Origin of the sequence: Psychrobacillus lasiicapitis, from assembly GCF_006861795.1 — a bacterium.
In the GTDB taxonomy this organism is placed as follows: Bacteria; Bacillota; Bacilli; order Bacillales_A; family Planococcaceae; genus Psychrobacillus; species Psychrobacillus lasiicapitis.
The window spans coordinates 358,803-474,145 of sequence record NZ_VDGH01000001.1 but is presented as its reverse complement, the minus strand read 5'-3'; the positions used below and the strand labels follow the sequence as shown (position 1 = coordinate 474,145).

Below are 115,343 nucleotides of genomic sequence, written 5' to 3'. Positions count from 1 at the left end.
CTTTTGGACACCGTCGTGATCCAATTGGATATGGGAAAGCGTTAGAAGAATTCGATGCACGTTTAAAAGAAGTATTGCCCCAGTTAACCGAGGAAGATTTACTTATCATAACTGCGGACCATGGGAATGATCCAACAATGCCAGGTACGGATCATACACGTGAATTTGTTCCGTTAACTGTTTATTCTCCGGCATTAAAAGAAATGAAAGAGCTTCCAATCCGCATGACATTTGCGGATATTGGTGCAACGATTGCTGAAAACTTTGGCGTTGCTAAAACTGCATTTGGCGAAAGCTTTTTATCTTTATTAAAATAAATGTTAAGGCGGGAAAACACATGAATATGCTTGAATTAATAGATAAGAAAAAACGCAACAATTCACTTACAGAAGAAGAAATAAACTATATGATCACGAAATATACTAAAGATGAGGTGCCAGATTATCAGATGAGTTCGATGCTTATGGCCATTCTCATCAATGGTATGGATGAAAATGAGACAGCTTGGTTAACGAAGGCAATGGTGGAATCAGGCGATGTTATTGATCTTTCCAGTATTGAAGGATTTAAAGTGGATAAGCATAGCACAGGTGGGATTGGCGATAAAGTAAGTTTACTTGTCGCGCCTATTTTAGCATCCCTAGATATTCCTATTGCTAAAATGAGTGGTAGAGGTCTTGGAATTACTGGAGGCACAGTTGATAAGCTAGAATCGATTGATGGCTTTCATGTAGAGTTGGAAGCGGATGAATTTATTAAACAAGTAAATGAACATAAAATTGCGATTGTCGGTCAATCGGGTAATTTAACGCCAGCAGATAAAAAATTGTACGCTTTACGTGATGTGACAGGAACAGTCGACAGCATTCCATTAATCGCTTCTTCCATTATGAGTAAGAAAATAGCGAGTGGTGCGGATGGGATCGTGCTTGACGTAAAATGTGGTAAAGGCGCATTTATGAAAGATTTAGAACATGCCTCCGAGTTAGCTAAAACGATGATTCAAATCGGTGAAAGTTTAGGTAGAAAAGTAGCAGTTGTTATCACTGATATGAATCAGCCGCTTGGTCATAATATCGGTAATAAGCTAGAAGTAGCGGAAGCTTATGATTTCCTTAGCGATTATAAAACGAGTGAACAAGGCTTGTTGGATGTGACGATTGCGATTTCTTCTAAAATGTATCAACTTGCGACGGATGTGAGTGATGAAGTTGCAGAGCAAAAAGTGTTAGAAACACTTTCTAAGGGTGCTGCACTAGCGAAATTGGAAGAATTTATTACTGCTCAAGGCGGAGATGCTTCGGATGTTCATGCGAAAACTACAAAACATGAGATCGAAGTGAAAGCTGCCAAAGATGGGTATATTAGCTTGATTGATGCAGAATTAATCGGAAAAGCTTCACTTTTAGTAGGAGCAGGTCGTTTAACAAAAGCGGATGTATTAGATTTTGACGCTGGGGTTAAATTGGTAGCACTTAATGGGCAATCAGTTAAAAAAGGCGATACACTAGCAGTTCTGTATTCTAACAAAGATGCGGTGGAAGAGTCAGTTCGATTGATCGAGGAAGCTTATTCGATTTCGGATGCTCAACCAGTGAAAAATCAGTCTATATTGAAAATCATGTAATACTTGTGAGGAAAGCAGCCAAACGTCTAAATTTGGCTGCTTTTTTGTGTGTAGAGGGCTTTCTATGCTCGCGTGTTCTTATAATGCGCGGATGCAGGATTTTATTGCTCGGATAGGAGAGAAATATGAGCGGATATGGTGTTCTAATGCTCGAGTGTTTTTTTATGCTCGGATAGGAGAGATATATGAGCGGATACAGCAGTCGAATGCTCGCATGATTTTTTAATGCTCGGATGCTGAAGATTATTGCTCGTATAAGAGAGATTTAGGAGCGGATACGGCAGTCGAATGCTCGCATGTTTTTTAATTTCGCGGATGCTGAAGTTTATTGCTCGAGTAGGAGAGATTTAGGAGCGGATAAGATGTTCGTATGATCACATGTTATTTTAATGCTCGGTTGCTGTATTTTATTGCACGTATGGCGAAGATATATGTGCGAATACGTCGCCCGTTAAGAACATACACGCTCACAAATAATAGTCTATGTTCACCCAATATTTACGTAATCAAATAGGCATCACGGAAAGGTTTATAAAAACTTTTACGAGATGCCTATTTTTTGATTAAAAAATAGGAAACCTTCCCATACTTATAAGGAGCAGCCCTTTGTCGAAAATCGACTAATAAGATATCATTTCTTCTACTTTTGTCAAGCGCAAGGAATAACATCTGTTCATGTAGAATTGCGCTATTAGAGGAGGCGATTTTATGATTCATGAAGTTGAAAGAGTTGGAGAAGAAATTATTATTATTCGATTAAAAGGTGAATTAGATCATCATAGTACGACAGATATTCGCAATGAAATAGTGCCACTGATTAAAAATGGGTCTATTAAAGTATTAGTTTGGAATTTAAAAGATTTAAATTTTATGGATAGTTCAGGCATAGGGCTTATTCTTGGAAGAATGCGTGAGCTTGCGCCAATCGAAGGACAAACTATCATCGTCAATCCGTCACCGACGATGAAGAAAATTTTTCAGTTTGCAGGATTAAGTCCCTACATTTATAACGAATCAGAAATTGAAATTATGTCAAAGTTAGGGGGAATTGTTTATGGACAATGAGATCACACTATCTTTTATAGCAAAAAGTGAGAATGAAGCATTAGCGAGAATGGTAATGTCCAGTTTTATCGCAGCAATTGATCCGACAATCGAGGAGTTATCCGAATTTAAAACAGTTATTTCTGAAGCGGTAACGAATGCCATTGTACATGGATATGAAGAGGATGGAGTAGGAAAAATAGAAATTCATGCACAACGGATAGATAGAGAAATTATTGTATCCATTGTGGATTATGGACGCGGAATTCGAGATGTAAGTCAAGCTCGGGAGCCACTTTTTACAACAAAACCGGAGCAGGAGCGTTCTGGAATGGGGTTCACCATTATGGAAAGCTTCAGTGACGATGTGGAAATTTACTCAATTCCTGATAGGGGGACGACTGTAACTATTACGAAGCGATTTGTGCCAATTCAAGAATCTAGCAGGATTGTCTAATGATGAACAATAAGACGACATCGGCTTTATTAACCCAAGAAAAAATGAGAGAACTCATCGCATTATCACAAGCTGGTGATAAACAGGCAAGACAGCAAATGATTGAAGGGAATACTCGGTTAGTTTGGTCAATCGTGCAGCGCTTTGCTTCACGTGGAGCTGATTTAGAGGATTTGTTTCAAATTGGTTGTATCGGCCTGATGAAATCAGTGGATAAATTTGATTTGGCGTATGAAGTAAAGTTTTCTACGTATGCAGTTCCTATGATTATTGGAGAAATTCAGCGGTTTTTAAGAGATGATGGAATGGTGAAGATCAGTCGTTCTATAAGGGAGTTAAATTTTAAAATTCGTCATGCAACAGATGATTTTCTGAAAAAGCATGAACGTCAACCAACGATTCTTGAACTAGCAGGTATTTTAGAAGTATCGAGAGAAGAAATTGTCATGGCTACCGATGCATTAAGAGATCCTGCATCCTTACAAGAGCAGTTGTATGAAAATGATAGTGGAGATGCACTTACATTAATGGATCAAATGAAAGATGAACGCTCGGAGAAGTCATTTGACCATATTCCACTGAGAGAGCTAGTGGAAAAATTAGATAAACGAGAACAAATGATTATTTATTTGCGATATTACCTAGACTGTACACAGAGTGATATTGCCGAGCGACTCGGTATTTCGCAAGTACAAGTATCACGACTCGAGAAGAAAATATTAAGCCAGCTTAAGTTATGGCTAGTACCAGCTGGCTTTGAAGAGCAATCAAAAGCAAAAGATAGGTGATTGAAACGAAACCTTTATTTTCAAGTATGTCAGAAGCAGAATCGTATTTAAAAGAAAAATTCGGTGTAAACGAATCGTACGATTTTGGTACATTGCATACGCATTTGTATGAGTTTCCTGTACTCCTTGTGTATATAAATGGGTTAGTCGATGGCATGGTTCTGACAGAATTACTTACGAATGCGCAGATTGAAATACAAGAAGGGACAGTCGACGAAAATAATATTATTGAACATTATTTTCCATATTATTCGATTACCCAGTACGATTCTAAAGAGAAATGGCTAGTAGCGTTACTCAGTGGACAAGTAACTTTCATCTTAAAAAATGGCTCTGTTTATACTATTGATGTCCGGTCCTATCCAGGAAGAAATCCCGAAGAACCGGACAACGAAAAAGTGGTTAGGGGTTCAAGGGATGGATTTACGGAAAATATCGTGCAAAATACTGCACTTATTCGAAGAAGAATTCGGGATCCAGATCTAAAGTTTGAACTACATCAAGTATCAACTTTAGGTCAAACAGACATTGCAATTTCTTATATCAAAGGCATTGCAAATGAGGATAATTTAAAGCAAATCAGAGATAGGCTAAACCAAATAAAGCACGATGGCTTTACCATGACTGATAAAGCACTGGAAGAATGGCTGTTTAAACAAGGATTCCATCCATTGCCATTTGTGCGATATACGGAAAGACCCGATATTGCAGCCGCTCATTTGTTGGAAGGACATATCGTCGTTGTTGTAGATACATCTCCATCTGCTATTATCGTGCCAACAACAATTTTTCACCATTTGCAGCATGCAGAAGAATACCGACAAGCTCCTTTAATCGGTACGCTTGTAAGGTGGATCCGTTTGTCAGGTGTTTTGTTAAGCTTATTTTTACTTCCTTTTTGGTATTTGCTTTCGAAGCATCCGGAGTTTTTGCCAAAGGCCCTTGATTTTTTTGGACCGAAAGAGACGGGGGAAATTCCACTCTTTCTGCAAATAATTTTCGCAGATGTGGGGATTGAATTTTTGCGGCTTGCTGCCATTCATACTCCTACGCCATTATCGACAGCGATGGGTATTATTGCGGCATTAGTCATCGGTCAAATGGCGGTAGATGTTGGGTTGTTTGTCCCAGAAGTAATTTTGTATACGGCAATTACAGCAATCTTTACGTTTGCTATTCCATCGTATGAACTAAGTATTTCAACGAAAATTTTTCGAACATTTATATTAGTCTGTACGGCACTTTTAGGGGCAAATGGATTTTTTATCGCGCTTGTCGTCTTGCTTTTCTATGTAGGGTCCTTAAGACCTTTGAATGTGCCTTATTTATGGCCGCTAATGCCTTTTTTTCCAAAAGCATTTATGCGAATACTAGTCCGTTTCCCTATGCCAGTTGATGCAAAGCGTCCGTTTATCACTAGATCGTATGATCGCAAGCGGTCATGAATGCCATTGCAATATCCTCTTTTAATGTGGTAAAGTTTCTATAGCGAAAGAGGAAAAGAGGCGATTTAATTGGTGACGGTATCAACACATGCAGTAAATGAAAAAGGACATTTAGTACTAGGTGGAATCGACAGCCTAGAATTAGCAAAAACATATGGAACACCTTTGTTTGTATATGATTTGTCGCTTATAAGAGAGCGTGCACGTGCATTTATCCAGACGTTCCAAGAACAAAATGTACCCGCGCAAGTTGCTTATGCGAGCAAAGCTTTTTCTAGTGTGGCAATGTATCAAGTAATGAAACAAGAAAATTTGTCGCTTGATGTAGTTTCTAGCGGAGAGTTATATACAGCGATTAAAGCCGGTTTTCCAGTAGAACGAATCCATTTTCACGGAAACAATAAAAGTAAAGAAGAACTATTACTAGCTATTGAACATAACATCGGCTGTATCGTTGTAGATAACTTCTATGAAATCGAGTTATTAAAACAATTGACTGCAGAACTGAACCAAAAAGTAAACATTCTTTTACGCGTCACTCCAGGAGTAGAAGCACACACACATGACTATATTACAACTGGACAGCAAGATTCTAAATTCGGTTTCGATTTAATGAATGGACAAGCAGACCTTGCTTTTGGACAAGTGTATCAGGACGATTATATTCAGTTGCTTGGTCTTCATTGTCATATTGGGTCTCAAATTTTTGAAACAATCGGATTTAAAGTCGCTGCAGAAAAATTAATCAAAAAAATGATTGAATGGCACCAGGATTATGATTTTGAGTGTACCGTATTAAATTTAGGCGGCGGCTTTGGGATTAGGTATACAAAAGAAGATGCGCCACTTGAACCTTCTGTTTATGTAAAAGAGATGATCATGGTCGTAAAAGGTTTAATTGCTGAAACAGATTTTGCAATGCCTGAAATTTGGATCGAACCAGGTCGTTCGCTTGTTGGGGATGCAGGAACTTCTTTATATACAATCGGTTCCCAAAAAGAAGTACCGGACGTTCGTAACTATTTGGCTGTAGACGGTGGAATGTCTGATAATATTCGTCCTGCCCTATATGGTGCGCTTTACGATGCAGTAATTGCAAATAAACTAGATGAAAAAGCAGATGAAACGTATACGATTGCTGGTAAATGTTGTGAATCAGGGGATAAGCTGATTGAACATATTACATTACCAAAAGCAGAGCCAGGAGATATTTTAGCGATGTTCTGTACCGGTGCTTATGGATATGCCATGGCAAGTAATTACAATCGCCTAACTAGACCTGCTGTTGTGTTTGTGGAAAATGGAAAGCATCAATTAGCTGTTAGAAGAGAAACACTAGAAGATATTGTTCATCTTGACCTTCCTCTAACGATGGAAAAGGAGTGAAGGTAAGTTGAAAAAAACGAATCGTATGTTATTTCTCATGTTATTAATAATAGGAATTGTATGGGGAGTAATATATTGGATCTTTATAGCACCAAATGCTGATTTGTAATTTGACCAAAAGTCGTGTACGATTATAATGATCATTTTAATCTTATTTTATGAGAGTCTTCCTATTTTCTAGAAGTGATGAAACTAAAAGAGGGTTTTAACTATGTTGCTACGGTATAAAAAAGCATTCGAAAAAATTTCTATGGGTCTTCTATCATTTATGCCTCATGAAAAAGACGTAAAAAAATTACTAGAAACGATACACATGTATGAAACTAATCCAGATTGGCATTTGTTTTTATGGAAAAAAGGTGAAGATTTAGTAGGGTTAGTTGGCGTTCGAATGAATAATACAGATGGAATTATTCAGCATCTTTCCGTCAATCCGTCTCATCGCGGAGAAGGTGTGGGGAAACAAATGCTTCAAAGCCTCCCATCTATTTTACATACATCGTCTATCCAACCAACCGAAGAGATTAAGTCTTTCTTCGAAAAATGCCAAATAGAAAAAGAAGAGGATTGACTTATTTTAAGTCATCTCTTCTTTTTTTCTGTCTTTCTCGCTCGATTAGTATTTCGGAACGGTCTCTGAGCATATGCTTATGAGTAAGAAAGTGTAAATCCTCTTCAGTTGTTATTCCAAGTGCATCAACTAATCTTTCTAATTGCTCATTCATTAGTTCAATCGTAAATTGCTGAAATGCTTTTTTTTCTTTCAATAAACTAATAGAATGGGTAGTATCTTGCATAAGTTTAGTGTAGTTGATTGTATCGTAATAGACAGATGGAGAAGTTTCGACGAATCGTTTTATACTTCCATTCATTGTTTTAATCGCTCCCGTAATATTGCCCCTACGCCAGTGGTACATAGATGTGGATAATAGGATGAACGCTGTTAGTGGGTGATTTTTCCTGGCTTGCGAAACTTCCTTCCAGTAGTCTTCTAGTAGTTCATGGCACTCAAAATAATCTTTCGTACCATTAAATTCTTTTATAAATTGGACAAAATTAGGATGGAATGTAGGATGCAATGTAATCACCTTTCCTCTATAATGATGTTAAAAACCGATAATAGGTGGAGTAATATGTCTTATGAAGTAAAAACAGAAGCATTTGAAGGACCCCTTGATTTATTATTACATTTAATAAATCGTTTGGAAATAGATATATATGATATTAAAATGGCGGAAATCACAGCGCAATACATGGAGCATGTGCATGCAATGAGTGTTTTGGAGCTTAATGAAGCTAGCGAATATTTAGTAATGGCAGCTACACTACTATCTATTAAAAGTAAAATGCTTCTTCCTATCCATCAAGATGATGAGATGGAAGATGATTTTGATATTAATATAAATGACCCAAGGGACGAGTTAGTACTTAAACTAATAGAATACAAGAAATACAAAGAAGCGGCAGTTAGTTTGCAAGAAATGGAGGAAACTCGTAATCTATTTTACACAAGACCGCCTACTGATTTAAGTGAATTGCAAAATAGTAAGCAGCTTGCTTTGTTTGAACTGGACGTAAATGTATACGACATGCTTGGTGCATTTCAAAAAATGTTGCGTAGAAAACAGTTGAACGCGCCACTACACACACGAGTAAGTAAACAAGAAATATCGATCAAAGATCAAATGAAAAGTGTTATTTCCACCTTAAAGCAAAACAAAGGTAGGCTATCTTTTTATGAGCTATTTCCAAAAAGGGATAAAACTACGATCGTGACGACATTTTTATCCATTTTAGAGCTCATGAAACGCCAAATTGTGCAAGTAGAGCAAAATAACAATTTTGATGATTTATTTGTTCTTTTGCGAAAGGAAGATTTAGAAAGTGAATTCGAAGACGAAATTGATGAGTAATATTGAAAGTTTATTGTTTGTAAGTGGAGAAGATGGCTTAACGAAAAAACAATTAGCTTTTTTAACAAGTGAACCAGAAGAACAAATTGCCGAAACGCTTGAAGCGATGATGGAGGCATATGAAAAGAACGAAGACCGAGGAATTGAGATTAAGCAACTAGCAGGTACTTTCCAATTAGTGACCAAGCAAGGGAATGCAAATAGTATTCAAAAGCTGGTTGAAAACCCTACTTCACAATCTCTTTCGCAGGCATCACTTGAAGTATTGGCAATTATTGCCTATAAACAACCGATTACAAGAGTAGAAATTGAAGAGATTCGAGGGGTCAAATCCGAACGACCTATACATACGTTATCCTTAAAAGGCCTGGTGAAAGAAGTTGGGCGTGCAGATGGTACAGGGAGAGCTATATTGTATGGAACAACAACGGAATTTCTTCAATACTTTGGATTACAAGATATTCGTGCATTACCTCCGCTTCCAGAAGATATCTCCGTGGATGAGATGGAAGACTCGGACTTGTTCTTAACTAAGTTTCAAGAAACATTTGAAGGATAGAAATAATTAAAAGAGGAGTATTTTTATTTATAAAAAAATAACTTTATTTTTTCTGTTTTTTCTATTTTGGCAAGTAGGTAACGTAGAAGCTTCCTCCTCCTATGCAGTAATAGATGTACAAACGGGGAGATTGCTAGAAGGCAGTAATGAATACGAGGAATTACCAATAGCAAGTTTGACGAAAGTATGGACTGCCTTAACGGTTTTGGACAATGCTTCTTTAGAGGATGAAATCACCATCTCCCAAGCCGCTGCCACCCAAGAAGGCTCCTCTTTATATTTAAAGCCTGGCGAAGTGTGGACAGTGAATTCCTTATTGCATGGGCTTATGCTTCAGTCTGGAAATGATGCCGCTTACGCATTGGCAGAACATGTAGGTGGTTCCATAGATGGTTTTACCCATCTGATGAATGAAAAATTTCAAGTCGCCAGGTTAAAGAACTCCCATTTTACTAATCCTTCGGGACTCCATAGCGATGACCATTTCGCATCAGCCTATGATATGGCAAACATGTTTCGACTAGCGCTTCAAAATGAACAATTTAAAGAAATTGCCTCAGCGAAAAGCTATCAACCGAATGAGCGAAATGTTCGTTGGAGTAATAAGCACCGATTAATACATGAAAAAGAAATAGCAATCGCAGGTAAAACAGGTTACACGAAAAGAGCAGGAAGAACGCTTGTTACGTATTTCAAGGAAGATGACAAAGAAATCGTAGTCGTAACTTTGAATCACTCCAACGACTGGGCATATCACACCTCACTTGCTGAACAAGTATTTGCCAACTATGATTCTGTGAAAGTCGTGAAAAAAGGCAAGTATCGAGTGTTCCAAAAAGAAGTCATTGAAGTGGAAGACGATCAATACCTATTGTTAAGTAAGGAAGAACGAAAAAAACTAAAAAACGTTCTACTCATCCCACGAAAAACAACAGCAACCAATCCATATTTGTGGAATGTAACAATCGATGATCAAATTGCCTTGCGATTTAGTGTAAACAAAATTAAATAAACGGCTTTACTATTTGGGGGTGTGACTTTGTCACATCCTCTTGTTTGTGCTTATGCTTTTTATAGAGAATTATCACGTCCATTTATAAATGCGCAACTTAGCTGCGGTTACGCGCAACGTTTATAAAAAAGGATCTATAGTCAATGATGTCTCACCCTAGTAAACTTAATTTTTTGAGAATTGGTTGCTTTCATAAGCGATCGGTTGCTCTTTTCCATTTACTGGAATTTTAAACTTAGAAAACCCAATTGGATTTCATTTACCAGTGAATCTGTACTGCCAAGCAGGCGATTTACAACATATTATCGGATAATCCGTCACCTATTGATCATCTAGTCTAGGTAAACTTGCTGTAAAAAGGAATTGGTTGCTTTCACTAGTAATCTAGTTGCTCTCGAGCTGATCTGGTTGCTTTATGACGATAACTGGCTGCTTTCATTACCCAATTGGTTGCTCTTAACCATTTACTGGATGCGCACAATCGGGAAACGGGCGTTGTACATAAGACGCTCTATATTGGTTCAATATGGAAGACAGTTTTTCTAAAAGACTGTCTTCTTTTATTTTGACTAAAAGTGTGACATAATTCACTCATATGTATGGAAAGATTGGACGAGGTGAAAGAATTGGAAAGACTACAAAAAGTATTAGCACACGCAGGTGTCGCTTCTAGAAGAAAAGCAGAAGAATTAATTCTTCAAGGAAAAGTAAAAGTGAACGGGAAAGTTGTGACAGAGCTTGGCACAAAAGTTTCGAATTCGGATACAGTGGAAGTAGAAGGAGTCAAACTAGAAAAAGAACAAAAAGTATACTACTTACTTTACAAACCAAGAGGCGTTATTTCTGCAGTTACAGATGACAAAGGTAGAAAAACGGTTACCGATTTATTGCCACATGTAAAAGAGCGACTATATCCGGTTGGAAGATTAGATTATGAAACATCTGGATTGCTACTACTGACAAATGACGGCGACTTTTCGTATGCTCTCACGCACCCTAAATTTAAAGTAGACAAAACCTATGTAGCTAGAGTAAAAGGAATTCCATTAAAGGAACAACTAAGACCATTAGAACGCGGCGTAGTGCTAGAAGACGGAAAAACTGCACCTGCACGAGTTAAATTATTATCGAGTGAGCGTAAAACAAATAAAGCGATTGTAGAAATTACGATTCATGAAGGTAAAAATAGACAAGTACGTCGCATGTTTGATGCAATCGGTTTTCCAGTCCAAAAGTTGAAACGTGAACGATTCGGATTTTTAACATTACACGGACTAAATGCCGGTGAGTGGAGAGAACTAACTACACATGAAATCAAACAATTACGTGTTTTAGCTGAAACTGGAAAAATAGGAAACTAATACTTGAATGTTCACAAACCATTCAAATGTCGGTCCATTTTAAAATGTATATTTTGGTATAATATATGTCGACGATGCTTAGGAATGGAGGAGCAATGATGGCGCAATCTAAAAAGAAAAGATTTTATATTCGAACTGCTATTTTAGCGGTACTGACGATAGCCATCGTCTTTACAATATACTCAAACGTAACGAAAGAAAAAAATGCTGTCCTTCGTGTAGGGGACAAAGCACCTGATTTTGCTTTAGTGGATTTGGAAGGGAACGAACATCGACTTTCTGACTACAAAGGTGAAGGCGTTTTCTTAAACTTTTGGGGTACTTGGTGTAAGCCATGTGCAACGGAAATGCCCGCAATGGACAACCAATATCATGTCTATAAAGATCAAGGTGTTCAAACACTAGCTATTAACATCGGAGAATCCCAATTAAAGGTGAATAGCTTTAAAAATAGTCATGGTTTAACGTTTCCTATAGCAATAGACCAAAATAAGAGTGTAATGCAGTCTTATAATATTGCGCCTTTACCTACTACTTTTTTGATAAATCCAGAGGGACGGATTGAAAAAATCATAAAAGGGGAAATGACAGAGCAAGATATTGCAGATTTTATGGAGCAAATTAAACCATCCTAAAGGAGTTTTATAGATGGACAAGATAGTTTGTACATGTGGTAATGTGAACCCGGCTGGGACATTGTTATGTGAAAGCTGTGGACGACCATTAAACAAAGAGACAGCAGATAAAAAATTAGTAGATATGCGTTATGAAGGTTCGGCAAGACGTTCTCAAACATACAACAAAACGATTATAGATAAAGTATGGAACTTCTTTTCGAGTGTCAAAGTTGGTGTGTGGCTAATTGTTCTTATTCTTGTTGCTGCATCAATCGGGACTATCCTGCCGCAGGTTTTTTACGTGCCGGCAACGACAGAAGAAGATATAGCTGCCTACTATGAACGAATTTATGGCACATTTGGAACATTATATTATAAGTTGGGATTATCAGACTTATACAGTTCTTGGTGGTTCCAAGGACTTATCGGGATGCTCGGAATCTCCTTGATAATCGCAAGTCTCGACCGGGTTATCCCGCTTTATAAATCCCTAAAGAAACAAAAAACGAAAAGACATTTTAGCTTTTTGAAACGCCAACGTATCTATGGGATTGGAAACATCGAAAATGGGGAAGAATCTATTAGTAAAGCGGAAGAAAAGCTAAAGACGATGCGTTATAACGTGAAACGTGAAGGTAATGCGTTACTTGCTGAAAGAGGTCGCTTTTCTCGTTGGGGTCCTTATATCAATCATTTAGGACTCATTTTATTTCTATTTGGTGTCATGCTTCGTGCATTGCCAGGCTTTTATGTCGATGAGACAATGTGGTTACGCGAAGGAGAAACGCTTTATATTCCAAAAACGGATGGTTATTTCTTAGAAAGTAAAGAATTTATCTACGAAACCTATTCAAAGGAAGAATCGGAAGAAGTATTTGGAGATGCCATTGATCGTGTTGGTACAATAGCTAAAAATTATCAAACAAATGTCGTATTACATAAAGGACCAGAAGGCGCAGTTGCTGGTCACTTAGAAGATTTAACGTTTGAAAAAGAAGCGGCTATTCAAGTGAATAAACCGCTGAAGTTTGACAATTTTTCTGTTTTCCAAATGGATTTTCGCTTAGATGAATTGGCATCTATGACATTCCAATTGCAAGATAAAGAAACAGCCGAAAGCTTTGGTGAGTTTACGATTAATTTAGCGGATCCAAAACCGGTCTATGAATTATCAGATGACGCCAAAGTGGAAATTTTAGATTACTACGCAGATTTTACTGGATTTGAAGATGGGGTGCCGCAATCTCAATCACCGCTTCCTAACAATCCAGCATTTCTAGTGAAAATGTACACTCCTGAGTTTCCAAAAGGAGAAACAAGCTTTGTAATGATTAAAGAAACGTTAGAACCGCTTGGAGAAAATCAACATAAACTTGCTTTCCAAAGTGTCGAAACTAGAGACGTTTCTGGTTTAACTGTTCGTAAAGATTTAACACTTCCTATTCTTATGCTTGGCGGTCTTATCTTCATGATTGGGGTAGCGCAAGGATCGTATTGGAATCATCGACGTATTTGGATCCAGCAATTAGAGGATGGGCAAGTCGTAGTTGCAGCGCATACGAATAAAAACTGGCTCAGCATCAAGAGAGATATGGATGCAGTTTCTGAAGTTGCAAATCTTCCAAAATACGAAGATCAACAAGATGAGGATTCTAAAGCGGAGAAAGAGGAAGGGGTTTAATAATGGTAGAAGTAAGTAGTACTTTATTATTTATAGCGTTCATTGCATATTTAGTAGCAACCTTTTTATTTGGAGGCGCTGTAAAGAGTTCGAGCTCTAAAGCATCGAAATCTTATGAACGCTGGGGTAAACTAGCCATTACTGTTACAATTATCGGATTTTTGTCCAATATTGGTTACTTTATCACTCGATGGATTGCAGCTGGACATGCTCCTGTTAGTAACTTGTTTGAGTTTACAACCGCTTTTGGAATGTTGGTTGTTGGTGCGTTTATTTTAATTTACTTTATTTATAGAATTACAGCACTTGGTCTTTTTGCATTGCCGATTGCTATCATTATCATTGGTTATGCGAGTATGTTTCCAAAAGAAATTACACCATTAATACCGGCGCTTAAAAGCTATTGGTTAACGGTTCACGTTATAACTGCAGCTCTTGGAGAAGCAATATTAGCGATTAGTGCGGTGGCAGGTTTAATCTACTTGCTCAAAAATATTGATATGACGAAAAAGTCAAAGCAACGTTTTTGGATCGAGGCTGTTATGTATGTAGTTGTATTAGTTTTAGGTTTTATAGTAGCTACAACTTCTTTCACATTAGCAGGTTATAAAGCAGAATTTAACTATGTAAATAAGGAAGAACAAGTATTAACAATGGAATACCATATGCCACCGATTTTTGGAATGAATGAGTCGGAAGCTATTACCGAAAATAGAATGCAGCCGCTAATGGAGATGCCACCTCTAGTAAATGCGAAAAAACTAACGGTTGTAACATGGTCTGTTATCTTCGGAACAATATTATATATCTTACTTCGTTTAATCTTGAGAAAACGAATTGCAGCAGTTTTACAACCATTTACGAAAAAAGCGAACTCTCAATTTATGGATGAAATTGGTTATCGTTCGGTACTGATCGGGTTCCCTGTTTTCACCCTGGGAGCACTTATTTTCGCAATGATTTGGGCACATGAAGCTTGGTCTAGATTTTGGGGCTGGGATCCAAAAGAAGTTTGGGCGCTTATTACTTGGCTATTCTATGCAGCATTCCTTCACCTTCGTTTATCAAAAGGTTGGGAAGGGAAGAAGTCTGCATGGTTAGCATTAATCGGGTTTATCATCATAATGTTCAACTTAGTAGCAGTTAACTTAATTATTGCTGGACTACATTCATATGCTTAAATAGGAGCGGGAGTGCTGTCGAAGTTTGCGACAGGGTTTTGCAGCAAGCTATGTGAGAAAGCTAAACTAATTGAAAAGCTCTTATCTCCCATTAAAGAGGTAAGGGCTTTTCTTTCCATTTGATGATACTAATTGTACAATATAGATTAGAAGTTGATAGAAGGGTCTGATATTATGTCTGAAATGATTAAATTATTAGTAGTGGATGATGAGGAACGAATCCGTCGTTTATTGAAAATGTATTTAGAAAGAGAAGGATACGAAGTAGAAGAAGCAGAGAATGGAGAAGTCGCTCTACAACTTGCGCTAGAAAATGATTATAATTGCATACTATTAGATATTATGATGCCCGAAAAAGACGGGATTGAAACGATGACGGAGTTACGTACACATAAAGAAACTCCTATCATTTTGTTAACAGCAAAAGGGGAAGAAGCTAACCGCGTAGAAGGCTTTGAGCTGGGAGCAGACGACTACATAGTGAAGCCTTTTAGTCCAAGAGAAGTAGTGCTTCGTGTGAAGGCACTTTTAAAACGCTCTGCTGCACTTTCACCAGTACAAGGCCTGTCCACATCTAAAGATATCGTGGTGTTCCCGCATCTCACAATTGATCATGATGCACATCGTGTCACGGCTGATGGTGTGGAAGTAAGTTTAACGCCAAAAGAATATGAATTACTATACTTCTTAGCAAAAGCACCTGACAAAGTTTTTGATCGGGAGCAATTATTAAAAGAAGTGTGGCATTATGATTTCTTTGGTGATTTAAGAACAGTAGACACACATGTGAAACGATTACGTGAAAAGTTAAATAGAGTATCTGAAAAGTCTGCGAAAATGATTGTGACTGTGTGGGGGGTAGGCTACAAGTTTGAAGTTATCAATGAATAGAATTTGGAATAGTGTTGTCGGGAAGCTATGGGGAACCATATTGCTTCTCGTCTTATTTGTGCTGTTTATCATTACTGTCTTAATGTTAGAGTTTTTGGAAAATTTCCATACAGAACAAGCAGAGGAATCGCTTAGACAGGAAGCTGCGACTATTGGGAAAATAGTGCAACAATACGATCAAATAGAAGACTCCATGCAAATCATTCAAAATATTCTTGGAGCCGAAACAAGTGCTTTAATCGTACGAAATCCGGAGTCGGTATTTTTATCAGTACACGAAGGGTTAAACAAAGAAGTTTTTCAAGAAAAGTTATTAAAAGATGAAGACCTGGCGAATATATATACGGCAAATAACACGATTATTAAAAAGATGCTTATGCCTTCCATGTCCGAGGAAGATCGAATGGAGAACTATATTATCCTTGCCTCTCCTTTAGAATCTGATAAGGAAATACACGGTGCGGTCTTTATCTATCAAAGCTTAGAAGTAGTTAATAAGACTTCCAATCATACGACGCGAATTGTCTTTTTGTCTGGATTTATCGCATTATTGCTTACGACCATGTTCTCATTCTTCTTATCTTCTAGAATTACCGCCCCTCTTCGATCAATGCGAGAAGCGGCATCCGAACTTGCAAAAGGAAATTTCGAAACGAAGGTTACTTATGTGCAAAGGGATGAAATTGGGGAGCTGAGCTCTGCTTTTAACCGAATGGGAAGTCAGCTAAAACACCATGTAGAAGTAATCAGTCAAGAAAAAGAACAGCTTTCGAGTATTCTTACATCGATGACAGATGCAGTTATCACATTTAATAAAGATTTGACCATTCTTGTTAGTAATCCTCAAGCGGATCAGCTGATTCAAAAATGGTATGCAAACAATGAAACAGCCGATAACTCTAATTTACCGGCAGAGTTATACCACTTACTCGACCATGTATTTCATTTAGAAGAAGAGATTGATGAAGAACTAGAAATAAAAGGCTCCTATTTTTCCGTTTCTATCAGCCTTCTTTATAGTAAAGAAGCGGTTCGCGGTGCCGTTGTGGTTCTTCGAGATATGACCGAGCAGCATCGTTTAGATAAAATGCGATCAGACTTTATCGCAAATGTTTCCCATGAGCTAAGAACACCTATTTCGATGCTACAAGGGTATAGTGAAGCGATTATTGATGATGTAGTTACAACCGAAGAAGACAAAAATGAAATGATTCGCGTTATTTATGACGAATCTAAACGAATGGGAAGATTAGTAACAGAACTACTAGATTTAGCACGTTTAGAATCGGGTTATTTAAGCATTTATAAGGAAGACGTTTCTGTCGTGCCAACAATTGAGCGGATTACGCAAAAATTTGATCAAATTGCGAAAGAAAAAAATATCCGACTATATTTCGAGCATACATTATCAGAGAGTATTCATTTGCAGCTGGATGAGGACCGAATGGAGCAAGTGCTTACAAATTTAATCGATAATGCCCTTCGACATACTCCTAAAGACGGCTCAGTGACGGTAAACTTATTTAAAACAACTGGACATATTGTGATTGAAGTTAAAGACACTGGATATGGAATTCCAAAAGAAGATTTACCATATGTGTTCGAACGTTTTTATAAAGCGGATAAAGCGAGAACAAGAGGGAAAAGTGGAACAGGTCTTGGACTTGCAATTGCCAAAAATATTGTCGAACGGCATTACGGTAGTTTATCCGTAGAAAGTGAAGTTGAGGTAGGAACAACATTCATTATTAAATTACCTTTAAACGAATAATGTGAAACAAAACGGTACATGAAACGACTAATTAGAAGAACGGGGGGAGCTTATGAATGACTCCGTTTTCCACCGCTTGTATGATAGTTATCATCAAGACGTTTTTCAGTTTCTTATTTATTTGGTGAAAAATAGGCAAACTGCGGAAGACTTGGTCCAAGAAGTATATGTACGGGTAATAAGGGCTTATAGTAAATTTGAAGGAAAGAGTTCGGAAAAAACATGGTTATTTTCCATCGCCAAAAATGTGGCGATTGATCATTTTAGGAAACAAGCAGTGCGCAAGAAAAGATTGTTTGAATCATTTGATTGGGAGACAATGCAGCTCAAATCAAACGAAATGCTACCAGAGGATTCTGTACAGCTTAACGATGAAATGAAAGCATTACTTATAGCTCTTGACGATTGTACAGGTGATCAAAAAATGGTCATCATTATGCGTTATTTTCAAGAGCTTTCCATAGCAGAAACAGCACAAGTATTAAGTTGGACAGAAGGGAAAGTGAAGACAACGCAACATCGTGCGATCAAAGCACTCCGAGAACGATTATCTGTGCAGGAAAAGGAGGGTACAGTTCATCATGAGTGATAGAAAAAAAGAAGAGACATCAATTGATGAGCTTTTACAAAATATGCCCAAATTTACAGATCATCGTTCCAAAGAAGAAGTGTATAATCGGGTAAAAATAGAAATAGAAGCTCAAGTCAAAGAAGAAAAAAGAAAAATAATGGTCATGTCATTTTCAAAATGGATGCCTTTTGTCGTTTCCGTTGCGGCTATTCTTCTCTTAACATTCCTTGTTTCTTCCTATACGAACCAAGAAGAAAAATCGATGTCCAATGATAGCACTGAACAATCAGAGAATCTAAGAACGATGGACGCAAAAGAAGAAAGCGAAACAGTAATGGAAGAAGATGCAGCGCCCCAACAGGCAAATGAAATGACGGCCATGACGAAGATGCTAGATACTCCTATAGAGTTGATCCCACTCCATAAAACAACTTCGGTTTATGAAGAAAGTATAAATGGAGGAACCGTTTTCCATTTTTCATTAGTAGAGAATGCATTAACCGTTCCTATATCAATCATTATTCCAAAAGAACGGATGGAAGCAGATTTCCCAGATGGAACCCCAACGAGTTTGCAGTTGTATGAACGTTATGCAGCCCAGATTGATGAAGAAGCATTGGGATTTATGGAGTATCATCCGTATAAAGGGTATTTCGTAGTGGAAGGAAATGTGTTAAAACATTATTTGCCTAACGACCATGGATACGACAGAGCATCAGGGTCTACGACAACCTATGAACAATCATTGAATGAAATATTTACTGATTTTGATTCAATTTTACCCGTGAATGAAGACGGTACGACAATCGTATGGGATCAAGCCGGTGAGATAAAGGAGCCGAGGAAGTTACCTGGTTCTTCAGGCCACTACAATTTTTATATCTACCATGCAAGTAACGGGGAGGATTATTTGTCTCCTAGTTTTGGAAATACGTATAAATCGCTTTCTGAGGCGTTGCTGGCAATGAAAGATGTAGAAAATGATTTCTATACATCGGTTATCCCTTCCAATGTTTCATACACATATTCGGAGCAAAACGGTACAGCAGTCGTCCGTTTTGATGAGCAACTAGATTTAGAGGCGTTAGATCCGTTTGCGGCAACTAGATTAATTGAAGCATTTGCTCTAACAGCTGCAAGCTTCGGTGAAGAAGTAAAGCTAGAAAACCTAGTGCAACAACAGTGGGCAGAATTCGATTTAACAAAATCTTTACCAGTTCCACTTGGACCGAATGGGTTTATTATGAGTGATAAATAAGTTTGCTTTGCATATTTTCGAAATGCGTGGAAGAGGTGATCTGATCATTTCTTCCGCGCATTTTTCTAGCTTAAGTATTTGTGGAAATTAGACATCTGATAACTTTTTTTAATTAATATCAGATATGTCATTTTTGGGGCAGTACGTGATATAGAGATACTGTGTGGTATTTATCTGTGTCTCACTTCAAGAAAACTCTTTATTTTAAAGGATGGTTGCTCTTAAACATTATCAAGAAAATAGTGTAGCGAGCTACTTCACATTATAGGGAAACTGCGCGGTAAAGAGATACGGCAAAGGCAATTGATTTCCGCTCCAGGCGGACGCTTACCGCGGGGCGGGCGGTGAGCCTCCTCGTCGCACGCTCCTGCGGGGTCTCACCTGTCCCGCTGATCCCGCAGGTGTCGCCGCCTTGCGCTTCCATCAATAGAACTTGCTGACTAATCCATAATTAAATGCAAAAAAGCTCTTTCATTTATTTACCACTGTCAAGCTGTTTCTCATTTAAAATCATTTTATGTACAGTACAAATTATAGGGATGGTTGCTATTAGCCATTCAAGCAATGGCAGCTCCCAATAATTAATCACAATCGCTAGATAGTATATCTTTTCAACTAATCAAAGGTTTTCACCAATAGAAAATGCAACGTAGTACTAAATTTAGTGTCTCATTGAAGTAAATAACAAACTCTATTAGATTGTAGCGAAGGGGTGGCGACTCCGACGGGAACAGTATGAGCTGAAAGCCCCGCAGGAGCGAGAGCTCCGAGGAGATGGAAGCCGTGCCCGCGGAAAGCGTCCACCCTGTAGCGGAAATCCAAGCGTCCACTTCATTCAACTCACTACCGCACAGTATCCCTATAGTGTACCTCATTCCATCACTCGTCTACCCTCCTATATCTGGTCATGAACCGATGCTTGAACTTTTATCTTAGATGTTGTTTATAGGAGAAGGATAATCTAATATAGCAACTTAGAACGCCTTCATATTCTATTTATTTATACAATGCATAGTAAAGTGATAGGTATTTAATGTTTTTGAGCAACTGTATTGCAATACATATAAAACTTTGATAAGATGTATTTAATTCAAGATAAAGCTTGAAGGACAATAAAATATTGATTCATCTTCGGGGCAGGGTGAAATTCCCGACCGGCGGTAATTGAAGTTATTTCATGAGCCCGCGAGCCGTTAATTTAAGGTTGATTTGGTTAAATTCCAAAGCCGACAGTATAGTCTGGATGGGAGAAGGTGAAGGTGCAGTCGTTTTTCGTATGCTCTTATACGGATACGCTTGTTTAAGTGTACCTTTGACTCCTTTAAGCCTATTAATAGCTTAAGGGATTTTTTGAGTAAAAGAAAACGTGCTGAACCTTTCTTCTTGTGGAGTGAATCGCAAAAGGAGAGAGGATTTTATGTTAAAAGGTAAGACGCGAATGCTGATCGCAATCGCTATGTTAAGTAGTATTTCTTTTGTATTAATGCTTCTTGCATTTCCATTACCAGCGTTACCAGCTTATTTGAAAGTAGATTTTAGTGATATTCCAGCATTAATTGCAGCAATCACGATGGGACCGCTTGCTGGTATTCTTGTGGCATTTTTGAAAAATGTGTTAGATTGGTTGTTTGCAGGTAGCCCGACTGGTGTTCCAGTAGGACATATGGCGAACTTCGTAACAAGCATTTTGTTTTTAACGCCCGTTTATCTTATTTATCGCAAAGCTACATCATCTAAAGGAATTACCTACGGGTTAGCTTGTGGGACGATTTCCATGGCAATCGGTATGAGTGTATTAAACTATTATGTATTTTTACCGATGTATGCTTATTTCTTAAATTTCCCAATGGAAACAGGAACAGCATTATTCAATTCCATCATTTTCGGTATTTTACCGTTTAATCTTATAAAAGGTATTTTAGTAGCTATTGTCATGATTGTTTTATTCAAACGAATGAAGCCATTACTTGATAAAGTGACACATTCATTTGGCACAGCCAATATAAATTAACGTTAAAAGGTTGTTTCTCTTATTTAAGAGAAACAACCTTTTGTACATAGAGGGGCTACTACATTTTTTTGATGAAAATGTATGTTCGTATGTGTTATATTTGCTTTAGGATGATTCGAGCAGTAATTTAGTACAGAAAAAAAGAATATGCAAGAGTTTTAAACCCTTACATATTCTTTATCGGTTGCAAAGTCTATTCAAACTTTAATGCGTCGCCTTCAAAAGATTCCTCTGCTACTTTAATAGAATCGGTAGGGCAACCCTCAAATGCATCTTCCATATCCTCTAGTAGTTCATCTGGAACTTCTGTAGTACCCGTGTTATCATCTAAAATAACGAAAGCAATTCCTTCATCATCATAGTCATATATATCTGGTGCAGCAGCGCCACATGCACCACATGCGATGCATGTATCCTGATCAACAATTGTATATTTAGCCATTCCTAAATTCTCTCCTTTATATCTGCTTTCACGAATCTGCTATCTTATTCATTCTAAAGATATTTTCGTTACATTTCAACCAAAATACTTTCATATGTGAGGGATTTCCATTGTATTTTCAACAATTACTGTTATTAATTATACACAAATTTCAAGGAGAAAGGTCATCTACAGCACCTTATTATTTATTGAAAGGGAAAAAATCTGGTCAAACAATTCAAGATGTGACGTACTTTCAACTGCATCCTTACTTTAGTTTATATCCAAAACTAGCAAAAGAAACATATGAGGAATTCATGAAGAATCTCCATGCAGAAGGCTTTATCGTAATGAATGAATCTAGGGTCGCTATTACTGAAAAAGGTTTGCATCAAATAGTTTCTATTCGACGTCCTTTTTATAATGGATGGGTCCTCCGGGGAAAAGAATTTATTTTTTGGGGACGTTTGGAATTAATCGTTCAGACGCTATCCCAGTTTCAAGGAAATGAAAAGAAGTTCGTGCCTGTTCAAAAAAGCAATGAGATTCATCATTTTGTTAAAGTATTTTTGCAGGAAAAAGATTTTCATTCGAGTTCTTTTGGTTCTCATTTTAAAAAGCAGTTGTTTCACTTGCTTGAAAACAATCGCTTACTAGAAATCCATCGTAATTTGTTTGTTTACCGTTTAAGTGGGTACAAAAATAGTGGGTTGACTTGGGAGCAACTTGCTAGTCACCATCATTTGAATGTTGTAGATGTGAAATTTTTATTCATCGAATGCTTACATATCCTTTTAAACGACATAACTGAAGAGAAATACCCAGATTTGCATGTATTAACGAAGGGTATTTACGTACAAAATCCTTTGACAGATTCCGCATCCAAAACTAGTCAATTATTTGCAAAAGGCTATTCGATCGAGGAAATAGCACGCATGCGTTTTTTAAAAGAAAATACGATAGAAGACCATGTAATTGAAATTGTTTCAGCTGATCCAGCTTTTCCTATTCAAGCCTTTATTTCAAATGAACAGGTTCAAAAAGTATTACATATTGCACGGGAGCGACAAACGAAAAAGTTAAAAATTATTCGTGAGGAGCTTCCTGATTTAAGTTATTTTCAAATTAGATTAGCGCTAACTAAAGGAGAAGAAATAAATGGATAAGTTAACTGAAGTATTAAAGTATAAATTTGGTTACGATTCATTTAGGGAAGGGCAAAAAGAAATAATAGAACAGGTAATAGCAGGACAAGATGTCGTTGCCATATTACCAACTGGTATGGGTAAGTCATTATTATATCAATTGCCAGGATATTTGATGGAAGGCTCAATCGTCATCGTTTCTCCCTTGCTTTCTTTAATGCAAGACCAGGTGGAGCAATTGAAAATATTAGGTGAAAAAAGAGTGGTTGCGATTAACTCTTTTTTATCCTTTGAGCAAAAGGAAAAGGTTTTTCGAAATTTGTCTTCTTACAAATTTATATTCACTTCCCCAGAAATGCTGCAAAATGACCGTTTTAATCATGCACTTTCTGCTATTCGTATTGCATATATTGTCGCGGATGAAGCACATTGTATTTCTCAATGGGGATTTGATTTTCGGCCAGACTATTTACGAATTGCAAAATGGTTACAACAATTTCGGCAAACAAATGTCCTTGCTTTAACTGCTACAGCAACTAGTAAAGTAGTGGAAGATATAAAAACGACATTATTAATGAGGGAGCCGTTTGAGTATATCCATTCCCTTGATCGGCCCGCCATTGCGTATGAGGCGGTTGAAGTTAAAGATGCAAAAGAAAAGCTTGCCTGGATTATCGGTAGAGTTACGTCCACCAATGGTCCTGGTATTTTGTATACACAGTCTCGTAAAAAAACAGAGATGTATGCACATGAATTACAAAAAAGAGGGATTCGTGTCGCGTATTATCATGCCAAAATGGAGCAGGATGATCGTATTTTAGTCCAACAACAGTTTCAGCAAGGCCAGCTGGAGTGGATTTGCGCAACGAATGCCTTTGGAATGGGAATACATAAGGATAATATTCGACAAATTATACATGACCATATTCCGACATCCATAGCAAGCTATATGCAAGAAGTGGGGAGAGCTGCACGTGACGGAGCGCAGTCTATTGCTTCCTTGCTATTTACAGCTACGGATGTAGAGCAGGCCTTCTATGTCGCGATGCAAGATTTCCCTGAAGAAGCGGATATTCGCCTTGCATATGAGTCCAATGATATATCATTACAATTACCGGAAACGACCACGAGGATATTGGATTACTGGAAAGAAGAGTTAAAAGAGCAAGAGACAATTCAATTATTTCAAACAATTAAACAAAAAAAATGGGCTGAAATCCTTTCTTTATATACGATGCTGCAAAATGAAGTATGTATACGAGAGCAATTGTTACACTACTTTGATGAAGAACTAACGAATCGTCCCAAGTATTGCTGCTCTAAGTGTTCACTACCTTTACAAGAAATTCTGGTAGAGAGAAAACAACGATCGGAACAAAAGGAAGAAATGAATTGGAAGATTAAATTAGATGAACTGTTACTTTCTTAATGCAGGCGAGAAGTTTACTTTTTCAACAAAATTCGGCATAATAGTAGTAGATATAATGGCAGAAATGGAGTTTGAAAAATATGAACCAAGACGACTATCAAAAGAAAATAGATGAACATAGACAATCCATCCATGTAGAGGACGAAAACGTAGAGCTAAGAAGTCGTAGAAGATCAAATTCTGGAAAAAAAGCAAAGAAAAAATCAAAAAACATCCTATTACCGACTTTATTTTTTATTTTTATTCTAATACCGGTTTGTATTTTTCTATATGTGCAATTTATTTACACTCCTAAGGATACCGAAGAGGTACAGGAAGCGGGAATTATTCAAGTGGAGACCAAAACAATAACGAATAGCCCTAAAGAAGAGGAAGAAGAAAAAGAAGCTGCAGCAGCAGAAGATAAAAAAGTAGAAGAGGCTTCAGTAACAGAAGAACCAAAAGTAGAAGAGCCTAAAGTAGAACAACCAAAAATAGAACAACCAAAGACAGAGCAACCTAAAGTGGAAAAGCCAAAAGTAGAAGAGCCGAAAGTGGAACAACCAAAAAAGGAAACTCCATCTAGAACACATATTGTAAAAGAAAATGAAACACTGTACCGTATTGCAGTCAATTATTACAAGGACCCAAATGCAGTCGAAAAAATTAAATCTGCTAATGGTCTATCATCCAATGCTATTTCTGCAGGTCAAAAGTTAATCCTGCCTTAATAAATGTATCGAAAGAAGGTCACTTAGAATCTTCGCTGCATATATAGATAGAGAAGGTTCTAATTTCGAAAAGACGATTCATAAGTTTAGGTAGTGTAGACTTGAAAGGACAGGGGACTTCCCTGTCCTTTTATACATGCCTAGCGAAGTGATCTATTGTCTTGCCCCTTTCTCGGAGGCAAAGACAGAAGCTTTTTTACTTTATCCGGCATTAAAGGGCAGTAAAGACTCCCAGTTCAAGATTTAAGATAAACGAAAAGATAAGTGGGAGATCAACTGCTCGTAAAGCCCGATTGAATGACCACAGACTAAGTACGCAACATCGTGTTGCTCCTGCGCAAAGCTCGTCGCAAAATAAAAAAGCGTTTGCAACATCTGTGTGACCCACATCGTGTGGGCCTCAACTAACAAACAGTGGGGGATGACGGAGACTAAAAGCGCAACGTCCCCACTAGCACGTCCTGTACGTCGAAAAACCCCCACTGTTTGAAGTTTCACTTTATGATTAGGAGGTTTTTAGTTGGTATATATCCTTTTGGTAGTATCCGGTTTGGCAGTCTGCCTTTTACTTTACATGCTCTACTTGGCATTTCAAGTTAATGTAAAAAACCATAAGCTTCAGGTGAAAGAAATGAGACCAGGTTCCCAAGTGCATCTTTTTTTTATTTCGGATATTCACCGTCGTAAAATAGATAGCAAACTCATTCACTCGCTTATGGGCAAGGTAGATATCGTGATTATCGGAGGAGATCTCACTGAAAAAGGGGTTCCTTTACAACGAACGGCACATAATATCGAGCAACTAAAAAAACTGGGAGAGGTTTTTTACGTATTTGGCAACAATGACCGAGAAGTGGGGGAGCAAAATTTAATTCGTATATTAGAAAAAAATGATGTTCATCTATTGGTCAATAGATCCGTCGAACGGACTGTTGATGGTACACCGATTCGCCTTGTTGGAGTCAACGATGGATTTAGTGGTAAAGTAAATATATATGACGCGTTTCAAGATGTAAAAGAAGAGGATATTGTTATTTTCATCACCCATGCGCCTGCATATTTTAATAACGCTAAAAAAGTAAGTAAACCGCATTTGTTCTTAGCAGGACATCTACATGGCGGCCAAATCCGTTTTGGACCATTTGGTATTTATGAAAACGGTACTTTTAAAGAAAAAGATTTTAGTGCGGAGCTTGTTAGCAATGGCTTTGGAACGACAGGCGTGCCTCTTCGATTAGGTGCAAAATCGGAGTGTCATGTGATTACAATGTACGGTGAATAATAACACCGTGTGAAAGGGAAGGAAGTTTTTACAAGTGGTACAACAAGTTGATGTCATTATCGTTGGAGGAGGACCATGTGGGCTAGCAGCTGCTATTTCCATGCAAAATATTGGTTTACATACACTAGTGATTGAAAAAGGGAATATTGTGGAGGCAATCTATAAGTATCCAACACACCAAACATTTTTTAGCACAAGTGAAAAGCTAGCAATTGGAGATGTTCCTTTTCTCGTGGAAGAACGGAAACCAAAGCGCAATCAAGCTTTGGTCTACTATAGAGAAGTTGCAAAACTAAAAAACATACAAGTGAACAAATATGAATATGTTAGTCAGGTGGAAAAAGAAAGAGATTATTTCATCGTCCAAACATCGAAAGCTACGTATCATGCAACGTACGTCATTATTGCAACCGGTTATTACGATCATCCGAATTTTATAGGTATACCAGGAGAGGATTTGCCGAAAGTAAGCCATTATTTTAAAGAGGGGCATCCATTTTTTGATCACCAGGTACTAGTGATTGGCGGTAAAAACTCTGCAATTGATGCAGCGCTTGAGTTAAATAAAGCAAAAGCGAATGTTACGGTTGTGTATCGTGGAAGTACGTATTCTCCAAGTATAAAACCATGGGTATTGCCAGAGTTTGAGGGGCTCGTTCGAAATGGTGAAATCGACATGCATTTTGACACAGAAGTAATATCTATCGATGAACAAGAAGTCATATTAAAAGGAACGGACGGGGAATTTCAAATAAAAAATGATTTCGTATTTGCAATGACCGGCTACCATCCGAATCATAGTTTTTTAAAGCAAATGGGGATTGAAATTGATCCTACTACCGGTCGTCCTACATATAATGCAGAAACAATGGAAACCAATATAGAAGGAATTTTTATAGCCGGGGTTATTGCTGCAGGTAACAATGCAAATGAAATATTTATAGAAAATGGTCGTTTCCACGGAGACCAAATAGCAAAAGAAATAGAAAAAAAGCGCAAAGAAAGTTAAATCTTTGCGCTTTTTACAGCGAATAAGTTGGATGGCGAATGCAATATGCCATTATTTTTCACAATATTAGACAGAAAAGATTTTGCTCATAGCATCACGAGGATTCGTATTATGCAACGCAACGAGGAGTGCTAGTCTTGCCTTTTGTCCATTTAGGCCATTGGCGAACATCACACCTAGATCTTTTAAGCCCTTCCCGCCACCTAAATAACCATATACGTCTTGGGCTATTCCATTAAAGCATCTTGAGACAATCACAATTGGTATTTCTTTTTTTAGAATTTCATCTATGATTGGAGTTAGACTAGGTGGAACATTTCCTTGTCCTAGACCTTCCAGCACAATGCCTGAATATCCTAATTGAATGGATGCTGCCAACAAATCAGGCTCCATTCCCGCGTATACTTTAAAGAGTGCAACTCTCTGTGAAATCTCTTCAATAGGTAATACTGTACGATGGAGCGGTGTATGGTGAAAATGTACAATACTTTTTGAGATAAAGCCAATCGGACCGTATTGAGGGCTCTGGAATGTACTTACATTGCTGGCGTGCGTCTTTGTAACATTCTCCGCAGTATGTATTTCATCATTTAATACAACTAAAACTCCCTTATCCTGCGCTTCTTCTGAACAAGCAACTTTGATAGCAGAAACTAAATTATATAGGCCATCTGATCCTATTTCATTGGAAGAACGCATTGCCCCTGTAATAACAACTGGTATAGAAGTATTAAGAGTTAAGTCTAAAAAGTAAGCAGTTTCCTCCAATGTGTCCGTTCCGTGGGTAATTACTACTCCGTCAATCGTTTGTTCACGCATATATTGTTCTATTATTTGCTTCAGCTTGAACATTTCTTTTGGCGTAATATGTGGCGATGGCAAATTAAAAGCTTCTATTTCTATAATATTGGCAAATTGCTTCAGTTTTTCGCCTTCTAAAATAAGAGGATTATTCTCCGCGGGAACGACAGCACCGGTATCCGCTTGTACTTGCATGGAAATAGTTCCGCCTGTATGAATAAGTAAAATAGATTTCACAATAAAACCTCCGTAATTTTTACAATTTATCGATAAAAAGATGTATAATAAAGATAATCTATTGGAAGGAGTACGCATATGTTCATACTGCTTTCCGTTGCAATTGCGCCAGCACTTGCACTTTTAAGTTATTTTTATTTACGTAAAGAAATCGCAAAAGAGCCTTCCAAATTATTATTACATTCTTTTATATATGGTGCCATCTTAACATTTCCCATCTTATTTATTCAACATGTGATTGAAGAGGAAGAGCTATTTAGTTCTTTATTTATTCATCAAGCACTTATTACAAGTGCTTTGGAAGAATTCTTTAAATGGCTAATATTAGTTATCGCTATCTACAAACATATAGAGTTTGATGACCCGTATGATGGGATCTTGTATGGTGCTAGTGTTGCCCTGGGATTTGCGACTGTCGAAAATATTTTGTTCTTACTAAACTTTGGGATGGATGCGGCATTTATGCGTGCCTTACTACCAGTCTCAAGTCATGCTTTATTTGGTGTAGTGATGGGCTATTATTTAGGAAGAGCAAAATTTGCTGCATCTAAAAAAGCAAAAAATGAAATTATGTATGCTTTTATAGCCTCCTTTGTTTTACACACTATTTATAATAGCATTTTGATCATTAAAGGTTTGGAATTACTACTAATAGTACCTTTCATGCTATTTTTATGGCTATTTGGTTTATCGAAGGCAAAAAAAGCTCATATTTTATCGCGTCATAAAAGAATGGAGCAGCATGAATATTTTATTGGAGAGGAAATCTAGCGAGTAGCTAGATTTTTTTTGTATATTTACGCACATCTTATCCAAGCTAGATATAAAGGAGAGATGTCGTTTGAAAAAACTAAAGTATATCCTAATTAGCTTAATATTTTGTACGGCGAGCTATGCGATTTTACAGGAAGAACAACCTACTCAGGCTTTCTCCACGCAAATAGTTGAACGTGGAGCCTACGGGGACGATGTAATTGAATTACAGTCTAGACTTCAATACACGGGATTTTATACAAGTCAAATAGATGGGAAATTTGGTTATAACACATATTGGGCACTTCGTAACTTTCAAGAAAAGTATGGAATCCCGGTGGATGGATTGCTAGGAGAGGATACGAAGAAGAAGCTTGTAAGTGTTTCCGAGTTCAATAAAGAATTTGTCCATGAACAAATTAAAAAAGGAAATAGCTTTACAACTTATGGTGGACAGGATTTAGAAAAACAAGTTAAGAACCAGCAATCGGAAAGTTCCAATATGCAGCTTCCACCAAAGTATTCGGAAAAAGATTTAAAACTAATTGCCAATGCAGTATATGGGGAAGCTAGAGGAGAACCTTATGAAGGGCAAGTGGCAGTTGCTGCCGTAATCTTAAACAGAGTAGAGCATCCCGATTTTCCAAATACCATTTCAGAGGTAATTTTTCAACCACTAGCATTTACTGCAGTAGCGGATGGTCAAATTTGGCTAGAGCCAAATGAACGTGCAAAAGAAGCAGTACTCGATGCATTGAATGGATGGGACCCAACAGAAAATGCTATCTATTACTTCAATCCAAAGACAGCAACGAGTAAATGGATTTGGTCAAGACCACAAATAAAAACAATCGGACAGCATATTTTCTGTGCATAAGGAGATCATATGAAAAAATTTATATGGGTAATTGTCGCTACTGCCGCAGTCGTATTCCTTGTGTACCATTTTAACGTTCAATCTAAAAATACTCGGTTGGAAAATGCCTTGGCAAGTCAATACTCCAATCAATTAACCTCTGCTTCCGAGAAATTAATCACATTGAGTGAGTCCATAGATCAGACATTACTTTTTCAAGATAAAGAGGCACTCGATCAGCCTTTAGAAGACGTGTGGAGACTATCCTCCGATGTTCGCGATTCGATATCCTCCCTACCGATAGATCATGAGACATCTACTGTGTGGATGAATTATTTAAATCGAATCGGAAATAGTGCTTCCCTAGTAAAGGAAGGTAAAATACCGGTCGAGGAATGGCAAAAAAGCATGAAGGATGCAAGAGAAAATTTAATCTCTCTATCCGACCAATGGGCTTTTACGAATCGAAATGGCGGCAAAAAGGATTATATCGTTGCGTCCTTTGTAAACAATAAAGCAAATAAAGAAAACGATAAAAACTGGAAGGCACTAGGTGATTCAGTAAAAGCTTACACAGAAAGTGACTTTCCTATGACAGCAAGTGAAACGGACAAACAAAAAAAGAAAGATTTACAACATATTAAAGACTCTGAAGTAACAGTTGAGCAAGTAAAACAAACTTTCGTCAAGCTATTTCCTGAGTTGAAAGACGCGACAATTCATATAACAGAAAGTGCAGAAAATGCGCCGTATCCTTTCTATCACGTTCAATTCCATAAAGGGATAAGAATAGGGTATGCGGATTTCACTAAAAAAGGTGGTCATTTACTTTCTTATTTATTGGAGCGACCTTTCGATAAGACAACGATAAGTGCAGAAACAATGAAAGAAAAAGCAAGCACTTATATGAAATCTTTCGGCTATACAGACACTGAAATGGTAGAGTATCGAGAAAACCATATTGCCTGGCATTTAGCTTTTGCCCGTGTTGATGCAAAAAATGATGCACTCATCTATGCGGATGGTATGCATCTGAAAATCGCAAAAGATAATGGGGAACTTTTAGGCTTAAATGCAATGGAATATATTCAAAAAGAAAATATTGGAGATCAAAAGGTTGTGCCAATCGATTACAAAGAGATCTTTTCAGGTGACTTCACAATTGAAGAAGAAAGATTGGCATATGTAGAGAACAAGGAGCTACAACAACGTCTTGCCTATGAAGTGTTAACAAGAAATGATTCAATAGGCACACATAGAACGTATATAGACGCCCAAACGCATGAAATATTACACACAGAAAAATTACCTTAAACATAACTTTAGATAGAAATATGCCTCATTAAGTGTCATAATAAGTATATTATGACACTTAATGAGGGTTGCTTATGAATATTAAACTTGGAACAGTACTCACTTTAGAGCCATCCACTTCAGAAAAACCAGAAAAATATCGATGCAAAATTATAGACAGCGATGATTACGCGATTTATGTTGATTATCCGGTAGATACAATTACAGGTAGAACCGTTTTTCTTATGGACGGAACACAGCTTCGTGTTTCCTATACAGAAGAGTCCAAAGCCGCATTTGCATTTCAAACAGAGGTACTAAGCAAGAAAAAAGGGCAAATCCCAATGATTAAGCTTTCTTTTCCAGGAGATTCAGAAATCATCAAAATACAACGTAGAGATTTTGTGCGGGTTGCAGCGAGACTTGATATATCGGTACAATTTGAAGACGAAAGGTATCAATTTGTGACCGATGATATTAGTGCCGGTGGGACAGCTGTCGTATTGAATCGTCCGGTGAATTTTAACGCTGATGATGAGGTTTCTTTATTGATTCCGCTTCCGTTTAATAATGGAGATACTAAATATGTAACGACTACTGCTAAAGCGATTCGAATTTTCCAAAGAGATTCAATCACATTGGCATCATTGCAATTTTCTGATACAGATGAAGTGGATAAGCAACTGATTGTCCGTTATTGTTTTGAACGGCAAGTCATGCTTAGGAAAAAAAGCAGGGATTAAAAGTCTGTATAAACAGGCTTTTTTTCTTTGAAGTGAAAGTAACAGATATTAAAATAGTATACACTTTTTTACTCCGAATCGAACTAGCTTAAGCGCTCTTTTCCTACACAAAGTTCGTGGTAGAAAAACATTGTCATTTGAAGTATACATAAGCGCTTACGCTTTTTAAGTTATATGGTAAAATAGATTCGAATAGAGTGGAGGCAAAAGTATGACAAAAAGAATTCAAGTCGCAATCGATGGACCGGCAGCTGCCGGAAAAAGCACTATAGCTAAAAAAACAGCAGAGTTATTAGGGTATACATATGTAGATACAGGGGCAATGTATCGCGCAATCACGTATAAAGCCATTCGCTTAAACATAGATTTGCAAGACGGAGAAAAATTAACGAAATTATTACATGACACTACAATCGACTTAAAACCTTCTGAAAATGGACAACTTGTATTTTTGGACAATGTAGAAGTAACGGAAGAAATTCGTTCCAAAGAAGTTACAAGTTCCGTTTCAGCAGTTTCTGCGCATGCAGATTTGCGAGAAGAAATGGTCGAAAGACAAGTGGATATGGGGAAAAACGGTGGTATCGTTATGGACGGCCGTGATATTGGCACGCATGTATTAACAAATGCGGAACTAAAGGTTTTCATGTCTGCTAGTGTGGAGGAACGTGCAAAGAGAAGATACTTAGAAAACCAAAAAAGAGGAATTCCTTCAAGTTTAGAAGAATTGATAGAAGAGATTGCTCTTCGGGACAAACTCGATAGTGAACGAGAAGCATCACCTTTAACGCAAGCAAGGGACGCAATCTATATTGATACGACTTCTCTTTCAATTGAAGAAGTATCTGCACAAATCATGCAGCTAGCAAAAGAAAGGATGGTGTAGTATGTATCTTTATTCCTTTGCAAAAACAGTTGTTTTCGGCATTCTAAAACCAATTTACAGATTTGAAGTAATTGGAGCAGAAAATTTTCCTAAAGAGGGAGGCATTTTATTATGTAGTAATCATATCGATAATTTAGATCCTCCCGTTGTCGGAATAAATGCGCCAAGACCAGTAAACTTTATGGCAAAAGAAGAGTTGTTCAACTTGCCTATTTTAAAAAGTATATTACCTGGTGTCCGTGCATTTCCTGTAAAAAGAGGAATGAGTGACCGAGATGCACTTCGCCGCGCTATTAAACTATTAAAAGATGGTGAAGTAGTTGGTCTTTTCCCAGAAGGAACGAGAAGTAAAGATGGACAACTAGGGAAAGGATTTAGTGGAGCAGGCTTTTTTGCTTTAAGAGGAGAGGCCAATGTTGTTCCTTGTGCAATTATTGGGCCTTATAAACCTTTTAAACGCTTAAAGGTAGTATACGGGGATGTAATTGATATGCAGCCATACCGTGAAAGAAAGGCATCCGCAGAAGAGGTAACAGAAGTAATTATGGCTCATATTGCAGAATTATTGGAGCAATATAAAACGAAATAATTAGATTTTTTCCATTTCAAAAGTGCTTCTTTTTGTATTTCTGTGCCAGTTCGCATAAAATAGATAAGAGACGTTGTGAAGGAGGAATATCATATGTCAGAAGAAATGAACTTAAACGACACACATGAGTTTAAAGAGGGAGATCTAGTAAAAGCATCGGTTGCACAGGTAGATGAGAAATCAGTGATTGTATCAATCGAAGGTGCACCTTTTGATGGTATCGTTCCTATTAGTGAACTATCTAGCTTGCATATTGAAAAAGCATCCGACGCCGTTTCCATCGGTGATGAACTGGAACTTATGATTACAAAAGTGGAAGAAGCTAATTTTGTTCTTTCTAAACGAAAAGTGGATGCCGAGAAAGCATGGGATCAACTTGAAAAGCAATTCCAATCAGGAGAAATTATTGAAACAGAAGTAAAAGAAGTAGTTAAAGGCGGACTAGTAGTCGATTTAGGTGTGCGTGGATTTATCCCTGCATCTCTAATAGAAGACCATTTCGTTGAATCATTTGATGATTATAAAGGAAGAGTTTTAACCTTTAAAATTGTCGAATTAGAAAAAGATAAAAATCGTTTAATCCTTTCCCATAAAGCAGTGGTGGAAGATGAAAAATCGGTTAGCAAACTAAAAACATTAGAGGCTATCCAGCCTGGAGATGTTGTAGATGGTACAGTTCAACGCTTAGCGTCCTTTGGAGCGTTCGTGGATATCGGTGGAGTAGACGGACTTGTGCATATTTCACAAGTATCCTACGAGCATTTAGATAATGTTGCGGACGTTTTAAAAGAAGGACAGAAAGTGAAAGTTAAAGTATTATCGATTGATCGTGATTCGGAAAGAATTTCATTATCGATCAAAGATACATTGCCTGGACCATGGGATGAAATTGCAGAAAAGGCTGCAAAAGGATCTGTTTTAACTGGTAAAGTAAAACGACTGGTTTCTTACGGAGCATTTGTAGAAGTGCTTCCAGGTGTGGAAGGGCTTGTTCATATTTCACAAATCGCCCACAAGCATATCGGCACACCTCAAGAAGTGTTAAAAGAAGGCGATGAAGTACAAGTTAAAGTGCTAGACGTTAATAGCAGTGAAAAAAGGCTATCTCTAAGTATTAAAGATTTGATCGAAAACGAAGAAGCATTCGATTTGGCAGATTATCAGTTACCTGAAGAATCTAGAGGCTTCTCTATTAGTGATGTACTTGGAGACAAGTTAAAAGACTTTACAAAATAAGATAAGACATATAAAGGCCAGATGCTCATTAAGTGCATCTGGCCTTTAATAATTTATGCATTAATTTGTCACAAGTAAGGAACGCTTTATATGAATCTCAATAACTTGGTATGTAGTGGACGATTCTGGAATATATTAATAACGTCAAAATTTGAGTGAAAGAGGGATAGTATTTCTACGAAAAATATTGAAGTACTAGCAATAGAAGAAACTATTAAGGTATTTCTTGAATATGGAACCACTAGTCCGTCGTCAATTTGGGAAATATCGAATAAAGTAACAAATGAAATCGTTGATCTTTATTCGTTAGACACGTTTGAATCTGAAACAGAGATAAGAAAGCTATTATTGATGCATTTAAAGGATTTAGGAAATCTTCAAACTTAAAATATTGTACTGAAGAGCAACAATTGTTTCTTCACCCGTAATGCCTTATTTAGAAGGAATAAGTGAGTTGAACTACGCTAAACTAATCACTTATTGATATTTATATAATAGTCTTATAATTCACAAAGCAGTTGACTTCGACAAAGAAGTCGCCTGCTTTTGTCTTTTTGTTGTATAATACAACTTAGACGAAGTTGGAAGGATGAAATAGTAATGACAAAACCAGTAGTAGCAATCGTTGGTAGGCCAAATGTCGGCAAATCGACTATATTTAATCGTATCGTAGGAGAACGTGTATCTATCGTGGAGGATATTCCGGGTATAACACGTGATCGTATATATAGTTCTGCCGATTGGTTGACACATGAATTTAATATTATTGATACAGGTGGTATCGAACTAAGCGATGAACCTTTTTTAGAACAAATTAAACAACAGGCAGAAATCGCAATGGATGAAGCGGATGTAATTATCTTCTTAACAAATGGACGAGAAGGTGTTACAGCAGCAGACGAGTATGTTGCTAAAATTTTGTATAAAACGAAAAAGCCAATTGTTTTGGCCGTAAACAAAATTGATAATCCGGATATGCGTGAAATGATCTATGATTTCTATACATTAGGAATGGGCGAACCATTTCCTATTTCAGGATCTCACGGATTAGGATTAGGGGACTTACTTGACGAAGTAGCAAAAAACTTCCCTAATGTAGAAGATCAAGAATACGGTGAAGATGTCATTAAATTCTCTTTAATCGGAAGACCGAATGTTGGGAAATCATCTTTAGTCAATTCATTTTTAGGACAAGAACGTGTCATTGTCAGTGATATCGCTGGAACGACTCGTGATGCAATTGATACAGAGTATTCGTTTGACGGGCAAGAATACGTCATGATCGATACAGCTGGAATGCGTAAAAAAGGAAAAGTATACGAAACGACGGAGAAATATAGTGTGCTTCGTGCTTTAAAGGCGATTGAACGCTCCGACGTTGTGTTAGTCGTTCTAAACGCAGAAGAGGGTATTCAAGAGCAAGATAAGAAAATTGCAGGCTATGCCCATGAAGGCGGTAAAGCAGTTATCATCGTCATGAACAAATGGGATGCTATTGAAAAAGACGATAAAACAATGAATGAAATGACGAAATCGATTCGTGAACATTTCCAATTTTTAGATTATGCGCCGATCGTGTTCGTTTCTGCGAAAACGAAGCAACGTGTGCATAGCTTGTTGCCAATCGTAAACAAAGTAAGCGAAAATCATTCACTACGCGTGCAATCTTCTGTTTTAAATGAAGTAATTGAAGATTCAGTAGCACGTAATCCAGCTCCAACAGATAAAGGAAAAAGATTACGTATTTACTATGCAACACAAGTGGCAATTAAACCACCAACATTTGTTGTGTTTGTAAACGAGCCAGAGATGATGCATTTCTCATACGAGCGCTTTTTAGAAAACCGTATTCGTGAATCCTTTGATTTTGAAGGGACTCCAATACGCATCATTACTCGCGCAAGAACTTGAGTGTAAGGGGGCGTAATGAAATGGAGAAAGTAACTGTACTTGGTGCAGGTAGCTGGGGAACAGCGCTAGCAATGGTGCTTGCCCATAATGATAATGATTGTCTTTTGTGGTCCCATCGGGAAGATCAAGCAAGAGAAATTAACGAACATCATACAAATAAAAAGTATTTACCAGATACTTTGTTACCAAGCAATTTAAAAGCTACAAGTCATTTTGAGGAAGCGATTCATCATGCATCTACTATCGTGATCGCAGTACCAACAAAAGCGATTCGAGAAGTTTGTCATGATATGAAAACTTTTTTAATGGAGAAAAAATTATTTGTACATGTTTCAAAAGGGATTGAACCCGATTCATTAAAGCGCATTTCTGAAATGCTAGAGGAGGAACTACCTGCTGATTTCACAGATGCGATTGTAGTGTTATCTGGACCTAGTCACGCAGAGGAAGTAGTTTTGCAGCATCCTACTACAGTCACTGTAGCAAGCGAAAAAATGGAAGCAGCAGAAAAAGTGCAAGATTTATTCATGAATAATTCTTTCCGTGTCTATACCAATGATGACGTTGTAGGTGTAGAAATAGGAGGAGCATTAAAAAATGTCATTGCATTAGCTGCTGGAATCGTAGATGGTCTTGGTTACGGAGACAATGCAAAGGCTGCACTTATTACAAGAGGGCTAGCAGAAATCACGAGACTTGGCATCAGCTTAGGAGCGGATGCCTACACGTTCTCAGGTTTAACTGGCATGGGTGATTTAATCGTGACCTGTACAAGTGTCCATTCTAGAAACTGGCGAGCTGGAAATATGCTTGGTAAAGGCGCAAGCCTCCAAACGGTATTAGATGAGATGGGAATGGTCGTAGAAGGTGTTCGTACGACGAAAGCCGCTTATCAACTAGCGAAAGAGCAACAAGTAGATATGCCGATTACGGAAGCCTTGTATTCGGTGTTATTTGAAGGTATTCATCCGAAGGAAGCAGTCGATATTTTGATGCATCGCACGAAAAAGCATGAGTTAGATGATTATAAATCGTTCTAAATTTGTCACAAAGAAAAGAGTTGTTGAATAGCAACTCTTTTTTGAAATGTTATAATTTAACTTAATTCACCTATGGTCCGTGGGCCACCGCTGAATTTTGAGGAACTCTAGCTAAGATTGCCGCGTCCTGCGTCAATGCCTGAGTGACCAACAACGTGCAGACCCTTAGCTCGAGAAAAATCTGGACGAACATACGCCAAGTCGTATTTAGAAAGGTGGGGAAGTTTGTGTTACCTGTATTGTTAGTATCGTCAATGGATAAAATGTGGATATCATTTGGTTCCATGGGTTCTATGTTTTTAGCCATGCTTTTTATGTTTTTTGTGAAAACAAAATTTAAAAACGCTTTCTTAAAATTTATCTTTGGTCTAATCGCATACATATTGTTATTTATAGGCTTCATCACGATGATTTATATTATTTTTAATCCAACAAAAGCTTAGTAAGGAGATTCATATGAAAAAATTACGTTTACTAGCGATCCTTACAATAGGAATACTAGTATTAGCAGGTTGTAGTTATAAAAGTGGATATGAGCCAGAGAATTTATTGCCATATGAAGATCAATTGAATGCTGTACAAAATGCAGTCAATAGCTTTAAAGAAGATTCGGCTGGATTACTACCGATAAAAACACGTGATATGGAAACGGATCAATATATTAAATACCCGATTGATTTTAAAAAAGTAGTACCCGCATATATGGGGAAAGTACCAGCAAACTCCTATGAAGCAGGAGGAATTTACCAATATGTATTAATGGACGTAGAGGAAAATCCTACGGTGAAATTAGTAGATTTGCGCCTTGCAGATGCAATACGGGACATTAACTATCGTAAAGGAATCAATGGATATGGACCTGTAGCAGAAATAATTGCCGAAGGTGTATATAAACTAGACTACAAGAAAATGGGCTACAAAAACGAGTTATCCGTACAAAGCCCTTATTCCGACACGCAATTGCCTTTAGTAGCGACTGGAGATGGGAAAGTGTATGTGGACTATTCCATCGAGTTACACCGCCTGCTTCAAGAAAATAAGGTAGAAGTGAAACCAGGAGATGACATTCGCTTTTTACTCACGGATAATTTTGCCATTGTTCCTGCATATTCGCTACCATATACGGTAGATGAAAATAACGAGCCTGTATTCATGCTTACTCCTGCTAAGTAAAGACTATTTACTTAGACTTGGTTTTTGGTACACTTGGAGCTGAATAATAGTTAGGGAGGTGACTTTGTCACCTCCCTATTTTCGTTGATAAGGGGATACTGCTGGTATTTATGGGCGTCTGCTTGAAGTAAACTTGCTATTTTGAGAAACTGGTTGCTTTCACTATGAATCTGATTGCTCTTCGGATAGAATTAATTGTTTTCAATGATTGAATGGTTGCTCTTAGCCATTAATTGGAAAAATGTGTAGCTTTGTAAAGGTGATATTGCTTAAATTTAACGATGTCCCACTTCAAGTAAACTTGTTATCTGAGAAATGGTTGCTTTCACCATGAATCTGGTTGCTCTCAGGGGTGATTTGGTTGCTTTCCGAATAGAAATAAGTTGCTTTCAATGACTGACTGGTTGCTCTTAGCCATAAACTGAATAATAGCGTAGCAAGATACCTCATTTGGAGGCAACACTGTGCGGTAAGAATAGCATATTCGGATTTGTGGTGTTGGTCGCGTTCCACTAGAAGCAAATATGCCTCGTGGAAAGTATCCTACTGCAGTAGTCACCTGTTAAAACTTTACCACCTATATTGAATATACGATAATCCCTACTCAGAAAAACGTTTTATGCTTTATGCATGAAACGTTTTTTCGGCACATATATTAGATTGCGAAGAAAGGAGACTATCCATGTCAAATCAACTTTATGAACAAATAGCAGAGCGAACTAATGGAGATGTGTATATTGGTGTTGTAGGTCCAGTTAGGGTAGGGAAATCTACGTTTGTTAAACGAGTAATGGAGCTCGTAGTCATTCCGAACATCCAAGAAGAAGCAGAAAGAATACGAGCGCAAGATGAGCTTCCGCAAAGTTCTCCAGGAAATGTAATTATGACCGCAGAACCTAAATTTGTCCCAGCACATGGAACGAATATTCATCTTGGAGAAGATCAATTACGACTTCAAATCCGGTTAGTGGACTGTGTCGGCTACATGATTGATGGGATTAACACGGGTTCAGGGGAAGATGGACAGAAACTAGTGCACACTCCTTGGCATAGTGAAGCAATTCCATTTGAAGAAGCGGCACGAATTGGTACAGATAAAGTAATCCGTGATCATTCAACGATTGGTATTGTTGTAACGACGGATGGCACAGTAAATAATATTCCGCGAAAAGCAGCGGAAGAAGCAGAAGAGCAAATAATCTCCCAGTTAAAAGAAATTGGCAAACCGTTTGTTATTGTTTTAAATAGCAAAACCCCTGGTCATATTGACACCATTCACCTGAGTGAAGAACTACAGAAAAAACATGAAGTGCCTGTAATAGCAGTGGCTGTGGACCGAATGACCGCGGAGGAAATTCAGTACATACTCCAACAAGCACTTTATGAATTTCCGATTACCGATATCGAGGTTGTGAAGCCTGACTGGACAGATGTACTGGAACCGGATCATTTTGTGAATAATGCCATTACTTCATCCTTACACGAATGGCTACAAATTGTGTCTAAAATGAAGGATGTAAAAGAGCTTGCTACGCGATTCAAACAAGTTCCGTTTATCCAATCAGCGGAAGTAGTAGAAGCGAATCCAGGAAGAGGCTCAGCTTGTATTCAAATTGGATTAAAGCCTGAAGTGTTCCAAGAAGTGTGTGATGAGTGGTTAGAAGAACCAATTCAATCTAAAAAAGACTGGCTTTTATTTGTCAAAGATGCGTCTACGGCGAAAAAAGCATACAACAAATTCTCGGATGCGCTGGAAGCAGCTAAAACCCATGGGTACGGGGTATCGCTTCCAACAATTCAAGATTTTCAGCCTTCTGCACCAGAAATTATTAAACAAAATAATTTCTACGGGGTTAGTTTAAAGGCAAAAGCCGCTTCTCTTCACATCATTCGTGTCGATATGGAGGCAGAGTTTGCTCCGCTTATCGGTTCAGAGTTCCATAGTCAGCAATTATTAAAAGATTTAAAGCATGGGTATTTGCACGACCGAGATGCATTGTGGCAAACACAAGTTTTTGGCACCTCATTAGTCGAAGTGATGAAAGAAAGCTTGCGTTACAAAACAGAAAGCGTTTCGGCAGTTGCGAAGAACAGAATGCGTCAAACAATCGAACGAATGGTAAACGAAGGCGACCGAGGAATGGTAACATTCATACTGTAAATATGATACAGGGCTTTTCGCGACTAAGCGAAAAGTCCTGTTATTTTATGAAAAACACCTTTTTTTGAGGAATCTTCCCTAAACGCGTGCAAATAGTGTTGCGAAGCCATTTCTGTTGTGATACTCTTTTTAAAGAGTTAAAGCTATCTTCCTTTGAGAGGAGGTGAATGGTATGAATAAAACAGAATTAGTAAACGCTGTTGCAGAAGCTGCAGAACTTTCTAAAAAGGACGCATCTAAAGCTGTTGAAGCTGTATTTGAATCAATTCAAGCTGCTCTTGCAGATGGAGGTAAAGTTCAATTAATCGGCTTTGGTAACTTTGAGGTTCGTGAACGTGCAGCACGCAAAGGACGTAACCCTCAAACAGGTGAAGAGATCGACATCGCTGCTAGCAAGGTGCCTGCTTTTAAACCAGGTAAAGCACTTAAAGACGCAGTTAAATAACTGATGTTGTAGTACATAGAACGGTTATTGTGAAGCTTGCTTCATAGTAGCCGTTCTTTTCAATTAGAGCGTAGGGTAAAAAGAAATAACGATGATACATAGTTAAAAATATTTATTATATTCGATTCGTATGCTAAGATGCTAATGGTATATATAGTTTGGTCTAGGGGGTTAACAGATGACGAATGTCGATCTGAAAAAAATAGAAGAAGCAGTAAAAATGATTTTGGAAGCTGTGGGCGAAAATCCAGAAAGAGAAGGATTGCTTGAAACACCAAAGCGAGTTTCTAAAATGTATGCAGAAATGTTCGAAGGATTGCATCAAGATCCAAAAGAATATTTTAAAACCGTATTTAACGAAGATCATGAAGAACTTGTGTTGGTAAAGGATATTCCTTTCCATTCCATGTGTGAGCATCACCTAGTTCCATTTTACGGAAAAGCACATGTAGCATATATTCCACGCGATGGAGTGGTAACTGGCTTGAGTAAATTGGCGAGAGCTGTCGAAACAACGGCAAGACGACCACAGCTCCAAGAGAGAATCACATCTAGTATTGCAGATGATATTATGGAAATGTTAAATCCACACGGCGTATATGTTGTCATTGAAGCGGAACATATGTGTATGACGATGCGCGGAATTAAAAAACCAGGTGCAAAAACGGTAACAGCAGTAGCTAGAGGGATTTTAGAAACAGACGAAGTGAAACGATCCGAAATATTATCTTTTATACAGATGAAGTAACAGCTTTGGCGAATGTTTTAGAATATGGTATGATGAAAAAAGATTGTTCTGTAAAGGAGAATAGATAATGTCTAGTTCAGATTTTATCGTTATTAAAGCAGAAGAAGATGGCGTGCATGTTATTGGACTTACTCGTGGCACGGATACGAAGTTCCATCATTCTGAAAAACTAGATACTGGTGAAGTGATGATTGCGCAGTTCACAGAGCACACTTCAGCTATGAAAATAAGAGGAAAAGCATCGGTTCACACTGCAAACGGTGTCATTCAAAGTGAATCTAAAAAATAAAAGACCTACACTAAAGTGAAGTAAGCGCGGTTGGGAAATGGAGTAAAGTGTATGAACGAAACAATGATCACACAACAGGTAAATCAATTCAAAAGCGATATTCTCATGCAAACTCGGCAAAGTACTTTGTTAAATTATACAGGGACTCCAATCATTGACGAAGAACGTTTGTTTTTTACACTTTTACCACTACTCAATGGAGAGGATTGGGACAAGTCAGAACGAATTTCTGTTATCGCCATTTCTCTTATCTTCTCAGCACTTGCTGCACATGATTTAGTGAAAGAACAAAATGCCACGTCGAGAGAACAGCAATTACAAGTGCTTGCAGGAGACTATTACAGTGGGAAATACTATCAGCTGTTGGCAAAAGATAAAAAGATAGATTTGATACAACAATTGTCAGAATGTGTCGCTTCTATTACCGAGCACAAAACGAGATTTTACGATCAACAAAATTATACGTTTGAACAATTGGTCGGATCTATTCAACTAATAGAAAGTAAACCCATTGAGCAGTTTATGGAATACTATTCTTTTCATGACTATGTATTTTTTATGAAAGAAGCGTTATTACTAGCTTCATTGAAAAAAGAGATTGCTGCTTACGAACGAATGGAAGCTACTTTTTATATCGATAAGTCAACCGTTTTGAAAACGAATGTAAACTTGCTTCAGACGGAGATTAAAAAAATAGAAAACAGTTTAATTCAGGATGTTCGTTCTTCTGAATTATTAAAAGAACATGTAAAACACGCAATAGTAGAACGAGTAACGAAATGTTCGCTGGAAACGCAGTTGAGAGAAGGTTAAACAGTGGGAAAATCTAAAGAGCAACATGTACATGAAGTGTTTGAAAAAATATCAGATAACTATGATTCAATGAACTCTGTGATCAGTTTTCAACAACATAAAATATGGCGTAGTGACACGATGAAAGCGATGCAAGTAAAACCAGGCAGCTCGGCATTAGATGTCTGCTGCGGTACTGCCGACTGGACGATTGCATTAGCAAATGCAACTGGAACGACCGGCACCGTAAAAGGGCTGGATTTCAGTCAAAACATGTTGAATGTTGGAAAAGAAAAAGTAAAGCATCTTCCTCAAATTGAATTATTACAAGGAAATGCCATGGAGTTACCTTTTGAGGACAACACATTCGACTATGTCACGATTGGTTTCGGTCTTCGAAATGTACCTGATTATAAGCAAGTACTTAGCGAGATGAATCGGGTGGCAAAACCTGGTGGTATGATTGTATGTTTAGAAACATCACAACCAGATTCCAAAATTTTTAATACTGGTTTTCGTTTTTATTTCCGCTATATAATGCCGCTGTTCGGTAAACTATTTGCGAAAAGCTATAAAGAATATTCTTGGTTACAAGAGTCAGCGAAAGACTTTCCAAATAGAGCGGAGCTCAAGAATTTATTTGAACAAGTTGGTATGAAGGATGTAACAAGTAAACCATATAGTGGCGGTGCAGCAGCAAGGCATATTGGTTTCAAAAAAGATATTTAAGTGGGAGAAGGTTTGGATCTGTGGATAAGATGAAGTTGAAATTACTTTATTCCGATTTAAAGTCGGATTTAGAAGTCATAGAAAAAGAGCTAGCAGTTGCTGTGAATTCTTCCTCTCACTTATTGAATGAAGCCTCTCTTCATTTACTTCTCGCTGGAGGAAAACGAATTCGCCCCGTCTTTGTTCTACTTGCAGCGAAGTTCGGAAATTATTCGATTGAATCCATTAAGAATGTTGCTGTACCAGTAGAGCTCATACATATGGCGTCCCTTGTACATGATGACGTAATAGACGATGCAGAAACACGAAGAGGTAGAGAAACAGTCAAAGCCCAGTGGAATAATCGAGTCGCCATGTATACAGGCGATTTTCTCTTTGCAAAGGCGATGGAATACATAACAGAAGTACAAAATACATATGCACATGAAGTGTTATCTCACACCATGATTGAACTTTGCATCGGAGAGATTATTCAAGTGGAGGATAAGCGTTTCTTAGACCAAACGGTGCGAGATTACTTAAGAAGAATAAAGCGCAAAACCGCTATCTTAATCTCTGCAAGTTGCGAGCTTGGGGCCATTGCTTCTGGAACGGATGCTAAAACGGTTAGACATTTAAAGCTTTTTGGCTATTACGTTGGGATGTCATTCCAGATTATCGATGATATATTAGATATTGTCTCAACAGATGAGCAGTTAGGTAAACCGGCTGGAAGCGATTTATTGCAAGGGAATATTACATTACCAGTTCTCTATGCAAAAAATGAGCCAGCAGTAGCTCCATTACTTCATGCGATGTTTAATGGAACTATTTCTTCCGACGATCAACAAAATCTATTAAAAGAAATTCGCAAATCGGAAGGGATTACGAAGGCCAAACAACTAAGTAATTTATATTTACAAAAAGCCTTGAACGAAGTGAAGCAATTACCAGCGAACTCTGCTAAAAAATCATTGCAAAATATCGCATTGTTTATGAGTAAGCGTAAGTTTTAATTGAAAAAGATAGCTCATAGTGATACTATTTTTAACGGTGGAGAATTTTATCCCGGTTTAACAGTTGTAAGATCCTACTTAAACTTACAGCTTGTGAAACCACGATTGGTTCAACTAACCATTAGTAGGGGGAAAGAACCCCGACTGATGGAAGTTTCACTTAAGCTTATTATATTTATTTGAGGAGTGTTAATCATGGAAAAAACATTTTTAATGGTAAAACCTGATGGCGTACAACGTAACCTAATCGGTGAAATCGTAAGTCGTTTTGAGAAAAAAGGATATCAATTAGTTGGAGCAAAATTAATGCAAATTCCAACTGAATTAGCAGAACAACATTACGGAGAACACAAAGAACGCCCATTCTTTGGTGAATTAGTAGAATTCATCACTTCTGGACCAGTTTTCGCTATGGTTTGGGAAGGGGAAAACGTTATCTCAACAGCTCGTCTTATGATGGGTGCTACAAACCCTAAAGAATCAGCTCCAGGAACAATCCGCGGAGACTTCGCAGTAACTGTTGGCAAAAACATTATCCACGGTTCTGACTCACCAGAAAGCGCTGAACGCGAAATCGGTTTATTCTTCAAACAAGAAGAATTAGTAGCATACGCTAAAGACGCTAACAACTGGATTAACTAATAAGAAAAGTGGACTGTCCACGGCAACTTTGAGAGGCAAATGTTCTATCCTCAAAGAAGTCACTCTTTGACTTTATTGAGGGAAGGTTATTTGACCCAGAGGAGCTAGGCGGTGCAACTAGAAAATTTTTGAATCCAATTTTAAAAAGACAGACAAGTGTTCACATTTGTCTGTCTTTTTCTATATTCGAAATGGACTGATTGCGATATACTATACATAGGTCTTTGGAAAGGAACGATGTCAGTTGCCAGATTATATTAAATTTGTAGATTCCGTCAAAAGAAAAACGGGAATTGATCTTGCTGCGTATAAAGAAGCCCAAATGAAACGACGCCTTACTTCTTTATATGAAAAAAAAGGATATAAAAACTTTGTCGATTTCTTTCAAGCATTAGACAGAGACAACAATCTCTTGAATGAGTTTTTAGATAGAATGACAATAAATGTGTCTGAGTTTTATCGAAATGCCAAACGCTGGGATGTCCTAGAGCAAAAGATATTTCCCAAACTATTAGCAGAGAACAAACGATTAAAAATATGGAGTGCCGCTTGTTCGACTGGAGAAGAGCCTTATACTACTGCTATGGTGCTATCTAATCACCAACCGCTCTCCCAAATCTCTATACTAGCAACAGATTTAGATGAAAATGCTATACAAAGGGCGAAAGTTGGCATTTATCCAGAGCGTTCGCTTGCGGAAGTACCAGCCAATGTGAAGTCGAAATATTTTGAGAAACAAGCAGCCTTTTATAAAGTGGACGATGCGATTAAGAGGACCGTCACCTTTAAAAAACACAATTTATTAAAGGATACATATGAGAAGAATTTCGATTTAATTATTTGTCGCAACGTTATGATTTACTTTACAGAGGAAGCGAAGGATCAAATATATAAAAATTTTAGTAATTCTCTTAAGCCAGGCGGTATTCTATTCGTCGGTAGTACTGAACAGATTTTCAATCCAGGAAACTATGGATTTGAAACGGAAGACACGTTTTTTTATCGGAAGAAATGAACTGTCTAAAAAAATAGACAGTTTTCTTCTTACTTTGAGATAGATTCTATGTTATAGTGGAATATAAATACTTTAGCGAGTTGAAGGGGGAAAGTGTTGTGCGTTATTTAACAGCAGGTGAGTCACATGGACCACAACTTACAGCAATTATTGAAGGGTTACCAGCCCAATTAGAAATTACAAGTGAACAGATAAATAAGGAATTGAAACGTCGCCAAGGTGGCCACGGTCGTGGAAGAAGAATGCAGATTGAAAAGGATACAGTAGCCATTACTGCAGGTGTACGCCATGGGAAAGCATTAGGATCACCGGTGTGTCTTGTCGTAAACAACGATGATTGGAAACATTGGACAAATATTATGGGTATTGAACCATTAAGTGAAGATATGGAACCAGAAGATATTAAACGACAAATTACAAGACCACGTCCAGGACATGCCGATTTAGTTGGCGGGATGAAATACGGTCATCGTGATTTGCGCAATGTACTAGAGCGTTCTTCGGCACGTGAAACGACGGTACGAGTTGCAGTAGGAGCGGTGGCAAAGCAATTATTAAGCGAATTAGGCATCTCGATTGTTGCCCATGTAACGAAAATCGGTGGGATTGAAGCGAACCTAGGATTAGCTACCGGCAAATCGGTCGAAGAGATTCGTGAAATTGTTGAAGCGGATCCTGTCTATTGTTTGGATTCTGAAGCTTCTGAAAAAATGGTGGAAGCGATCGACAATGCGAAAAAAGCGGGCGATACAATCGGTGGTGTTGTAGAGGTAATTATTTCAGGAATGCCTGCAGGTGTTGGAAGCTATGTTCATTACGATCGAAAGCTTGATGCGAAACTGGCAATGGCTATGATGAGTATTAATGCATTTAAAGGTGTAGAAATTGGTTTAGGGTTTGAAATGGCAAATTTATTTGGTAGTCAGGTCCATGATCAAATCTCTTGGAGTGAGGAAGAAGGATATACGCGTGATACGAATCGTTTAGGCGGTTTAGAAGGCGGTATGTCGACAGGAATGCCGATTGTTGTTAGAGGGGTTATGAAGCCGATTCCGACACTTTATAAGCCATTACAAAGCGTCGATATCGATACAAAAGAACCGTTTAAAGCGAGTATTGAACGTTCGGATAGCTGTGCAGTGCCAGCAGCTTCTGTAGTTGCGGAAGCAGTCATCGCATGGGAAATTGCTCAAGCCGTATTAGATACATTCAATGGCGATAAAATGGACTCACTAAAAGCGGAAATAGAAAGACATCGAGCTTATACAAAGGGGTTTTAAGTCGTGAATATCCCAGTAAAAACAACCGATGCTTCGTATGAAGTGCATTTAGGAGAAAATATATTAAAAGATTTTTGTATACAGTATAAGACTGCTTTAGAAAAAGCAGATCAATTAGTTATTATTACGGACGAGCATGTGTGGAGTTTGCATGAACAATATGTTCGCGAGCATTTTTCATTCCCATTTAAAGTATATATAGTGCCAAATGGAGAAGCGTGTAAAACGTTTGAGGCATATTTTGATGTGCAAACCTTTTTATTACAAGAAAATTGTTCAAGAAACTCGGTGTTGTTTGCTTTAGGTGGAGGAGCAGTAGGAGATTTAACGGGATTTGTTGCGGCTACTTTTATGCGCGGCATTCCATTCTATCAAATACCTACAACTATCTTGGCACATGATAGTGCGGTTGGCGGAAAGACTGCCATTAATCATCCGAATGGCAAGAATATGATTGGTGCTTTTTATCAGCCTCAAGCGGTCGTTTATGATTTTCATTTTCTAGCTACTTTACCAGAGACAGAAACGCGTTCAGGACTTGCAGAAGTGATTAAACATGCACTAATTAGTGATGCTGAGTGGGTGAATGAATTTTTTGCATTACCTACTATCGCATCTATCGACAATGAAACATTATTACAATGGCTTGAAAAAGGGATTCGTGTGAAAGCGCGTATTGTGGAACTCGATGAAAAAGAGCAATCGTACCGCAAATATTTAAATTTTGGGCATACGTATGGACATGCGATTGAAGCAACTGTTGGATACGGAAAAATTACACATGGTGAAGCCGTTATGATTGGTATGATTCCCGCTTTAATGTTGAGCGAAATGCACGGGAATGTAGAAGCAGGTTATGCCCAAAAAGTATATGAGCTTGCTACTAGACTAGGATACAATTTTCAGCATGTACTTAATTGTTCGTTTGAGCAATTAGCAGGGTTTATGTTAAAGGATAAGAAAACAACGAATGGAGAGCTTCATTTTGCTTTGCTTCAAGTAATTGGAGAGCCATTTGTACAAGTAATTTCGATGAGCGATGTGCAACATTGCGACGAGCAGCTGAGAAAGTGGATCAAGGAGTGATTAGATGATCAGGGGAGTAAGAGGGGCAACAACGGTAACAGCCGATTCAAATGAAGAAGTATTGTTAGAAACAAGTCGTCTTGTACAAGAAATGGCTAAAGCAAACGATGTACAGCCCGAGGATATTGCATCCGTTATAATTTCAACGACGACAGACATAACATCCGCATTTCCTGCAAGAGCGGTGAGAAGCTTAGAAGGATGGACCTATGTACCAGTAATGTGCACACATGAAATGGATGTGCCGAACTCGCTTGAAAAATGCGTTCGGCTTTTAATGCATATAAATACGGAAAAAAACCAACAAGATATCGAGCACATCTATTTAAATAATGCAGTTACATTAAGACCAGACTTGGTGAAATAACTTATAGAAACGAGGACCTGTGAGATGAAATTCAAAAAACAAATTGCTGGATTACAAGCTTACCAGCCGGGAAAAACAACAGACGAAGTAAAAAAAATGTTCAACTTAAGTACGGTAACAAAACTTGCATCGAATGAAAATCCTTACGGAGCATCTTCTAAAGTTAAAGCGTACTTAGATAGTGCCAATATCAACTACGCTATTTACCCAGATGGTTATGCATCGAAACTTCGCACAGCTGTCGCAAAGTATCTAAACGTTTCGGAAAAGCAATTACTATTTGGAAATGGCTCAGACGAAAATATTTTAATCGTTTCAAGAGCACTACTACAACCAGGCTTAAATACAGTAGTTGCAGATCTAACATTTGGCCAATACAAGCATAATGCGATTGTAGAAGGAGCAGAAGTTAGAACGGTTCCTTTACTTGAAAATGGCGAGCATGATTTAGATAAAATGGCGGAAGCAGTGGATGAAAATACCGCTATCGTATGGATCTGTAATCCGAATAATCCAACTGGAACACTTATTGCTAGTGATAAGATTAAAGCATTTGTAGAAAAAGTACCGAATGATGTATTAATCGTATTGGACGAAGCTTATACAGAATACATAACAGATGAAACATATGAAGACTCTATTCAATTACTAGACAAGCACCCTAACGTATTAATCATGCGTACTTTCTCTAAAGCTTACGGCTTAGCTAGTTTCCGAGTAGGTTATGCAATTGGTTCGGAAGAAGTAATTAGTCAATTAGAGCCTACGCGTGAGCCATTTAATAACACGGTATTAAGCCAAGAAGTCGCAATTATCGGGCTAGAGGACCAAGCATTTATCGAATCGTGTAGAGAAAAGAATAATGCGGGTAAAGCACAATATGAAGCTTATTGTACAGAACGCAATCTACATTTTTATCCTTCCCACACAAACTTTATATTCATGGAAGTGAAGGCTGATAGCGATGCAGTGTTCCAAGGATTGATGAAACGTGGATTTATCGTTCGTAGCGGAAATGCGCTTGGCAAACCTGGATACCTTCGAATTACGATTGGAACAGAAGAGCAAAACGCAGAGTTATTGCAAAAATTAGATGAAGTTTTACACGAGGAAGGCATTTTATAATGAAACAAACGGTTTTCATCATAGGACTTGGTTTAATAGGCGGATCACTAGCGCTCGGTTTAAAAAGAAATAATGATGTAAAAGTTATTGGTTATGACGCAAATACGCATGCACTTCGAACAGCGAAAAGGATTGGTGTCATCGATGAGATGGCGGTTTATATGAAAGATGCTGCAGGGTTCGCAGATATCATCATATTTGCTACTCCCGTAAATGAAACCATTCGATTGATGAACGAGTTGGCAAGCTGGAAACTAAAAGAACAGGTCATTGTAACCGATACTGGAAGCACGAAAAATGAAATCATGAAAGCTGCTGTAACTTTAAAAGAACAAGGCATTACTTTTATAGGTGGACATCCCATGGCTGGTTCTCATAAAAGTGGAATAGAAGCAGCAAGAGCGCATCTCTTTGAAAATGCGTATTATTTGCTCACTCCTTTTCCAAATGAGAGTAAGGATAATATGAATAGATTATCGAGTTTGTTGGGAGTAACAAAAGCAAAAGTAGTGCAAGTGAGTGCAGAAGAGCATGATCATATGACAGCAGTAGTGAGCCATTTCCCGCATTTAGTAGCAGCATCACTGGTACATCAGCTTGCTGTTGAGAACGAGCAATTTCCTTTCACGAAGCAACTTGCTGCAGGAGGATTTCGGGATTTAACGAGAATTGCTTCGTCGAATCCAATTATGTGGAGAGATATTACCCTTCAAAACCGTTATGAGTTAAGTAATCAGCTTCAAGCTTGGATTGATGAAATGATCAAGCTTCAAAATCTACTATTACAGTCGGATGCAGAAGATATTGAAACTTATTTTAGGACAGCAAAAAAAGTACGGGATGAACTACCGATCAACGAGCAAGGTGCAATGTTTGCTGTATATGATTTGTATGTGGATGTACCAGACTATCCAGGGGTTATTTCAGAAATCACTGGATATTTAGCGAAGGATCGTATTAGTATTACGAACTTGCGAATTGTCGAGACTCGAGTAGATGTTTTTGGTATTTTGGTCATTAGCTTTCAAACGATGGAAGATCGTGCAAAAGCAGTCGAATGTATTGCGAAGAATACAACATTTGAAACATATATTTCTTAGGGAGGTAATCGTTATGGGAAAAATATTAGATTATGCACAGCCATCATTACAAGGTACTTTGCGAATTCCTGGCGATAAGTCTGTATCTCATCGTTCCATTATGTTTGGGGCAATCGGTGAAGGAACCACAACTGTCGAAGGCTTTTTACAAAGTGATGATTGCTTAGCAACAATTGATTGCTTCTCTAAGCTTGGTGTAGAAATATCAGTAGATGGAGAAAGCGTTCAAATTAAAAGTGATGGAATCGGTGCATGGCAAGAACCGAGGGAAATTTTATATACAGGTAACTCAGGAACAACTACTAGACTAATGCTCGGCATTTTAGCGGGTTCCAATGTTTCGTCCGTATTAATCGGGGACGAGTCTATCCAAAAACGTCCAATGAAACGGGTAACAGCTCCATTAAAACAAATGGGCGCGCATTTTATCGGTAGAGAGGATGCACAATTTACACCAATTGCAGTGGAAGGAACAAAATTGAACGCAATCCACTACCAAATGCCAGTTGCAAGCGCACAGGTGAAATCCGCGATTTTGCTTGCTGCTTTACATGCGGAAGGTGAAACAGTCGTAGAGGAAATGGAAACCTCTCGTGATCACACGGAAAAGATGCTACAACATTTTGGTGCGGAAATCTCGGTTGATAACAAAACGATTCGTCTAAAAGGTGGACAGAAGCTTCACGGAACGCATGTCGTTGTACCAGGTGATATTTCATCTGCAGCCTTCTTTTTAGTTGCTGGAGCGATTGTTCCTAATAGTAAGCTAACACTAACGAATGTTGGGCTAAACAAGACAAGAACAGGTATTATCGATGTACTGCAAGCAATGGGTGCAAAAATGTCGATTAATGATTCCGACAATAATAGCCATGAAGAAATGGGGACAATTGGAATCGAGTCGTCTTCACTAAAAGGGACAGAAATAGGCGGAGATTTAATTCCTCGACTTATTGATGAAATTCCAGTTATCGCTTTACTTGCAACACAAGCAGAAGGAAAAACAATCATTAAAAACGCTGAAGAGCTAAAAGTAAAAGAAACAAACCGTATCGATGCGGTTGTAAATGAACTTAAAAAGCTCGGAGCGAACATTACTGCAACGGATGACGGAATGATTATCGAGGGGCCAACCCCTCTTCATGGGGGCGACCTAACGTCTTATGGTGATCACCGTATTGGAATGATGGCGGCTATCGCTTCTTTAATCACATCAAGTCCGGTTACATTAGATGATACAGCATGCATAGCTGTATCATATCCAACTTTTTTTGAACAATTGGATAGTGTACGAAACAGTTAAACAAGAAATTTTTATAGACCGAGGACCGAGAAAAGGTCCTTGGTCTATTTGTATTTCATTTACTAGAACTGATTGGTTAACCAACACGAAGAAGATAATTTTTTAGGGTAGGAAACTACCCGCTCTATTTTATTCGAAGGTCTTCTAATAAATATGCGAAACATTTGTCTTTGTCTCGTTCAAAGTAACTTGTTATTTTAGGAATTGGTTGCTTTTACTGACTGATTGATTGCTCTTAACCATTAATTGGATAATAGTGTAGCGAGATACCGCTTTTTAAAGCCTGGCGAACTTGCCAAAGCGGATTTACAATTCAGATTTATCACAATCTGTCGCTTAGAACTATTAATAGATGTAAACCTTCCATAATTTCACTGGAATTGTGTCTAAATACATACTAATTTGCGGACTAATCTATTAAAAAATCATAAATGAACTTCCCTTTTATAGTTCTTTGTGCTAACTTGATAAAGGTGTATTTTCAAGACTTTAGACTTATTGTTATACATTAGGTTTGAATCAGTTGAAAAAATATAAAAGTATTAAGGAGTTTTACATATGAAATGGACGATTAACAAAAAACTACTAGGAGGTTTTTCAGCGGTTCTATTATTACTAGTCATTATGATTGGGATTAGCTACAGCCAAATTACAGCTGTAAATAATTCCTATACTGATTTATTAGACGATAAAGCAATGAAAGCTGTTGAAATAAGAGAATTGCAAGTGGCAGTTAAGCAAGAAATAATTGCGATGAGGGGATATTTAATTTTAGGTGACGATCGTTCCCTACAAGAGCATATGGACGCTGTTTCTAATTATAGAAAAGCATATGATGCCTTATTGTCAAAGTTTAGAATTCCAGAAGCAATTGAGATGCTTGAAGATATCGATCAGATTCAAGCTGATTATGAGCAGTTTTCAGAAAAGGTATTCGATTTAAGAAAACAGAATAAATATGAGGAATATGAAGCACTCGTATCTACAGAAGGTAGAGAAATTGTTGTCAAACTTGATGAGGCCGTTGCTAAACTTTCAAATTATCAAAACGATTTGTTAAACAAAGGCGGGGCTAACAACACCTCATTGGTCAAAAAAACAATCATGTTAGTACTAGGTATAGGAGTTATTGCAGTTTTAGTAGGATTTGCCATCGCTATTTTTATAGGTCGTCTTATATCCAAACCGGTTGTAGCACTAGCGAATTCAGCTAAAAAAATGGCAGATGGGGATCTTTCTGGTGAAATGGTAAAAGTGAAAAACAAAGACGAAATAGGAGATTTAGTTGGCTCCTTTAATCTTATGGCCGAAAACCTTCGTGCAGTAATTGAACAAGTTAGTATGAACTCAAATCATGTAGCAGCTTCCGCAGAGGAACTAACAGCAAGTGCGGAACAGACTTCCCAAGCAACTGAACAAATTGCAGCATCTATTCAGGATATTGCGAGTGGGTCGGAAACGCAGGTTATGAACGCCAATGAATCATCCGAAGCCATGAAAGAAATGGCTGTTGGAATTCAACGAGTAGCAGAAACTTCTTCCACTGTTTCTGAATCAGCAATTGAGACAAATAAAGAAGCTAACCTCGGGAATGAATCACTTCGCCAAATGATTCACCAAATGGACAACATCCACAATGCAGTAGCAGAGTCTGCTTCCAGTATAAAAAAATTAGGAAACCTCTCTCAGGAAATCGGCAATATTATTGCGGTTATTACCGGAATAGCTGACCAAACAAATTTACTGGCTTTAAATGCAGCGATAGAAGCCGCTCGTGCTGGAGAACATGGACAAGGCTTTGCAGTAGTAGCGGATGAAGTTCGTAAGCTTGCAGAACAGTCTAGAGACTCAGCAGACCAAATTGCAGGAATTATCAATCAGATTCAAGTAGATACAAGCGAAGCAGTAAACGTAATGGAAGTTGGAACAAAAGAAGTGGCTGCCGGAAAAGTAATAGTTGATGAGACTGGAATGCGTTTTGAGAAAATTTTACTTTCCATCGAACAAGTTACTGCACAAATACAAGAAGTTTCCGCTATTTCCGAAGAAATGTCCGCAGGTGTAGAAGAGGTGGACGCTTCCATAGAAGAAATGGCCAAAATTGCGCAATATTCCGCTTCTAATACTCAAAACGTAGCTTCTGCTTCCGAGGAGCAACTTGCTTCAATGGAAGAGATTACAGCTTCCGCAACCAGCCTATCCAAAATGGCAGAGGACTTACAAGCGATCGTAAGACAATTCAAGCTATAATAAATCTAATAGAGCACTTCTTCCCTGTTAAAGTTAGCGTAGCAAATTACACTTATTAATTAAAGAAAAAGGAAGTATGCTTAGCTAGAACCGAACTTTAAGGCAATTTTTAAAGCTCTCCACCAAATGGGAGAGTTTTTTTCTTGTTCATATTCGATAGTTCTTGTACGATAAAGACATAGAGAAAGTATGGTGATGATATGGAAAAAATGATGCCTTTTATCCGTGCAATGGAAGAGGGAGACATAGAAAAATTAGAAGAGCTGCTAGAAGCATTTTTATTGGAAGGTAATCCAGATGAACAATACGAACTTGCGGATTTGTTAGCTCAATATGGTTTTTTACAGCAAGCGGTACATGTATTAGAACATCTACACTATTTATTTCCGGAAGAAAATCAGCTGAAGATTGATCAGGCACAGCTTTATCTAGAAATGGATAAGGAAGATGCGGCACTTGAATTGCTTACAAAAGTCGAGAAATCAAGTGAAGCATATCCACAAGCGCTTCTAACACTAGCTGATTATTATCAAATGATTGGATTATACGAAGTCGCTGAGCAAAAGATTAATGAAGCAATCGGCATTATGCCAAATGAGCCATTACTTCTTTATGCAAAAGGGGAACTATTATTCGAAACTGGCAGATATTTAGAAGCTGCAAGGATCATGGAAGATTTAATTCCGCAGCAAGAGGCAATTCCTGCAGTGGATTTATCACTTAAGCTTGCGGAAATCTATAGTGCGGGAGCGGCTTATGAAGAAGCGATTCCCTACTATGCGGAGGCGTTAGAAAAGGAAGTAGCTCCGGATATTCTATTTCATGCTGCATATGCTTCTTTCCAAGTACAGCACTATGAAACGGCAGTGAAGCATTTAGAAAGCTTACTTGAAATCGATCCAGATTATTTCTCAGGGTATATGCTGCTTGCGGAAACATATGCAATGCTTGAGAAAAATGAAGAAGCATTGAAAGCAATCACAGATGGTATTGCAAGAGATGAATTTGAGAAAGAATATTATTTATTTGCAGGTAAAATTGCGCTTAAATTGGGTAGAGTGAAAGAAGCGGAATCATTTTTACGAGAAGCGATTGTTTTGGATCCTGAATATATGGATGCCATTTTTATTCTTTCTTCGTTATTTTCGACAGAAGAGATGGATGAGGAGTTAATCGAACTGTATGAAACGTTGAAGGAACAACACTTTGAGTGGTCATCAATGTATCCATTTATCGCAAAAAGCTATGAGCGTTTAGAATTGTACGATGAAGCATATGCATTTTATAAGCTAGCATATAATGAACATAAAGAGGATGCTGCATTTTTGGAAACATACGTCTATTTCCTGCTAGAAGAAGGGAAAAGAGACGAAGCAATGGAAGTAGTAGCAATACTGCAAAAATTACAGCCTGAAAATAGTACTTGGTTAGACTTAGTGGAATAAAAAAAGGAAGGAGAGGTTACGTGACTGCTTCTGTTTCAGTTGGGGAGAAAAAAGAATTTGTTCGCTGGTTTTTAAAAAAATATCAAATGAAAAGAAGAGAGTGCGTCTGGATTTTGAATTACTTAATAAGTCACGAAACACTGTTGAATAATGTCCATTTTGTAGAGGAAGCTCACTATTGTCCTCGAGCGATGATTATGTCGGTTACAACATCCTCTGGTATCCCATTTCGCTTTTACAAGGGTAGTGTGATGACTGCAGATGCGGAAAAGTCATTTCATGACCTACGTCTACACCCAGAAGAAGACATGTACATTCAATTGAATTTTCAAACATTACCACCTAGCCCAGAGTATTTAGCGGTGTTAGAAGAAAATCCTTTTATGCCAAAGTATTTGCATATTAGCGAAAAGGATAAACGAATCGCGGAGGATATGGTAGCAGAAAGTCTTCATTCCTTTCAAGTAGAGCAATTAAAAAAACAAATTGATGAAGCGATTGATGAAAATAACAAGGAAAGATTTCTAGAGCTTTCAGCATTATGGAAACAACTACAACAAAGAGGAAATTAGGAGAGAGATAACCATGCATTGGAACGGAAAAGATAGTGCAGTATTTCAAGCACAAAAAGAATATATAGATACAGCAGTCATCCCATTAATCGTTATAGATGGTTCAGAGCATGGATTTGGTTTTGCTGCATCTGCAGCAGATTATACATTATCTTTGGCTAACTTAATTGAAAATCAGTTTAAAGGAAGGATTGTATTATTTCCTTCCTTCTCTTATACAACAGGACAGGACAAGCAGTCACTATTAGAAATTTGGAAAGAGGAACTATTAAAAGCCGATTTTAAATACATATTTTTTATTACTTCAGATCGTGAGTGGAGTACAATGGGGGATGAACATGACGTAATTTGGACACCATCCGTCCCATTAGATTCGATGGATCAAAAAATGAGAAATTCTGTGTTGGAAGATCAGCTACGACAGCTCATTCCAATTTTCGCGAAAAAATGGGCGAATTAGTGACAAATTGTTGCATGAAATGTTCACAAAGTTCATAATTCATGTTAAAGGAATATTGACCTTCCTTTTTTATTGATATATCATGGATATGTCCTAGTATTATTATTTCAAGCAAGTATGTCCATTGGACTGACCTTTAAGTAAGAGGGGGGAAAAGGATGAGTAACAATAAAGTATCAAGACGTCAATTTCTAAGTTATACATTAACTGGTGTTGGCGGTTTCATGGCGGCAGGGATGCTAATGCCAATGGTACGTTTTGCAATTGATCCTGTATTGCAAAAATCAGAAGGTGGAGATTTCGTATTAACGGAGAAGAAAATTGCCGATATTACGGATGTTCCTGAGCGTGTAGATTTCACTTTTGAACAGGTGGATGCATGGTACAAGTCTGATATAACAAATGCTGCATGGGTTTATAAAGAAGGAGATCAAATTATTGCACTTTCTCCAGTATGTAAGCATTTAGGTTGTACTGTAAACTGGGAAGGTGACCCAGCTCACAAAAATCAATTCTTCTGTCCATGTCACAATGGTCGTTATGAGAAAAATGGAGAGAACGTTCCAAAAACACCACCTCTAGGTCCGTTGGATCAATTTGAAATTCGTGAAAATGACGGTTTCTTAGAAATTGGAAAAGCTATACCTAACACATTAGTTTAAAAGTAAGGGGGTACGACATCAGTGCTTAATAAAATCTATGATTGGGTGGATGAACGTCTTGATATTACACCTATATGGCGTGATATCGCAGACCACGAAGTACCAGAACACGTAAACCCTGCACACCATTTCTCTGCATTTGTTTATTGTTTTGGGGGATTAACATTCTTCATTACAGTAATCCAAATTCTATCCGGTATGTTCTTAACTATGTATTATGTACCAGATATTGAAAATGCATGGGAATCTGTTTACTACCTTCAAAATGAAGTAGCATTCGGTGAAATAGTGCGTGGGATGCATCACTGGGGAGCATCGCTTGTTATTGTTATGATGTTCTTACATACATTACGTGTATTCTTTACTGGTTCTTATAAAAAACCTCGTGAACTTAACTGGATGGTTGGAGTATTAATCTTCGCTGTTATGTTAGGTTTAGGATTTACGGGTTACTTACTACCTTGGGACATGAAAGCATTGTTCGCAACAAAAGTAGGTATCGAAATTGCTGCATCAGTTCCATTTATTGGTGGACTAATCAAAACATTACTTGCTGGTGATGAGCATATCATCGGTGCACAAACTTTAACAAGATTCTTTGCGATTCATGTGTTCTTCTTACCAGCTGCATTATTTGGTTTACTTGCAGCACACTTTATCATGATTCGTCGTCAAGGTATTTCTGGACCACTATAATGGGTAAGTGGCACAGATAATTCTTAAAAGGAGGGGACATTATGCATCGCGGTAAAGGTATGAAATTTGTTGGTGACTCACGTGTAACAGATCCAGCTAGCAGACCAAAGAAAACTCCGAAAGATTATTCTGAGTATCCGGGTAAAACAGAAGCTTTCTGGCCAGACTTTTTATTGAAGGAATGGTTAGTCGGTGCTGTTTTCTTAGTAGGTTATCTAGTATTAACTGTAGCACATCCGTCTCCACTGGAACGTCCTGCTGATCCAGCGGACACTGGCTATATTCCAGTACCAGACTGGTATTTCTTGTTCTTATACCAGCTATTAAAATATGAGTTTGCTTCAGGTCCGTTTAACGTTATCGGAGCAATCATTATGCCAGGTTTAGCTTTTGGTGCACTTCTATTGGTACCATTCCTAGACACTAGTAAAGAAAGACGTCCATTTAAACGTCCTTTACCAACTGGTTTTATGCTTTTAGCAATCGCTGCAATGATTTTCTTAACATGGGAATCTGTTGTTAATCATGACTGGGAAAAAGCTAAAGCATATGGTGAGATTAGAGAAGAAGTTGCAGTTGAAATTGATGAAACTTCAGAAGGCTATCAGCTATACCAAGCATCGTCTTGTATTGGCTGTCATGGTAATGCATTCGAAGGTGGTTTAGGTAAGCCGTTAATCGGTTTAGAATATACTCCTGATGAAATTGTTAACATTGCACATGAAGGTTTAGGTGGGATGCCAGGTGGCACTTACCAAGGTACGGAAGAAGAGCTTCACAAATTAGCGGAGTTTATTACAACGCTTCAACCAACGGAATAATCATTTATACAAGCTAGATATAATAAAAGTTAAGAGAGTCAGGTAACTGGCTCTCTTTTTTTACTTACCCAATAAAGGAGCGTTTTGATGGAAGAGCTGATAGCGTATGGGAAGTTAGTGCTTTTTAATAAGTCGTTTATGTGGTTATTGTTCGTAGTAAATTTATTAGGGACAATTTATGGGTACATTTGGTATGAAAGCCAACTCTCAGTGACAGAACCTAAATTTCTTCTCTTCGTTCCCGATAGTCCAACAGCTAGTTTATTTTTTACGATTGCATTATTCGGTTGGTTAATGAAGAAAAATTGGAAGTTGATAGAGGCGCTTGCACTTATAACATTGGTTAAATATGGAGTATGGGCAGTCGTCATGAACATTTGGACATATATGGAGACTGGTTCCATTGGATGGATGGGATGGATGCTTGTTGTTTCTCATTTTGCGATGGCATTACAGGCTATACTTTATATCCCATTTTATCGATTTACATTCGTACATATTTTTATTGCCGCGGTTTGGACATTGCATAACGATGTTATCGACTATGTTTTCGGTCAGATGCCCGTATATCGTAGTTTAAGCGAATATGCTAGTCAAATTGGCTATTTTACTTTTTGGTTATCGATTGCATGTATTAGTATTGCAATTGGTGTTTATCAAAAATGGTCAAAGCGAATTAGTTGAATGAGAATGGATAACCTATTAAAATAATAAGTATAGATAAGAAAGGGGAAATGCTTCGTGATTTCTTATATCATATATTTTGCAATAATTTTGTTATTGCCGATATATGCACAAATGAAAGTAAAAAGCACGTATAAAAAATATTCAAAAGTTCGCTCCACTTCTGGTATGACAGGTGCACAAGTAGCAAGAACTATTTTAGATGCGAATGGTTTATACGAAGTGAAAGTAGTGGAAAGTAGCGGTTTTTTAAGTGATCATTACAATCCAATGACTAAGATTGTCGCATTGTCTTCCCATAACTATCATGAAGCTTCTGTTGCAGGATCCGCTATCGCTGCACATGAGGTGGGACATGCGATTCAACATAAAGAAGCTTATTCCTTCTTAACTTTACGCCATAAACTAGTACCTATTGCGAATATTTCTTCTAACGCATCATGGATTTTCGTTATGATTGGTATATTTGCTTCTATGAGCGGATTGCTGTTACTTGGTATTTTGTTATTAGCTGCTGGTGTAGTATTCCAAATTGTAACTTTGCCAGTTGAATTTAATGCATCGAATCGTGCAATGGACCAGATGGTTTCGTTAGGAATTATTCGTAACGAAGAAGAGCGTCATGCGAAGAAAGTATTAAGTGCTGCCGCGTTAACATATGTTGCAGCTACAGCAGTCGCTGTACTTGAATTACTGCGTTTAGTATTAATCTACACAGGTATGTCAAGAAACGATTAAAATTAAGACAAAGGATTGTTCGATGAAAGTTGAGCAATCTTTTTTTATCAATAAATTGACTGCCTTTCGAATAGAATTGATTGCCTTTAACCATTAACTGGATGATAGTATGCCAAGATACTTCACCTTATAGGGAAACTGCGTGGTAAGGCTTCATATAGGTAGGTGTCCGCCGTGATTTTCACTCCATTCGGACGCTTTCCGTGGGGTGAGCGATGAGCCATCCCCTCCGCTTTGGGCGTCGTTGGGATGTCTCATTAGCCCACTCATCCCACAGGAGTCGCCGACTGTAGCGAAAATCAATAATAAATTCTTTTTATTTATGATCGACTTACTACAAACAAAATTATCAACAGTTTTCCACTATATAAATTCAGAAGAAGGATAAGGGCGACCAAACAGATGTCGAAAGCAACCAGTTGTAGTCTGACAGCAACCAATTTTCCGCAAAACAAGTTAACTAGGATTGGGAAGGCAATAATAATAGAGCATTAAATAAGATTACTTTTCAAAAAGCTTCCGCTTGCTCGGCTTTGTCATATTACAACATTTATTGACACTTAAAAGTTAGAATATCTCTGAAGAAGTTTGATTAGTTCTGTTAAACAGTGACACCAATTATGTAGCCTTATCTTTATTGGATTGTAGTGAAAGGGTGGCGACTCCAACGGGAACAGTACGAGCTGAAAGCCCCGCAGGAGCGTGAGCGACGAGGAGATTGAAGCCGTGCCCGCGGAAAGCGTCTTATTAACCAAAAAGAACTTAACCTTTTTCATATTGTTGAAGGAGCTTAGGACATACATACGCCATAGAATTAGAAGAGAGGCTGGTAATGACTATAGTCACTACCAGCCTCTCTAAAAAAGATACAAAACAGGTTTTTAAAAGGTTCTAGCAAATTCTCAATCAATCGGTCTTTTCTCTTCATCCAACGTGAATCCTTCACCCATTACATCATTCGTTTCTGTAACAGACACAAACGCATGTGGATCGACTGCTGTAATAATTGATTTAAGGCGAACAATTTCATTTTTAGCAATCACACAATATAAAATCTCGCGTTCTTTCTTCGTATAATGCCCATACCCTTTTAATACAGTCACTCCACGGTCCATTTCGTTCGTTATACGGTTTGCAATCGCATCTTGATGTTCAGATATGATAAATGCGCCACGCGCTGCATAGCCGCCTTCCTGTACGAAATCGATTACACGTGCTCCAACAAAAACTGCTACTAGCGTATACATCACCGATCGGATATCTAAAAACGTGAGCCAGGAAAGTAAAATGACAATTGCATCAAACATGAACATCGTTTTCCCCATGCTCCAGCCGAGATACTTTTGCCCAAGTCTTGCGAGAATGTCTACGCCACCAGTAGTTCCACCAAATCTGAAAATAATACCTAATCCAACCCCGACAAATACCCCTGCAAATAAAGAAACAAGAAACATGTCATCTTGTAGCCCAATTTGTACTTCGTAAATCTGAAATATTTTCAGAAATATAGAGACAGCCACAGTGCCTATTATTGTATACATAAACACTTTTCTACCTAAAAGCTTCCATCCTAAGATGAACATCGGAATATTTAATAACAGGTTCATTAAAGCTACATCCCATTTAAATACGAAAAATAAGATTAACGTGATCCCTGCAAAACCGCCTTCTCCGAGCTCATTTTGCATATTAAAATGAACAAATCCGTAGCTATAAATGGCAGAACCAATTACAATCATAATAATATTTTTTAATTTTAAGCCAAGCCCCATTGTCCCACCTCTTTCAATAGTTCATACTAAAGTTATTATCTTTTATTTAATAGCTTTTGACAACTGGTGTGTAAATTTATTACGATGAAGAGAGGAGAGTGAAAAATATGTCGGAAAAGAAAACATTATCTGCACTTCAGCATGAAGTGGATGCATACATAAGTCAATTTAAAGAAGGTTACTTTCCTCCGATGGAACTTCTAGCAAGATTAACAGAGGAACTCGGAGAACTCTCACGAGAAGTTCAACATAAGTATGGCGCGAAGAAAAAGAAGCATACAGAAGTAGAGAAAGAACTTGCAGAGGAATTGGGAGATTTCTTTTTTGTTTTAATATGCTTAGCCAATGCAGAGGGTATAGATTTACAAGAAACCTTACAAAACGTATTACATAAATACAATACACGTGATAAAGATCGATGGACTAAAAAGGAGGACTAACTATGGTTATCAAAGTAGCAATAGCAGGACCAAGAGGTAGAATGGGGAAAGAAGCGGTGGCAACCGTTATTGAAAACGAGGAATTTCTTTTAGTCGGGTTATTAGATCATAAAAAAGAAGAAGAATATTTAGGAGATATGATTCCAATTTTCACCTCACTTGAGGAGCTTATTGAACAAACGGAGCCGGATGTGTTGGTGGATTTAACGATTCCCACAGCTGTTTATGGGCATGCTATGACTGCTCTACAATATGGTGTAAGACCAGTTATTGGTACTACAGGCTTTACTGATTTACAATTAGACGAGATACGCACTAAAGTAGAAGAAAAACAGGTTGGATGTATAATTGCTCCAAACTTCTCCATTGGGGCGGTTCTGATGATGAAATTTGCTCAAACAGCAGCAAAATACTTACCAGACGTAGAAATCATTGAAATGCACCATGATCAAAAAGTAGATGCTCCGTCAGGTACGGCGATCAAAACTGCGCAAATGATTCAAGATACTCGAAATCCATTTGAACAGGGTCACCCGGAGGAAGAAGAAATATTTGCTGGAGCAAGGGGTGCTAATATAGAGGGGATGCATATTCACAGTGTCCGTTTGCCAGGTTTAGTGGCACACCAACAAGTTTTGCTTGGTGGAGATGGACAACTGCTCACACTTCGTCACGATTCGTTTAACCGTACTTCGTTCATGTCGGGTGTTGTTTTGTCGATTCATGAAGTAATGAAGCGAAATACACTTATTTACGGCTTAGAAGAGATTATTTTATAGGAGTGAAGGTATGAGAATTGCATTAGTGGCACATGACAAGAAAAAAGAGGATTTAGTCCAATTTGTAACGGCCTACAAATCTATTTTAGAAGAGCATGAATTATTTGCAACAGGAACGACTGGTATGCGCATTATCAATGAAGTTGGATTATCAGTTTTTAGATATAAATCAGGGCCACTAGGTGGAGATCAACAGATCGGATCGGCAATCGCAAACAATGAAATGGATATGGTTATCTTTTTCCGAGATCCTTTAACTGCGCAGCCACATGAACCGGATGTATCTGCTCTTATACGACTTTGCGATGTATACCAAATTCCGCTTGCAACGAATATGGGAACAGCAGAGATTTTATTAAAAGGAATCGAAGAAGGATTTTTAGATTGGCGTTTATTGGAAGAAAGACGCGCTCGTTAAGGAAGTGAAAATATGCGTAAATTAAAAATTGGGATTACCTGTTACCCCTCTGTAGGAGGATCGGGTGTAATCGCCACTGAACTTGGTAAAATGCTTGCGGAAAAAGGTCATGAAATACATTTCATTACTTCCAGCATGCCTTTTCGTTTGAACAAGATGTATCCATCCATCACCTTTCATCAAGTAGAGGTAAATAGTTATTCTGTCTTTCAATATGCACCGTATGATATTGCCTTGGCAAATAAAATGGCAGAAGTAATAATAGATGAGGAATTAGACGTACTGCATGTGCATTATGCAATGCCTCATGCTGTATGTGCTATTTTGGCAAAGGACATGGCAAAATCCGATATAGGTATCGTAACGACCTTGCATGGAACAGACATTACCGTATTAGGAGATGATTCTTCCTTGTCCGGTGCTATTCGGTATGGAATTGAAAAGTCGGATATTGTTACAGCAGTATCACATTCATTGGTTAGTCAAACGATGGAACTAATCGCTCCCCAAAAAGAAATTGAAACAATCTACAACTTTGTAGATGAACAAGAATATTCCAAAAAAGATGCAGGAAATTTGAAAGAATTATTAGGGATCCGACCAGATGAAAAAGTAGTCATTCATGTTTCTAATTTCAGAAAGGTGAAGCGAGTTCCAGATATCGTGAAAAGTTTTGAATTGATTCGTAAAGAGATGCCGGCAAAACTTCTGTTAGTAGGGGATGGTCCTGAAAAACATCCAGTAATGGAATATGTAAAAGGGACCTCTTTTGAAGACGATGTTCTATTTCTGGGAAAACAAGAAAATTTGTCTGAACTCTATGCTATTTCGGATTTAATGCTCCTTCTTTCCCAAAAGGAATCATTCGGTTTAGTCTTATTAGAGGCGATGGCGTGTGAAGTGCCATGCATAGGCACCAATGTCGGTGGAATTCCCGAAGTCATTATTCACGGAGAAAACGGCTATTTAGCCGAGCTTGGAGATATTGAACAAGTAGCGGAGTATGGAATTCGATTGTTGCAAGATCCTATTTTACATAAACAAATGGTGGAAACTTCGTTAATGTTTATCGAAGAACGATTTAGTTCCAAAAAAATCGTTGAACAGTACGAAGCGATGTACGAAAGAGTGGCGAAGAAGTAGGATGATGAAAACTCGGTGGCCAGAAGCTTATAAAGTAATTGAAAAACTGGAGAATGCTGGTTTTGAAGCTTATGTTGTCGGGGGTGCAGTCCGTGATTTTATTCGAAACGTGGATGCAAATGATGTGGATGTGACAACCAATGCTACACCGAATGAGGTCAAACAGTTATTTCCGCATACAATTGATGTCGGTATCGAACATGGTACTGTGCTAGTGGTATTGAACGAGACTATTGAGGTAACAACGTTCCGTTCCGAAACTAACTACTCCGATTATAGAAGACCGGATGCTGTTACGTTTGTTCGGTCACTTCACGAAGATTTACAGCGCCGTGATTTTACCATGAATGCAATGGCATTATCCAAATCGGATGAGCTGATCGATTATTTTGGCGGTAGGGAAGATATTGAAAACAAAATTATAAAAGCTGTAGGAGATCCGGCGCAGCGCTTTGCAGAGGATGCACTTCGTATGCTACGAGCTATTCGTTTTTCCGCGCAGCTGAGTTATTCACTTGAACAAGAAACGATGGAAGCGATTCAATCGCTTCATCATTTAGTTGCGCATGTTTCAATGGAGCGCGTGAAAGTGGAGCTAGAAAAAATTTGGATCAGTGACTTTGTGGGAAATGGCATGCATTTATTTGTTTCTAGTCATTTAGCTGATAATTTTCCAGGCGAATGGGAAACGTTTCGAAATTGCTGGAAAGGTTTTTCGAGCTTCGGCAACACTGCAAATGGCTGGGCTTTTTTTGCCATTATGCAGGCACCTGCTGAAGTTGAATCTATTTTGTCTTATTATAAATGCTCAAACGCTGAAAAAGCACATGTAAAGCAGGTGTTAGGGGCTCTGAAACAGCTAGAAAAAGGCTGCTGGAGTCTTTATAACTTTTTTCAGTTTACGGAAGAAGTGCTTGTTGCCGCGGCAAGCTATGCTAAACAGCTATTGAACATGGAAGTAATATACACAGAAGAACTAATTCAGCAAATAAAAGCTAGGCTTCCTATTTCATCCACTAAAGAAATAGTTGTAAATGGTAACGATCTAATGGACTGGGCAAAGAAAAAAAGAGGTCCATGGATTCGAGATGCCATGGAAAAAATAACGGTGATGATTGTAAATGGTAAGTTGGTCAATGATCGAACGGAAATAATGGAGTGGTTTTTTCAGGAATATAATGTTGATGATCTTCAAATTTGATAGAAACTATGGATTATCAAACAAGTGACCAGAAAGCGATTAATATACGTTGAACCGCCGAATTACTTTTATAAATGAGACAGAAGGGGTGATAAACCCCTTTCAGACTACTTAAGTATATTATCTGTTGAATATGTAAAAGAAATCCAAATGCTATTTAAAGATTCCGATATATGGACGATAAAGACAAAGTGCCGTCAGTCATAACATATTGATGAAATTCCTCAAGTACCAAATTTAAACCTGTGGAGAGCCTTGCAGAAGGATAAGCACAAACTGAAAGTATTTGTGAATCTTTTACAAAGTTATCTGCAACACACTCAAATTCCTTGGCTAACTCTTCGGATGGCTTTGATGAAGACCATTCTACATGCGCCCATGTCCGAATCGTACATTTACATTTTTGTAAATAGGAAAGATCTTTTGCGAAATGGCTAACGATGTTTTGTGTACTAAAATCTCCATGAGATAAGTAATACTCATAGTTATTAACCAACCTGATACTAGATTTTATAGGCTCTATAAAAGACGAATCAATAAACGCTTGTACCTTCGGTAGGTTTCGCATATTTTCAATTATAAGTATTTGTTGCTTATTTTCTATACCAGCTTGTATAAAAGAAAAAATATTATCCATGTATGCTTTTTCGTCCTTAAAACGATAATAAATATGCCCCATAGAAATTTTTTTATATTCACATTCAGATAGTACGCCCATAATTCACCTCTTTTAGAAAAGACTAGTACTTTCTATTTATAAAAGAATTTTTTTAAAAAATCATTTATACTAGCATACCATATATAGATAAAACTTTTTGATTATTTTAAAAATAGAAATATTTTTTTTGTGAGAAGATAAATTAAAACCCCCTAATCACCGATGGCAATTAGGGAGCTAATCAAATAGTTAGTTATTCATATCTTGAAGACCGGGACTATGTTCATTTGGCATTTCAGGCATTAATGGCACCGGAAAACCTGCTGGAGGATCTATTACGGAAAGTGTTTCATTATTTCTACTAGGAGTTTGACCTTGGAATATTTCGCCGATTCGAGTAGGATCTAATCTGAAGTTAAATTGTGCGTTATGGTATCCCATCTCGACATACTTTCTACACTCTGGGTATTTATTTATATCGTAATTCGGTACAGGGAATAGTTTACCCCAATCTACGCCGAGTGTTTCGAGAGCTTTTGCAAAGGCATTTTGATGGGCGTTATCACGAACGATTAGAAAACCAAGCGTTTCTCGAAGTGTTTTATTCGAACTCATTTCATAAATACGGGTTTTTTGCAGTACTCCTGTCGATTCTAGTACAAGATTATCCAATAAATCTGCTATTAAGTTTCCGTGTGCATAAACCCAAGACCCGTTCCAAGGCATACCACCTGCATCAACTGGAAGGGAAGCCTGTGCACCAATAATATAGTGGTGGGGATTTGCATGTCTTACGGCGTTGTTTAGAGGAGCCCCGTCGATACCGCCGTTACCTGGAACAGCAGATTCACCCGAATCATTTAGTAATTGATTGATGGTATTTTGGACTAGTTCAACGTGTGCGATTTCTTCTAAGAATACACCACGAATTAAGTCTCTATATTGAGTTTCTTTCCCGCGAAAATTTGAACTTTGAAAAAAATATTGCATCATCGTTCTCATTTCACCATAATGCCCACCTAAAGTCTCTTGTAATACTTTCGCAGCTGCAGGATCTGGTCTGTCTGGAGCGATAACATTTATTAATTCTTCCTTATAGTAATACAATTAGCGTTCCTCTTTTCCATTTGTTTTATAATGTACGGAAATAGGGTGTGCATGGGACAAAGGATTATTCATCAGGAAGACAAGGTTAATGCCTTGATGATTTGACAATACAAACAGATAAAGGAATGATTTTTTTCGTGAATATGCCCATAAAAGAAAAGATACTTTCCCAACTTATTCATGCAAATGGTGAACCAATCTCAGGTCAAAAGCTTGCGGACCAATTGAATATTTCACGTACGATGGTTTGGAAACATTTAAAAAGCATTGAGGAAGACGGATATGTAATTGAGGCAATTAAGAAAAAGGGTTATGTTTTACAATCTATACCGGACATTGTGTCGCCAGAACGTATCTCCTCTTATTTAGATACGAAGTCTATTGGAAGAAATATATTCTATTATCCTGTTTGTGAATCTACACAAACGATTGCAACTGAAAAAGCAAGTGATCATGCCGCTCATGGAACAGTTGTCATTACGGAACAGCAAACAGCAGGTCGCGGTAGACTAGAACGTCCGTGGGATTCTTCAGCTAATAAAGGAATATGGATGAGCGTAATCATCCGCCCAGAAATTAGTCCTCAGTATGCGGCTCAATTTACATTAGTATCCGCAGTCGCGATTACACGCGCAATAGAAGAGTTGACCGATTGTTCTCCAGCAATCAAATGGCCAAATGATTTATTGATCAACGGCAAAAAAGTGACCGGCATTTTGACAGAACTCCAAGCAGATATGGACCGCGTGCAAGCGATTATTATCGGCATTGGCGTAAACGTCAATCAAGAGCTAGAGGCTTTCGATGAATCGATTCAATCCATTGCCACTTCTTTAAAAATGGAAACTGGACAGGAGGTGAACCGTGCGGAGTTAGTTGCTAAAATACTATATTATTTGGAGAAGTATGCAGATATATATGTGGAAAATGGCTTCGAGCCGATTAAATTACTTTGGGAAAGCTATAATTGTACCATCGGTAAACGAATTCGCGCCAATATGCTACGTGAAACATTAGAGGGTGTTGCAATGGGCATTACGAATGATGGCGTGCTAGAGCTTAAACTGGATAATGGCCAAATTCGCGGTATCTACTCAGCTGATATCCATTTGATGAATAAATAGATAAAGCAGCTTTCGAAAATATGTTTTCGGGAGCTTTTTTGCGTTTTAGAAAAAATAACTAAATCTAAACAAGTTATTTATATGGGTTATCATAAAGATGATAGTGATTCCCACCAAGAAGTGCGGTATTTGTTTCTGCGTCTATTATAGTATATTTATGAAATTCTTCCTTTTCGTTTTGTTGAAAAGATGCCAGAAAATATACTTGTCTATTGGGATGGATAAAAGGAAAGCTGGAAATGTTCCATTTTCCTCCGGAATATTAATTCTGTATCTGGTACCTCATGAAAGAAAATCTTTTTGCGCATACTGTAAGATGCATTTTCATATTCCATGTAGAGCTTTTTATCTAACTTGGCATAAAACTCATTTTCGCTTATAAAAGTTTTACTCTGATTATCCGGGTATTCGACTTGAAAAGAGGAGGTTTCAGAGGCCAATAATACTTGGTTGGATGCTAGTGGTTGGAATTAAAGAATAGAACTTAAGGATATTAATGCGAGTAACATTGTATTCATTCTTTCACCTCATTTTAATGGTTGAACATATGATGGTCTTTTTCCATTTAAGTATTCAATTTTTACATTGAGTAAAATCACTTGGACGCCAAACTAATTTTCTGTTATTCTATAACCGTTGGGCAGTATCCTTTGTTGAACTGCACCAGTTTCAGGCGAGCAAATAATTGAATAGTCTGCCTTGATCTGCATATGACAGGGACGGAGAAAACCTATGAATCTACATTTTCTGCCCTTCTGTCCTCTTTTGGAACGAAGGGCTTTTTAGTTGGTTTTCTCTTCACTTAAAAAGAGGAGGAATTTCATTGAAAACAACGAGTAATTTTGTAGAAATGAAGAAAAAAGAAGAAAAGATTACGATGATGACAGCGTATGACCATCCGACTGCCAAATTTGCGGAAGAAGCGGGAATCGACATGCTATTGGTTGGAGATTCTGTTGGAATGGTTGTGCTAGGTTATGACTCTACTGTATTAGTAACAATGGAAGATATGATTCATCACGGAAAAGCAGCAAGAAGAGGGGCACCGAATACATTTTTAGTCGTGGATATGCCATTTGGGACGTATCACGGCTCACTAGATCAGTCGCTTGCGAATGCTGTAAGAATTATGCAACAAACTGGAGCACAAGCGGTAAAAGTAGAGGGCGCTGACGATGTTTTATTAGTAATCGAGAAGTTGACTTCAGCAGGAATTCCGGTTGTAGCACATCTTGGTTTAACACCTCAGTCTGCTGGTGTGCTTGGAGGATATAAAGTGCAAGGAAAAACGGCAGAAGCGGCAGAAAAATTAATAGAAGACGCGAAAAAATGTGAAGCAGTAGGTGCTTGCGCGGTCGTCTTAGAATGTATTCCGCACCAATTAACGGCAAAAGTTTCGGAAGAGCTAATCATCCCGACTATTGGTATCGGGGCCGGTGCTACGGCCGACGGTCAAGTATTAGTATTTCACGATTTAGTAAAATACGGCACGCATCATATTCCGAAATTTGTAAAGGAATTTGCGAATGTTGGTGGACCGATCGCAGCAGGTATCCAGCAATATGTGGAAGAAGTGAAAAGTGGAAGTTTTCCTGCTTTAGAGCATTCATTTACAATGAAAGAAGAGCAACTAAACCAATTGTACGGAGGCACCACTCATGCAAACAGTTCAAACAATCGATGAGTTAAAAACTATTCTCGAAGCACATAAACATCAAACAATCGGTCTTGTCCCAACTATGGGTTATTTACATGAGGGTCATCAAGCATTGTTAAATAAAGCAAGAAAAGAAAATGAATTTGTAGTTGCGACCATTTTCGTCAATCCGGCACAATTTGGACCAAATGAAGATTTAGATAGATATCCACGTGATATTGAGCGCGATGTAAAAATTGCTACAGAAGCTGGGGTGGATCTTGTTTTTAATCCTACGCCAGAAGAAATGTATCCATTTGAAAGTGGGATTACCATTCAAGTAGGGGAGCTTTCTACCAAACTATGTGGAGAAAGTAGACCAGGTCATTTCGATGGTGTATTAAAAGTGATCACAAAATTGTTTAATCTTATCCAACCAACAAATGCCTATTTTGGACAAAAAGATGCGCAGCAGCTAGCCATTATCGAAACATTTGCTAAGGCATATAATTTCCCTGTTCATATTGTTCGTGTTGCAACAGTTCGTGAAGAAGACGGACTTGCGAAAAGCTCTCGAAATGTGTTTTTGAGTGAACAAGAACGTGTGGAAGCAATTCATCTGCATAAAGCTTTAACACTAGCAACAGAGCACTGGAAGCAAACGAAGAATATAGCTGAAGCGATTGAGATAGGAAAAGCTCATATCGAGGAAAATACATCTGGTAAAATAGATTATTTTGAAGTTGTGACATACCCGTTATTGCAGCAAGTTTCAGAGCATGCGGAGCAGCTCTTATTTGCAACGGCTGTATTTTTCGAAAAAGCGCGCTTAATAGATAATATTCTTATAGATGTAAAGGAAGTGTAAGCTATGTTAAGAATGATGTTAAATGGTAAAATTCATCGTGCAACTGTAACTGAAGCGGATTTAAATTATGTTGGAAGTATTACGATTGACCAAAATATTTTAGACACGGTAGGCATGCTGCCAAATGAAAAAGTGCATATCGTAAACAATAATAATGGCGCGCGCTTTGAAACGTATATAATTTCAGGAGAAAGAGGGAGCGGGGTTATCTGTGTAAACGGAGCAGCTGCTCGTCTCGTACAACGTGGAGATATTGTTATCATTTTATCGTATGCCTATGTGATGAACGAAGAAGCATCATCTCATCAACCTACCGTTGCTATAATGAATGAAGACAACACGATTAAACAGATTATTCATTATGAGCCAGAAGCAACAGTAATGTAATATTGTAAAAGCAGGCTCCCGAAGATTAAATTTCGGGAGTCTTTTCGCTTTTTTAAAGTTACTTTATAGAAATAATGGTCGTAGGGCAAAGTATCCTCACTTTTATAAACGCGCAACGTAACATCCACTACGCGCAATGTTGTAACAGATATCCTCGACTCAATCTATAGAAACTTGCTTTTTAAACAGCTGGTTGCTCTCAGAGTTAATATAGTTGCTTTCAGACTTGAACTGGTTGCTTTCAACAGTCGGTTGGTTGCCCTTAACCATTTTAAGGAATTTTTTATCCTGCCATCACATTATATTGGGAAATTAGCATTGAGCGACTAAGCGGCCAACCAGTAGAAAGCGTACGTCTGAAGTGAAAATCACAGCGGTCACTATTTACGATGCATTTTTAAAGAAGTAACCCTAAAAAACCAGCTTTTCTTTTTCACATATTTTTCGTTTCTGTTTCCCGAATGTGGTACAATTTTTTTAGAACATAATGGATAGCGAGTTGAGGAATAATGGAAAATCATAAATATGCAGTTGTTGATATTGAAACAACAGGCCATTCATCGACGAGTGGTGACCGTATTATTCAACTTGCAATTGTATTTATTGAAAACGGCAACATAGTGGATACGTTTACAACCTTTATCAATCCCAAAAAACCAATCCCTTTTTTTATACAAGATTTAACGAAAATTAAAGACAAAGATGTACAACATGCACCATTGTTCGAAGCAATTGGGTCTAAAGTGTTAGATTTGCTGCAAGACCATATTTTTGTTGCACATAATATTCACTTTGACCTGCCCTTTTTGCAAAAAGAATTACAACGTGTAGGGCTTCCAAAGCTTGTATGTAAAACGATGGATACAGTAGAGTTTGCTAAGCTTATGTTTCCAAATCTGTATAGTTATAAACTACAGGATATTGCAACCGAATTACATATCCCGTTAGAGGCAGCACATCGGGCAGACGATGATGCGTTAGCTACTGCCTATTTATTATTAAAATGTATCGAACGATTAAAAAGCTTACCAGTAAAAACAATCGAATTATTACATAAACGATCCTTTCAGTTAAAATCAAATTTATCGATATTATTTTTTGATGTACTAGCCGAGAAAAGAAAGCAATATGATGCTACTAACTATCCGACGTACCGGGGAATTCCATTAAAAGAATTGGAAAAAGAACATGATACAAGTCTTACATCGATTTCTTATCCAAGAACAAAAGAGCTTAAAATTGACTTGTTTCAAAAAGGACTTACCCGTTTTGAAGAGAGACAAGGGCAGTTTGCGTTTATGGATGAAATTCAACATGCGCTAGATAATAAAGCAGAAACGGTATGTGAAGCAGAGACTGGCATCGGAAAAACATTAGGGTATTTATTGCCTGCTACAATATACGGGCTTAATCACCAAAAGCCAGTCATTATAAGTACTTATACAACTCATTTGATCGATCAGCTGGTGTTGGAGGAAATCCCGAAGTTAAAATCTATTTTAGGCACTCCAATACGTGTAGCAAAACTAAAAGGAATGCAACATTATATAGACTTGTATCGATTCTGGCAGCATGTACAACTAGATGATGAATCGTACGACGAAACATTTACGATTATGCAAATATTAGTTTGGCTGACATTAACAGATGAAGGGGATTTAACCGAGTTAAATGTTTCTGGAGGCGGCCAATTATTCGTAGATAAAATTAGAAAAACGGCGCTTTCGAAAGTATTGCAAGAGCGAGAAATGGACTTTTATGAAAGAGCACTTCGTAAAAGTGAAAAATGTGATATTTTAGTTACAAATCATGCCATGATTATGGCAGAACGAGAACGAGAGAAAAAATTATTAGCACATGGTTGTGCAACCATTATAGACGAAGCTCATCAAGTCATTCATGCAAGCATGTCCCGTAAAGAACGCGTTTTTTCTTATACAACTTGGAAATATGTATTAGGCCAGTTTGGAACACTAGATACCGACCAACTGCTTACTAGATTGGCACTTCTGCATATACCTTTAGCGCTACGAATTCGACTGGAAAAACTATATGTAGATGTAGTCGAGACCTTTGATCAAGCTATTTCATCTATTACAGATGCTATCCCACCTACAAAGGGACATTCGAAAAGTACAAAAAGAACGGCAACCTTAGAAGATTTAAACTTGGACACATCGATTTTCCGTGCAGTTGCGACAGCAATGCAATCGTATATATTCTCTGCAAAATCAATATTAGCTACTTATGTGAAAAATAAACTGGATGATGAAGCTGTTGTGCTATTGAACGAGTGGGAATATTGGATAAGAGAGCTTGAGATTAAAGTAAGCGAATGGGATGAAATCTTCTTAATTGATGAAGCGGTGGAGGCTAAATGGTTAGAAATTGATACGAGAAGTATTCCGGGCAGTTTGACCATTATTAAACGACCGTTAAATTACCAAAAAGATATTAAAGAAGCAGTAGACCCATTGAGGCTAGCTGGTGCAGTTATTTGGACGTCGGGTACACTCACTGTGCCATCTAATCGTCATTTTATAACTTCTCAATTAGGGTTAAGTACGAATATTCCGATTCAGCAATATCGGGCGGCTGCTGATTATTATAATGGAGCAGAGCTATTAATCATGGAAGATATGCCAGATATTAAGCAAGTTTCTCAAAGTGATTATATTGAGGCAGTGGCTGAAGCGATTGTTCAAACTGTACTTATAACAGAAGGCAGATGCTTTGTTTTATTTACATCGCAAGATATGTTAAGGAAAACAGTAGAAATCATTCAAGATACCAATTTACTTGAAGACTATATGTTATTTGCTCAAGGTATGACTTCTGGAAGTAGAATGCGTCTATTAAAATCCTTTCAACGTTTCTCGAAATCTGTTTTATTTGGAACGAACAGTTTTTGGGAAGGAGTGGACGTTCCAGGGGATGCACTGTCGGTTATTATAATGGTTCGTCTGCCATTTTCATCACCAGATGACCCTTTATATAAAAAGCGTGCAGAATTGCTCAGCGTTAACGGTCAAAATCCGTTTACCGCATATTCACTACCAGAAGCTGTTTTACGATTTAGACAAGGTTTCGGTCGTTTAATACGCTCATCGAATGATAAGGGAGTATTTATCGTTTTAGATAGAAGAATAGAAACAAAATCCTATGGAAGTGACTTTTTACAGGCAATTCCTAATATTCCTGTTAAGAAAGTTACGCTCGAAAATATGGTCTTAGAGCTTGAAAATTGGTATACTAATGAAGGATGAGATTTAGAAAGCGGGTAGAAATATGGAAAACAAAATTGAAGTGCTATCTACTGTTACTGTCAATTATCAATCGGACTTATACAAACTAGTGGATGCATTAAATCGAACATTAAAACAGCAGGATTTGATGTTTGGCTTGGCGCTTGATAAAGAAGATCAAGAAAAGTGCGTTTTTACAATTTATAGGACTTAACATATGGTACTTAAAAGATGGCTCCTATTTATCGTTGTATTTGCATTCAGCTTAACCGTGATACTTAGTTTACTTATTTATTTTCAGGCGAAAATACCATTTAAAGAAGCAAATGAAAACGCGGAAACCTATGTAACAAAAAACCATTTACTCGCTCAAGTAGATGCTTCCTATGTGTACAATAGTACAAATACTTTCCATACCGTTATCGGTAAAACGGCAAAGGGAGAAGAAAAAGCATTCTTTCTTCCAGAGAAAAAAACAGATGACGCGATAATGGAAGTTAAATTACGGGATGGTATATCGAAAGAGAAAGCAATAGAACTTGCCATGAGCAATGAAAAAAATGGTGAATTATTGCATGCGAAGCTCGGCGTGGAAGAAGTTGGTCCTGTTTGGGAAATAACGTATGTAAACGAAAAAAACAATCTCAACTATGTATATCTTCTTTTTGATAATGGAGATTGGTGGAAAAAAATCTCGAATTTATAATTAAACTTTTGACTTGTGGAGGAAACTATGAAGAAAATAATGATTAATGAGATGTCTTACCATGTAGGCGAAACAATTAAACTTGGCGCATGGCTTGCTAACAAACGTTCAAGTGGAAAAATTGCTTTTTTACAATTGCGTGATGGCTCTGGCTTTGTACAAGGTGTAGTAGTAAAAGAAGAAGTGGGAGAAGATATTTTCCAAAAAGCAAAAGGGTTAACACAAGAAACTTCTATGTATGTAATTGGAGAAGTAACAAAAGATGAAAGATCTTCATTTGGTTATGAATTACAAGTAAAAGAAATTGAAGTTATACAAGCTGCTGTTGATTTCCCAATTACACCAAAAGAGCATGGAACTGAATTTTTAATGGACAACCGTCATTTATGGTTACGTTCAAGAAAACAACATGCCGTTATGAAAATCCGTAATGAAATTATTCGTGCAACGTATGAGTTTTTTAATAATAATGGTCACATTAAAGCAGATCCGCCTATTTTAACTGGTTCATCTCCAGAAGGAACGTCTGAATTATTCCATACAAAATATTTTGACGAGGATGCATATCTTTCTCAATCTGGACAATTATATTTAGAAGCTTCAGCAATGGCACTTGGAAAAGTATTTTCTTTCGGACCAACTTTCCGTGCAGAAAAATCGAAAACACGTCGTCATTTAATCGAGTTCTGGATGATTGAACAAGAAATGGCTTTTTGTGAACTGGAAGAAAACTTAGAAATTCAAGAACAATATGTCGCATTTATCGCGCAAGCTGTTTTGAAAAACTGTAAAATCGAGTTAGAGCGTCTTGGTCGCGATTTATCGAAATTAGAAAATATTCAAGCGCCGTTCCCTCGTATTACTTATGATGATGCGATTAAACTTTTACATGAAAAAGGATTCGATGACATTGTGTGGGGAGATGATTTCGGTGCTCCTCATGAAACAGCAATTGCTGAAAGTTATGATAAACCAGTATTCATCACACATTATCCAGTAGGGATTAAACCATTCTATATGCAACCACATCCAACACGCGATGATGTTGTATTATGTGCCGACTTAATTGCTCCAGAAGGATATGGAGAAATCATTGGTGGTTCCGAGCGTATTTGGGATTATGATCTTTTAAAACAACGTATACAAGAGCATGGTTTAGATGAAGCTGCTTATGCTTGGTATTTAGATCTTCGCAAGCAAGGTTCTGTACCGCATTCTGGATTTGGACTAGGTTTAGAACGTACAGTAGCATGGCTAAGTGGAGTGGAGCATATTCGTGAGACGATTCCATTCCCACGTCTGTTAAATCGTTTATATCCGTAATAATTTAATCACATTGCAATTTAAGAAAAAGGAGACGATGGGTATGCAAAAGCGAGATCGACTCCGTATCTGGACTGAGCAGGGAAATGTAACCATTTCCCAGCTTTTTTTTAGTCATTACAAAGCGATTAATATTAAAGATGAAGAAGCGATTCTTTTATTACATTTAATCGCTTATGGAGAAGCAGGAAATCATTTTCCAACGCCACAAAATTTAGCAGATCGCACGCATTTCAATGAAAATAAAGTAGTCACTATCTTACAACGTCTCGTTCAAAAAGGGCTAGTGCAAATTGATCAGCATATGGACGCAGACGGAGTTCACTTTGAATATTATGCTTTCCATCATTTATGGGAGCTTTTGGTAGATCATGTGGAACAAGAAGAAAATCGAGTCGAAAACGAGCAAGTAAAAGAAGATGAAGGTGAAATCTATAAACTGTTTGAATCAGAATTTGGCAGGCTGTTATCACCAATGGAATACGAAACAATTGGTATGTGGTTTGACCAAGATAAACACTCAGCAGCTTTAATTCGATTAGCATTAAAAGAAGCGGTGTTATCACAAAAACTAAGCCTGCGTTATATTGATCGTATTTTATTTGAGTGGAAAAAGAAAAATATTAAAACGGTAGATGCAGCCGAAAATCAGACGGCACAATTTAGACAGCAAATACCAGTTCAAAAACAAATGGAAATGCCAACCAGAACTACAAAAGTTTCATTTTATAACTGGTTAGAAGAGAGAGAGTAGGTGGAAGAATTTTGCTTACGAAAGTACAATGGCATTATTGCCTAGATGAGATGGAGCGAATGTTCCCAGATGCGCATTGTGAACTCGTTCATAAAAATCCATTTGAGCTATTAGTTGCAACGTTATTATCCGCTCAGTGTACAGATGTACTGGTGAACAAAGTAACAAAAGACTTATTTCAAAAATATACAAAGCCCGAAGATTATTTAGCCGTCCCGATTGAAGAATTACAAAATGATATCCGATCAATTGGACTTTATCGTAACAAAGCAAAAAATATTCAAGCATTAAGTCAACAGCTGATCGACTTATATGATGGAGAAGTACCCGTAGACAGAGATTTGCTTACGACTTTTCCGGGGGTAGGACGCAAAACGGCGAATGTCGTCGTTTCTGTTGCATTTGATATTCCTGCAATCGCAGTCGATACACATGTAGAACGTGTGACAAAACGATTAGGACTATGCAGATGGAAAGATTCTGTACTTCAGGTGGAAGAAACACTCATGAAAAAAACGCCAATCGAATTATGGTCAAAGGCACATCATCAGTTGATATTCTTTGGTCGTTATCACTGTAAGGCTCAAAATCCGAACTGTCCTGAATGTCCTTTGCTATCTGTCTGTCGAGAAGGTGCTAAAAGGATGAAGAAAATTGTTACTGCATAATGCATTCGATAAGTGGAATGATTTGCAAATTCAGTTAGTAGTACTTTTTAAAGAAAAAGATACTGCTAGATTGGAACTAATGGAGCAAGGTATACAGCTCCTAGAAGCAATTGTAGAACAAGAAGGGCAAGCAGCTCCTATTAATTTTGCAGAGCGCTTTACTTTTATTCGTAACAATAAACATAATTATACCGCCTTCAAACAATTGGACGAGCTATTTAAAGAAACGAAGAAAAAAATTGCACGCCTACGAGCACAGAAAAAAGAATGAGCACATGGCTCATTCTTTTTTTGTGGATAAAGCTAACAAGGATCAAGCTGAAATCAATATCTATATTTGAGTACCAATTCCAAAAAAAATAAAAATAACGAGTGGAAAAGTAAATATCTGGCATAGAGCAACCAATATAGCGATGAGAGCAATCAAACTCTTCGCGAAAGCAACCATTTCATCCATGCAAGCAACCAAATGCTTTAGGAGAGCAACCAGCCACTATATCTAGGTAGGTATATCAAAGCGACCAAAAAAGAGCAATCCAGCGCTGGATTGCTCTTTTTCAATATTATGGAGTGGTGCCAGAATTTTCTTCTCCGCTGCCATTAGTTCCATCCGTACCATCCGGATTCGTATAGTCATCAGGATTTGCTTCTCCATCGGAAGTGTCATTGCTTTCATTGCCACCATTGTTGCCACTTCCATTATTATTACCATTGTTATTATTGTTACCATTATTGTTCCAATTGCCATTGTTATTGTTATTTCCATTATTGTTCCAGTTGCCGCCGTTATTATTACCATTGCCGTTGTTATTCCCGTTTCCGTTGTTATTCCAATCGCCGGAATTTTCATCTTCATCGGTTTCAGCAGGAGGTTCTTCTTCCATGTTCTCCTCTTCATATCCTTCTAATGTAAGTGATACGGAAGCGGGGTCACTTCTTACTTCACCAGAAACTGCTGTTACAGAGAATACATACGTACTTCCTGGGACGAGACTTTGTACAATTAACCCTGTCTGATTAGTTGTTTGTAAAATTTCTGAAGGTCCGTTATCAACTGCTACGGATACTTCAAATTGTACTTCTTGTTCAGCATCTTCCGGCTGTTCGTAGTCCCACATTAATGTTGCGGTTAATGCAGTTTCGTCTAAATCAACGGATAAATTGGTTGGAGCATTTAGCTCTAATTGTTCAAATTCCTCGGACACTGTTGTTGGTTCTGTACCTTTTACAAATAACTCAGTTCTTTTTAACTCATCTGGCGTATATTCACTTGCTAATTGAAGTGGATTCGTACCTTTTTCGATTGTCGCTTCGACAACCGAATTTGGCTTGCTAAATTTCTCTGTAGTCTTGTCTTCTGAAATATTCGCCATTACTTTCTTGAAAATCTTTTGTGGCAAATAACGTTCTTCATTCGTTGTCATTGGTGTTTTCATTTCTGGATAACCAGACCATACTGCAATCGAGTAGTTGGTTGTATATCCAGCGAACCAAACATCTGGAAATGCACTGCTTGGTAAATCCCATTCCTTCATTTGGTTAGAGTCATAATTAGAAGTACCTGACTTGCCGGCAATATCTAAACCACTTATTGCAGCAGTTTTAGCTGTTCCTTTTGTTAATACATCACGTAAAACGTCTGTTACGATATATGCAGTAGAATCTTTCATAACCGCATTTGATTCAGGACGGTAATCTTTTTCAGTCTTTCCGTCTCGATAGACAATTTTGTTGATCGCATAAGGTTCTGTATGCACACCGCCGTTTCCGAATGCTGCGTATGCACCAGCCATTTGAACAGGGGACATCGGTTTATCAATGCCACCGATTGCAGAACTTTCATGCACTTCTCCTAAATCGATTCCAAAACGATTTATAAACTCTTTCGCGTTTTTCGTGCCAACTTCTTTTAAAGTCTTCACGGCAGGAACATTTCTAGAGTTATAAAGTGCTTCACGCATAGTCATAGCACCTTTATATTTCCCATCAAAGTTACGTATATTTTGTTCAGTACCTGTATACTTCATTGGTTCATCTACAATCGTTTGACCGGTAGACCAATTTAAAAATTCAACAGCTGGACCATAATCGAGCAACGGCTTAATAGTTGAACCTGGAGATCTAACTTTCATATCATATGCGTAGTTATAGCCACGTTCTACCCCGTAATTACGGCCACCGCCAACTGCAGCAATTGCACCTGTTTTCGTATCAATAACCGCCACAGCTGATTGAATATCTTCTGTAGGGAACATATCTGAATTTAATGTGTCTTCCACTTGTTTTTGAGCATTTGGTTGAAGTGTTGTATGAATAGTAATTCCTTCTGAAATGGTATCACCGTCACCATGTTTTTCTAACTCATCCAAAACGACATCAATAAATGCATCATATTTTGTGTTTTGTTTTGCTACACGTTCTTCCTCAGGAAGTAAAGAATCCCCTATTGGAATTGCCTGTGCAGCTTTCATTTCTTCATCTGTTATTTTGCCATGTAGATTCATTAAATGTAGCACTGTATTTCTACGTTTTTCAGCAAGGTCAGGATTTTTAAACGGATTATATGCATTTGGTCGTTGCGATATACCAGCTAAAACTGCGTACTGATCTAATGTTAAATCTTTAAGCTCTTTACCATAAAAATACTTGGCAGCCGTTCCATATCCGTAAACTCTTCCGGACATGAGCACTTTATTGAAATACATTTCAAAAATTTCTTCTTTTTCATATTTTCGTTCTAATTGAACTGATAAATATGCTTCTTGTGCTTTACGTTTTAACGTTTTTTCATTTGTTAAAAAAGAGTTTTTAATTACTTGTTGCGTAATAGTACTAGCTCCTTGTTCACCAAAACCATGGGTGAGATTGGCAAGTACGGCTTTACCTAATCGTAAAAAATCCACCCCAAAATGTTCGTAAAAACGTGAATCCTCGGTAGCGATAATTGCATCATGCATTTGTTGAGGTATTTCATCGAAAGGTACATATTCTCTATTTTCTGCGCCAAGTGTGGCAAATAGTTCTCCGTTGGCATCTAACAGTTTAGGACTAATTGGATCTTTTAATGAACTTTCATCTAATTTAGGAGCTGAGCTCGCGTAATAAGCAAAAAGTGACCCTCCTGCAATAAGACCTACGATACCAACTGCAACTATTGCTAATAATATTCGTTTAATCCAGAGCTTAGCTGGTATATTTGACGTTTTTTTCTTCTTTTGTTGTAATTGCTTTCTTCTTTGTTCACGAGTTTGTCTTTGCTCACTCATAAACTTCTCCTCACTTTCACTTTATGCATGTAAGTCATTAACTATTTTTAAATAATCAATCCTAGGTGCATATTTGGGTATTATTTCTATTGCGTGTTCCTCGAATTCCGCTAAAGCAATAGACTTTCTACCTCCTGCTAGCATTCTATCCCAATATTCCTTTAATTGGTCAAAAGGTAAATAAAAATAACGGTCAACTGCAGAAAAACGCACGAGTAAAAAACTGATACCCTGCTGCTTCACTACTTTACTCATATGTTCGACTTGATGAAGATGGACGTTTTTTAAAGGAAACGCTGTTCTATTTTCCGTTTCTTTTGCTTCAAAGTCAATATATTTCCCTTCAAAAACACCATTAAAATCGGTTGTAGATGGAGTTCGATAGTAGGCTTCTTTAATAACGGCGCTACTTCTGCTTGGATAATCGACTTTCACGACTTGTATCGGTATTGGTTTTTTATAAATGACTGCGATTTCATGAACGAGATAGTATTCATTTGCATCGCTGATTTCATCTTCTAATGTTTTACCCCTATTACTAAAGGAATAATCTTTTCTTTTTTTAGTCTCAGTTTCCTTTTTGGGCGTGTATAGTTTCCCGTTTGGATAACGAATAGCCAAGATATTCACCTCTCTATACTATTAGTTTATCACTTCTAGGTGATAAGACTCCACTCTTAATCGCCAAATGAAGAGGATGTTGACCAACACAAGATAATTAGACGCCAGTCGATTCTATTTAGTTTCACAGTGTATTCTAAGTTTTTCTGGGTACTGTAGAAATAGTATGCAAAAAGGTATCTGACAGGATTTTCGCTAAGAGAACCATCTGCTACGGAATAAAAGAAATTGCTAATTTACTCAGTATCGCCTCACTTTATCAAAATTTTATACGTGTTTATCCCTTGTTTTTATTCAGTAAATGGCTTAGGGCAACTAACCAATCGTCCAAAGCTCAGAAAGCAACTAAACCGAGATGAGAGCAACTAATACTTCTAAATAGCTCGGATCAGGTCTAGTGGCTACCCTACAAAGTACTAACTCACAAAGTAAAGCTATGATTCTGCTAGAACTTGTCGACATTTTACTAGTTTTGTCCATTGGAAAGAACGTTTGTCGAGTGGGAAGGGATTTCTAAAAAAAGAAGGAACATACTCTAAAAAGGGAGGTAATAAACATGAACAAAATCGAACGTATTATTGACCAATTGGAGCTATTAGAATTTTTACTTGAAGATCGGCTAAGTGATGAACAAGATCAGTTTGAAAAAGACTTTAGTAAATCATCCTTTCGATTGCTTGGGAAATTAGAGAAAATCGAGAACCAATTATAAGGAATGTACGTTCGTTTGCAACTAGTAATATGAGCTATAATTTGGTACACTATTACTAGAATGCGGGGGATTATAATGTCGTTATTGCGTTTAACTGAACAATTACTAAAAGAATGTGATGAAAGCATATTGCGTTTTCAATTTTATAGAGAAGAAGATAAAGAACCAGATTTTTTTAAGGATGTAAAACCACATGCCTATAAACTAGATGAATTATTGCTCGAATGGGAAAAACTCGTTCGAACATGGATTCAAGTGAAGCGTCCAAAATATGTACATCCAAGTCAAATTGACTCTTTACTCGAATCCATGAAGCAATTCATCGTTCAATCGTATTATAAAGGGACAAGTAAGAAACGATTTTTAAAATCGATTCATTCATCCAAATATACATTAGAAACAATTATTCATGCGATCAAGGAAGTGGGGGATGAGCATGCTAGCGAATAAAAGCATACAAGAACTGCTAGATAACTGGAAAGTCGATGCCAATAGGTTTTCTAGAATCGAGCATATTCATGTAACAGAAGAGAAAGAAGCAATATATGCGCCTTTTCCTGCAAACATGCATCCATCCATTCAAAAAGCATTAAAGAGCCGCGGGGTAGAACAATTATATCTCCATCAACGGCTAGCGTTTGATGCGGCAACAGAAAAGAAATCCTATACAACGATAACCCCAACCGCCTCCGGAAAGTCGCTTTGTTACCATCTGCCGGTTCTTCAATCGATATTAGAAGACCCAACCTCGCGCGCAATTTATTTATTTCCTACAAAAGCATTAGCTCAAGACCAGAAAAGTGATTTAAATGATCTTATTAAAGCAAGCGGGGAAGAAATATTAAGCTTTACGTATGATGGAGATACGGAGCCTGGGATTCGACAAAAAGTACGTAAATCAGGTCATATTGTTTTAACTAATCCTGATATGCTCCATTCAGGGATATTACCTCATCATACAAAATGGGTATCCCTTTTTGAAAACCTAAAATATATTGTGATTGATGAAATTCATACATATAAAGGTGTATTTGGAAGTCATGTGGCACATGTTATTCGACGATTAAAAAGGATATGTGCGTTTTACGGAAGCAATCCGCAATTTATATGTACTTCCGCAACGATTAAAAATCCAAAAGAATTAGCCGAAAGTTTAACGAATACAACCCATGAATTAATTGATAAAAATGGAGCACCATCTGGGAAAAAACATTTTGTCTTTTACAATCCACCAATAGTTCATCCTGTATTTAATGTTCGGCGAAGCGCCATTTTAGAAGTGCGAGATATCGCTCAGGAATTGTATATAAATGGTATTCAAACTATTGTATTCGCGAAAAGTCGGGTCCGTGTAGAAATGCTTGTTACTTATTTACAAGCGTTAGTTAGCAAAAAGATAAATGACCAAACGATTCGTGGCTATAGAGGTGGTTACTTACCTTCAGAGAGAAGGACTATTGAGAAAGGGCTACGAGACGGCATTATTCGTACGGTTGTTAGTACAAACGCCCTTGAACTTGGTGTCGATATTGGCCAGCTGCAGGCATGTATTATGACAGGTTACCCGGGAAATATTGCGAGTGCTTGGCAGCAAGCTGGACGCGCAGGAAGAAGGCAGGACGAGGCGCTCATTATATATGTAGCTCAGTCAACTGCACTCGATCAATATGTGGTGAAAAACCCGGAATATTTTCTAGGTCAGTCTCCTGAAGAAGTACGTATTCATCCTGATAATATGATTATTTTAATGGATCATTTGAAATGTGCAGCATTTGAACTTCCGTTTACAACGCTAGATTCCTATGCAGAGTTTTCGATTCAAGAATTACTCGCTTATTTAGAAAGTGAAGGGGTTTTATTGAGAACATCAGATAAATGGCATTGGATGTCGGAAAGCTTTCCCGCAAGTAATATTAGCTTGCGTTCTGCTTCCCAGGAAAACGTTATTATTATAGACCAAACGATCCCAACTAAAACGAGAGTAATCGGAGAAATGGATTTATATAGTGCCATGACTTTACTCCATGAAGAAGCGATATACTTGCATCAAGGGACTCAGTTTCAAGTGGAAATACTCGATTGGGAAGAAAAGAAAGCATTTGTGAAAGAAGTGGATGTGGATTATTTCACAGATGCCAATATTGCAGTAGAGTTAAAAGTGTTAAGTGAAGATAAGGAAAGAGAAGCGAATATTGGAACTTTGCGATTTGGTGATATTATCGTCTTGGCACAGCCAACGATTTTCAAAAAGATAAAGTTTGATACGCATGACAATATCGGCTCTGGGCAAATTCATTTGCCTCCACTTGAATTGCATACATCTTCGACCTGGTTTAGTTTTGATAAACCAAGTGATTGGACAGAGATGCTATTATCGGATGCAATGACTGGGGTTGCTTATGCGCTGCATGCATTTATTCCGTTATTTATCCATTGTGATGCAAAGGATATTCATGTTGTACCACAAGTAAAATCTGTCAATGTAGAAAAACCAACTTTTTATATATACGATAGCTATCCAGGTGGAATAGGATTGTCGGAAAGAATGTTTGATTTATGGAATGCTTTAGTTCCAAAAGTGACGGAGCAAGTAGAGGCTTGCCCATGTTCAAATGGGTGCCCTGCATGCATTGGTGCCCAGGACGCTGAGTTAAATTTAAAAAAAGAAGTGATCAAATTATTTCATTTATTGCAGGTGGAAGAGCATGTCGTATGAAAAGAAACTGATGCAAATGAAAGGTCTTGTAAAAAAGAAACCATTAAATGAAGACCCTAAAAAGGAAGTGCCTACAGCAACACTTCCTTTTTATACGGAACAATGGAAATCAGCAGGACTAAAACTTATCCAAAATGATAAAGGTTTTTTGTTTGTGAAAGAAACTTTTTATGAACAGTCGCATATACATGGAAACATTGGGCTACATCATTTGCATGAAGCCATAACGTTCATGCAGAAAAAGTATCCTGATCATCCACTTACTCTAGCGCCTGGTACCCCTTTTTGTTTTTACGATACAGAAACAACAGGATTGAAAGGGACAGGTGTACTCATTTTTTTAAATGGTTTATTAAAGCAAGTGGAAAATGGCTTTTTGTTAACGCAGTATGTGCTAGCGGAACCGGGTCAAGAGGCTTCGTTTTTATTGGCTTCTGAGTTTTGGAAAACGTCGAAGTCCATCATTACATACAATGGGAAAAGTTTCGATTTCCCTCAACTTGTTTCCAGATGGACGATGAACCGAAATACCATTCCCCCGCTACAGGGACATCAGCACATTGATTTAATGCACTCCTCTAAAAGAATTTGGAAAGGTGATTTAGAGCGATTTAAGTTAAAACAGTTAGAAGAACAAAAGCTAGGCTTTGTCAGGGAAAATGATATCCCTGGTCATCTTGCACCTATAATTTATTTCGATGCGGTGAAGCATGGGGATCCCGCAAACTTAATGAAAGTGTTAAAGCATAATGAGTGGGATATTTTATCTTTGGTAACTTTATATATTTTATCTGTGAAGTTATTAAAAGAAGATAGAGTAGTAGAGTCTTCTATCACGTATACGAATATTGGTAAATGGTTTCGTGATTTAAAATCGGTAGATGCTAGTCAGGATTGGTTCCAATTTGTTATTGAAAAGTTTGCAGATGATGAAGTTAGTATTGCCTATTATTACATCGGCTTGCACCTGAAAAGAAAGCATTTATTTGATGAAAGTCTCAAAGCATTTCACGCATCCTTAACAGAAATAGTTGGGAAATATCGTATCGAAGTTTATATGGAACTAGCAAAACTTTACGAACATCAGCTAAAATATTTAGAGAAAGCATTAGAGATGACGAGGGAATGCGCAGATTATCTAGCGAAAACACCAGATGTGGGAAGTGAAAAACAGCAATTACGCCTGCATGAGGACTTACAGAAGAGAGAAGCGAGAATAATTCGGAAATTAACTATTTCCCGGGAAAGCGCACAACCTAACAAAAAGCGAGTTTTCCAGTCTTAAAATGCTCCTTTATTCGACATCACTATGCTATAATACGATTAAGTGAACAGACGGAAGGAAGATACCATATGGAAACAAAATTAAAAACTTCAGATATACTTGAAAAAGAATTTAAAACGGGCCTAAGAGGCTATAACCAAGAAGAAGTTGATATTTTCTTAGACGACATCATTCAAGATTATGAGGCATTTGAAAAGAAAATTGCCCAACTACAATCAGAGATTAACCAACTGAAAGAGGAAATTGCAGAAGCACCTAAAAGAACGGCGCCAGCGCCTCAAGCAGGAGCGACGAACTTTGATATATTAAAAAGACTTTCTCATTTAGAAAAGCATGTATTCGGCAGTAAATTGTACGAATAATTATATTTATTCACATCGATTGAATCTAACAAGCACATCGTATATACTAGGTATACCACTTATATATCCGGGCAATCGCTGCAATACTAGAAATTGTAGAGGAAAGTCCATGCTCACACAATTCTGAGATGAATGTAGTGTTCGTGCTTAGTGAAAAAATAAACTAAGGCAGCTAATTTAGCTGACGGCGGGATGAAGGCCTAAGTCTTAGGATATGGCTGACAATCTCTGAAAGTGCCACAGTGACGAAGCTGTATTGGAAACTTTACAGGTGGAACGAGGTAAACCCCACGAGTGAGAAACCCAAATTATGGTAGGGGAATTTTCTTGAAGGAAATGAACGGATAGAAGAACGAGAAGTAATTTTCGTAGATAGATGATTGCCATCTACATCGTACGAGGTAAAGCACCGTTTGAGTACCGTAGAAACAAAACATGGCTTATTGGGTGTATGAGTGGCTTATACTTAATAATTACAAAGCTCTCCAATCTAGGAGAGCTTTTCTGTTCTACATAAGAAAATTAGCGGTAACTTATTTTGATAAAAAGGTAGGTGTACTTAAGTGAAACAACTATCAGCTGAGAATTTTTCATCTTTGCCTAATCAGGTCATTGATCAAATTTTAAACGCCACCAAGGAAGGCATCATGATTACAGACGATAAGATGACTATTTCACTTGTCAACACCGCCTTCGAATCATTGACAGGATACACGTTGCAAGAAGTAAAAGGAAAAACGCCTCGAATACTCCAATCTGGAAAACAAGATGCCAGCTTTTATCAAAACATGTGGAAAGACATAAGAGTGAAAGGTTCATGGCAAGGGGAAATTTGGAACAAACGCAAAAATGGAGAAATCTATCCGGAACGCTTAACGATACATACAATCGTTAATGAAGAAGGGATAGTAATAAGCTATTTCGGCGTTTTTTCTGATATATCACATAATAAAGTAATTGAAAAAGAAATCGAAGAATTGACGTTTACAGATACATTGACCAATACGATGAATAGACATACATTCTATGAACAACTAGAAGATTTGATCGCAACATCAACGGAAAATAGTGAGCATGCGATGCTAGTAGTAGATTTAGATCGTTTTAAACAAATAAATGAAACATTAGGAAATGAAGTAGGGGACTTCCTATTAACAGAAGTCGCCGATCGAATAAATTCCATTGTTCGGGCTAATGATTTAGTCTCTAGATACGGGGGAGATGAATTTTTAGTTACGATCACCGATTTGAACTTTCAAAAAGATGCTGTACACTTCGCTGAGAAGCTAAATAAGCAGCTAAATAAGCCTTTTTATATACAGGATAGAGAAATTTACATTACATCAAGTATAGGAATTAGTTTTTATCCGCAAGATGGAATAGAAGTAGAAACACTTATACAAAAAGCGGATAAAGCGATGTATTTTGCCAAACAAAACGGACGAAATCAATATGCGTTTTACTTTGATGAATTACAGACTGATGCAGAACGATTACTTTTGTTAGAATCAGAACTGAGAAAAGCGATTCAACAAAAAGCGTTTGTCATCCATTACCAACCGAAAGTGTCTTTAGATACGAACCAAATAATTGGAGTGGAGGCACTCGTTAGGTGGGCAAATGGCACACTAGGAGTTGTGTCACCGGCAGAGTTTATCCCGTTTGCGGAAGATACGGGGTTAATCATTCCTATTAGTGAAGTCATTTTAGAAAAAGTATGCATGGACATAGTGGATTGGCGTTCACGTGGTATCCAGCATATACCGGTCTCTATCAATATTGCGGCACTTCATTTTCAACAAGATGATTTTATGGAACGAATAAATGCTATCCTTACGAAATATAATTGTAGTCCGCAGCTGTTAGAGCTGGAGCTGACAGAGCGAACGGTGATGGAGGATTCTGAAAGCATTGTCCATAAATTAGTGAAATTAAAGCGTATGGGATTCAAACTATCGATCGATGATTTTGGAACAGGCTATTCTTCCTTAAGTTATTTAAATAGATTTCCTTTAAACTATTTAAAAATTGATAGTAGTTTTATTCAACAAATGACAGAATTACAAGATAAGCAAGCAATAGTAGATACCATTATTTTAATGGCGCATCGATTACATATAAAGGTAATAGCTGAAGGCGCAGAAACAAAAGATCAAGTGAAACTTTTAAAGGAAATGGGCTGCGATATTGTGCAAGGGTATTATTTTAGCAAACCAATTTCGAGTGCTGCGTTTTTGGATTTTTTAGAGCTATGGGAGATCCATAAGCAAGAAAGGACTATATAATGACAACATTTAAATTAGTAGCGACAGCTGCGATGGGATTAGAATCCATCGTTGCCGATGAAGTAAAAGCATTAGGATATGAAACAACTACGGAAAACGGAAAAGTATATTTTGAAGGGGATGAACGTGCCATTGCTCGTGCAAATGTATGGCTACGTGTTGCTGATCGTGTGAAAATTGTAGCTGCTCAGTTCCCTGCAAAAACATTTGATGAGCTTTTTGAGCGGACAAAAGCGATACAGTGGGAAAAGTTTTTACCAGTAGATGCGGCATTCCCGGTACAAGGGAAATCTGTTAAGTCTACGCTATTCAGTGTTCCCGACTGTCAGGCAATCGTGAAAAAAGCAATTGTAGAACGTTTAAAACTTGCATATAAGCGTATTGGATTTTTGGATGAATCTGGTGCCACTTATAAAATTGAAATAAGTATTTTAAAAGATGTGGCGACTATAACAATAGATACGAGTGGAGCAGGCCTCCACAAGCGTGGTTACCGCCAAGATCAAGGGGAAGCTCCTTTAAAAGAGACGTTAGCTGCGGCACTAGTGAAAATTTCCAAGTGGAGTCCTAATCGTCCATTCGTAGATCCATTTTGTGGTTCAGGAACGATACCGATCGAAGCAGCGATGATTGGTCAAAATATTGCCCCAGGATTCAATCGTGATTTTCATAGTGAGGCTTGGTCTTGGATGCCTAATACGATTTGGGATGATGTACGCAATGAAGCAGAAGACCTTGCTGACTATGATCAGGAGCTTCAAATAATTGGATCTGATATCGATCATAAAATGATTCAAATGGCAGAGCAAAATGCATTTGAATCAGGCTTTGGCGACATAATCACGTTTAAGCAAATGCAAGCCCGTGATTTTACCACATCCTTAACAGACGGAGTAATGATTGGAAATCCTCCTTACGGTGAACGTATTGGGGAAATTGAAGAAATTGAGCAAGTTATTAGTGATTTAGGTCATTTAATGGGACAATATCCTTCTTGGTCAGTTTATATGCTTTCTTCTATGGAAAACTTTGAAAATGCATACGGAAGAAAAGCAACGAAAAAACGGAAATTATTTAATGGATTTATCCGAACAGATTATTATCAGTTTTGGGGTAAACGTTCTTAAAAAGTAAGGGAGACTTGGTTCTCCCTTTCTTTTACGTTATTCCCATATTGGATTTTTAGATACGAAGGTAAAATTGATGGAAGTAGGGAGTTTTACGATGAAAAATGCGTTACCGTTTCAATTATCAAAAGACCGTTCTTTCTTCGAGTCGTTAGGAGATTGGATGGGGGACGTTCTATACGATGAATTACCCGAAAAAGGATTTGAATGCCGCGATGAACAAATTTTCATGGCTTATCAAATTGAAAAAACATTAAAAGAAAAAAATGTATTATTTGCAGAAGCTGGCGTAGGTACAGGCAAAACGATTGCCTACTTACTTCCTGCCATATCTTACGCACGTTATACTGGGAAACCAGCGTTAATCGCATGTGCGGATGAAACGCTGATCGAGCAGCTAGTAAAAGAAGCTGGGGATATTTTTAAGCTACAAAATTATTTAGATATTAAAATAGATGTACGTTTAGCGAAATCACGCGACCAATATTTATGCATGAAGCGTTTAGAAGAAGCACAAAAAGACGGAGATAACGATTTCTTTATAGAAGAGATTGAAGATTTGATTCCTGATTTTGTGTATGGCCATTCTTCGCTTCAAAAAATTTATCCTTATGGTGAACGAAGCCAGTTTCCAGGTGTAAGTGATACGGACTGGCAAAAGGTAAATTATCATCCGACACAGCAATGTACAGTTTGTGATCTGAGAAATCGATGTGGTCAAACGATCCATCGTCAAAACTACCGAGAGTCAACGGATTTAATCATATGTTCGCATGAGTTCCTTATGGAGCATATTTGGACGAAAGAGTCTCGCGTACGAGAAGGACAAATGCCACTTTTACCAGATGTGTCGATGATTGTGTTAGATGAAGGGCATCTGCTTGAGTATGCAGCACAAAAAGCGTTGACGTATGAAGTACAAAGTGAAACGTTGATACAGTTGTTAGAACGCGTAATGGTCGATGGAGTTCGTGAAAAAACATTGCATTTAATGGAAGTGCTACAAGAAACACATGACCGTATTTTCGGCATTCTAAGAAAAAACAGTACAGAAGAAGAAAGTGAACGGATGAAAATCAATAAAACGCCAGAGCTTATACAAATGTGTAAACAAGCGATTCGGATTACAGACGATTTGCTAGAGGAATTTGTATTTGAATCGGAGTTGTTTACGATTCCTGAATATGAACTTCGTATGGTGGAGGAATTTTTGGAGCAATATGCATTTTCTTTACGTTTATTTACGGAAAAAGGGGACGGTGTAGAGTGGTTGGAAATCATTGATGGACACGAAACACTGATAGTGATGCCACGTCTAGTCACAGATATTTTGCACGAAAAATTATTTACAGCTAAATTACCAATTGTTTTTTCTTCTGCAACTTTATCAATTGAAAAAGATTTTACGTATATTGCAGATTCTTTAGGGATTGAAAAGTACCAATCATTTTCAGTTGAATCTCCTTTTGACTACGATGAAGTAATGAAAATTTATGCTCATAAGACAAGTCAAGAAGACAAAGTGAAGAATGTAGATGCATTATTAGAAAATACGCAGCAAACATTGATATTGTTTAAATCCAAAGCAGCGATGGAGCAATTCCGCTCTCAAACTGCAATTTCTGCTAATATTGTATTTGAAGGGGATCGTGAGCTTTCGACGATTGTTAAAGAGTTCCAAAATGGTGATTATGCAACGTTGTGTTCTTACCATTTATGGGAAGGGCTCGATTTGCCACAAGAAGCTTTAACGAGAGTAATTATTTACGATTTGCCGTTCCCATTAGCAGATCCATTATTTGATGCAAAACGATCATTTTCAAATGATCCATTCGAAGAAGTGGAGCTACCGTTTATGCTGTTACGTCTTCAGCAGGGAATCGGACGATTAATTCGTACTTCGAGTGACCATGGGGAAATTCATCTTCTATTAAATGAAGAAGAAGCAAAACTTGAAAATCGTTTTACAGGGATATTGCCAACAACAATATAAAGTGACTATCAAGGGGGAATTGGGATGACAGTGGAACAACAGTTTTTAGATTATGTGAAAAAGATTGGTGCCTACAATGAAGCATTAGGGGTTTTATATTGGGATATGCGCACAGGGGCTCCCAAAAAAGGGATTGATCAACGTTCGGAAGTAGTAGGGATACTTGCTACCGACGTGTTTAACTTGTCTACTTCAGAGGAACTAAAAGGTTTATTGGACGGGGTAGAGTCAACTCTTGACGAAGCGGACATTGTAACGAAACGTACTTACGAAGAAGTGAAGAAAGAGTATGATATGAGTAAAAAGATTCCCGCAGAGGAATATAAAAAGTTCGTTATTCTTCAATCTAAATCTGAATCTGTATGGGAAGACGCTAAAGCAACCAATGATTGGGCTATGTTCATGCCTTATTTAAAGGAAATGGTCGCAACGTTAAAGCAGTTTGTTAACTATTGGGGAGTAAAAGACGATAATCCATACAATGTGCTATTAGATCAATATGAACCAGGTATGACGACGGATGTTTTAGATAAAGTATTTGGTGAGTTAAGAAGCCGAATTGTTCCATTGTTAAAGAAAATAATCGATTCACCGAACCAACCGAAAACGGATTTCTTATTCAAACATTTTGATAAACTGAAACAAGAAGCATTTAGCTTAGATGTACTAAAACAGTTAGGCTATGATTTTGACGCTGGAAGACTAGATGAGACCGTGCATCCTTTTGCTACAGGCTTAAATCGTGGTGACGTTCGTATTACGACAAAATATGATGAGTCTGATTTCCGTTCCGCTGTTTTTGGAACTATTCATGAATGCGGACATGCGATTTATGAACAAAATGTAAGCGAAGATTTGAATGGAACGCCTTTAGCAGGTGGGGCTTCTATGGGTATTCATGAATCGCAATCGCTTTTTTATGAAAACTTTATAGGGCGCAATCCGAAATTCTGGGAGCAAAATTATGAAAAGCTGCAAAGCTATTCACCAGAGCAATTCGGGGATGTTAAGATGGAAGAATTTTTACGAGGTATCAATGAAGTAAAGCCTTCTTTAATTCGAATAGAAGCAGATGAACTCACATATGCGCTGCATATAATGATTCGCTATGAAATTGAAAAAGGCTTGTTCAATGGGGACTTGCAAGTAGAAGATTTACCGGAAATTTGGAATGCAAAATATGAGGAGTATTTAGGAATTCGTCCTTCTAATGACTCGGAAGGTATATTACAGGATGTACATTGGGCTGGCGCAAGTTTTGGCTATTTCCCTTCCTATGCCCTTGGATATATGTATGCTTCTCAAATGAAAGCGGCTATGTTAAAAGATATACCTAATTTTGATGAGTTATTTGAAAAAGCCGATCTGTCTCCAATCAAAAACTGGCTTACTCAAAATGTGCATCAATATGGAGCGTTGAAAAAACCGCTTGAAATACTAAAAGATGCAACGGGAGAAGGGCTTAACGGCAATTACCTGGCAGATTATTTAGAACAGAAATATGCGAAAATCTATCAGCTCTAATCGATTCTAATGAAATAATATAAAAGACAAGAATCCATGTGTTTTCAAAACACATGGATTTTTTAGCTAGAAATGGTATCACGTTAAGCAAACGTTTCAAAATACTTTCTTACTGTAAATTCGGATGGAGAGCATCCATGAAACAATATAGATAAGTAAAACGGAAACTACAACAATTAAATACAAAAGGGAATTATCAAAGGATAAAGCGGTTTGAACGAGCTCTCTTATTCGATCATTCAAATTTGGTATAAACATATTGACTATAATAAAGTAAAGGACAAATAAAACTGCAAAGGCAATCATTAAATACTGACTATTAAGTAAGTACGAAAATGGAAAAGCGAATGAAATAAATAGCATCACGATACTCATAGTGAACAATAATTGTTCCAATTGAATCATTTCTTTATGAATAATCAAATTTCCCATGAAAATAGTGGCCAAAACTAGGAAAGTAAAAACACATGCCCCTACATATTTAGAACTAACAATTTCTTTTCGAGTATAAGGTAAAGAATTGAATAAAAGATTGCTAGAGGATTTTTCATCCATTGAAAAACCTTGCATGATGATGGCGATACAAAACAAAACACCTATCCAGATTGTAGAACTGCCAAAAAATAAATAAGCGAATAGAGGTAGTAACAAAATTATTAATGTTTTTTTCTGTAAAGCAATGTCTTTACGAATGAGATTCAACATATTTATCTTTTCCTCTCTTTGTATATAACATAATATCTTCCAGTGTCGGCTTTTCTAAAATGGCCGCATCTCCAAAAACTTCTTCTGTACGCTGTTTATTTCCCGTTAATGCCTCAAAACCATAATTGGATTTTCGAATAGCAATAAATTCTCGTTCTGTATCACGATCTAATAGATTCGTTTCCCCTTTTACAATCGCATATTCTTCTTCGATTTTATAATACTCTTTAGTAAATATATGCTCTCCATTATGAATAAAAGTTATATAATCAGCTATCCGATCTAAATCTGTTGTAATATGTGTGGAAAAAAAGATTGTTTTCTCCCCATTTTGCATTAATTCATGGAGAAGCTCTAAAAGTTCTCGACGAAATATGGGATCTAGTCCCGATGTTGGTTCATCCATTATAATTAATTCTGCATGATGAGATAATGCAATCGTTAAAGAAGCCTTCATCATCATGCCTTTGGAAAAGTTTTTTATATTTTTATTCAAGGGTAGTTCAAACTTTTTTACATACTGGTTAAATAATGCATCGTCCCAGTTTTTATAGGCAGGCTTAATAATTCGCTTCATTTCATTTAAGGTGACATTTTCATATAATATGTTTTCATCGAACACAAAACCGATTCGTTGTTTTATTTCTTTTTCGTGATTTTTGTAATCCAAGCCAAAAATAGAAACGGTTCCACTGTCAGGTTGCAATAAGTTCATAATTAGTTTAATCGTGGTGGATTTTCCTACTCCATTTCCACCAATAAACCCAGTAACAAACCCTCTCTTTACCGATATAGTGAAGTCCTGTAGTTTAAATCCGTTAAAAGACTTATTTACACCTTGCAGTTCAATTATATTTTCCATCATGCTTCCTCCTTATATAACAATGTAAGCAGTTCCCTTAACTCGGATAATTCAACCCCTATTTCTTTACTATTTTGAATCGCAGTCATTAACTGTTCCTCGATTACTTTCATTTTTCGCTCCATTATCATTTCATTATTTTGTTCGGATACATATGATCCTTTTCCGACTACTGAATAAATAAAACCATTTTTTTCAAGTTCTTCGTATGCTCTTTTTGTTGTAATGACGCTAATATCTAAATCCTTCGCTAATTGGCGCATAGAGGGCAGGGACTGACCAGGCTGCAATTCATTCGTCAAAATATGTTTCTTCACTTGCGTATAAATTTGTTCGTAAATTGGTTCTTTCGAATAATTCGAGATTATAATTTGCATGCAAAAACCTCTTTTTAATTAGTGTATATATACTTTATATACACTATATACGATAGTTAATTAATTTTCAATATTTTTAAAGAAATTATTTACTGGGGATTTATAGGAGAATGGTCATACATAGAGTGGATTTTTTGTCTCGTGATAATTGGAGCGATGCTTTATTAAGGGAAGAACTAATTTAGGGAATATGCATAGAATAAATAATACAATGGCCTAAAACATCCTCAAATTTGAAAAACATTTATCCCGCTTTACGGGCAGTAAGACTCCGACTTCAAGATTGAAGAAAAGCGAAAAGATAAGTGGGAGATCAACTGCTGGCATGCGCCCAATGAAATGATCCCAGACTAAGTACGCAACATCGTGTTGCTCCTGCGCAAAGCTAGTCGCAAAATAAAAGAGCGTTTGCAACGTCTGTGTGACCCACATCGTGTAGAACACAACTAACAATCAGTGGGGTAGGACGGGGACCAAAGTGCGACTTCCATGTCGCAACGTCCCCACTAGCACGTCCTGTGCGTCGAAAAACCCACACTAATTGAAGTTTCACTTTATATACAGAGCTAAAGCAATTCAGTTTCTAATTGTTAATTTATAAGTAAGGTGGGGATGAAAATTACATGTTTAACGGTCGATCTATACCAAAAATAAAATTTAATCCCGAAAAAGTAAGCGTGACTGCTATTACTCATGATTTTCATAATATGAACAACGAGGGGAAGTTGCCCCTTCCCTGGTTTGACTTGGAAACTATGCAAAAGAGGCATGTTTCACAAAAAAATGTTTTTACTTTTTCAGCTACCGGGGCTACTCATGATTTGCCAGCAGAGGAAAAAGAGGGACGTGATACTGTTTTAGCTTCACTTACTGCAGAAAAAACAGAGGATAAACTTGTTGCGTATAAAAGGAACGAAACTGCCGACCTCCCCAAAAAACGAGAAAGCCATAGGAGAAAGATGCAATATGATACTTTTGTCGATGACATAAAAAAAGAGCCTACTATTCAATCTGCTAAGCATCCGAAAGTCAGCAAAAAGGCTATAAAAATTCCTTTTTCCCTCTTTGCGAAAATCCATACTTTCCGTTATCCACCAATCTCGATTGAAGCGAATACGAACAGTGTTTATCAAATCGAGGTCCAAGATGAGCAAGACATAGTGTTTAAGTCTGAATCTAACCATGAAATGGAAGATTCGCTAGAATTTAATCTTACGAATGACCCTGATAAATATCCAAAAGTAAGTAAAAAGGTTATAAGAATTCCTTTCTCTCTTTTTGAAAAGATCCATAATTTCCGTTACCCACCGATCTTAACCGAAGCGAATACTAATTTTGTTCCACAAATCGAAGCTCAGGTGGAGCAGGAGATAGTATTAAAGTCTGAGCTAAACTTTGAATTGGAAGATGAGGTAGTGCTAGATGTTCTAGAAGATACACAAGAATTCAATCTTCAAAATGAAACTGATCAACTCAACAAAATGTCCAAAAAGACTATAAAAATCCCATTCTCTCTTTTTGAAAAGATCCATAATTTTCGTTATCCTCCCATCTCAACCGAAGCGAATACTACTTGTGTTCCACAAATCGAAGATCAAGCGGAGCAGGAGATAGTGTCGCCGTCTGAGCCTAATCTTGAAATGGAGGAGATAATAGCATCAGACACTATTGTAGATGATTCAAATAAAGATTATCAAAATAACTATGAAGACGATAAAATAAACCAATCAAATAAGTTGAGTGGACAGACTGAGACACGTTTAAGAAAGTTAACAATCCCATTCTCTACCTTCGTAGAAATCGATAACTTTCTCCATCCTCCGTTATTCGGAAGTACAGATCAAAAGACATTTACTTTTATTGATCCATCTGATAATAAGCCCCCTCAATTGGACACAAAATTAGTTGATACAGTCACTTATCTTCATGAACAACCATATTGCCACCTAATTGGATTTAAATCACATGAACTTATCTTCACTACGAGTCAGAAAAGTGTTGAACGAGAGAGTAATAACAAGCAGAAGGCGTACCATCGGGCTGTTGTCGTCTCAATTCATAATTCAATTTCAATGAAAGAAGGAGAAACAGATAAAACATATCCCAATCACAAGTATGTATATACTCGAGTTCCAGTAATAGTAGGGGAATATAATGTGGAAGTCTGTTTAGACGAAGATGTTTTATTTAAAGAGAAAGTTTATAAGGTAAAAGAAATTTCTAAAGTTGTTGAATTAATAAATTGCAAGTTTGTTCCAACTAAATATTCTCCTTCATCGACAGGTAAGAACCGTATTGCATTAAAAGGGAAATTATTTATGGAAGGAAATATTCATCAAAGTATTCAGTATCTTCCAAGGATAAAAGTAGAAGAAAATTCCGTGTCGTTAAAAGAGGAACAATTTTCTCATTCAATACATCAAAACATTGTTATAGAATTAATAATCCAGCTGCTACAAGTCCAAACGGTTATTAATCAGCAGTTAACTTAAATTTTAGCTAAGTGAATAGAATACATGCTCAAGATTAATTTAATTATTCTACAAAAAAGACACCTTCTTTCCAATAGGGAATGTAAAGGTGTCTTTTGTTTTACTTTTAATTGTAGTTAAATCTAAACGCAGATTATTTGTATCAATAAGAGGACTTTTTATTTCCCTTTCCTCTGTGTTAATTGCTTATATCCCAATTTCGTTTATAACATACTTTAGAACGTAAGGAAGAATGAACGGAGGAAATAATACTTTGAGTGAGCAAATCAAAACAAGCAATGAGTATTGGCCTGATGTTATTCCATGTCCGGTTGAGGCAAAGTCATTAACCCCATTAAGTAATGAACGAGCAAAACCTTGTATAATTCCACCGCCTGCTACCCCAATCCTTAAAGTTCCTGTGGTATTGGCAGAAACAACCATTCAAATCGTAGTGGAAGCAGATATCCCTCTTAATCCACCAGCTAGTGAAATTAAAAGAGTATTCAAAGATGTTTTTATGACACAGTGTAAACTTGTCCCTGTGCATTTTGAAGAAGAATCGTGTGATGATACGGTTCGTACAGTAACGAGAGCAAAATTGTTTATAGAAGGATACATTCGCAAAGATATTGAGTATGCTACAACGAATTGTAATGATGTACTTCGTGATCGAATTGCCACAGTTCCATTTTCTGGTTTTGCTGATTTGGCAGATAACGACTTTCTCCTTTTCCCTATTTTAGGTGATTCCTCAGAAAGTAGATCGCGATTCATCAATCCGCAAAATAGTGAAATTCCACGTTTGGATAAATTCTTCTTTGAAAATAGTGTTTTTTATAATGAGCAGCCATATTGCGAGCTAGTAAGTGCAAAATTTTTCGAAGTCGATTTTTCACCGTGTCCTACAGATGTAGATGAATCATTTAGTATTTTACGAGAGAAAATTGTAGTAGATCTTACATTAAAAGTACTTCAGATAAGACAAGTAAGAGTTACCGCATTAGGGCTATAATCTCTAAGCAAAATAAAAAAGACATTACCTATTACAAAAGTTTAGAGACTAAAGAGATGAACCGCATACTATAAGATAAATATTGTGTTTGTTCAAGTGAGTGAGCACTGAAAATAGAAAATTTGAAAGGAGGTGATATTGATGAGTGAACAAAATATTACAAATAGTGGGGATTGTTCCATTATTCGTCCGTGTCCAGTTGATGCTGTGACACTAACACCTCTATCTGATGAAGTAGCAAGACCTAATTTAGTTCCAGCGAATCTAAATCCAATCCTTAAAGTTCCTGTTGTATTAGCAGAAACCACCCTTCAAATTGTAGTTGAAGCGAATATTCCACTTAACCCACCGGCAAGTGAAATTAAACGAGTATTTAAAGATGTTTTTATCACGCAATGTAAGCTTGTTCCTGTACGTTTTGGTGCGGAATCATGTGAAGGTAATGTTCGTACAGTAACGAGAGCAAAATTGTTTGTAGAAGGATTTATCCGCAAAGATATTGAGTATGCTACAACAAATTGTAATGGATTTATTCGCGATCGAATTGCTACTGTTCCATTTTCTGGTTTTGCAGAATTAACTCCTGGAGAATTTTTTGTTTTCCCAACAATAGGAGGTTCTTCCGAAAGCAGATCCCGATTCATTAACCCGAAAAACAGTGATATTCCACGTTTAGATAAATACTTCTTTGAAAATAATGTTTTTTATAATGAGCAGCCATATTGCGAGTTAGTAAGTGCTGATTTCTTTGAACTTGATTTTTCACCATGTCCAACAGGTGTAGGTGAATCATTTGATACTTTACGTGAAAAGATTGTAGTTGATCTAACTCTTAAAGTATTACAATTAAGACAAGTGCGAGTTAATGCTTTAGGTTTGGGAGAACATCATTCAAAAGACTAGCTCCAGCAGATTGGTTTATATAAAAACGCTTGGTGAAAACCAAGCGTTTTAATAATGTTCTTAATTTTCTCTATTAGATTCTAGTTATGCTTTTTGAACAAACCAATGATAGGAACTTTATAGCAAATATTATTTACAATACCAATTACAATAGCTTAGAGAGTAAGTGATAAACCGCATACTATAGACTGAACGAGCAGTATTTCCAATCAAATGATTGATAATAAACTGCAAAAGAGGAGAGGAGGTGATTTTAATGAGTGAACAAAATAGTATGAGTAATGGAGAGTGTCCAATTGTTAACCCATGCCCAGTTGAGGCAGTGACATTAACACCTCTAGCTGATGAAGTAGCAACACCTTGTTTAGTTCCATCAAATGTTAATCCAATCATTAAAATTCCTGTTGTATTAGCAGAAACTACACTTCAAATCGTAGTAGAAGCGAATATTCCCCTTAATCCACCAGCAAGTGAAATTAAACGAGTGTTTAAAGATGTCTTTCTCACGCAATGTAAACTAATTCCTGTACGTTTTGGAACGGATCCATGTGATGGTAATATTCGTACAGTTACAAGAGCTAAATTGTTTGTAGAAGGGTATATTCGAAAGGATATAGAATATGCTACTTCGAATTGTAATGGCGTTATTCGTGATCGAATTGCTACTGTACCATTTTCTGGTTTTGCAGAATTAACTCCTGGGGAATTTTTTGTTTTCCCGATAATTGGGTCTTCATCCGAAAGCAGGTCACGGTTTATTAATCCGAAAAACGGTCATACCCCACGTTTGGATAAATTCTTCTTTGAAAATAATGTCTATTATAATGAGCAGCCATATTGCGAATTAATAAGTGCTGATTTCTTTGAGCTTGATTTTTCACCATGTCCTGCAAATGTAGGTGAATCGTTTAGTGTTTTACGTGAGAAAATCGTAGTGGATCTTACACTAAAAGTACTGCAAGTAAGACAAGTGAGAGTGGATGCTTTAGGTTTAGGCTAATAGCAGATTAGTTTGCATATAAAAACGCTTGGTAAAAAAAACCAAGCGTTTTTATCATTACCACAATTTAAATCCTTTTGATCCTGGAGGTGCATTTTGAATCATATCGATTACTGGAACGGTATAAGCGAACAATATCAATGCGATACAAATTGTCAACCATATTTTCCAGTTTTCCAATGCCATTGGTGTTTTCTCAGCATTTTCCGAAATCTCACCAACTGGGAATTCTGTTTCTCCTTTAGGAGCAAACCAAAGTAAATTTGCAACGATATAAAGAACTAACACGATTCCGATAAATAGGATAGTACCACCGACCGCTTGTGCAATTTGATACGGAATCCACTCAGCTGCTTGTGCAGATCCTCCATAAGTAGAGAAGTCTGAACGTCTTGGTGCGCCGAATAGTCCAACGATATGCATCGCTCCTGACATGATGGACATACCGAACGCCCAAACGATTGCCTGAATAATTGCAAGCTTGTTCATTTGTTTCGTTAAAACTCGACCAGTAAGGTGGGGGATTAACCAATAAGCAGCACCAAAAAATGTTAACACAACTGTAGTTGCAACAGTTAAATGGAAATGCCCCGTTACCCAAATGGTATTATGAACTAATTGGTTCATTTGATGAGAAGCGTTAATAATACCACCCGCACCTGCTGGAATAAACGCTGCCATCCCGATAAATGGTACAAGGAAGCGTGCATCTCCCCATGGCAATTTTTTGAACCAACCTAAAACTCCTTTTCCGCCTAATGCTCGACCTCTAATTTCAAAAGTAGCGAACATCGAGAATGCTGTTAATAAAGAAGGAATCACTACCATTAAGGTTAATACTACTTGCAGGAACTTCCAAAAAGAACTAATTCCAGGTTCCACTAATTGATGGTGAAATCCTACAGGAATCGAGAATAACAAAAACAACATAAACGATAATCGAGCAAGTGCATCAGAGAAAATTTTTCCGCCAATAACTTTTGGAATGACTACATACCAAACCATGTACGCTGGTAATAACCAGAAGTAAACAAGTGGATGACCGAAGTACCAAAACAATGTACGTGAAAGCAGTACATCTACTTTATCTACCCATCCTAAAGACCAAGGGAGCAGTTGGAATAATACTTCGACTGCCACTCCTAGTGAACATACAATCCACATAGATAAGTTAACTACAACCATAAAAGTAAGTAGTGGACTTGATTGTCCAGGATTCGCTTTTCGCCATTCGATATATTTGCCAATTTGACCAGCTCCGCCGATCCATGAACCAACAATGACTAATGCCAAGCCTGCATAGAAAATCCAATGAGCTTGGAGCGGTGCATAAAAAGTATAAAGCACAGATGCTTGGTTAAGTAAAACCATTGTTGCAGAGGCGATAGTACCAATGGTCATTACCCAAAAGCCGACCCAACCCAGCATACGTTGTTTGTCTGTCAACGTGCCAGAGGTTCTGCTAACAGCGGCAATCTGGAAACCAAAAATGAAATAAGTTGTTAATACGAGTCCGAGTAATACACCGTGAACAGTTAAAATTTGATAATAGCCAATTCCCCAAGGAAGTGTAAATGTACCAGACCGTACTAATGTTTGTAATAGACCGCAAAGTCCACCAATCGCTAATGCAATGAACGCGACGTAAATATGTGCCAGAGCTAATTTACCATCTCTTCTATCTACTTTTACTAAATCTTTTGCTCTTTCAGCTACAGTTGTCATTCTACTCTACCACCTTTAACATGGACGTCATGGACGAATGTCCAACCCCGCAATATTCGTTACATAATATTAAATATTCTCCTGCTTTATCAACAGTTGTTATATATTCTGATACATAGCCAGGCTCCAAAATCATATTAATATTAGTTCCAGCTGCTTGGAAACCATGTACTACATCTTTCGTTGTTGCAATAAACTTAACGGTAGACCCAAGTGGAACTTCAATTTCAGGTGGATTGTAATAAAATGCAGAAGCAACAAAGACAACCTCGTAATCCCAATCTTTTCCTTCTACTTTATGAACACCCGGATTATTAAATGGTGCAATCTCATCGACCCTTTCAGGATCCACGTAAACTTTTGCACTTGGCGGATGGGAACCGTAATGGAAAGCACTAAATCCAACAACAACTAAAAATAAAACAAGTGAGCTAATTCCAAATGTGAGCCACCATTTTTCATATTTATGAATATGCATAGCTTCAAACCTCCAATAAATTAAAATCGATCAATAAATAAATAAAATGCCATAAACCATGTGATTATAATAAATGCCCCAAGAACACCAACCGAATAAAGTGTACCTTTTAAATCTGGTTCTTTCTCGCGTTTTTTCGACATTTTATACACCTCCAAATTTTGTTCTTGTATAGTCATATCATAAATACATTTTTAAATAGACGATGTGATAAAAGTCACACATAATAACCGATTGTGTGAACTAAATGTGAAGAATCACTAAATCTCATTTTTCACATCCCCCAAAAAAGAGTTTACTAACCAGATAAAATTAATTATTCAGTTAATTAATGTGCTGAACGACAGAGCATGCTGTGAATGCAACAAATTGGACTGGTAAATTCGTGATAAAGAGTTCGTTGGCTATTTTACAAAGCTGTTTCTTCATAATAGGAAGAATTTCGCTGAACGTTTATCCAGTTAATGGTTAAGGGCAATCAATTAGTCAATAAAAGCAAAAAAATCAGCATAAGAGCAACCAAATTGCTACTGAAAGCAACCAATTCTTAAATAACAAGTTTTCTTCAAATGGGACAAAGATGAATAGAGCTGCCCTGTATGTCTGCGGGAAGGGCGAATGCTAGCAATTTGCTTCGCAGCATTTCTAAATCTTCTTTTAGTTTTCTAACCAATAAAAAAAGACCTCCCTTTAAAAGGAAGATCTTTTGACTGCTTACTATTCATCAATCGTCAAAATAATCGTTATTTCACCAACATCCGCTATTTCCACTGGTAATTTAAAAGCATGCTGAAATCCGAATAATCTGGACGTCCCAACTATAACAGTAGGGGGGGTAATATCAATTTCCACTCCATTTGCAGCTACCGACGTACACAAGTTGCCAGCAATCATATTACCTAATTCTCCAGTAAATGATTCGAGCATCTCTCCTTCTAAAGGCATTCCGAACATAGTTGCTCCGATTTGGGAGAAGCCATTAGTAGTAGAATCTATTATTATTCGACCTTTAATATCACCAATAATTCCTATTAGTACACTCATTTCTGTTTGCTCAAAAGGTTGTACCATTAGAGAAGGGGACTTTATATCCATCGAAAGAGGGATAACTGATTTTAAAGATTGGATTGTTCCATTTAATATAGTTTGTATATGCTTTGAAGCACTCATTTTTTCCCCATCCTTAACATAAAGATAGTACAATCTTAGCATGAAAAAGCGGGAAAAAGAATAGAAATTGTAGAAAGTAGTGAAATAATGTGTTATGTTGTAAATGAGAATGGTTTTCAAATGCAGGGAGGATGATTTATTTGTTAGCTCTATTTATTGGTTCTACTGTTTTGTTATTTAGTGGTATAACAGCCTATGTGTTACGTTCCATAACTCCACAACCAAAATAATTCTATAAATAAAATGAAAAGAAGCTTCTAAACCAATATTTTAGAAATTTTCAAATGTAAATTTTGTTAAGATAAAAATCATAAATTTTGTTCTGAAAAATCCTATTTTACTATATATTCCGAAAAACCGATTCTTTAGTAATGCGTTTTGTTTTTAAAAAAAAGATTAAATAGGTAATAAGGATAAAAAATTGTCATCAAACATTTACCACTCCTTCATTCGCTATTAATACGTAACTAATAAACTATTAATAGCAACAAAAATACTATTTTGAGGAGAGGTTTTTATGTTTAAAAAAGTTGGCCTAATCGCACTAAGTACGGGACTTGTTCTTTCGGGAGGGGGTTTAATCAATGCAGATGCTGCCAAAAAAGAGGGTAATATCTCAAAAGTAAAAATTAATATGAATGGACCAGTAGAAAATGTTATTTATATGATTCCGGATGGATTTGGAGCTAATCATGCAGCAAATTACCGTATCTTTAAAGGACAAGAAGCAGTATGGGATTCTCACATTAAAGGAATGTATACTACATATTCAGCAAATGCTGATATTACAGACTCTGCAGCTGCTGGTACAGCAATGGCTGCTGGAGTAAAAACAAACAATGGTGTCATTGGATTTGATCCCGAAGGGAATAAGGTAAAAACAATTCTTGAAGCTTCAGAGGAAGCAGGGAAATCCTCCGGTTTAATTGCAACTTCAACGATTACACATGCAACACCAGCCAGTTTTGCTTCTCATGTGGAACATCGAAGTAATGAAATAGAAATTGCCCGTCAATACATCCAGGAAAGTGGTGTAGATGTAATTTTGGGTGGGGGTAAAAATAATTTCGTACCTACCTCAGAAGGTGGCAAGCAAACTGAACTAAACTTAATCGATGAAGCAGAAAGCAAAGGATTCGAATTTGTTGAAACTCGTGCACAACTAGCAAATGCTGAAAACGTAAATGTAGAAAAAGGGGAAAAATTACTTGGTTTGTTTGCAGATGAAGCGCTTGTTCCAGAATTTGATCGTGTGGAGACCGAAGAACCAAGCTTAGCAGAAATGACTGAAACGGCAATCGATGCCTTGAGCCAAGATAAAGATGGGTTCTTCTTAATGGTAGAAGGAAGCCAAATTGACTGGGCTGGAGAAGAAAACGATGCAGCTTATGCTATGCATGATACCAAAGCTTTTGAAGAAGCAGTGCAAGAAGCAATTGAATTTGCAGAGCAAGATGGCAAAACATTAGTCGTTATTGCTGGTGATCATGAGACTGGTGGTATGTCAGTTGGGTCAGCTACCTCATCCGATGCAGCAGCCGACATTCTTAAAAATGTAACAGCTACTGGTGGATTCATGGCTAGTCAATTAACGGAAGATCGTTTAAATGTAAAAGAGGTTGTATCGGAATACACTGGAATTGAATTAACGGTTGACGAAGTAACAACTATTCAACAAGCAAAAGATACAAAGTCTGCTATAAACAAGGTTTTAAGTGAACGTGCAGGTATCGGCTGGACCAGATATGGTCATTCTGCAGCTCCTGTACCTGTATTTGCATTCGGTCCGCAATCGGATAAATTTGTAGGATTCCACGATAACACAGACCTACCTAAAATTATATCAGATGCGATGAAGTTTAAATAATTTTGGATAAATAGAACTGAAAAAAAATAGTCAGACTGTAGACAAGCCCCCTGAAAGTGGATTGTCTACAGTCTGTTTTTATTACTTTTCTTCTGTTCGTGCCATGTTTTTACCGTAAAAAATCTCTTCCATTTCTGTTTTTAACTTTTTCGTAATTGAGGTTTTTTCTTCATCTGTTAACGCGTCTTCTCGGTATCCGAATAGGTAGTTATTTAAGTCGAATTTCTTTAGCTTGCATTTTGTATGAAAAATATTTTCTTGGTATACATTCACATCAATCATTTGATAATATTCCTGTAAGCTAACTGGAATATAGTTTTGAATAGAATTAATATCATGATCGATAAATAACTTATGTCCTGTCACATCTCTAGTAAAGCCACGTACACGATAATCCATGACCATAACATCCGTCTCAAATGAATGAATCAAATAATTTAATGCCTTTAAAGGAGAAATTTCACCACAAGTGGAAATATCAATATCCGCACGGAATGTACTAATTCCTTCATCTGGGTGATATTCCGGATAAGTGTGAACGGTTATATGACTTTTATCTAGATGACCGACGACGGATGCAGGTAGGGGTCCTGGTGATTCTTTAAATGAATCTACAGGAGAATCATCAACAGGTCCTTCCGAAACTAAGATCGTGACACTCGCTCCCTGTGGTTCATAATCTTGCTTTGCAATATTTAAGACATTTGCCTCAATTATATCCGCTACTTTTGTTAATATCTCGGTTAAACGATCCGCATTATATTGTTCATCGATATAGTCGATATAAGCTTCTCGCTCTTCTTTTGAGCGTGTATAGCAAATATCATACATGTTAAAGCTTAAGGTCTTTGTCAGGTTATTAAAACCATGTAACTCAATTCTTTGCTTAGGAGTTAAACTCATTTTGAAACTCCTCTCTTTCATATAATTTGGGGTCTAGTTGAAACGATATTATAAGTATGCGTTAAAACTAATTGCAGATACCCGTACCTTTATCTTTCCACAAACAACTTTATCTAAAACATTTGCATCTATTTTTAAAGTGTCTGAGCTAAACAATCTTATTTGTCTAGACAATTAGGCTCTATTTTTAGAACATTTTCTGCTATGATTAAATTACATTGTCGAATTACAAAGGAGAAGTTTTTTCAAATGGTCCATTCAGCGGAATTACTTAACATTAAAGAACAAAACGCATTACTAGCTGCATTATTTCACGAGCAACAAGATGAAGAACGATTTGCGAAAGCAAAATTATTTGCACAGAAAATAGAGCAAGGGACTTTTACCATTGCATTTGCAGGGCATTTCTCTGCTGGGAAATCGAGTATGATAAATGCGTTAGTAGAAGAACAGCTCTTACCAACAAGCCCAATTCCTACTTCTGCAAACATAGTTACCGTTCAAAAAACAGCAGAAAACTATGCACTTGTTCACTTTGTCGATCAAGCACCTGTTAAGTTCTCAGGCGAATATGATATTGGACTAGTAAAAAAGTATTCCAAGGATGGCAGCCAAGTTTCTCAAATTGAAATTGGCCATAAATCATCAGGATTACCTGCAGGCATTAGTGTAATGGATACGCCAGGAGTTGATTCTACAGATGATGCACACCGAGTTTCAACCGAATCCGCACTTCATTTAGCTGATATTGTGTTTTATGTAATGGATTATAATCATGTCCAATCCGAACTTAATTTCCAATTTACGAAGCAATTACTTCATTATAATGAAAATGTGTATTTAATCGTAAACCAAGTCGATAAACATCGAGAAGAAGAGCTTTCCTTTGAAGCATTTAAACAATCGGTAGCCAATGCGTTCCTGGCTTGGTCAGTGGAGCCAAAGGATATCTTTTTTACTTCTTTAAAAGATAAAACATTCATACATAATGATTTTCCAAAAGTACAGCATATCGTACAGCATTCCATTGATCATAAAGAAGAGCTCTTTATCACTTCTGCGAAAAGCACGCTTAAAAAACTAGAAGATGAACATATGCATTTTTTGGAAGAAGAAAAAGAAACATGTTTTGAAACATTCGAAGAAGAGCTGACAAGAGAAGAATGGGAAAACAAAGAAGAGTTAAAGAAACAATTAGAGCTATCCGAAACGCATGTAAAATTACAAGACGCAAGTCTATGGAAAACTGAATTTGAAGAAGGACGAAAATCGCTTTTACAAAATGCTTCCGTCATGCCTTATGAAATGAGAGAGGCTCTGAAAATATATGCCGAAGCAATGCAAAGCTCATTTAAAGTAGGGTTTTTCAACAGTAAAAAGAAAACCGAAGAGGAAAGAGCAACTCGCCTGCAGGAAGCGAGCGACCTGTTAGAAAAGATTGTAGAAACGAATATTACTGCACATTTAAAACAATTGATGAAACATATGCTAAAAAATGTGTCTTTGCTCTCAGATGATAAAGCACTTGAAATAGAGAATACGACTTTTCAATTACCGATATCCATTATACAAAAATCACTTCATGAAGGTGCAAATACATCAGGTGATGCAATACTCCATTTTGCCAACCGAGTACAGGAAGCGATTAATCGGTTTTTTGTGAGAGAAACAGATGGTTGGAAGGTAGAAATGGCGAAACAAATAAATGAACATCCAATGGAAGAAAACGAAAAAGTCGAGCAGAAAATTCTTCAATTAAATAAGAAATTGCTGGCCATTCATACAATAGAAGAAATGGAAGACAAAATGAAGGCATTTACAAAGGAAATCAAAACTCCTTCACTTGCTATTCGGAAGGAACGGGACACGCTCCTTATCGAATGGGAAAAAGAGCGAATTGCATTTGAAAATGCTATTACGGAATATGATGAAACAAAGCAAGATATAGAAGAAAACGTTGTACAAGTTATAGAAGAAAAACAGCAAGAATTGAAAGAAGTGGATTTCTCCCAAGAAGCTGTACTTAAAAGAGCCAACAAAATGGCAGAAGCAATCGGACAGCTTCCTGCATTTAAAGAAGCGGCAAGTTATTTGAAGAAAAAAGCAAGTAGAGTGGAGCATCAACAGTTTACAATTGCGTTATTTGGAGCCTTTAGTGCTGGTAAGTCTAGTTTCTCCAATGCATTAATGGGGGAAAATGTGTTGCCGGTATCGCCAAATCCAACGACTGCTGCGATCAATAAAATTCAACCAGTTTCAGAGGGCCATCCTCATAATACGGCGGATGTAACGTTAAAAACAAAACAACAGCTATTAGAGGATGTCCAATTTGCCTATAGTATGCTTGGTGTGACGGTTTCTTCGTTGAAAGAAGCTTTTGAAAAGGCGCCAACTATAAAAGAGCAATCCGTAGCAGAAGAGGTGCATAAATCGTTTATTGTAGCCTTTCATAAAGGCTATGCAGAATTCGAAGCAAATCTTGGGCAAACGTTACGTGTCAATGCGGAAGAATTTCATCGCTTTGTCGCGGAAGAATCTCGTAGCTGCTTTGTAGATTTTATCGATTTCTATTATGACTGTGAGTTAACGAGACTTGGTGTTACATTAGTTGATACACCAGGAGCCGATTCGATTAACGCTAGACATACTGGTGTTGCATTTGACTATATTCGTAATGCAGATGCCGTTCTATTTGTGACTTATTTTAATCACGCGTTTGCAAAAGCTGACCGAGAATTTTTAATTCAGCTTGGCCGAGTGAAGGACTCCTTTGAGTTAGATAAAATGTTCTTCGTCGTCAACGCAATTGATCTTGCTGCAAATGAGGAAGAAGAAGCGCTTGTCAAAAATTATGTGCAAGGTGAGTTACAGAGATTTGGCATCAGATTCCCTCGTGTATATGGAGTTTCTAGCTTACAAGCCTTACATGAAAAACAAACGAATGCTCCGTTACATGAAGGAATGTTCCAGTTCCAAGAAGCATTTTATCATTTTTTAGCGCATGATTTGAAACGAATGGCAGTAACGACATTAGAAGAAGAAACAACGCGTCAACAAATGAAATTGCATCAGATGATTGAACAAACAGAAATGAACTTAGCTAGGAAGGATGAAAGGCTAGGCGAATTACGTTCGTTAGAACAAAATACACGAAAGCGTTACACCAATTCTAAAGGGGCATTAATTGCAAAAGAAGCGAAGCAGGAGCTAGAAACATTGCTTTACTATTTATTGCAAAGAGTCTATTATCGTTTCAATGAATTTTTTAAGGAAGCGTATAACCCCTCCTTATTTTCAAACCGATCTGCCAATGTCGCTCTCGAAATCGCATTGAAAGATATATTAAATATGTTGCGCTTTGATATCGAACAAGAGTTACGTGTAACCAACTTCCGTTTATTGCAATTTATCCAAAAACAAATGAAGGAGCTAGAAAAAGAAGAGATGCGCGTGTTAAAAGACTGGAATCCAAGTTTTACATACACGCCACATGAATTCGAAAACCAAGATTTACTTGACTTTGAAGGACCATTCCAGCATGTTCAAAAATATGAGCAAGTAAAATCCTTGTATAAAAACAATAAATCCTTTTTCGAGAAAAACGACAAAGAAAAATTACGTGACTCCCTTTCTGAACAAACAAAAGTGGAGGCGGAAAGCTATTTAAACGAACAACAAGGGCGACTTTTTACATGGGCGGAGCAATATGCTGATATGGAAGCGGAAGCGGTTCGTTTGAAATGGTTAAATGATTCGATTAGTCAGTTAGATGCTGAGCGTGCACTATTAGAGCAAGAGGAAATGCTAGCGAAATGGAAAGAACTGTATGCTATAATTTCAAACTAAAGGGGCGGATTATATGACGAACGTTTTTATTAATTGGGAAGATGTACAGCCGGAGAAAGTACGTTTCATTGACACACGATTTGATCTATCCGATAAGGCGGCAGGTCCAAATATGTATAAAGAAGGTCATTTAAAAGGGGCAATTTACTGGGATCTCGAACAGGATTTATCTGATATGACCAGTAATAACGGACGCCATCCGATGATTTCAAAAGACAAGATGACAGAGCTATGCAGACAAGCAGGACTTCAACTAGAGGATACAATTATTGTTTATGATCAAGGAGCTTCACCGTTTGCATTAAGAGCATATTTTTTACTGGAATGGGCTGGCTTTACGAATGTGTATGTATTGCGTGAAGGGTTTGAGGTGGTAAAAGGGTTATTTCCAATTTCAAAAGAAGAGCCCGAAATCCCTGTTTCCGATATAGAACCAAATTGGAATGATGCTATTTATCTCGATGTGGAAGATGTAAAAAAAGTAGTAGCAGGGGAGATAGAGGGACAACTTATAGATGCTCGTGCGGCTTTTCGTTTTAAAGGAGAAAGTGAACCAATTGATCCAATTGCCGGGCATATTCCCTCTGCCGTTAATTTTGATTGGGAGCAGTTAAAAAAGGATGGCAAGTTTTTAGAAAAGGACATGCTTGCAGAACAGCTGCGGAATGTAACGGATAAAAATAATCCGGTCATCGCGTATTGCGGAAGCGGCGTTACTGCAGCACCACTATATGCCGGACTAAAAGAAGCTGGTTATACTCATGTAAAATTATATGTAGGCAGCTACAGTGACTGGATCCGAGAAAATGAAGTAGAGCAAGACTGATGTTAAGCAGGCCCCATGGCGACTATTGTAGAAATGGGGCCTGTGCTTTCTTATTTTTGAAACAGTAGCTTTTTGTTTACATATGCTACGTTCTCGTTGACAATAATTTCAGCGTAAGGAAGTCCGAAAGCAGTATAAGCAATAATGACGGAAGATAGTGGTTCACCTTCCACTTCCTCAATCGATTCAATTGCATAGGAAACGATCAAAGACTGTTCCAGCGTGTTACTAAATATATCGGCAGTCGTTTCTAATGCATAGGCTGCAAAATCCTTTTCCAAAGCATCCTCATAATTTTGTAAATTCGATTCTAAAAAATGAGAAGGTAAAAAAGCGTAAATTCCGACGATGAATAATCCTAACTTGAAAAGCCCTTTGCGTACTCTTTTAGCAATAATCTTTTTAGTCCGTTTAGCCATTTTAATCAACCCCTTGTAAATTCACGGAATAAAATCTCTTTTACTATCCTATTCAAGCTAAATTACAAATAATCCACCCATTTTCTTTTACCGTTGTCGGAAAATTTCACGAGTAAACAAAATGATTTCTTTTATCGTTCATTTCCGTTATAATAAGTTGTCGTATGTAAACAATTGGGGTATAATAGGCGAATTGTATACGGATGAAATGAGGGCTAAAAATGAAAAAATCAATATATGGTCTAACAAGAGACCAGTTAATAGAATGGTTATTAGAACACGGACAAAAGAAATATCGTGCTGAACAAGTGTGGGACTGGTTATATATTAAACGAGTACAAAGTTTTGATGACATGACTAACGTAAGCAAAGAATGTCTAGAAATTTTAAAAGAAAACTTTGTAATCCAAACGCTAAAAGAATCTGTTAAACAGGAATCAGCAGATGGAACGATTAAATTCCTATTTGAAATGCAAGACGGCAACTTAATCGAAACAGTGCTCATGCGTTTTAAATACGGTTTATCGGTTTGTGTAACAACTCAAGTCGGCTGTAATATCGGCTGTAGTTTCTGTGCGAGTGGATTACTGAAGAAAAATCGTGATTTAGACGCAGGCGAAATTGTTGGACAAATTATGAAAGTGCAACAGCACTTAGACCAAATGCAAAAAGACGAGCGTGTAAGTCATATCGTTGTTATGGGGATCGGAGAACCATTTGATAACTACACAAACCTGATGAGTTTCTTACGCACTGTCAACGATCAAAAAGGTCTAGCTATTGGTGCTCGTCATATTACCGTTTCGACAAGTGGACTTGCGAAAAAAATTATGGATTTTGCAGATGAAAATATTCAAGTAAATCTTGCAGTATCATTACACGCACCTAATGATGAATTACGTACAAAAATCATGGTGATCAATAAAGCATTCCCAATTGAAAAAGTAATGGCAGCAGTAGATTATTATTTAGAAAAAACAAATCGCCGTATTACATTTGAATACATCTTACTAAAAGACGTAAATGATCATGTGGAAGAAGCGCAGCAACTAGCGAAGCTACTTGAAAACAAACGTCATTTGTCATATGTCAATCTGATTCCATACAATCCAGTGGATGAGCATGGACAATACCAACGTAGCTCTGAAAAATCAATCAGTGCCT

Annotated in this window: 110 protein-coding genes, 1 other RNA gene, 1 pseudogene and 1 riboswitch (2 of these 113 cut by a window edge); of the genes and pseudogenes, 94 read left to right on the top strand and 18 right to left on the bottom strand. The window is 37.4% G+C overall.

Annotated elements, in window-relative coordinates:
* The 8 genes from deoB to FG382_RS02310 all read left to right on the top strand — a co-directional run.
* Positions 1-317 carry the 3' end of a phosphopentomutase gene (gene deoB / locus FG382_RS02345; RefSeq protein WP_142537254.1) on the top strand. Its footprint begins 862 nt before the window's first position, so only the last 317 of its 1,179 coding nucleotides appear in the window; the start codon falls outside the window, past its left edge; its stop codon occupies positions 315-317.
* Positions 318-337: 20 nt separating this feature from the next.
* Positions 338-1,627 (top strand): thymidine phosphorylase, encoded by a 1,290-nt coding sequence (locus tag FG382_RS02340; protein ID WP_142537253.1) that lies wholly within the window; start codon positions 338-340, stop codon positions 1,625-1,627.
* 708 nt (positions 1,628-2,335) lie between these two features.
* Positions 2,336-2,692, top strand: a complete 357-nt coding sequence (locus tag FG382_RS02335) for an STAS domain-containing protein (RefSeq protein WP_142537252.1) — start codon at positions 2,336-2,338, stop codon at positions 2,690-2,692.
* Positions 2,682-3,128, top strand: coding sequence for an anti-sigma F factor (gene spoIIAB / locus FG382_RS02330; RefSeq protein ID WP_142537251.1), 447 nt, complete (start codon positions 2,682-2,684; stop codon positions 3,126-3,128). Before FG382_RS02335 ends, spoIIAB begins: the two co-directional genes overlap by 11 nt.
* A complete protein-coding gene (locus FG382_RS02325; protein ID WP_373287579.1) occupies positions 3,128-3,916 on the top strand; it encodes a SigF/SigG family RNA polymerase sporulation sigma factor in 789 nt (262 codons plus the stop codon). Before spoIIAB ends, FG382_RS02325 begins: the two co-directional genes overlap by 1 nt.
* Before the next feature lie 26 nt (positions 3,917-3,942).
* Positions 3,943-5,361 (top strand): spore germination protein, encoded by a 1,419-nt coding sequence (locus tag FG382_RS02320; protein ID WP_142537407.1) that lies wholly within the window; start codon positions 3,943-3,945, stop codon positions 5,359-5,361.
* 72 nt (positions 5,362-5,433) lie between these two features.
* On the top strand, positions 5,434-6,747 hold the full coding sequence (gene lysA, locus FG382_RS02315) for a diaminopimelate decarboxylase (protein ID WP_229677317.1): 1,314 nt from the start codon (positions 5,434-5,436) through the stop codon (positions 6,745-6,747).
* Positions 6,748-6,958: 211 nt separating this feature from the next.
* Positions 6,959-7,318 carry a GNAT family N-acetyltransferase gene (locus tag FG382_RS02310; protein ID WP_142537249.1) on the top strand — a complete coding sequence of 120 codons (360 nt, stop codon included), beginning with the start codon at positions 6,959-6,961 and terminating at the stop codon, positions 7,316-7,318.
* A gap of 1 nt (position 7,319) precedes the next feature.
* Here FG382_RS02310 and FG382_RS02305 read toward each other — a convergent pair whose 3' ends face one another.
* The gene (locus tag FG382_RS02305) at positions 7,320-7,826 is read right to left on the bottom strand and encodes a DUF309 domain-containing protein (protein ID WP_170206431.1); all 507 of its coding nucleotides are present in this window, start codon (positions 7,824-7,826) and stop codon (positions 7,320-7,322) included.
* 54 nt (positions 7,827-7,880) lie between these two features.
* Between FG382_RS02305 and FG382_RS02300 the strand changes: the two genes are divergently transcribed.
* The 12 genes from FG382_RS02300 (at position 7,881) to FG382_RS02245 (ending at position 21,573) form a co-directional block, all read left to right on the top strand.
* Positions 7,881-8,660, top strand: coding sequence for a segregation/condensation protein A (locus FG382_RS02300; protein WP_142537247.1), 780 nt, complete (start codon positions 7,881-7,883; stop codon positions 8,658-8,660).
* Positions 8,653-9,219 (top strand): SMC-Scp complex subunit ScpB, encoded by a 567-nt coding sequence (scpB, locus tag FG382_RS02295; protein ID WP_188713311.1) that lies wholly within the window; start codon positions 8,653-8,655, stop codon positions 9,217-9,219. The genes FG382_RS02300 and scpB overlap by 8 nt, the downstream gene beginning before the upstream one ends.
* Positions 9,220-9,238: 19 nt before the next feature.
* Positions 9,239-10,231: a D-alanyl-D-alanine carboxypeptidase family protein gene (locus FG382_RS02290; RefSeq protein ID WP_142537245.1), complete on the top strand. Its 993-nt coding sequence runs from the start codon at positions 9,239-9,241 to the stop codon at positions 10,229-10,231.
* Between the two features lie 626 nt (positions 10,232-10,857).
* The gene (locus tag FG382_RS02285) at positions 10,858-11,592 is read left to right on the top strand and encodes a pseudouridine synthase (protein WP_142537244.1); all 735 of its coding nucleotides are present in this window, start codon (positions 10,858-10,860) and stop codon (positions 11,590-11,592) included.
* A 98-nt stretch (positions 11,593-11,690) separates the two neighbouring features.
* A complete protein-coding gene (gene resA / locus FG382_RS02280; protein WP_142537243.1) occupies positions 11,691-12,227 on the top strand; it encodes a thiol-disulfide oxidoreductase ResA in 537 nt (178 codons plus the stop codon).
* A 13-nt stretch (positions 12,228-12,240) separates the two neighbouring features.
* On the top strand, positions 12,241-13,890 hold the full coding sequence (resB, locus tag FG382_RS02275; RefSeq protein ID WP_142537242.1) for a cytochrome c biogenesis protein ResB: 1,650 nt from the start codon (positions 12,241-12,243) through the stop codon (positions 13,888-13,890).
* 2 nt (positions 13,891-13,892) lie between these two features.
* Positions 13,893-15,071 (top strand): c-type cytochrome biogenesis protein CcsB, encoded by a 1,179-nt coding sequence (ccsB, locus tag FG382_RS02270; RefSeq protein WP_142537241.1) that lies wholly within the window; start codon positions 13,893-13,895, stop codon positions 15,069-15,071.
* 174 nt (positions 15,072-15,245) lie between these two features.
* A complete protein-coding gene (locus FG382_RS02265; protein WP_142537240.1) occupies positions 15,246-15,962 on the top strand; it encodes a response regulator transcription factor in 717 nt (238 codons plus the stop codon).
* Positions 15,955-17,733, top strand: coding sequence for an ATP-binding protein (locus tag FG382_RS02260; protein ID WP_142537239.1), 1,779 nt, complete (start codon positions 15,955-15,957; stop codon positions 17,731-17,733). The genes FG382_RS02265 and FG382_RS02260 overlap by 8 nt, the downstream gene beginning before the upstream one ends.
* A gap of 52 nt (positions 17,734-17,785) precedes the next feature.
* Complete coding sequence (sigX, locus tag FG382_RS02255; RefSeq protein WP_142537238.1) at positions 17,786-18,322, top strand: RNA polymerase sigma factor SigX; 537 nt, start codon at positions 17,786-17,788, stop codon at positions 18,320-18,322.
* On the top strand, positions 18,315-19,562 hold the full coding sequence (locus FG382_RS02250) for a hypothetical protein (RefSeq protein ID WP_142537237.1): 1,248 nt from the start codon (positions 18,315-18,317) through the stop codon (positions 19,560-19,562). Before sigX ends, FG382_RS02250 begins: the two co-directional genes overlap by 8 nt.
* A gap of 1,123 nt (positions 19,563-20,685) precedes the next feature.
* Positions 20,686-20,821, top strand: a riboswitch (FMN riboswitch).
* A gap of 158 nt (positions 20,822-20,979) precedes the next feature.
* Complete coding sequence (locus FG382_RS02245) at positions 20,980-21,573, top strand: ECF transporter S component (protein ID WP_142537236.1); 594 nt, start codon at positions 20,980-20,982, stop codon at positions 21,571-21,573.
* Between the two features lie 193 nt (positions 21,574-21,766).
* On the opposite strand, the gene FG382_RS02240 is transcribed toward FG382_RS02245, so the two are convergent.
* Positions 21,767-22,015 (bottom strand): ferredoxin, encoded by a 249-nt coding sequence (locus tag FG382_RS02240; RefSeq protein ID WP_142537235.1) that lies wholly within the window; start codon positions 22,013-22,015, stop codon positions 21,767-21,769.
* Between the two features lie 110 nt (positions 22,016-22,125).
* Here FG382_RS02240 and FG382_RS02235 point away from each other — a divergent pair, with 110 nt between their 5' ends.
* The 5 genes from FG382_RS02235 to FG382_RS02215 all read left to right on the top strand — a co-directional run bounded on the left by FG382_RS02235 (position 22,126) and on the right by FG382_RS02215 (position 27,569).
* The gene (locus FG382_RS02235) at positions 22,126-23,160 is read left to right on the top strand and encodes a YpbB family protein (RefSeq protein ID WP_142537234.1); all 1,035 of its coding nucleotides are present in this window, start codon (positions 22,126-22,128) and stop codon (positions 23,158-23,160) included.
* A complete protein-coding gene (locus FG382_RS02230; protein WP_142537233.1) occupies positions 23,153-24,568 on the top strand; it encodes a RecQ family ATP-dependent DNA helicase in 1,416 nt (471 codons plus the stop codon). Before FG382_RS02235 ends, FG382_RS02230 begins: the two co-directional genes overlap by 8 nt.
* A gap of 80 nt (positions 24,569-24,648) precedes the next feature.
* Positions 24,649-25,278, top strand: a complete 630-nt coding sequence (locus FG382_RS02225) for a LysM peptidoglycan-binding domain-containing protein (RefSeq protein ID WP_142537232.1) — start codon at positions 24,649-24,651, stop codon at positions 25,276-25,278.
* A gap of 520 nt (positions 25,279-25,798) precedes the next feature.
* On the top strand, positions 25,799-26,560 hold the full coding sequence (locus tag FG382_RS02220) for a metallophosphoesterase (protein ID WP_142537231.1): 762 nt from the start codon (positions 25,799-25,801) through the stop codon (positions 26,558-26,560).
* 34 nt (positions 26,561-26,594) lie between these two features.
* The gene (locus FG382_RS02215) at positions 26,595-27,569 is read left to right on the top strand and encodes a YpdA family putative bacillithiol disulfide reductase (RefSeq protein ID WP_142537230.1); all 975 of its coding nucleotides are present in this window, start codon (positions 26,595-26,597) and stop codon (positions 27,567-27,569) included.
* 66 nt (positions 27,570-27,635) lie between these two features.
* On the opposite strand, the gene FG382_RS02210 is transcribed toward FG382_RS02215, so the two are convergent.
* The gene (locus tag FG382_RS02210) at positions 27,636-28,610 is read right to left on the bottom strand and encodes an asparaginase (RefSeq protein WP_280525879.1); all 975 of its coding nucleotides are present in this window, start codon (positions 28,608-28,610) and stop codon (positions 27,636-27,638) included.
* Between the two features lie 75 nt (positions 28,611-28,685).
* On the opposite strand from FG382_RS02210, the gene prsW reads away from it, so the two are divergent.
* The 35 genes from prsW (at position 28,686) to FG382_RS02035 (ending at position 61,492) form a co-directional block, all read left to right on the top strand.
* Positions 28,686-29,378, top strand: a complete 693-nt coding sequence (gene prsW, locus FG382_RS02205) for a glutamic-type intramembrane protease PrsW (RefSeq protein ID WP_142537228.1) — start codon at positions 28,686-28,688, stop codon at positions 29,376-29,378.
* A 94-nt stretch (positions 29,379-29,472) separates the two neighbouring features.
* Complete coding sequence (gene sleB, locus FG382_RS02200; protein ID WP_229677346.1) at positions 29,473-30,237, top strand: spore cortex-lytic enzyme; 765 nt, start codon at positions 29,473-29,475, stop codon at positions 30,235-30,237.
* Positions 30,238-30,246: 9 nt separating this feature from the next.
* Positions 30,247-31,530, top strand: a complete 1,284-nt coding sequence (locus FG382_RS02195) for a PepSY1/2 domain-containing protein (RefSeq protein WP_142537226.1) — start codon at positions 30,247-30,249, stop codon at positions 31,528-31,530.
* A 74-nt stretch (positions 31,531-31,604) separates the two neighbouring features.
* Positions 31,605-32,252, top strand: a complete 648-nt coding sequence (locus FG382_RS02190) for a flagellar brake protein (RefSeq protein WP_142537225.1) — start codon at positions 31,605-31,607, stop codon at positions 32,250-32,252.
* A 211-nt stretch (positions 32,253-32,463) separates the two neighbouring features.
* A complete protein-coding gene (gene cmk, locus FG382_RS02185; protein WP_142537224.1) occupies positions 32,464-33,138 on the top strand; it encodes a (d)CMP kinase in 675 nt (224 codons plus the stop codon).
* Position 33,139: 1 nt separating this feature from the next.
* The gene (locus FG382_RS02180) at positions 33,140-33,727 is read left to right on the top strand and encodes a lysophospholipid acyltransferase family protein (protein WP_142537223.1); all 588 of its coding nucleotides are present in this window, start codon (positions 33,140-33,142) and stop codon (positions 33,725-33,727) included.
* 93 nt (positions 33,728-33,820) lie between these two features.
* Positions 33,821-34,963: a 30S ribosomal protein S1 gene (gene rpsA, locus FG382_RS02175; protein ID WP_142537222.1), complete on the top strand. Its 1,143-nt coding sequence runs from the start codon at positions 33,821-33,823 to the stop codon at positions 34,961-34,963.
* Positions 34,964-35,563: 600 nt separating this feature from the next.
* Positions 35,564-36,874 (top strand): ribosome biogenesis GTPase Der, encoded by a 1,311-nt coding sequence (gene der, locus FG382_RS02170; protein ID WP_142537221.1) that lies wholly within the window; start codon positions 35,564-35,566, stop codon positions 36,872-36,874.
* A 20-nt stretch (positions 36,875-36,894) separates the two neighbouring features.
* Entirely contained in the window at positions 36,895-37,914 is a 1,020-nt protein-coding gene (locus tag FG382_RS02165) for an NAD(P)H-dependent glycerol-3-phosphate dehydrogenase (protein ID WP_142537220.1), read from the top strand.
* A 227-nt stretch (positions 37,915-38,141) separates the two neighbouring features.
* Positions 38,142-38,357, top strand: a complete 216-nt coding sequence (locus FG382_RS02160) for a DUF2768 domain-containing protein (RefSeq protein ID WP_229677319.1) — start codon at positions 38,142-38,144, stop codon at positions 38,355-38,357.
* A 13-nt stretch (positions 38,358-38,370) separates the two neighbouring features.
* The gene (locus FG382_RS02155; protein ID WP_142537219.1) at positions 38,371-39,087 is read left to right on the top strand and encodes a hypothetical protein; all 717 of its coding nucleotides are present in this window, start codon (positions 38,371-38,373) and stop codon (positions 39,085-39,087) included.
* Between the two features lie 682 nt (positions 39,088-39,769).
* Positions 39,770-41,248 (top strand): stage IV sporulation protein A, encoded by a 1,479-nt coding sequence (gene spoIVA, locus FG382_RS02150; RefSeq protein ID WP_142537218.1) that lies wholly within the window; start codon positions 39,770-39,772, stop codon positions 41,246-41,248.
* A gap of 172 nt (positions 41,249-41,420) precedes the next feature.
* The gene (locus FG382_RS02145; RefSeq protein ID WP_093273151.1) at positions 41,421-41,693 is read left to right on the top strand and encodes an HU family DNA-binding protein; all 273 of its coding nucleotides are present in this window, start codon (positions 41,421-41,423) and stop codon (positions 41,691-41,693) included.
* Between the two features lie 178 nt (positions 41,694-41,871).
* Positions 41,872-42,441: a GTP cyclohydrolase I FolE gene (folE, locus tag FG382_RS02140; RefSeq protein ID WP_142537217.1), complete on the top strand. Its 570-nt coding sequence runs from the start codon at positions 41,872-41,874 to the stop codon at positions 42,439-42,441.
* A 67-nt stretch (positions 42,442-42,508) separates the two neighbouring features.
* Positions 42,509-42,730, top strand: coding sequence for a trp RNA-binding attenuation protein MtrB (gene mtrB, locus FG382_RS02135; protein WP_093273145.1), 222 nt, complete (start codon positions 42,509-42,511; stop codon positions 42,728-42,730).
* A 51-nt stretch (positions 42,731-42,781) separates the two neighbouring features.
* Entirely contained in the window at positions 42,782-43,543 is a 762-nt protein-coding gene (locus FG382_RS02130) for a heptaprenyl diphosphate synthase component 1 (RefSeq protein ID WP_142537216.1), read from the top strand.
* 3 nt (positions 43,544-43,546) lie between these two features.
* On the top strand, positions 43,547-44,251 hold the full coding sequence (locus tag FG382_RS02125) for a demethylmenaquinone methyltransferase (RefSeq protein ID WP_142537215.1): 705 nt from the start codon (positions 43,547-43,549) through the stop codon (positions 44,249-44,251).
* Between the two features lie 20 nt (positions 44,252-44,271).
* Positions 44,272-45,246 carry a heptaprenyl diphosphate synthase component II gene (hepT, locus tag FG382_RS02120; RefSeq protein WP_170206429.1) on the top strand — a complete coding sequence of 325 codons (975 nt, stop codon included), beginning with the start codon at positions 44,272-44,274 and terminating at the stop codon, positions 45,244-45,246.
* A gap of 195 nt (positions 45,247-45,441) precedes the next feature.
* The gene (ndk, locus tag FG382_RS02115) at positions 45,442-45,888 is read left to right on the top strand and encodes a nucleoside-diphosphate kinase (protein WP_142537214.1); all 447 of its coding nucleotides are present in this window, start codon (positions 45,442-45,444) and stop codon (positions 45,886-45,888) included.
* 244 nt (positions 45,889-46,132) lie between these two features.
* A complete protein-coding gene (locus tag FG382_RS02110; protein WP_142537213.1) occupies positions 46,133-46,903 on the top strand; it encodes a CheR family methyltransferase in 771 nt (256 codons plus the stop codon).
* A gap of 98 nt (positions 46,904-47,001) precedes the next feature.
* A complete protein-coding gene (aroC, locus tag FG382_RS02105; RefSeq protein WP_142537212.1) occupies positions 47,002-48,183 on the top strand; it encodes a chorismate synthase in 1,182 nt (393 codons plus the stop codon).
* 3 nt (positions 48,184-48,186) lie between these two features.
* A complete protein-coding gene (aroB, locus tag FG382_RS02100) occupies positions 48,187-49,269 on the top strand; it encodes a 3-dehydroquinate synthase (protein WP_142537211.1) in 1,083 nt (360 codons plus the stop codon).
* Positions 49,270-49,273: 4 nt separating this feature from the next.
* On the top strand, positions 49,274-49,636 hold the full coding sequence (aroH, locus tag FG382_RS02095; RefSeq protein WP_142537210.1) for a chorismate mutase: 363 nt from the start codon (positions 49,274-49,276) through the stop codon (positions 49,634-49,636).
* Positions 49,637-49,660: 24 nt separating this feature from the next.
* Positions 49,661-50,761, top strand: a complete 1,101-nt coding sequence (gene hisC / locus FG382_RS02090; protein ID WP_142537209.1) for a histidinol-phosphate transaminase — start codon at positions 49,661-49,663, stop codon at positions 50,759-50,761.
* Positions 50,761-51,861, top strand: coding sequence for a prephenate dehydrogenase (locus FG382_RS02085; RefSeq protein WP_142537208.1), 1,101 nt, complete (start codon positions 50,761-50,763; stop codon positions 51,859-51,861). The genes hisC and FG382_RS02085 overlap by 1 nt, the downstream gene beginning before the upstream one ends.
* Positions 51,862-51,874: 13 nt before the next feature.
* On the top strand, positions 51,875-53,164 hold the full coding sequence (gene aroA, locus FG382_RS02080; RefSeq protein WP_142537207.1) for a 3-phosphoshikimate 1-carboxyvinyltransferase: 1,290 nt from the start codon (positions 51,875-51,877) through the stop codon (positions 53,162-53,164).
* 558 nt (positions 53,165-53,722) lie between these two features.
* Positions 53,723-55,414 carry a methyl-accepting chemotaxis protein gene (locus tag FG382_RS02075; protein WP_142537206.1) on the top strand — a complete coding sequence of 564 codons (1,692 nt, stop codon included), beginning with the start codon at positions 53,723-53,725 and terminating at the stop codon, positions 55,412-55,414.
* Positions 55,415-55,614: 200 nt separating this feature from the next.
* The gene (locus FG382_RS02070; RefSeq protein WP_308421237.1) at positions 55,615-56,859 is read left to right on the top strand and encodes a tetratricopeptide repeat protein; all 1,245 of its coding nucleotides are present in this window, start codon (positions 55,615-55,617) and stop codon (positions 56,857-56,859) included.
* Between the two features lie 20 nt (positions 56,860-56,879).
* Positions 56,880-57,431: a ReoY family proteolytic degradation factor gene (locus FG382_RS02065; protein WP_142537205.1), complete on the top strand. Its 552-nt coding sequence runs from the start codon at positions 56,880-56,882 to the stop codon at positions 57,429-57,431.
* Between the two features lie 13 nt (positions 57,432-57,444).
* On the top strand, positions 57,445-57,891 hold the full coding sequence (locus tag FG382_RS02060; RefSeq protein WP_142537204.1) for a DUF2487 family protein: 447 nt from the start codon (positions 57,445-57,447) through the stop codon (positions 57,889-57,891).
* Positions 57,892-58,049: 158 nt separating this feature from the next.
* Positions 58,050-58,553 (top strand): Rieske (2Fe-2S) protein, encoded by a 504-nt coding sequence (locus FG382_RS02055; protein ID WP_142537203.1) that lies wholly within the window; start codon positions 58,050-58,052, stop codon positions 58,551-58,553.
* 21 nt (positions 58,554-58,574) lie between these two features.
* A complete protein-coding gene (qcrB, locus tag FG382_RS02050; protein ID WP_142537202.1) occupies positions 58,575-59,249 on the top strand; it encodes a menaquinol-cytochrome c reductase cytochrome b subunit in 675 nt (224 codons plus the stop codon).
* Between the two features lie 41 nt (positions 59,250-59,290).
* Positions 59,291-60,070 carry a menaquinol-cytochrome c reductase cytochrome b/c subunit gene (locus tag FG382_RS02045; protein WP_142537201.1) on the top strand — a complete coding sequence of 260 codons (780 nt, stop codon included), beginning with the start codon at positions 59,291-59,293 and terminating at the stop codon, positions 60,068-60,070.
* Positions 60,071-60,157: 87 nt separating this feature from the next.
* Positions 60,158-60,754 (top strand): lipoprotein heptaprenylglyceryl N-acetyltransferase LhaT, encoded by a 597-nt coding sequence (gene lhaT / locus FG382_RS02040; protein ID WP_142537200.1) that lies wholly within the window; start codon positions 60,158-60,160, stop codon positions 60,752-60,754.
* A 60-nt stretch (positions 60,755-60,814) separates the two neighbouring features.
* Entirely contained in the window at positions 60,815-61,492 is a 678-nt protein-coding gene (locus tag FG382_RS02035) for a zinc metallopeptidase (RefSeq protein ID WP_188713312.1), read from the top strand.
* A 902-nt stretch (positions 61,493-62,394) separates the two neighbouring features.
* Here FG382_RS02035 and FG382_RS02030 read toward each other — a convergent pair.
* Positions 62,395-63,264, bottom strand: coding sequence for a YitT family protein (locus tag FG382_RS02030; RefSeq protein ID WP_142537198.1), 870 nt, complete (start codon positions 63,262-63,264; stop codon positions 62,395-62,397).
* Between the two features lie 107 nt (positions 63,265-63,371).
* Between FG382_RS02030 and FG382_RS02025 the strand changes: the two genes are divergently transcribed.
* Genes FG382_RS02025 through FG382_RS02005 form a run of 5 tightly spaced genes read left to right on the top strand, consistent with a single transcriptional unit; the run spans position 63,372 to position 67,245 of the window.
* The gene (locus FG382_RS02025; protein WP_142537197.1) at positions 63,372-63,704 is read left to right on the top strand and encodes a nucleotide pyrophosphohydrolase; all 333 of its coding nucleotides are present in this window, start codon (positions 63,372-63,374) and stop codon (positions 63,702-63,704) included.
* 2 nt (positions 63,705-63,706) lie between these two features.
* Positions 63,707-64,483: a 4-hydroxy-tetrahydrodipicolinate reductase gene (gene dapB / locus FG382_RS02020; protein ID WP_142537196.1), complete on the top strand. Its 777-nt coding sequence runs from the start codon at positions 63,707-63,709 to the stop codon at positions 64,481-64,483.
* Between the two features lie 10 nt (positions 64,484-64,493).
* On the top strand, positions 64,494-64,901 hold the full coding sequence (mgsA, locus tag FG382_RS02015) for a methylglyoxal synthase (RefSeq protein ID WP_142537195.1): 408 nt from the start codon (positions 64,494-64,496) through the stop codon (positions 64,899-64,901).
* Between the two features lie 12 nt (positions 64,902-64,913).
* Positions 64,914-66,044 carry an N-acetyl-alpha-D-glucosaminyl L-malate synthase BshA gene (bshA, locus tag FG382_RS02010; RefSeq protein ID WP_142537194.1) on the top strand — a complete coding sequence of 377 codons (1,131 nt, stop codon included), beginning with the start codon at positions 64,914-64,916 and terminating at the stop codon, positions 66,042-66,044.
* Between the two features lie 4 nt (positions 66,045-66,048).
* Positions 66,049-67,245: a CCA tRNA nucleotidyltransferase gene (locus tag FG382_RS02005; RefSeq protein WP_170206428.1), complete on the top strand. Its 1,197-nt coding sequence runs from the start codon at positions 66,049-66,051 to the stop codon at positions 67,243-67,245.
* A 157-nt stretch (positions 67,246-67,402) separates the two neighbouring features.
* Here the strand turns inward: FG382_RS02005 and FG382_RS02000 are convergent, their stop codons facing one another.
* A complete protein-coding gene (locus FG382_RS02000; protein WP_142537192.1) occupies positions 67,403-67,963 on the bottom strand; it encodes an MEDS domain-containing protein in 561 nt (186 codons plus the stop codon).
* Between the two features lie 189 nt (positions 67,964-68,152).
* Positions 68,153-69,010: a manganese catalase family protein gene (locus FG382_RS01995; RefSeq protein ID WP_142537191.1), complete on the bottom strand. Its 858-nt coding sequence runs from the start codon at positions 69,008-69,010 to the stop codon at positions 68,153-68,155.
* 137 nt (positions 69,011-69,147) lie between these two features.
* Between FG382_RS01995 and FG382_RS01990 the strand changes: the two genes are divergently transcribed.
* Positions 69,148-70,134: a biotin--[acetyl-CoA-carboxylase] ligase gene (locus FG382_RS01990; protein ID WP_142537190.1), complete on the top strand. Its 987-nt coding sequence runs from the start codon at positions 69,148-69,150 to the stop codon at positions 70,132-70,134.
* 73 nt (positions 70,135-70,207) lie between these two features.
* On the opposite strand, the pseudogene FG382_RS23480 reads toward FG382_RS01990, so the two are convergent.
* Positions 70,208-70,574, bottom strand: a pseudogene (locus FG382_RS23480) (hypothetical protein).
* A gap of 383 nt (positions 70,575-70,957) precedes the next feature.
* Between FG382_RS23480 and panB the strand changes: the two are divergent.
* The 10 genes from panB (at position 70,958) to FG382_RS01935 (ending at position 79,992) form a co-directional block, all read left to right on the top strand.
* Positions 70,958-71,818 (top strand): 3-methyl-2-oxobutanoate hydroxymethyltransferase, encoded by an 861-nt coding sequence (gene panB / locus FG382_RS01980; protein WP_142537189.1) that lies wholly within the window; start codon positions 70,958-70,960, stop codon positions 71,816-71,818.
* Positions 71,793-72,638 carry a pantoate--beta-alanine ligase gene (gene panC / locus FG382_RS01975; protein WP_142537188.1) on the top strand — a complete coding sequence of 282 codons (846 nt, stop codon included), beginning with the start codon at positions 71,793-71,795 and terminating at the stop codon, positions 72,636-72,638. Before panB ends, panC begins: the two co-directional genes overlap by 26 nt.
* A 3-nt stretch (positions 72,639-72,641) precedes the next feature.
* Positions 72,642-73,025, top strand: coding sequence for an aspartate 1-decarboxylase (panD, locus tag FG382_RS01970; protein ID WP_142537187.1), 384 nt, complete (start codon positions 72,642-72,644; stop codon positions 73,023-73,025).
* A gap of 509 nt (positions 73,026-73,534) precedes the next feature.
* Complete coding sequence (gene dinG / locus FG382_RS01965) at positions 73,535-76,291, top strand: ATP-dependent DNA helicase DinG (RefSeq protein WP_188713303.1); 2,757 nt, start codon at positions 73,535-73,537, stop codon at positions 76,289-76,291.
* Between the two features lie 22 nt (positions 76,292-76,313).
* Positions 76,314-76,484: a YpmA family protein gene (locus FG382_RS01960; protein ID WP_093273022.1), complete on the top strand. Its 171-nt coding sequence runs from the start codon at positions 76,314-76,316 to the stop codon at positions 76,482-76,484.
* A 3-nt stretch (positions 76,485-76,487) separates the two neighbouring features.
* A complete protein-coding gene (locus tag FG382_RS01955) occupies positions 76,488-76,976 on the top strand; it encodes a cell wall elongation regulator TseB-like domain-containing protein (RefSeq protein WP_142537185.1) in 489 nt (162 codons plus the stop codon).
* A 27-nt stretch (positions 76,977-77,003) separates the two neighbouring features.
* Positions 77,004-78,299: an asparagine--tRNA ligase gene (gene asnS, locus FG382_RS01950; protein WP_142537184.1), complete on the top strand. Its 1,296-nt coding sequence runs from the start codon at positions 77,004-77,006 to the stop codon at positions 78,297-78,299.
* A gap of 43 nt (positions 78,300-78,342) precedes the next feature.
* Positions 78,343-79,053: a DnaD domain-containing protein gene (locus FG382_RS01945; RefSeq protein WP_142537183.1), complete on the top strand. Its 711-nt coding sequence runs from the start codon at positions 78,343-78,345 to the stop codon at positions 79,051-79,053.
* 11 nt (positions 79,054-79,064) lie between these two features.
* On the top strand, positions 79,065-79,721 hold the full coding sequence (gene nth, locus FG382_RS01940; protein WP_142537182.1) for an endonuclease III: 657 nt from the start codon (positions 79,065-79,067) through the stop codon (positions 79,719-79,721).
* Positions 79,708-79,992 carry a YpoC family protein gene (locus tag FG382_RS01935; RefSeq protein ID WP_142537181.1) on the top strand — a complete coding sequence of 95 codons (285 nt, stop codon included), beginning with the start codon at positions 79,708-79,710 and terminating at the stop codon, positions 79,990-79,992. The genes nth and FG382_RS01935 overlap by 14 nt, the downstream gene beginning before the upstream one ends.
* A gap of 292 nt (positions 79,993-80,284) precedes the next feature.
* Here the strand turns inward: FG382_RS01935 and FG382_RS01930 are convergent, their stop codons facing one another.
* Entirely contained in the window at positions 80,285-82,987 is a 2,703-nt protein-coding gene (locus FG382_RS01930) for a PBP1A family penicillin-binding protein (protein WP_142537180.1), read from the bottom strand.
* A 21-nt stretch (positions 82,988-83,008) separates the two neighbouring features.
* Positions 83,009-83,608, bottom strand: coding sequence for a Holliday junction resolvase RecU (recU, locus tag FG382_RS01925; RefSeq protein WP_142537179.1), 600 nt, complete (start codon positions 83,606-83,608; stop codon positions 83,009-83,011).
* Between the two features lie 556 nt (positions 83,609-84,164).
* Between recU and FG382_RS22515 the strand changes: the two genes are divergently transcribed.
* From FG382_RS22515 to FG382_RS01880, 10 genes are all read left to right on the top strand, one after another.
* Positions 84,165-84,320, top strand: a complete 156-nt coding sequence (locus FG382_RS22515; RefSeq protein WP_170206427.1) for a hypothetical protein — start codon at positions 84,165-84,167, stop codon at positions 84,318-84,320.
* Positions 84,321-84,395: 75 nt separating this feature from the next.
* On the top strand, positions 84,396-84,770 hold the full coding sequence (locus FG382_RS01920; protein WP_170206426.1) for a YppE family protein: 375 nt from the start codon (positions 84,396-84,398) through the stop codon (positions 84,768-84,770).
* Positions 84,757-87,036, top strand: a complete 2,280-nt coding sequence (locus FG382_RS01915) for a DEAD/DEAH box helicase (protein WP_142537177.1) — start codon at positions 84,757-84,759, stop codon at positions 87,034-87,036. Before FG382_RS01920 ends, FG382_RS01915 begins: the two co-directional genes overlap by 14 nt.
* Positions 87,026-88,321 carry a ribonuclease H-like domain-containing protein gene (locus FG382_RS01910; RefSeq protein WP_142537176.1) on the top strand — a complete coding sequence of 432 codons (1,296 nt, stop codon included), beginning with the start codon at positions 87,026-87,028 and terminating at the stop codon, positions 88,319-88,321. The genes FG382_RS01915 and FG382_RS01910 overlap by 11 nt, the downstream gene beginning before the upstream one ends.
* 68 nt (positions 88,322-88,389) lie before the next feature.
* Entirely contained in the window at positions 88,390-88,683 is a 294-nt protein-coding gene (gpsB, locus tag FG382_RS01905; protein ID WP_142537175.1) for a cell division regulator GpsB, read from the top strand.
* A gap of 63 nt (positions 88,684-88,746) precedes the next feature.
* Positions 88,747-89,131, top strand: an RNA gene (gene rnpB, locus FG382_RS01900) — RNase P RNA component class B.
* Between the two features lie 115 nt (positions 89,132-89,246).
* Entirely contained in the window at positions 89,247-90,968 is a 1,722-nt protein-coding gene (locus FG382_RS01895; RefSeq protein ID WP_229677320.1) for a putative bifunctional diguanylate cyclase/phosphodiesterase, read from the top strand.
* Positions 90,968-92,095: a THUMP domain-containing class I SAM-dependent RNA methyltransferase gene (locus tag FG382_RS01890; RefSeq protein WP_142537174.1), complete on the top strand. Its 1,128-nt coding sequence runs from the start codon at positions 90,968-90,970 to the stop codon at positions 92,093-92,095. The genes FG382_RS01895 and FG382_RS01890 overlap by 1 nt, the downstream gene beginning before the upstream one ends.
* Positions 92,096-92,192: 97 nt before the next feature.
* Positions 92,193-94,088, top strand: a complete 1,896-nt coding sequence (locus FG382_RS01885; protein ID WP_142537173.1) for an ATP-dependent DNA helicase — start codon at positions 92,193-92,195, stop codon at positions 94,086-94,088.
* 24 nt (positions 94,089-94,112) lie between these two features.
* Positions 94,113-95,612: a carboxypeptidase M32 gene (locus FG382_RS01880; protein WP_142537172.1), complete on the top strand. Its 1,500-nt coding sequence runs from the start codon at positions 94,113-94,115 to the stop codon at positions 95,610-95,612.
* Between the two features lie 96 nt (positions 95,613-95,708).
* On the opposite strand, the gene FG382_RS01875 is transcribed toward FG382_RS01880, so the two are convergent.
* From FG382_RS01875 to FG382_RS01865, 3 genes are read right to left on the bottom strand one after another with little or no spacing between them, the layout of a single operon-like run.
* Positions 95,709-96,317 (bottom strand): ABC-2 transporter permease, encoded by a 609-nt coding sequence (locus tag FG382_RS01875; protein ID WP_142537171.1) that lies wholly within the window; start codon positions 96,315-96,317, stop codon positions 95,709-95,711.
* Positions 96,298-97,179, bottom strand: a complete 882-nt coding sequence (locus tag FG382_RS01870) for an ABC transporter ATP-binding protein (protein ID WP_142537170.1) — start codon at positions 97,177-97,179, stop codon at positions 96,298-96,300. Before FG382_RS01870 ends, FG382_RS01875 begins: the two co-directional genes overlap by 20 nt.
* Entirely contained in the window at positions 97,179-97,556 is a 378-nt protein-coding gene (locus FG382_RS01865; protein ID WP_142537169.1) for a GntR family transcriptional regulator, read from the bottom strand. The genes FG382_RS01870 and FG382_RS01865 overlap by 1 nt, the downstream gene beginning before the upstream one ends.
* 623 nt (positions 97,557-98,179) lie before the next feature.
* On the opposite strand from FG382_RS01865, the gene FG382_RS01860 reads away from it, so the two are divergent.
* The 4 genes from FG382_RS01860 (at position 98,180) to FG382_RS01845 (ending at position 102,945) form a co-directional block, all read left to right on the top strand.
* Positions 98,180-100,048 carry a BC_2427 family protein gene (locus tag FG382_RS01860; protein ID WP_142537168.1) on the top strand — a complete coding sequence of 623 codons (1,869 nt, stop codon included), beginning with the start codon at positions 98,180-98,182 and terminating at the stop codon, positions 100,046-100,048.
* Positions 100,049-100,301: 253 nt separating this feature from the next.
* Positions 100,302-101,042, top strand: a complete 741-nt coding sequence (locus FG382_RS01855; protein WP_373287580.1) for a CsxC family protein — start codon at positions 100,302-100,304, stop codon at positions 101,040-101,042.
* 141 nt (positions 101,043-101,183) lie between these two features.
* A complete protein-coding gene (locus FG382_RS01850) occupies positions 101,184-101,945 on the top strand; it encodes a CsxC family protein (RefSeq protein WP_142537167.1) in 762 nt (253 codons plus the stop codon).
* A 256-nt stretch (positions 101,946-102,201) separates the two neighbouring features.
* On the top strand, positions 102,202-102,945 hold the full coding sequence (locus tag FG382_RS01845) for a CsxC family protein (protein ID WP_373287581.1): 744 nt from the start codon (positions 102,202-102,204) through the stop codon (positions 102,943-102,945).
* A gap of 57 nt (positions 102,946-103,002) precedes the next feature.
* Here the strand turns inward: FG382_RS01845 and FG382_RS01840 are convergent, their stop codons facing one another.
* The 4 genes from FG382_RS01840 to FG382_RS01825 all read right to left on the bottom strand — a co-directional run bounded on the left by FG382_RS01840 (position 103,003) and on the right by FG382_RS01825 (position 106,318).
* A complete protein-coding gene (locus FG382_RS01840; protein ID WP_142537166.1) occupies positions 103,003-104,670 on the bottom strand; it encodes a b(o/a)3-type cytochrome-c oxidase subunit 1 in 1,668 nt (555 codons plus the stop codon).
* Position 104,671: 1 nt separating this feature from the next.
* Positions 104,672-105,148 carry a cupredoxin domain-containing protein gene (locus FG382_RS01835; protein WP_142537165.1) on the bottom strand — a complete coding sequence of 159 codons (477 nt, stop codon included), beginning with the start codon at positions 105,146-105,148 and terminating at the stop codon, positions 104,672-104,674.
* A gap of 20 nt (positions 105,149-105,168) precedes the next feature.
* Entirely contained in the window at positions 105,169-105,291 is a 123-nt protein-coding gene (locus FG382_RS01830; protein ID WP_142537164.1) for a cytochrome c oxidase subunit 2A, read from the bottom strand.
* 574 nt (positions 105,292-105,865) lie between these two features.
* Entirely contained in the window at positions 105,866-106,318 is a 453-nt protein-coding gene (locus tag FG382_RS01825; RefSeq protein ID WP_142537163.1) for a chemotaxis protein CheX, read from the bottom strand.
* Between the two features lie 517 nt (positions 106,319-106,835).
* On the opposite strand from FG382_RS01825, the gene FG382_RS01820 reads away from it, so the two are divergent.
* Complete coding sequence (locus tag FG382_RS01820; protein ID WP_142537162.1) at positions 106,836-108,185, top strand: alkaline phosphatase; 1,350 nt, start codon at positions 106,836-106,838, stop codon at positions 108,183-108,185.
* Positions 108,186-108,266: 81 nt separating this feature from the next.
* Here FG382_RS01820 and speD read toward each other — a convergent pair whose 3' ends face one another.
* On the bottom strand, positions 108,267-109,088 hold the full coding sequence (gene speD, locus FG382_RS01815; protein WP_142537161.1) for an adenosylmethionine decarboxylase: 822 nt from the start codon (positions 109,086-109,088) through the stop codon (positions 108,267-108,269).
* Between the two features lie 204 nt (positions 109,089-109,292).
* Here speD and FG382_RS01810 point away from each other — a divergent pair, with 204 nt between their 5' ends.
* Both FG382_RS01810 and FG382_RS01805 read left to right on the top strand, forming a co-directional pair.
* Entirely contained in the window at positions 109,293-112,934 is a 3,642-nt protein-coding gene (locus FG382_RS01810; protein ID WP_244950515.1) for a dynamin family protein, read from the top strand.
* A gap of 13 nt (positions 112,935-112,947) precedes the next feature.
* Positions 112,948-113,760, top strand: coding sequence for a sulfurtransferase (locus tag FG382_RS01805; RefSeq protein WP_142537159.1), 813 nt, complete (start codon positions 112,948-112,950; stop codon positions 113,758-113,760).
* A 50-nt stretch (positions 113,761-113,810) separates the two neighbouring features.
* On the opposite strand, the gene FG382_RS01800 is transcribed toward FG382_RS01805, so the two are convergent.
* Complete coding sequence (locus tag FG382_RS01800; RefSeq protein ID WP_142537158.1) at positions 113,811-114,179, bottom strand: hypothetical protein; 369 nt, start codon at positions 114,177-114,179, stop codon at positions 113,811-113,813.
* A gap of 221 nt (positions 114,180-114,400) precedes the next feature.
* Here FG382_RS01800 and rlmN point away from each other — a divergent pair, with 221 nt between their 5' ends.
* Positions 114,401-115,343, top strand: the 5' portion of a protein-coding gene (rlmN, locus tag FG382_RS01795) for a dual-specificity RNA methyltransferase RlmN (protein WP_142537157.1). It continues 125 nt past the right edge of the window; only the first 943 of its 1,068 coding nucleotides appear in the window; the start codon lies at positions 114,401-114,403; its stop codon lies off the right edge, out of view.

Bases quoted from the DNA above. Each gene is read 5' to 3' on its own strand.
- FG382_RS01835 (WP_142537165.1), bottom strand. From the start codon at position 105,148: ATGCATATTCATAAATATGAAAAATGGTGGCTCACATTTGGAATTAGC.
- FG382_RS02070 (WP_308421237.1), top strand. From the start codon at position 55,615: ATGGAAAAAATGATGCCTTTTATCCGTGCAATGGAAGAGGGAGACATA.
- FG382_RS02085 (WP_142537208.1), top strand. From the start codon at position 50,761: ATGAAACAAACGGTTTTCATCATAGGACTTGGTTTAATAGGCGGATCA.
- FG382_RS02005 (WP_170206428.1), top strand. From the start codon at position 66,049: ATGAAAACTCGGTGGCCAGAAGCTTATAAAGTAATTGAAAAACTGGAG.
- FG382_RS02000 (WP_142537192.1), bottom strand. From the start codon at position 67,963: ATGGGCGTACTATCTGAATGTGAATATAAAAAAATTTCTATGGGGCAT.
- speD (WP_142537161.1), bottom strand. From the start codon at position 109,088: ATGAGTTTAACTCCTAAGCAAAGAATTGAGTTACATGGTTTTAATAAC.
- FG382_RS01860 (WP_142537168.1), top strand. From the start codon at position 98,180: ATGTTTAACGGTCGATCTATACCAAAAATAAAATTTAATCCCGAAAAA.
- FG382_RS01890 (WP_142537174.1), top strand. From the start codon at position 90,968: ATGACAACATTTAAATTAGTAGCGACAGCTGCGATGGGATTAGAATCC.
- hisC (WP_142537209.1), top strand. From the start codon at position 49,661: ATGAAATTCAAAAAACAAATTGCTGGATTACAAGCTTACCAGCCGGGA.
- bshA (WP_142537194.1), top strand. From the start codon at position 64,914: ATGCGTAAATTAAAAATTGGGATTACCTGTTACCCCTCTGTAGGAGGA.
- FG382_RS02055 (WP_142537203.1), top strand. From the start codon at position 58,050: ATGAGTAACAATAAAGTATCAAGACGTCAATTTCTAAGTTATACATTA.
- FG382_RS22515 (WP_170206427.1), top strand. From the start codon at position 84,165: ATGAACAAAATCGAACGTATTATTGACCAATTGGAGCTATTAGAATTT.
- FG382_RS02230 (WP_142537233.1), top strand. From the start codon at position 23,153: ATGGATAAGTTAACTGAAGTATTAAAGTATAAATTTGGTTACGATTCA.
- FG382_RS01945 (WP_142537183.1), top strand. From the start codon at position 78,343: ATGCAAAAGCGAGATCGACTCCGTATCTGGACTGAGCAGGGAAATGTA.
- FG382_RS01850 (WP_142537167.1), top strand. From the start codon at position 101,184: ATGAGTGAACAAAATATTACAAATAGTGGGGATTGTTCCATTATTCGT.
- asnS (WP_142537184.1), top strand. From the start codon at position 77,004: ATGAAGAAAATAATGATTAATGAGATGTCTTACCATGTAGGCGAAACA.
- FG382_RS02260 (WP_142537239.1), top strand. From the start codon at position 15,955: ATGAATAGAATTTGGAATAGTGTTGTCGGGAAGCTATGGGGAACCATA.
- FG382_RS02245 (WP_142537236.1), top strand. From the start codon at position 20,980: ATGTTAAAAGGTAAGACGCGAATGCTGATCGCAATCGCTATGTTAAGT.
- FG382_RS02045 (WP_142537201.1), top strand. From the start codon at position 59,291: ATGCATCGCGGTAAAGGTATGAAATTTGTTGGTGACTCACGTGTAACA.
- FG382_RS02225 (WP_142537232.1), top strand. From the start codon at position 24,649: ATGAACCAAGACGACTATCAAAAGAAAATAGATGAACATAGACAATCC.
- gpsB (WP_142537175.1), top strand. From the start codon at position 88,390: ATGGAAACAAAATTAAAAACTTCAGATATACTTGAAAAAGAATTTAAA.
- FG382_RS02320 (WP_142537407.1), top strand. From the start codon at position 3,943: ATGTCAGAAGCAGAATCGTATTTAAAAGAAAAATTCGGTGTAAACGAA.
- ccsB (WP_142537241.1), top strand. From the start codon at position 13,893: ATGGTAGAAGTAAGTAGTACTTTATTATTTATAGCGTTCATTGCATAT.
- mgsA (WP_142537195.1), top strand. From the start codon at position 64,494: ATGAGAATTGCATTAGTGGCACATGACAAGAAAAAAGAGGATTTAGTC.
- lhaT (WP_142537200.1), top strand. From the start codon at position 60,158: ATGGAAGAGCTGATAGCGTATGGGAAGTTAGTGCTTTTTAATAAGTCG.
- spoIIAB (WP_142537251.1), top strand. From the start codon at position 2,682: ATGGACAATGAGATCACACTATCTTTTATAGCAAAAAGTGAGAATGAA.
- FG382_RS01870 (WP_142537170.1), bottom strand. From the start codon at position 97,179: ATGGAAAATATAATTGAACTGCAAGGTGTAAATAAGTCTTTTAACGGA.
- FG382_RS01820 (WP_142537162.1), top strand. From the start codon at position 106,836: ATGTTTAAAAAAGTTGGCCTAATCGCACTAAGTACGGGACTTGTTCTT.
- FG382_RS01910 (WP_142537176.1), top strand. From the start codon at position 87,026: ATGTCGTATGAAAAGAAACTGATGCAAATGAAAGGTCTTGTAAAAAAG.
- FG382_RS02060 (WP_142537204.1), top strand. From the start codon at position 57,445: ATGCATTGGAACGGAAAAGATAGTGCAGTATTTCAAGCACAAAAAGAA.
- der (WP_142537221.1), top strand. From the start codon at position 35,564: ATGACAAAACCAGTAGTAGCAATCGTTGGTAGGCCAAATGTCGGCAAA.
- FG382_RS02165 (WP_142537220.1), top strand. From the start codon at position 36,895: ATGGAGAAAGTAACTGTACTTGGTGCAGGTAGCTGGGGAACAGCGCTA.
- panC (WP_142537188.1), top strand. From the start codon at position 71,793: ATGCAAACAGTTCAAACAATCGATGAGTTAAAAACTATTCTCGAAGCA.
- FG382_RS01930 (WP_142537180.1), bottom strand. From the start codon at position 82,987: ATGAGTGAGCAAAGACAAACTCGTGAACAAAGAAGAAAGCAATTACAA.
- FG382_RS02145 (WP_093273151.1), top strand. From the start codon at position 41,421: ATGAATAAAACAGAATTAGTAAACGCTGTTGCAGAAGCTGCAGAACTT.
- FG382_RS01955 (WP_142537185.1), top strand. From the start codon at position 76,488: ATGGTACTTAAAAGATGGCTCCTATTTATCGTTGTATTTGCATTCAGC.
- folE (WP_142537217.1), top strand. From the start codon at position 41,872: ATGACGAATGTCGATCTGAAAAAAATAGAAGAAGCAGTAAAAATGATT.
- resA (WP_142537243.1), top strand. From the start codon at position 11,691: ATGGCGCAATCTAAAAAGAAAAGATTTTATATTCGAACTGCTATTTTA.
- aroA (WP_142537207.1), top strand. From the start codon at position 51,875: ATGGGAAAAATATTAGATTATGCACAGCCATCATTACAAGGTACTTTG.
- FG382_RS02335 (WP_142537252.1), top strand. From the start codon at position 2,336: ATGATTCATGAAGTTGAAAGAGTTGGAGAAGAAATTATTATTATTCGA.
- mtrB (WP_093273145.1), top strand. From the start codon at position 42,509: ATGTCTAGTTCAGATTTTATCGTTATTAAAGCAGAAGAAGATGGCGTG.
- FG382_RS01920 (WP_170206426.1), top strand. From the start codon at position 84,396: ATGTCGTTATTGCGTTTAACTGAACAATTACTAAAAGAATGTGATGAA.
- FG382_RS02325 (WP_373287579.1), top strand. From the start codon at position 3,128: ATGATGAACAATAAGACGACATCGGCTTTATTAACCCAAGAAAAAATG.
- aroH (WP_142537210.1), top strand. From the start codon at position 49,274: ATGATCAGGGGAGTAAGAGGGGCAACAACGGTAACAGCCGATTCAAAT.
- FG382_RS01865 (WP_142537169.1), bottom strand. From the start codon at position 97,556: ATGCAAATTATAATCTCGAATTATTCGAAAGAACCAATTTACGAACAA.
- FG382_RS01825 (WP_142537163.1), bottom strand. From the start codon at position 106,318: ATGAGTGCTTCAAAGCATATACAAACTATATTAAATGGAACAATCCAA.
- FG382_RS02190 (WP_142537225.1), top strand. From the start codon at position 31,605: ATGAATATTAAACTTGGAACAGTACTCACTTTAGAGCCATCCACTTCA.
- FG382_RS01885 (WP_142537173.1), top strand. From the start codon at position 92,193: ATGAAAAATGCGTTACCGTTTCAATTATCAAAAGACCGTTCTTTCTTC.
- FG382_RS02240 (WP_142537235.1), bottom strand. From the start codon at position 22,015: ATGGCTAAATATACAATTGTTGATCAGGATACATGCATCGCATGTGGT.
- FG382_RS02195 (WP_142537226.1), top strand. From the start codon at position 30,247: ATGAAAAAATTTATATGGGTAATTGTCGCTACTGCCGCAGTCGTATTC.
- FG382_RS01880 (WP_142537172.1), top strand. From the start codon at position 94,113: ATGACAGTGGAACAACAGTTTTTAGATTATGTGAAAAAGATTGGTGCC.
- FG382_RS01875 (WP_142537171.1), bottom strand. From the start codon at position 96,317: ATGTTGAATCTCATTCGTAAAGACATTGCTTTACAGAAAAAAACATTA.
- FG382_RS02075 (WP_142537206.1), top strand. From the start codon at position 53,723: ATGAAATGGACGATTAACAAAAAACTACTAGGAGGTTTTTCAGCGGTT.
- dapB (WP_142537196.1), top strand. From the start codon at position 63,707: ATGGTTATCAAAGTAGCAATAGCAGGACCAAGAGGTAGAATGGGGAAA.
- FG382_RS02250 (WP_142537237.1), top strand. From the start codon at position 18,315: ATGAGTGATAGAAAAAAAGAAGAGACATCAATTGATGAGCTTTTACAA.
- FG382_RS02300 (WP_142537247.1), top strand. From the start codon at position 7,881: ATGTCTTATGAAGTAAAAACAGAAGCATTTGAAGGACCCCTTGATTTA.
- FG382_RS02310 (WP_142537249.1), top strand. From the start codon at position 6,959: ATGTTGCTACGGTATAAAAAAGCATTCGAAAAAATTTCTATGGGTCTT.
- FG382_RS01840 (WP_142537166.1), bottom strand. From the start codon at position 104,670: ATGACAACTGTAGCTGAAAGAGCAAAAGATTTAGTAAAAGTAGATAGA.
- dinG (WP_188713303.1), top strand. From the start codon at position 73,535: ATGGAAAATCATAAATATGCAGTTGTTGATATTGAAACAACAGGCCAT.
- FG382_RS02155 (WP_142537219.1), top strand. From the start codon at position 38,371: ATGAAAAAATTACGTTTACTAGCGATCCTTACAATAGGAATACTAGTA.
- FG382_RS01845 (WP_373287581.1), top strand. From the start codon at position 102,202: ATGAGTGAACAAAATAGTATGAGTAATGGAGAGTGTCCAATTGTTAAC.
- cmk (WP_142537224.1), top strand. From the start codon at position 32,464: ATGACAAAAAGAATTCAAGTCGCAATCGATGGACCGGCAGCTGCCGGA.
- ndk (WP_142537214.1), top strand. From the start codon at position 45,442: ATGGAAAAAACATTTTTAATGGTAAAACCTGATGGCGTACAACGTAAC.
- FG382_RS02180 (WP_142537223.1), top strand. From the start codon at position 33,140: ATGTATCTTTATTCCTTTGCAAAAACAGTTGTTTTCGGCATTCTAAAA.
- FG382_RS02025 (WP_142537197.1), top strand. From the start codon at position 63,372: ATGTCGGAAAAGAAAACATTATCTGCACTTCAGCATGAAGTGGATGCA.
- FG382_RS01960 (WP_093273022.1), top strand. From the start codon at position 76,314: ATGGAAAACAAAATTGAAGTGCTATCTACTGTTACTGTCAATTATCAA.
- FG382_RS01830 (WP_142537164.1), bottom strand. From the start codon at position 105,291: ATGTCGAAAAAACGCGAGAAAGAACCAGATTTAAAAGGTACACTTTAT.
- FG382_RS02340 (WP_142537253.1), top strand. From the start codon at position 338: ATGAATATGCTTGAATTAATAGATAAGAAAAAACGCAACAATTCACTT.
- rpsA (WP_142537222.1), top strand. From the start codon at position 33,821: ATGTCAGAAGAAATGAACTTAAACGACACACATGAGTTTAAAGAGGGA.
- FG382_RS02130 (WP_142537216.1), top strand. From the start codon at position 42,782: ATGAACGAAACAATGATCACACAACAGGTAAATCAATTCAAAAGCGAT.
- sigX (WP_142537238.1), top strand. From the start codon at position 17,786: ATGAATGACTCCGTTTTCCACCGCTTGTATGATAGTTATCATCAAGAC.
- FG382_RS01810 (WP_244950515.1), top strand. From the start codon at position 109,293: ATGATTAAATTACATTGTCGAATTACAAAGGAGAAGTTTTTTCAAATG.
- FG382_RS02030 (WP_142537198.1), bottom strand. From the start codon at position 63,264: ATGGGGCTTGGCTTAAAATTAAAAAATATTATTATGATTGTAATTGGT.
- spoIVA (WP_142537218.1), top strand. From the start codon at position 39,770: ATGTCAAATCAACTTTATGAACAAATAGCAGAGCGAACTAATGGAGAT.
- scpB (WP_188713311.1), top strand. From the start codon at position 8,653: ATGAGTAATATTGAAAGTTTATTGTTTGTAAGTGGAGAAGATGGCTTA.
- FG382_RS01915 (WP_142537177.1), top strand. From the start codon at position 84,757: ATGCTAGCGAATAAAAGCATACAAGAACTGCTAGATAACTGGAAAGTC.
- prsW (WP_142537228.1), top strand. From the start codon at position 28,686: ATGTTCATACTGCTTTCCGTTGCAATTGCGCCAGCACTTGCACTTTTA.
- FG382_RS01800 (WP_142537158.1), bottom strand. From the start codon at position 114,179: ATGGCTAAACGGACTAAAAAGATTATTGCTAAAAGAGTACGCAAAGGG.
- FG382_RS02265 (WP_142537240.1), top strand. From the start codon at position 15,246: ATGTCTGAAATGATTAAATTATTAGTAGTGGATGATGAGGAACGAATC.
- FG382_RS01805 (WP_142537159.1), top strand. From the start codon at position 112,948: ATGACGAACGTTTTTATTAATTGGGAAGATGTACAGCCGGAGAAAGTA.
- panD (WP_142537187.1), top strand. From the start codon at position 72,642: ATGTTAAGAATGATGTTAAATGGTAAAATTCATCGTGCAACTGTAACT.
- resB (WP_142537242.1), top strand. From the start codon at position 12,241: ATGGACAAGATAGTTTGTACATGTGGTAATGTGAACCCGGCTGGGACA.